105 protein-coding genes and 4 tRNA genes (2 of these 109 running past the window's edge) are annotated in these 114410 nt (G+C 71.1%); 68 read left to right on the top strand and 41 right to left on the bottom strand.

All coding sequences use genetic code 11. The features are described from left to right. Both M4960_RS14785 and M4960_RS14780 read right to left on the bottom strand, forming a co-directional pair. Positions 1-690, bottom strand: the 5' portion of a protein-coding gene (locus M4960_RS14785) for an MFS transporter (RefSeq protein ID WP_131878453.1). It extends 552 nt beyond the left edge of the window; the window shows 690 of its 1242 coding nt (coding positions 1-690); it begins with the start codon at positions 688-690; its stop codon lies beyond the left edge, outside the window. Further along, positions 687-1127 carry a MarR family winged helix-turn-helix transcriptional regulator gene (locus M4960_RS14780; protein ID WP_248704636.1) on the bottom strand — a complete coding sequence of 147 codons (441 nt, stop codon included), beginning with the start codon at positions 1125-1127 and terminating at the stop codon, positions 687-689. Before M4960_RS14780 ends, M4960_RS14785 begins: the two co-directional genes overlap by 4 nt. Positions 1128-1208: 81 nt before the next feature. Between M4960_RS14780 and M4960_RS14775 the strand changes: the two genes are divergently transcribed. Continuing rightward, positions 1209-1499: an oligoribonuclease gene (locus M4960_RS14775; RefSeq protein WP_131845404.1), complete on the top strand. Its 291-nt coding sequence runs from the start codon at positions 1209-1211 to the stop codon at positions 1497-1499. A gap of 29 nt (positions 1500-1528) precedes the next feature. After that, positions 1529-1789, top strand: a complete 261-nt coding sequence (locus tag M4960_RS14770) for a thioredoxin family protein (protein WP_123313641.1) — start codon at positions 1529-1531, stop codon at positions 1787-1789. On the opposite strand, the gene M4960_RS14765 is transcribed toward M4960_RS14770, so the two are convergent. From M4960_RS14765 to M4960_RS14755, 3 genes are all read right to left on the bottom strand, one after another. Further along, positions 1733-3301: a DUF6716 putative glycosyltransferase gene (locus M4960_RS14765; protein ID WP_248704635.1), complete on the bottom strand. Its 1569-nt coding sequence runs from the start codon at positions 3299-3301 to the stop codon at positions 1733-1735. The two genes, M4960_RS14770 and M4960_RS14765, sit on opposite strands and share 57 nt — an antisense overlap. Positions 3302-3413: 112 nt before the next feature. After that, positions 3414-4286, bottom strand: a complete 873-nt coding sequence (locus M4960_RS14760) for an N-acetylneuraminate synthase family protein (protein ID WP_123294011.1) — start codon at positions 4284-4286, stop codon at positions 3414-3416. Next, positions 4283-5086 (bottom strand): cytidylyltransferase domain-containing protein, encoded by an 804-nt coding sequence (locus M4960_RS14755; protein ID WP_248704634.1) that lies wholly within the window; start codon positions 5084-5086, stop codon positions 4283-4285. The genes M4960_RS14760 and M4960_RS14755 overlap by 4 nt, the downstream gene beginning before the upstream one ends. A gap of 112 nt (positions 5087-5198) precedes the next feature. Between M4960_RS14755 and M4960_RS14750 the strand changes: the two genes are divergently transcribed. Further along, a tRNA-Arg gene (locus M4960_RS14750) sits at positions 5199-5271 on the top strand. Positions 5272-5381: 110 nt separating this feature from the next. On the opposite strand, the gene M4960_RS14745 is transcribed toward M4960_RS14750, so the two are convergent. Further along, positions 5382-6689 carry a hypothetical protein gene (locus tag M4960_RS14745; RefSeq protein ID WP_248704633.1) on the bottom strand — a complete coding sequence of 436 codons (1308 nt, stop codon included), beginning with the start codon at positions 6687-6689 and terminating at the stop codon, positions 5382-5384. An 89-nt stretch (positions 6690-6778) separates the two neighbouring features. Then, positions 6779-7045, bottom strand: a complete 267-nt coding sequence (locus M4960_RS14740; protein ID WP_111086795.1) for a hypothetical protein — start codon at positions 7043-7045, stop codon at positions 6779-6781. A 157-nt stretch (positions 7046-7202) separates the two neighbouring features. On the opposite strand from M4960_RS14740, the gene msrA reads away from it, so the two are divergent. From msrA to M4960_RS14725, 3 genes are all read left to right on the top strand, one after another. Then, on the top strand, positions 7203-7730 hold the full coding sequence (msrA, locus tag M4960_RS14735) for a peptide-methionine (S)-S-oxide reductase MsrA (protein WP_248704632.1): 528 nt from the start codon (positions 7203-7205) through the stop codon (positions 7728-7730). 37 nt (positions 7731-7767) lie between these two features. Next, on the top strand, positions 7768-7971 hold the full coding sequence (locus tag M4960_RS14730; protein ID WP_123294006.1) for a methyltransferase: 204 nt from the start codon (positions 7768-7770) through the stop codon (positions 7969-7971). 123 nt (positions 7972-8094) lie between these two features. Beyond that, positions 8095-8784: a single-stranded DNA-binding protein gene (locus M4960_RS14725; RefSeq protein ID WP_248704631.1), complete on the top strand. Its 690-nt coding sequence runs from the start codon at positions 8095-8097 to the stop codon at positions 8782-8784. Between the two features lie 40 nt (positions 8785-8824). Here M4960_RS14725 and M4960_RS14720 read toward each other — a convergent pair whose 3' ends face one another. Beyond that, positions 8825-9550, bottom strand: coding sequence for a hypothetical protein (locus M4960_RS14720; protein WP_248704630.1), 726 nt, complete (start codon positions 9548-9550; stop codon positions 8825-8827). A gap of 190 nt (positions 9551-9740) precedes the next feature. Here M4960_RS14720 and ettA point away from each other — a divergent pair, with 190 nt between their 5' ends. Both ettA and M4960_RS14710 read left to right on the top strand, forming a co-directional pair. After that, positions 9741-11426, top strand: coding sequence for an energy-dependent translational throttle protein EttA (gene ettA / locus M4960_RS14715; RefSeq protein WP_248704629.1), 1686 nt, complete (start codon positions 9741-9743; stop codon positions 11424-11426). A gap of 32 nt (positions 11427-11458) precedes the next feature. Beyond that, on the top strand, positions 11459-11914 hold the full coding sequence (locus tag M4960_RS14710) for a thioesterase family protein (RefSeq protein WP_123294003.1): 456 nt from the start codon (positions 11459-11461) through the stop codon (positions 11912-11914). Here M4960_RS14710 and M4960_RS14705 read toward each other — a convergent pair. Then, positions 11901-12764, bottom strand: coding sequence for an acyl-CoA thioesterase II (locus M4960_RS14705; RefSeq protein ID WP_123294002.1), 864 nt, complete (start codon positions 12762-12764; stop codon positions 11901-11903). The genes M4960_RS14710 and M4960_RS14705 overlap by 14 nt on opposite strands. 47 nt (positions 12765-12811) lie before the next feature. Between M4960_RS14705 and M4960_RS14700 the strand changes: the two genes are divergently transcribed. Next, a complete protein-coding gene (locus tag M4960_RS14700) occupies positions 12812-13513 on the top strand; it encodes a hypothetical protein (protein ID WP_111086787.1) in 702 nt (233 codons plus the stop codon). Between the two features lie 37 nt (positions 13514-13550). Beyond that, complete coding sequence (locus M4960_RS14695) at positions 13551-14393, top strand: NAD-dependent epimerase/dehydratase family protein (RefSeq protein ID WP_248704628.1); 843 nt, start codon at positions 13551-13553, stop codon at positions 14391-14393. A 180-nt stretch (positions 14394-14573) separates the two neighbouring features. Here M4960_RS14695 and M4960_RS14690 read toward each other — a convergent pair whose 3' ends face one another. From M4960_RS14690 to pepN, 3 genes are all read right to left on the bottom strand, one after another. Beyond that, on the bottom strand, positions 14574-15017 hold the full coding sequence (locus tag M4960_RS14690; RefSeq protein ID WP_248704659.1) for a globin: 444 nt from the start codon (positions 15015-15017) through the stop codon (positions 14574-14576). A 47-nt stretch (positions 15018-15064) separates the two neighbouring features. Further along, positions 15065-16132, bottom strand: coding sequence for a mechanosensitive ion channel family protein (locus M4960_RS14685; RefSeq protein WP_133936799.1), 1068 nt, complete (start codon positions 16130-16132; stop codon positions 15065-15067). A gap of 76 nt (positions 16133-16208) precedes the next feature. After that, positions 16209-18788: an aminopeptidase N gene (gene pepN, locus M4960_RS14680; protein ID WP_248704627.1), complete on the bottom strand. Its 2580-nt coding sequence runs from the start codon at positions 18786-18788 to the stop codon at positions 16209-16211. A 227-nt stretch (positions 18789-19015) separates the two neighbouring features. Between pepN and M4960_RS14675 the strand changes: the two genes are divergently transcribed. After that, complete coding sequence (locus tag M4960_RS14675) at positions 19016-19576, top strand: disulfide bond formation protein DsbA (protein ID WP_235036050.1); 561 nt, start codon at positions 19016-19018, stop codon at positions 19574-19576. Between the two features lie 52 nt (positions 19577-19628). Here the strand turns inward: M4960_RS14675 and M4960_RS14670 are convergent, their stop codons facing one another. Next, positions 19629-20156: a GNAT family N-acetyltransferase gene (locus tag M4960_RS14670; RefSeq protein WP_134194110.1), complete on the bottom strand. Its 528-nt coding sequence runs from the start codon at positions 20154-20156 to the stop codon at positions 19629-19631. Between M4960_RS14670 and M4960_RS14665 the strand changes: the two genes are divergently transcribed. From M4960_RS14665 to M4960_RS14655, 3 genes are read left to right on the top strand one after another with little or no spacing between them, the layout of a single operon-like run. Then, entirely contained in the window at positions 20155-20763 is a 609-nt protein-coding gene (locus tag M4960_RS14665; protein WP_123673322.1) for an XRE family transcriptional regulator, read from the top strand. The two genes, M4960_RS14670 and M4960_RS14665, sit on opposite strands and share 2 nt — an antisense overlap. A gap of 22 nt (positions 20764-20785) precedes the next feature. Beyond that, positions 20786-21283 (top strand): ribose-5-phosphate isomerase, encoded by a 498-nt coding sequence (locus M4960_RS14660; RefSeq protein ID WP_123293994.1) that lies wholly within the window; start codon positions 20786-20788, stop codon positions 21281-21283. A gap of 9 nt (positions 21284-21292) precedes the next feature. Continuing rightward, positions 21293-22222, top strand: coding sequence for an Fpg/Nei family DNA glycosylase (locus M4960_RS14655; protein WP_248704626.1), 930 nt, complete (start codon positions 21293-21295; stop codon positions 22220-22222). A gap of 6 nt (positions 22223-22228) precedes the next feature. Here M4960_RS14655 and M4960_RS14650 read toward each other — a convergent pair whose 3' ends face one another. Both M4960_RS14650 and M4960_RS14645 read right to left on the bottom strand, forming a co-directional pair. Continuing rightward, on the bottom strand, positions 22229-23698 hold the full coding sequence (locus M4960_RS14650) for an amidohydrolase (protein WP_248704625.1): 1470 nt from the start codon (positions 23696-23698) through the stop codon (positions 22229-22231). After that, the gene (locus M4960_RS14645) at positions 23695-24354 is read right to left on the bottom strand and encodes an FMN-binding negative transcriptional regulator (RefSeq protein ID WP_248704624.1); all 660 of its coding nucleotides are present in this window, start codon (positions 24352-24354) and stop codon (positions 23695-23697) included. Before M4960_RS14645 ends, M4960_RS14650 begins: the two co-directional genes overlap by 4 nt. A gap of 158 nt (positions 24355-24512) precedes the next feature. Here M4960_RS14645 and M4960_RS14640 point away from each other — a divergent pair, with 158 nt between their 5' ends. The 7 genes from M4960_RS14640 (at position 24513) to M4960_RS14610 (ending at position 33072) form a co-directional block, all read left to right on the top strand. Then, positions 24513-26099 (top strand): ABC transporter substrate-binding protein, encoded by a 1587-nt coding sequence (locus M4960_RS14640; RefSeq protein WP_248704623.1) that lies wholly within the window; start codon positions 24513-24515, stop codon positions 26097-26099. 11 nt (positions 26100-26110) lie between these two features. Then, positions 26111-27538, top strand: a complete 1428-nt coding sequence (locus M4960_RS14635) for a M14 family zinc carboxypeptidase (RefSeq protein WP_248704622.1) — start codon at positions 26111-26113, stop codon at positions 27536-27538. Further along, complete coding sequence (locus tag M4960_RS14630) at positions 27538-28479, top strand: ABC transporter permease (RefSeq protein ID WP_248704621.1); 942 nt, start codon at positions 27538-27540, stop codon at positions 28477-28479. Before M4960_RS14635 ends, M4960_RS14630 begins: the two co-directional genes overlap by 1 nt. Beyond that, positions 28476-29366 carry an ABC transporter permease gene (locus tag M4960_RS14625; protein WP_248704620.1) on the top strand — a complete coding sequence of 297 codons (891 nt, stop codon included), beginning with the start codon at positions 28476-28478 and terminating at the stop codon, positions 29364-29366. The genes M4960_RS14630 and M4960_RS14625 overlap by 4 nt, the downstream gene beginning before the upstream one ends. Before the next feature lie 84 nt (positions 29367-29450). Further along, positions 29451-30860 carry a serine hydrolase gene (locus M4960_RS14620; protein ID WP_248704619.1) on the top strand — a complete coding sequence of 470 codons (1410 nt, stop codon included), beginning with the start codon at positions 29451-29453 and terminating at the stop codon, positions 30858-30860. Next, complete coding sequence (locus M4960_RS14615) at positions 30857-31423, top strand: GbsR/MarR family transcriptional regulator (protein WP_131845425.1); 567 nt, start codon at positions 30857-30859, stop codon at positions 31421-31423. The genes M4960_RS14620 and M4960_RS14615 overlap by 4 nt, the downstream gene beginning before the upstream one ends. Next, positions 31420-33072, top strand: coding sequence for an ABC transporter ATP-binding protein (locus M4960_RS14610; protein WP_248704618.1), 1653 nt, complete (start codon positions 31420-31422; stop codon positions 33070-33072). Before M4960_RS14615 ends, M4960_RS14610 begins: the two co-directional genes overlap by 4 nt. Positions 33073-33121: 49 nt before the next feature. Here M4960_RS14610 and M4960_RS14605 read toward each other — a convergent pair whose 3' ends face one another. Together M4960_RS14605 and M4960_RS14600 are read right to left on the bottom strand one after the other, a co-directional pair. Next, complete coding sequence (locus M4960_RS14605; protein ID WP_248704617.1) at positions 33122-33703, bottom strand: hypothetical protein; 582 nt, start codon at positions 33701-33703, stop codon at positions 33122-33124. 101 nt (positions 33704-33804) lie between these two features. Continuing rightward, entirely contained in the window at positions 33805-34647 is an 843-nt protein-coding gene (locus M4960_RS14600) for a helix-turn-helix domain-containing protein (RefSeq protein ID WP_248704616.1), read from the bottom strand. 133 nt (positions 34648-34780) lie between these two features. Here M4960_RS14600 and M4960_RS14595 point away from each other — a divergent pair, with 133 nt between their 5' ends. From M4960_RS14595 to M4960_RS14585, 3 genes are read left to right on the top strand one after another with little or no spacing between them, the layout of a single operon-like run. Continuing rightward, positions 34781-36337, top strand: coding sequence for a sensor histidine kinase (locus M4960_RS14595; protein ID WP_123293985.1), 1557 nt, complete (start codon positions 34781-34783; stop codon positions 36335-36337). Between the two features lie 39 nt (positions 36338-36376). Next, on the top strand, positions 36377-37039 hold the full coding sequence (locus M4960_RS14590; RefSeq protein ID WP_111084503.1) for a response regulator transcription factor: 663 nt from the start codon (positions 36377-36379) through the stop codon (positions 37037-37039). Between the two features lie 13 nt (positions 37040-37052). Beyond that, positions 37053-37916 carry a DMT family transporter gene (locus M4960_RS14585; RefSeq protein ID WP_248704615.1) on the top strand — a complete coding sequence of 288 codons (864 nt, stop codon included), beginning with the start codon at positions 37053-37055 and terminating at the stop codon, positions 37914-37916. An 8-nt stretch (positions 37917-37924) separates the two neighbouring features. On the opposite strand, the gene M4960_RS14580 is transcribed toward M4960_RS14585, so the two are convergent. The 3 genes from M4960_RS14580 to M4960_RS14570 all read right to left on the bottom strand — a co-directional run bounded on the left by M4960_RS14580 (position 37925) and on the right by M4960_RS14570 (position 39645). Next, a complete protein-coding gene (locus M4960_RS14580) occupies positions 37925-38077 on the bottom strand; it encodes a hypothetical protein (protein ID WP_159572741.1) in 153 nt (50 codons plus the stop codon). Between the two features lie 102 nt (positions 38078-38179). Further along, a complete protein-coding gene (locus tag M4960_RS14575) occupies positions 38180-38512 on the bottom strand; it encodes a hypothetical protein (protein ID WP_123293983.1) in 333 nt (110 codons plus the stop codon). A 101-nt stretch (positions 38513-38613) separates the two neighbouring features. Continuing rightward, a complete protein-coding gene (locus tag M4960_RS14570; protein ID WP_248704614.1) occupies positions 38614-39645 on the bottom strand; it encodes a LacI family DNA-binding transcriptional regulator in 1032 nt (343 codons plus the stop codon). Between the two features lie 115 nt (positions 39646-39760). Here M4960_RS14570 and M4960_RS14565 point away from each other — a divergent pair, with 115 nt between their 5' ends. The 7 genes from M4960_RS14565 (at position 39761) to M4960_RS14535 (ending at position 48817) form a co-directional block, all read left to right on the top strand. Further along, positions 39761-41053, top strand: coding sequence for an ABC transporter substrate-binding protein (locus M4960_RS14565; RefSeq protein ID WP_248704613.1), 1293 nt, complete (start codon positions 39761-39763; stop codon positions 41051-41053). Then, a complete protein-coding gene (locus tag M4960_RS14560; protein ID WP_111084508.1) occupies positions 41053-41931 on the top strand; it encodes a carbohydrate ABC transporter permease in 879 nt (292 codons plus the stop codon). The genes M4960_RS14565 and M4960_RS14560 overlap by 1 nt, the downstream gene beginning before the upstream one ends. Beyond that, positions 41928-42902 (top strand): carbohydrate ABC transporter permease, encoded by a 975-nt coding sequence (locus M4960_RS14555; protein WP_207896044.1) that lies wholly within the window; start codon positions 41928-41930, stop codon positions 42900-42902. Before M4960_RS14560 ends, M4960_RS14555 begins: the two co-directional genes overlap by 4 nt. Further along, positions 42902-44314, top strand: a complete 1413-nt coding sequence (locus M4960_RS14550; RefSeq protein WP_248704612.1) for a cellulase family glycosylhydrolase — start codon at positions 42902-42904, stop codon at positions 44312-44314. The genes M4960_RS14555 and M4960_RS14550 overlap by 1 nt, the downstream gene beginning before the upstream one ends. Before the next feature lie 50 nt (positions 44315-44364). After that, complete coding sequence (locus tag M4960_RS14545; RefSeq protein ID WP_248704611.1) at positions 44365-47373, top strand: glycoside hydrolase family 38 C-terminal domain-containing protein; 3009 nt, start codon at positions 44365-44367, stop codon at positions 47371-47373. A 28-nt stretch (positions 47374-47401) separates the two neighbouring features. Then, the gene (locus tag M4960_RS14540; protein WP_248704610.1) at positions 47402-48301 is read left to right on the top strand and encodes an endo-beta-N-acetylglucosaminidase H; all 900 of its coding nucleotides are present in this window, start codon (positions 47402-47404) and stop codon (positions 48299-48301) included. 225 nt (positions 48302-48526) lie between these two features. Continuing rightward, positions 48527-48817, top strand: coding sequence for a DUF1905 domain-containing protein (locus M4960_RS14535; protein WP_248704609.1), 291 nt, complete (start codon positions 48527-48529; stop codon positions 48815-48817). A 142-nt stretch (positions 48818-48959) separates the two neighbouring features. Here the strand turns inward: M4960_RS14535 and M4960_RS14530 are convergent. Further along, positions 48960-49030 (bottom strand) — tRNA-Gly (locus M4960_RS14530). A gap of 52 nt (positions 49031-49082) precedes the next feature. Here M4960_RS14530 and M4960_RS14525 point away from each other — a divergent pair. From M4960_RS14525 to M4960_RS14505, 5 genes are all read left to right on the top strand, one after another. Beyond that, on the top strand, positions 49083-49373 hold the full coding sequence (locus tag M4960_RS14525; RefSeq protein ID WP_248704608.1) for a hypothetical protein: 291 nt from the start codon (positions 49083-49085) through the stop codon (positions 49371-49373). Between the two features lie 93 nt (positions 49374-49466). Beyond that, positions 49467-49543: transfer RNA gene (locus tag M4960_RS14520), tRNA-Pro, on the top strand. Positions 49544-49595: 52 nt separating this feature from the next. After that, the gene (gene tig / locus M4960_RS14515) at positions 49596-50903 is read left to right on the top strand and encodes a trigger factor (RefSeq protein ID WP_159572754.1); all 1308 of its coding nucleotides are present in this window, start codon (positions 49596-49598) and stop codon (positions 50901-50903) included. 169 nt (positions 50904-51072) lie between these two features. Then, a complete protein-coding gene (locus M4960_RS14510; protein WP_111084515.1) occupies positions 51073-51702 on the top strand; it encodes an ATP-dependent Clp protease proteolytic subunit in 630 nt (209 codons plus the stop codon). A 26-nt stretch (positions 51703-51728) separates the two neighbouring features. Continuing rightward, positions 51729-52388, top strand: coding sequence for an ATP-dependent Clp protease proteolytic subunit (locus M4960_RS14505; protein WP_111075987.1), 660 nt, complete (start codon positions 51729-51731; stop codon positions 52386-52388). Between the two features lie 62 nt (positions 52389-52450). On the opposite strand, the gene M4960_RS14500 is transcribed toward M4960_RS14505, so the two are convergent. Beyond that, positions 52451-53056 (bottom strand): copper resistance CopC family protein, encoded by a 606-nt coding sequence (locus M4960_RS14500; protein WP_248704607.1) that lies wholly within the window; start codon positions 53054-53056, stop codon positions 52451-52453. A gap of 50 nt (positions 53057-53106) precedes the next feature. Then, positions 53107-53835, bottom strand: coding sequence for a YcnI family protein (locus M4960_RS14495; RefSeq protein WP_248704606.1), 729 nt, complete (start codon positions 53833-53835; stop codon positions 53107-53109). Between the two features lie 233 nt (positions 53836-54068). Between M4960_RS14495 and clpX the strand changes: the two genes are divergently transcribed. Beyond that, positions 54069-55349, top strand: a complete 1281-nt coding sequence (clpX, locus tag M4960_RS14490; protein ID WP_111084519.1) for an ATP-dependent Clp protease ATP-binding subunit ClpX — start codon at positions 54069-54071, stop codon at positions 55347-55349. Between the two features lie 204 nt (positions 55350-55553). Here the strand turns inward: clpX and M4960_RS14485 are convergent, their stop codons facing one another. Both M4960_RS14485 and M4960_RS14480 read right to left on the bottom strand, forming a co-directional pair. Next, complete coding sequence (locus M4960_RS14485) at positions 55554-57578, bottom strand: M3 family metallopeptidase (RefSeq protein ID WP_248704605.1); 2025 nt, start codon at positions 57576-57578, stop codon at positions 55554-55556. 256 nt (positions 57579-57834) lie between these two features. Further along, complete coding sequence (locus M4960_RS14480; RefSeq protein WP_132099662.1) at positions 57835-58434, bottom strand: TetR/AcrR family transcriptional regulator; 600 nt, start codon at positions 58432-58434, stop codon at positions 57835-57837. 122 nt (positions 58435-58556) lie between these two features. Here M4960_RS14480 and M4960_RS14475 point away from each other — a divergent pair, with 122 nt between their 5' ends. Then, positions 58557-59393 (top strand): alpha/beta fold hydrolase, encoded by an 837-nt coding sequence (locus M4960_RS14475; protein ID WP_133936725.1) that lies wholly within the window; start codon positions 58557-58559, stop codon positions 59391-59393. Between the two features lie 81 nt (positions 59394-59474). Here the strand turns inward: M4960_RS14475 and M4960_RS14470 are convergent, their stop codons facing one another. Both M4960_RS14470 and valS read right to left on the bottom strand, forming a co-directional pair. Next, a complete protein-coding gene (locus M4960_RS14470) occupies positions 59475-59726 on the bottom strand; it encodes a hypothetical protein (RefSeq protein ID WP_123293970.1) in 252 nt (83 codons plus the stop codon). Between the two features lie 65 nt (positions 59727-59791). Next, positions 59792-62386: a valine--tRNA ligase gene (valS, locus tag M4960_RS14465; protein ID WP_248704604.1), complete on the bottom strand. Its 2595-nt coding sequence runs from the start codon at positions 62384-62386 to the stop codon at positions 59792-59794. Between the two features lie 266 nt (positions 62387-62652). Here valS and proP point away from each other — a divergent pair, with 266 nt between their 5' ends. Beyond that, positions 62653-64239, top strand: coding sequence for a glycine betaine/L-proline transporter ProP (gene proP, locus M4960_RS14460; RefSeq protein ID WP_248704603.1), 1587 nt, complete (start codon positions 62653-62655; stop codon positions 64237-64239). A gap of 137 nt (positions 64240-64376) precedes the next feature. Here the strand turns inward: proP and M4960_RS14455 are convergent, their stop codons facing one another. Genes M4960_RS14455 through M4960_RS14440 form a run of 4 tightly spaced genes read right to left on the bottom strand, consistent with a single transcriptional unit; the run spans position 64377 to position 69593 of the window. Further along, complete coding sequence (locus tag M4960_RS14455; protein ID WP_248704602.1) at positions 64377-66071, bottom strand: ABC transporter ATP-binding protein; 1695 nt, start codon at positions 66069-66071, stop codon at positions 64377-64379. After that, entirely contained in the window at positions 66068-66964 is an 897-nt protein-coding gene (locus tag M4960_RS14450) for an ABC transporter permease (RefSeq protein ID WP_248704601.1), read from the bottom strand. The genes M4960_RS14455 and M4960_RS14450 overlap by 4 nt, the downstream gene beginning before the upstream one ends. Then, positions 66961-67968: an ABC transporter permease gene (locus tag M4960_RS14445; protein WP_248704600.1), complete on the bottom strand. Its 1008-nt coding sequence runs from the start codon at positions 67966-67968 to the stop codon at positions 66961-66963. Before M4960_RS14445 ends, M4960_RS14450 begins: the two co-directional genes overlap by 4 nt. A gap of 5 nt (positions 67969-67973) precedes the next feature. Beyond that, a complete protein-coding gene (locus tag M4960_RS14440) occupies positions 67974-69593 on the bottom strand; it encodes an ABC transporter substrate-binding protein (protein ID WP_248704599.1) in 1620 nt (539 codons plus the stop codon). Between the two features lie 32 nt (positions 69594-69625). Between M4960_RS14440 and M4960_RS14435 the strand changes: the two genes are divergently transcribed. Then, positions 69626-70225 (top strand): TetR/AcrR family transcriptional regulator, encoded by a 600-nt coding sequence (locus M4960_RS14435; RefSeq protein WP_123938849.1) that lies wholly within the window; start codon positions 69626-69628, stop codon positions 70223-70225. Between the two features lie 23 nt (positions 70226-70248). On the opposite strand, the gene M4960_RS14430 is transcribed toward M4960_RS14435, so the two are convergent. Next, a complete protein-coding gene (locus M4960_RS14430; RefSeq protein ID WP_123938848.1) occupies positions 70249-71283 on the bottom strand; it encodes a cation diffusion facilitator family transporter in 1035 nt (344 codons plus the stop codon). A 244-nt stretch (positions 71284-71527) separates the two neighbouring features. Here M4960_RS14430 and ileS point away from each other — a divergent pair, with 244 nt between their 5' ends. From ileS to M4960_RS14405, 5 genes are read left to right on the top strand one after another with little or no spacing between them, the layout of a single operon-like run. After that, positions 71528-74782 (top strand): isoleucine--tRNA ligase, encoded by a 3255-nt coding sequence (gene ileS, locus M4960_RS14425; RefSeq protein WP_248704598.1) that lies wholly within the window; start codon positions 71528-71530, stop codon positions 74780-74782. Further along, positions 74779-76254 carry a folylpolyglutamate synthase/dihydrofolate synthase family protein gene (locus M4960_RS14420; protein WP_248704597.1) on the top strand — a complete coding sequence of 492 codons (1476 nt, stop codon included), beginning with the start codon at positions 74779-74781 and terminating at the stop codon, positions 76252-76254. The genes ileS and M4960_RS14420 overlap by 4 nt, the downstream gene beginning before the upstream one ends. Then, a complete protein-coding gene (locus M4960_RS14415; protein WP_248704596.1) occupies positions 76251-76667 on the top strand; it encodes a DUF4233 domain-containing protein in 417 nt (138 codons plus the stop codon). The genes M4960_RS14420 and M4960_RS14415 overlap by 4 nt, the downstream gene beginning before the upstream one ends. Positions 76668-76705: 38 nt before the next feature. Beyond that, on the top strand, positions 76706-77125 hold the full coding sequence (gene ndk, locus M4960_RS14410) for a nucleoside-diphosphate kinase (RefSeq protein WP_111084529.1): 420 nt from the start codon (positions 76706-76708) through the stop codon (positions 77123-77125). 19 nt (positions 77126-77144) lie between these two features. Then, positions 77145-77993, top strand: a complete 849-nt coding sequence (locus M4960_RS14405) for a thioredoxin domain-containing protein (protein WP_248704595.1) — start codon at positions 77145-77147, stop codon at positions 77991-77993. 72 nt (positions 77994-78065) lie between these two features. Here the strand turns inward: M4960_RS14405 and M4960_RS14400 are convergent, their stop codons facing one another. Then, positions 78066-78917 carry a thioredoxin domain-containing protein gene (locus tag M4960_RS14400; protein WP_248704594.1) on the bottom strand — a complete coding sequence of 284 codons (852 nt, stop codon included), beginning with the start codon at positions 78915-78917 and terminating at the stop codon, positions 78066-78068. 122 nt (positions 78918-79039) lie between these two features. Continuing rightward, the gene (locus tag M4960_RS14395; RefSeq protein WP_243648896.1) at positions 79040-79642 is read right to left on the bottom strand and encodes a vitamin K epoxide reductase family protein; all 603 of its coding nucleotides are present in this window, start codon (positions 79640-79642) and stop codon (positions 79040-79042) included. 349 nt (positions 79643-79991) lie between these two features. Between M4960_RS14395 and M4960_RS14390 the strand changes: the two genes are divergently transcribed. Further along, positions 79992-82889, top strand: coding sequence for an Rne/Rng family ribonuclease (locus tag M4960_RS14390; RefSeq protein ID WP_248704593.1), 2898 nt, complete (start codon positions 79992-79994; stop codon positions 82887-82889). Positions 82890-83164: 275 nt separating this feature from the next. Next, complete coding sequence (locus M4960_RS14385) at positions 83165-83854, top strand: hypothetical protein (RefSeq protein ID WP_248704592.1); 690 nt, start codon at positions 83165-83167, stop codon at positions 83852-83854. A gap of 448 nt (positions 83855-84302) precedes the next feature. Here M4960_RS14385 and M4960_RS14380 read toward each other — a convergent pair whose 3' ends face one another. Beyond that, entirely contained in the window at positions 84303-84575 is a 273-nt protein-coding gene (locus tag M4960_RS14380; protein WP_123313478.1) for a DUF4031 domain-containing protein, read from the bottom strand. Between the two features lie 179 nt (positions 84576-84754). Between M4960_RS14380 and rplU the strand changes: the two genes are divergently transcribed. From rplU to M4960_RS14305, 15 genes are all read left to right on the top strand, one after another. Continuing rightward, complete coding sequence (gene rplU, locus M4960_RS14375; RefSeq protein ID WP_111084536.1) at positions 84755-85063, top strand: 50S ribosomal protein L21; 309 nt, start codon at positions 84755-84757, stop codon at positions 85061-85063. Between the two features lie 12 nt (positions 85064-85075). Then, positions 85076-85327, top strand: a complete 252-nt coding sequence (gene rpmA / locus M4960_RS14370) for a 50S ribosomal protein L27 (protein ID WP_071257351.1) — start codon at positions 85076-85078, stop codon at positions 85325-85327. Positions 85328-85537: 210 nt separating this feature from the next. Further along, on the top strand, positions 85538-87136 hold the full coding sequence (gene obgE, locus M4960_RS14365) for a GTPase ObgE (RefSeq protein ID WP_248704591.1): 1599 nt from the start codon (positions 85538-85540) through the stop codon (positions 87134-87136). A gap of 7 nt (positions 87137-87143) precedes the next feature. Beyond that, complete coding sequence (gene proB, locus M4960_RS14360; protein ID WP_248704590.1) at positions 87144-87962, top strand: glutamate 5-kinase; 819 nt, start codon at positions 87144-87146, stop codon at positions 87960-87962. A 378-nt stretch (positions 87963-88340) separates the two neighbouring features. Next, entirely contained in the window at positions 88341-89606 is a 1266-nt protein-coding gene (locus M4960_RS14355) for a glutamate-5-semialdehyde dehydrogenase (protein ID WP_248704589.1), read from the top strand. A 41-nt stretch (positions 89607-89647) separates the two neighbouring features. After that, positions 89648-89848, top strand: coding sequence for a hypothetical protein (locus tag M4960_RS14350; RefSeq protein WP_123293955.1), 201 nt, complete (start codon positions 89648-89650; stop codon positions 89846-89848). Between the two features lie 10 nt (positions 89849-89858). Further along, the gene (gene nadD, locus M4960_RS14345) at positions 89859-90458 is read left to right on the top strand and encodes a nicotinate-nucleotide adenylyltransferase (RefSeq protein WP_111084540.1); all 600 of its coding nucleotides are present in this window, start codon (positions 89859-89861) and stop codon (positions 90456-90458) included. After that, positions 90455-91972, top strand: coding sequence for a hypothetical protein (locus tag M4960_RS14340; protein WP_248704588.1), 1518 nt, complete (start codon positions 90455-90457; stop codon positions 91970-91972). Before nadD ends, M4960_RS14340 begins: the two co-directional genes overlap by 4 nt. Positions 91973-92103: 131 nt before the next feature. Next, positions 92104-92478, top strand: a complete 375-nt coding sequence (gene rsfS / locus M4960_RS14335; protein ID WP_111084542.1) for a ribosome silencing factor — start codon at positions 92104-92106, stop codon at positions 92476-92478. Between the two features lie 108 nt (positions 92479-92586). After that, a tRNA-Ala gene (locus M4960_RS14330) sits at positions 92587-92662 on the top strand. A gap of 78 nt (positions 92663-92740) precedes the next feature. Further along, the gene (locus M4960_RS14325) at positions 92741-93664 is read left to right on the top strand and encodes an aldose 1-epimerase family protein (RefSeq protein ID WP_248704587.1); all 924 of its coding nucleotides are present in this window, start codon (positions 92741-92743) and stop codon (positions 93662-93664) included. Next, entirely contained in the window at positions 93643-95202 is a 1560-nt protein-coding gene (locus M4960_RS14320) for an anthranilate synthase component I family protein (protein ID WP_248704586.1), read from the top strand. Before M4960_RS14325 ends, M4960_RS14320 begins: the two co-directional genes overlap by 22 nt. A gap of 66 nt (positions 95203-95268) precedes the next feature. After that, positions 95269-96129, top strand: a complete 861-nt coding sequence (locus tag M4960_RS14315; RefSeq protein WP_248704585.1) for a hypothetical protein — start codon at positions 95269-95271, stop codon at positions 96127-96129. A gap of 16 nt (positions 96130-96145) precedes the next feature. Next, positions 96146-97792 carry a DNA polymerase Y family protein gene (locus tag M4960_RS14310; RefSeq protein WP_248704584.1) on the top strand — a complete coding sequence of 549 codons (1647 nt, stop codon included), beginning with the start codon at positions 96146-96148 and terminating at the stop codon, positions 97790-97792. A gap of 22 nt (positions 97793-97814) precedes the next feature. Beyond that, a complete protein-coding gene (locus tag M4960_RS14305) occupies positions 97815-101240 on the top strand; it encodes an error-prone DNA polymerase (RefSeq protein ID WP_248704583.1) in 3426 nt (1141 codons plus the stop codon). Between the two features lie 71 nt (positions 101241-101311). On the opposite strand, the gene M4960_RS14300 is transcribed toward M4960_RS14305, so the two are convergent. Together M4960_RS14300 and M4960_RS14295 are read right to left on the bottom strand one after the other, a co-directional pair. Then, on the bottom strand, positions 101312-102763 hold the full coding sequence (locus M4960_RS14300) for a HAMP domain-containing sensor histidine kinase (protein ID WP_248704582.1): 1452 nt from the start codon (positions 102761-102763) through the stop codon (positions 101312-101314). A 56-nt stretch (positions 102764-102819) separates the two neighbouring features. Then, positions 102820-103497, bottom strand: a complete 678-nt coding sequence (locus M4960_RS14295) for a response regulator transcription factor (protein ID WP_111084549.1) — start codon at positions 103495-103497, stop codon at positions 102820-102822. 225 nt (positions 103498-103722) lie between these two features. Between M4960_RS14295 and M4960_RS14290 the strand changes: the two genes are divergently transcribed. Continuing rightward, a complete protein-coding gene (locus M4960_RS14290; RefSeq protein WP_111084550.1) occupies positions 103723-104061 on the top strand; it encodes a hypothetical protein in 339 nt (112 codons plus the stop codon). Positions 104062-104121: 60 nt separating this feature from the next. On the opposite strand, the gene M4960_RS14285 is transcribed toward M4960_RS14290, so the two are convergent. Continuing rightward, positions 104122-105195 carry an aromatic acid exporter family protein gene (locus M4960_RS14285; RefSeq protein WP_248704581.1) on the bottom strand — a complete coding sequence of 358 codons (1074 nt, stop codon included), beginning with the start codon at positions 105193-105195 and terminating at the stop codon, positions 104122-104124. 80 nt (positions 105196-105275) lie between these two features. Here M4960_RS14285 and M4960_RS14280 point away from each other — a divergent pair, with 80 nt between their 5' ends. Together M4960_RS14280 and M4960_RS14275 are read left to right on the top strand one after the other, a co-directional pair. Next, on the top strand, positions 105276-106520 hold the full coding sequence (locus M4960_RS14280) for an aminoglycoside phosphotransferase family protein (RefSeq protein ID WP_248704580.1): 1245 nt from the start codon (positions 105276-105278) through the stop codon (positions 106518-106520). Positions 106521-107143: 623 nt separating this feature from the next. Continuing rightward, the gene (locus tag M4960_RS14275) at positions 107144-109270 is read left to right on the top strand and encodes a DEAD/DEAH box helicase (protein WP_165901102.1); all 2127 of its coding nucleotides are present in this window, start codon (positions 107144-107146) and stop codon (positions 109268-109270) included. A 115-nt stretch (positions 109271-109385) separates the two neighbouring features. On the opposite strand, the gene M4960_RS14270 is transcribed toward M4960_RS14275, so the two are convergent. Further along, a complete protein-coding gene (locus M4960_RS14270; protein WP_123293947.1) occupies positions 109386-109658 on the bottom strand; it encodes a mycoredoxin in 273 nt (90 codons plus the stop codon). A 68-nt stretch (positions 109659-109726) separates the two neighbouring features. Between M4960_RS14270 and M4960_RS14265 the strand changes: the two genes are divergently transcribed. The 3 genes from M4960_RS14265 to M4960_RS14255 are packed head-to-tail and all read left to right on the top strand — an operon-like array spanning position 109727 to position 112415. Beyond that, positions 109727-110053 (top strand): PadR family transcriptional regulator, encoded by a 327-nt coding sequence (locus tag M4960_RS14265; protein WP_248704579.1) that lies wholly within the window; start codon positions 109727-109729, stop codon positions 110051-110053. Then, positions 110050-110889: a hypothetical protein gene (locus M4960_RS14260; protein WP_248704578.1), complete on the top strand. Its 840-nt coding sequence runs from the start codon at positions 110050-110052 to the stop codon at positions 110887-110889. Before M4960_RS14265 ends, M4960_RS14260 begins: the two co-directional genes overlap by 4 nt. Continuing rightward, positions 110886-112415 carry a CYTH domain-containing protein gene (locus tag M4960_RS14255; RefSeq protein ID WP_248704577.1) on the top strand — a complete coding sequence of 510 codons (1530 nt, stop codon included), beginning with the start codon at positions 110886-110888 and terminating at the stop codon, positions 112413-112415. The genes M4960_RS14260 and M4960_RS14255 overlap by 4 nt, the downstream gene beginning before the upstream one ends. A gap of 109 nt (positions 112416-112524) precedes the next feature. Here M4960_RS14255 and M4960_RS14250 read toward each other — a convergent pair whose 3' ends face one another. Together M4960_RS14250 and M4960_RS14245 are read right to left on the bottom strand one after the other, a co-directional pair. Next, positions 112525-113058 carry an isochorismatase family protein gene (locus M4960_RS14250; protein ID WP_248704576.1) on the bottom strand — a complete coding sequence of 178 codons (534 nt, stop codon included), beginning with the start codon at positions 113056-113058 and terminating at the stop codon, positions 112525-112527. Further along, positions 113055-114410: the 3' portion of a S9 family peptidase gene (locus M4960_RS14245; RefSeq protein WP_248704575.1), read on the bottom strand. It continues 816 nt past the right edge of the window; the window shows 1356 of its 2172 coding nt (coding positions 817-2172); the start codon falls outside the window, past its right edge — the gene reads right to left on this strand; it ends in the stop codon at positions 113055-113057. Before M4960_RS14245 ends, M4960_RS14250 begins: the two co-directional genes overlap by 4 nt.

Here is a 114410-nt window from a genome sequence, read left to right as displayed (position 1 = left end):
GAAGCCGATGTTGTAGAACAGCGCGGTCGCGGCGAGTGCGGCGAGCGCGGGACGGCCGAGGGCGCGGAAGGGCGCCGAGAGCTTCGTGGGCGTGGGCTTCTCGAGGCTGCCGGTCTTGAGGAGCGCCACGATCGCGATGAACGCGACGGCCATCAGGGTGGTGACACCGAAGAACGGGCCGCGCCAGCTCACCGACCCCAGCAGCCCGCCGACGAGGGGGCCGACGGCGATGCCGAGCCCGAGCGCTGCCTCGTACAGGATGATCGCCGAGGCGGTCCCGCCCGACGCTGCACCGACGATGGTCGCCAGGGCGGTGGAGATGAAGAGCGCGTTGCCGAGGCCCCAGCCGGCACGGAAGTCGATGATGCTCCACACGCTGTTCGACGTCGCGGCGAGGACCGAGAACACGACGATGAGCGCCAGACCGATGAGCAGGGTGCGCTTCGCGCCGATGCGGCTCGAGACCCAGCTCGTGAAGAACATCGCCACGCCGGTGACGGCCAGGTAGCTCGTGAAGAGCAGCTCGGTCTGCGCCGGGGTCGCCTTGAGCGATCCAGCGATCGCGGGGAGGATCGGGTCGACGAGGCCGATGCCCATGAAGGCGACGACGCAGGCGAAGGCGATCGCCCAGACCGCTGAGGACTGCTTGAGGATGGAGCCGGACTGGCCGGCAGGTGCGTGGGCGTTCACGCGGTGGTCTCCGTTCTGGTGGTGGTGCGCTGGGCGATCAGGACGGACGCGTGGTGCAGCACGTCCCAGTCGTCGTCGGTGAGGTCGGCGAACAACGGGCCGACCGTGTCGGTGAGCGTGGCGCGCCAGGCGGTGAGCCGGGCGCGGCCCGCGTCGGTGATCTCGATGAGCTGGCCGCGGGAGTCGTCGGGGTCGACGCTCCGCGTGACCAGACCGTCGGCGAGCATGCTCGTGACGAGCCGGGTCATCGTGGGCTGCGCCACGCGCGAGGCCGCCGCGAGTTCACCGAGCCGGAGCGGCTCGTCGGACTCGAGGATGCCGAGCGTGCGCCAGACCGCGGCCGACGTGGTGTTGCCCGTCGACTGCGCGGCGCTGCGGATCAGGCGGTTGACGGAGACGAGGAGCGTCTCGATCGTCTGCGCACGCGTTGTTTCCATAGCTGAACTATATAGCGATGCTATGCATTGCGCAACAGACCGGAACAGGCCGCAACAGGCACCGCCTGGTAGAAGGGAGGCATGAGCGACATCACCATCCACGAAGGCGACGAGTACACCGCGATCTTCCACGGCGGACCCTTCGACGGCACGACCGATACCCGCACCGCGACGAGCGACGCGCTGGACGACGAGGTCACGGTGTTCGCTGACGTCGAGGGCCTGCAGACGGCCTTCACCTACCGCGCCACCAAGTCCCGTCAGGTCCTCGACCAGACCTCGGTCGAGTACACCTACGAGCCGGGGGAGTCCGACCCGGTGGACGACCTCGCCGACCGTGGCGACCGCAGCGGCGAGTTCGACCGGGAGTAGAACCCCGCGCCGCCGCGTTGCACGGTCACATGCAGCTCGACCTCTGGACGTCCGCCTTCTGTGCGCCGTGCGCCGCCGCCCGCCGGGTGTCGGCCGAGGCGTCGGCGCTCGTCCCCGGGCTCGCCGTGACCGAACGCGACGTGGCGTCCTACCCCGACGACGCAGAGGACCTCGGCATCCGTTCCACGCCCACGATCATCGTGCGGCGGGAGGACGGGGCCGAGGTCTTCCGGTCACCCGGGGTCCCCACCCGCGACCAGCTCCTGCTGGCGATCGCCAAGGCCCTCTGACGCGGCGCCCGCAGTGCGGTCGCCGCCCGCCGCGCTGCCGGCGGCCGCCGTGCGCTCGCCGCCCGCCACGCGCTCGCCGCCCGCGGCCCGTTGGGAAGTCGGCGCCGCCACCACGACCGGCTCTGGCGGGTCGACCAGCGCCCTGGCCTTCCGCGCCAGCCGCTTCGTCGTCCGGATCGGCGCCCCGATCACGAGCGCGAGCCAGCCCAGCGCCGAGCGGTCCGATCCGCCCAGGGCGTTCTTCCGCTCCCAGGCCCGGCGCAGCACCCCGCCTCGGCTGCGGCGTGCGGGTTCCCGGTCGACGAGCGTCCCGGCGTCCCGCCGCGCCATGAGCTCGGTGAGCCGGCGCTGCCAGTCGTCGTCCGAGGCCGGGTGGAAGTAATTGTCGTGCATCCAGCTCGGTCGGACCGTGCCGAACCGGCCGTCCACCAGGTCGACCGAGTCGCCCTCGAGGCCGCTCGACACGAACACCTCGTTGATGAGGTGGCGGCCGATGCCGAAGTCCGTCAGCGTCAGCGCCGGCACACCACGTGCGGCCGCTTCGAGCACCGCCGTCGAGCTGATCGTCACGAGGGCCACCGCACGGTCGAGGTGTTCGGCCATCGGCCCGCTCTCGACCACGAGGTTCGCCGGTGCGTCGGCCGGCACGAGGTCTGGGTAGGGGTGTTCCTCGCGGTGTGTCTGGTGTTCGCCGGCGGCCGCGCGGGTCTTGATCACGACGCGCCACTCCGGGTGCTGCCGTGCGGTCGCGACGAGCCACTGCACGACGAGGGCCCGGTCGACGCGCTCCAGCGGGACGCTCGGCTGGGCAGCGAAGACGACGGCGTCGCGGACGGGCGCATCGGGCGCGCCCGTGCTGGCGCTGGCAGTCGCGCCCGTGCTGGCGCTGGCGCTCGCGCTCCGGGCGAAGGGCAGCGTCGCGAGCGCGAAGTGCGGCTCGACACCGCCCTCGATGGCCATCTCCTCGTACGCCCGCACCTCGCGGTGGCTGTGCAGCACGAACAGGTCGGCCCGCGCGCGGAAGAAGATGCCCTTCCACTTCGCCGGGAACGAGATGCCCGGCAGGCCGGACACCAGCACCGGCCGGTCCGGGATCCGGCGGTGCACCTCGTCGATGACGAGTTCGGCGACCGGGCCGATCAGGGACACGAGGACGGCGTCGGGCGGATCGACGCGGAGCTCCTCGACGACGGCATCGACGTCCTTCGGCGTCGGCGGCGTCGTGCGCAGGTGCGCGAGTCGTGCGTCGAGCCCGCGGAACGCCGAGCGCAGCTGCTTCGCGCTGGCCGAACGCGGCGTCGCGACGGTCCGCAGGTCGATGTCCCAGCCGGTCGGCGCCGCCGCGAGCAGGTGGGCGCCCCACTTGGCGAACGAGTCGGTGTCGACCAGGGCGACCACACGTCGGCCGCGGGGTGACGGGCCGGACGGGAGGCGCGCCTCCCGTCCGACGGTCGACGCACCCCCGCCAGCCGGCACGTCCAGGGCGCCGGTCTCGTCGACCGGGCCGCTCACGTGCCCTCTGCTCACGTGGTCTCCGCTCACGCGGTCTCTGCTCACGCGCCGACGCGGCGCAGCTTGGCGAGCGGCGCCCGCTCGCCGGCGGTCGGATGGGGACTGCATCCGCTCACGCGCCGACGCGGCGCAGCTTGGCGAGCGGCGCCCGCTCGCCGGGGAAGATCCGCTTCACCCCGTCACCGAGCGCGGTCTCGATGATCCGGATGTCCCGCGCCAGGGTCTTCAGGCCGTGCGGCTCGAGCGAGGCCGCGTGGTCCGAGCCCCACATCGTGCGGTCGAGCGTGATGTGCCGTTCGACGGCGGTCGCGCCGAGGGCGACGGCGGCGATCGAGATCTGCAGCCCCGGCTCGTGGCCGGAGTACCCGACCGGAACGCCCGAGTACCGGTGCGCGAGGGTGTCGATCATGCGCAGGTTCGCCTCTTCGGCGGGGAGCGGGTACGTCGACGTGGCGTGCATGAGCACGAGGCGGTCGGTGCCGAGGGCGTCGACGGCGGCGTCGATCTGCTCGAGCGTCGACATGCCCGTCGACAGGATGACTGGCTTGCCGGTCGCGGCGACGGCGGCGAGCATCCCGAGGTCGGTCACCGACGCCGAGGCGATCTTGTACGCGACGACGTTGAGGTCCTCGAGGAAGTCCACGGACGGCTCATCCCAGGGGGAGGCGAACCAGTCCAGGCCGCGCAGCGTCGCGTGGTCGCCGATCTCGATGTACTGGTCGCGGTCGAACTCGACGCGGTAGCGGTACTCCAGGTAGGTCATCTCGCCCCACGGGGTGCTACGGGGCGTGTTCTTCATGTGCTCGGGCGTGGAGATGGCCGGGGTGCGCTTCTGGAACTTGACGGCCTGCAGTCCGGCGTCGGCGGCGACGTCGATGAGCTGCTTGGCGATGTCGACGTCCCCGTTGTGGTTGAGGCCGATCTCGCCGATGAGGTACGCGGGGTGGCCCGCGCCGATCGTGGACGTGCCGATGGTGACGGTCATGGTGCTCCGTTCAGTGCGGGGGCTGCCCGCGTCGGGGATGGGTCGTGGTCCGGGATCTGGGGAGCGACGGCGTCGGCTGTGGCGTGGGCCGTGGCTTCGGCCGCGGATTCGGCCGTGACTTCGGCCGTGGCGTCGGCCGCGATCAGGTCGGTCTCGTCGTCGATGTCGATCGCGCCGGCGGGGTCGACGGCGATGAGTTCGACGCGGCCGTGGAAGCGGTGCCGGTGCTGCCGGAAGCCGTCGGTCCGCATGACGTACGAGGCGCCGGTCTCGCGGTACTCGGCCGCGCGGTCCTGGCGACGCGGACGGGTGGCCGCGTCGTGGTTCACGGCGACGGCGGAACCGTCGTCGGCGATGCGCCACAGGAACGCGTGCGACGGCGCTGCGGCGAACACGACGTCGGCGTGCCCCTCCGCGACGCGCCGGATCGCCGTGTCGAGGTCGTCCGGGTCGATGAACGGCGAGGTCGCCTGCAGGAACACCAGGACCTCGGGCAGCGCATCGCCGGCTGCCTCGAGTTCGTCGAGCACGTGGAGCAGCGCGGACTCCGACGACGCCTGGTCGCCCGCGAGGTCGGCCGGGCGTCGGACCACGTCGGCACCGGCGGCGCGGGCCTCGGCAGCGATGGCGTCACCGTCCGTCGTGACGACCACGGCGTCGATCAGTGCTGCGCTGCGTGCCGACTCCACGGCCCGGCGGACGAGCGACCGACCTCCGACCGTCCGGAGGTTCTTGCCCGGGATGCCCTTCGAGCCGGCGCGTGCGGGGACGACGGCGAGGACGGTGGCAGAGGAGTGCATCCCCCGCACGGTACGAAGCGCGGGTGTCCCGGAGGCGAACTGCGGGCAGACGACGGCCGAACCGTTCCGGAACCGCTCGAGCGGCGGGTCCCGGTTAGAATCGACGTCGCTCGCCTCCGTAGCTCAGTGGATAGAGCAGGTGGTTTCTACCCACCGTGCCGCGGGTTCGATTCCTGCCGGGGGCACGACGCGAACGGGCCGCCATCCGATCGGATGGCGGCCCGTTGCTCGTTCGTGGGGGTGCTGGATGCTGCGTGCTGCGTGCTGCGTGCTGCGTGCTGCTTGTCCGCGCCCGCTACTCGTCGTCGTCCGCGGCGCGGCGGCGGAGTTCGGAGGCGCTGATCGGCTGAGTGTGCGTCGCCTCGGACGTCTCGTCCGCGTCCGTGGGCTCTGCCGGCGCCTGGGTGATGCGGGTCGGGATCGACGTCGTGTTCGTCGTGCCCGGGGTCTCGACCCTCGGAGCAGGAGCGGACGCCGGGGTCGTCGGTGCGCCCGGGGTCGTCGGGACGTCGTTGGCGGGCGTCCGGTTGACGTGGGCGTCGGCCGAGGTGGGCGCCGGCGTCGCGACCGTGGACGACGCGGGACGGTCGGTGCCGCGGGCCGGGGTCACCCGATCGGAGGTCACCCGGTCGGTGTCGCCGAAGGCCTTGGTGACGGTGTCGTCGTCCACCACCTCGGTGTCGTCGGTGCCGCGGCTCGGGATCGAGCGTGCGGGTGACGTGGGGGTTCCGAGTGCCGGGCGCACGGGCGGTGCGGCGTCGTCACCGTAGACGCGGGTGGTGTTCTCGCCGTACGAGCGGGTGGCGTTGGCGTCCGACCCACCGCGGTTCACCGAGAACCCGGACCCTGCAGCGGGAGCGGACGCCGACCCGGCTGCGGCAGCGGGGGCGCCACCGGCGGGGGCCGACCCGGCGTTGGCCGGGGCCGTCGGCGCGGAGGCGGGCGTGCCTCCTGGACGCTGTGCCGGACGCAGGGACGTCGTCGTCGGCGTCGGGCGCTCGACGGGAGCGGCCTGAGCGGGCGCTGCCGGGGTCTGCGGGCGGGCGGTGCTGTTCTGGTCGGCGTTCCAGTCCTGCTGGCGCTTGATCAGGTCGGCATCCGGGTCGGGGGACTCGAACTTCCAGCGCTCGAGGTCGGCCTTGAAGAGCTTGCGAGCGCGGCCCGGACGGGCCTGCCACTCGAGCAGGCGGTCGCGGAACTCGGCGAGGGACTGGTCGGCCTGGAAGCTGAAGGTCGACGAGTTCTTCTTGATGTCGGCGATCTCGTGCTGTGCCCAGTTGGCGGCGAGGGGCGCACCCTGCACGGGGAGCAGCCGGAGCCGGATGTCGGCGTCCTCTGCCAGGTGGTCGGCGTAGCCGCGTTCGTCGTGCCCGAGCGAGCCCCAGGCAGCGGCCTTGCGCGCCGCGGAGATGATCGCCGCGACGGCGGCGTTCTTCGACTCGCGCTCCTGCAGGGCCACGACCCGCTTGGTCGCACCCCGTCCGATGAGTGCCGCGATGACGCCGGCGACGACGATGGCGACGAAGGGGATCACGGCACCCGAGATCACCCGCCACCCGTCGTCGGACGAAGTCCAGTCGGTCAGGTCGTTCCACCAGTCCATGCGCGCACCATACTCACGAAACGGTCAGGCCCCGGGGAGGACGAACGGCGTTCCGCGCATCCGACCCGAGATGATTCCAATCTGGAACATCATGACCAACGGAGGCAGTCCACGGCGTCGTCGGCGGACCACACGTTCGGCAGCTCGACGAACCGACGCTCGGTGGCGACGTAGCGACGGGCGCGGTAGGCGGTGTCGCCGGCGACGTCGATGCGGTCGACGTAGCCGACGATCTCGCCGTTGGCGCGGGTCACGCGGCTCAGGTCGTCGCGGACATCGAGGATGCGGTAGTCGCCGCGCGACCGGGAGAGCGGAACGGTGCGGATCCGCAGTGCGGGTTCGGTCGTGGTCTGCATCGTGGCCTCCTGGTCGGTGTGGTCTCGACGCTACGGGCCACCACCGACACGCCGGGGCTCTGCCGACGCATCGTGGACGGCGGGACGGGCGGTGCGTGCTGTGGAGGGGATGTCCCCTTCCGGCCCAGCCCGGATGTCGGCGGGGTAGGTTGTGACCATGACCACGTTCGTGCTCGCAGGTGGGTGTTTCTGGTGTCTCGATGCCGTGTACCGCACGCTCCAGGGCGTGCAGGACGTGGAGTCCGGCTACATCGGCGGTCGGGTGGAGAACCCGTCGTACGAGTTGGTGTGCACGGGCTCGACCGGTCACGCCGAGGCCGTCGCGGTCACTTTCGACGAGACGGTGATCCCGGCCGAGGTCATCCTCGACGTCTACTTCACGCTGCACGACCCGCGGCAGCTGAACCGGCAGGGCGCTGACGTCGGCACGCAGTACCGCTCGGCGATGTTCCCGGTGGACGACGCGCAGCGCGCGCTCTTCGAGCAGGCGATCCAGCGTGCATCCGACATCTGGGACGGCGGGATCGTCACCACGATCGAGCCGCTCACGACGTTCTACGCGGCGGAGGAGTACCACCAGGACTTCTTCGCGAAGAACCCCGGTCAGGGCTACTGCCTCGCAGTGGCACTGCCGAAGGTGAACAAGGTCCGCAAGGCCTACAGTCAGTACATCCTGGCGTCCTGATCCTCGGGCGTCGGGGCCACAAGGAGGTGGTCGAACGATGACGAACAACACCGGGACCTGGGTCGCGATCGGTCCGGCGGGTGCGGTGGGCAGCATCCACCGTGCCGCGGACGGTTTCCAGGTCGAGCTCTACGGACGAGGGCGCGCCGGCGGGCTCTACCCGTCGCTCGAGTCGGCGAAGGGCGCGGTCCACGCTGCGCTCGGCCCGCTCGCGGCGCGGCCCGAGTTCCGAGCGCACTAGCGGTCCAAGGCCGGACAGGAGGCCCGGGGGACTCGTCCTCCACAGGTCGCCTGATCGGGTCCACTCGCCACAGATCGAGCCCGGGGCTGCTTCCGCAGCCCCGGGCTCGATGACGATCGACGCATGAACGACATCATCACCGTCTGCGGAATCGTCGCCACGGAACCCCGTCACCTCGTCACCGAGACCGGCATCGCCATCACGAGCCTCCGGCTCGCCTCACCGTCACGTCGATGGGACCGGGCCAGCGCGGCCTGGGTCAACGGTGCGACCAACTGGTACACCGTCACCGCGTTCCGCTCCCTCGCGTCGAACGTGTTCAAGTCCCTGAAGAAGGGCGACCGTATCGTCGTCTCCGGCCGCGTCCGGATCCGCACCTGGGAGCGCGACGGCCGGGGCGGTACGTCGGTCGAGATCGACGCCGACGGCATCGGGCACGACCTGGCGTGGGGCATCAGCAACTGGGTCCGGGTGCCGCGGCAGGTGAACGACACGACGTCGGGGCACGGCGGGGTGCGGGGCGTCGATCCCCGGACCGGCGAGGTGCACGGCGGCGGGCTGGGCGCCGCTCCTGCGCTCGACGGTCCGCGGCACGAGCACGACACCGAGCACGATGCCGAGGCTGGTGCCGGGGCCCACCGCGAGGACGAGGACGCACCCGGGACCGACCACGGGACCGGGGCCGGGATCGACGACGGACTCGACGAAGCCGACCCGGTCGGGCCGTCGGAGCGCATGCTCGAACAGGACGGTGCCGCGTTCGACCCCGAGTCGCCGGACGACGACGGACCCCTCGCCCGGGTCGCCGCGTGAACCGGGCCGCCGCGTGAACCGGGTCAGACGCGCCGGACGGTCACCACTTCTGCGCGATCATCGCGATGCCGGACACCTGCTCGGTGTCCCAGTTCCCACCGCGCGGCAGCCCGGCGACCCGGCCGTCGATCTTGAAGGTCGCGCCCTGGATCCGCGGCTTGTTCGTCTGCGTCGCCTTCAGCCCGCGGAACGAGAAGCTCGTGTTCCACGTGCCGTTCAGGCCGGTCTGGCCCTTCCGGTCGCCGACGGTGATGCGCGTGTTCTGCACGGTGGAGTGCACGACGTCGCCGTTGAGTCGGGCGTTCGCCTCGGCGTTGAAGAACAGCCGGCCGTCCAGGTTGAGCTTGAGGGTTCCGATCGTCTTGTGGTTCACGATCATCGTCGCGACGTCGTTCTTGTACCAGCGCATCCCGATCGGCGTGAGCTTGTTCGTCGCCGGACCGAGGTAGCCGTAGGTGAACTTGCCGTTCTGCACGCGCTCCCAGATGTAGCGCGGCGTGCCCTTGCTCTCGGGGGACCCCTTGTCCGACTGGATGCCGAAGGAGTAGGCGTTGTTGTGGGCGTCGTGGACGTTGATGTACGACGAGTAGCCCGTGCCGGATCCGTTGGCGCTGATGCTCGCCGTGTAGAGCAGGTACGGGTCGCCCTTCGGGACGGCACCGGCGGCCGATGCCGGCGCGGCCGGTGCGACGAGGGCGACGGTGAGCGCGATCGCTCCGACGAAGGGGAGCGCGAGTCGGCGCAGTCGTGTGGCGTGCCTGGTCATGGTTGTCATCCCGTCCGTGATCCTGGATCGGTCCGCGTCGTGGTGAGCGACGGTCCCCGAGGTGGTTGGCGAGGACAACCTACGTCGTCGCCAGGGATCCCGACAGACCCCCGTCCCGCCGGGTGCGCGAAGCGGCGATCCCGTTCCGGGCGCGCGACGCACCGACGGGGTCACTACACTTGGGGCCGATATGGCTGAGTACATCTACCAGATGGTCCGCGCCCGCAAGGCGGTCGGCGACAAGCTGATCCTCGACGACGTCACGATGTCGTTCCTCCCCGGCGCCAAGATCGGCGTCGTGGGACCGAACGGTGCGGGCAAGTCGACGATCCTGAAGATCATGGCCGGTCTCGACCAGCCGTCGAACGGTGAGGCGAAGCTCACGCCGGGCTTCTCCGTCGGCATCCTCATGCAGGAGCCGGAGCTCGACGAGACGAAGACCGTCCTCGAGAACGTCCAGGAAGGCGTCGGCGAGATCCATGCGAAGCTCGCCCGCTTCAACGAGATCTCCGCGCTGATGGCCGAGCCCGACGCCGACTTCGACGCGCTCCTCGCCGAGATGGGCACGCTGCAGGAAGAGATCGACGCCGCCGACGCGTGGGACCTCGACTCGCAGCTCGAGCAGGCCATGGCCGCGCTCCAGTGCCCCCCGGGGGACGAGCTCGTCACGCACCTGTCCGGCGGTGAGAAGCGTCGCGTCGCGCTCTGCAAGCTCCTGCTCCAGAAGCCCGACCTGCTCCTGCTCGACGAGCCCACCAACCACCTGGACGCCGAGAGCGTGCAGTGGCTCGAGCAGCACCTGCAGCAGTACCACGGTGCCGTCCTGGCCGTGACCCACGACCGGTACTTCCTGGACCACGTCGCCCAGTGGATCGCCGAGGTCGACCGTGGTCGCCTCTACCCGTACGAGGGCAACTACTCGACGTACCTCGAGAAGAAGCGTGCGCGCCTCGAGGTGCAGGGCAAGAAGGACGCGAAGCTCGCGAAGCGCCTGTCCTCCGAGCTCGACTGGGTCCGCAGCAACACCAAGGGTCGTCAGGCGAAGTCGAAGGCCCGTCTCGCCCGGTACGAAGAGATGGTCACCGAGGCCGAGCGCACCCGCAAGCTCGACTTCGAGGAGATCGTGATCCCCGTGGGTCCTCGTCTGGGCTCGCAGGTCATCGACGCCGAGAAGCTGCACAAGCAGTTCGGTGAGCGCGTCATCATCGGTGACCTGTCGTTCACGCTGCCCCGCAACGGCATCGTCGGCGTCATCGGCCCGAACGGTGTCGGCAAGACGACGCTGTTCAAGACGATCGTCGGGCTCGAGCCTCTCGACGGCGGCACGCTGAAGATCGGCGACACCGTCGACATCTCGTACGTCGACCAGAGCCGTGGCGGCATCGACCCGAACAAGAACCTGTGGGAGGTCGTGTCCGACGGGCTCGACTACATCCAGGTCGGCAAGACCGAGATCCCGTCCCGCGCCTACGTCTCGCAGTTCGGGTTCAAGGGCCCGGACCAGCAGAAGCGTGCCGGCATCCTGTCCGGTGGTGAGCGCAACCGTCTGAACCTCGCGCTGACGCTCAAGCAGGGCGGCAACCTGCTGCTCCTCGACGAGCCGACGAACGACCTGGACGTCGAGACCCTCGGCAGCCTCGAGAACGCCCTGCTCGAGTACCCCGGTTGCGCCGTGGTCATCACCCACGACCGGTGGTTCCTCGATCGCATCGCGACCCACATCCTGGCGTGGGAAGGCCTCAACGAGGACGGCACGCCGAACTGGTACTGGTTCGAGGGCAACTTCGAGGCGTACGAGGAGAACAAGATCGAGCGCCTCGGTGCCGATGCCGCGAAGCCCGGGCGCGCGACGTACCGCAAGCTCACCCGCGACTGACCCGCGTGGCGAGACTGCACGCTCCCATCCGCATGCGGTGGAGCGACATCGACGCCTACGGCCACGTCAACAACTCCGCGATGCTGCGCCTGCTCGAAGAGGCGCGCATCGTGGGGTTCTGGGGTCCGGACGAGGGCGAGCTGTCGGCGGACGGCAGCCTGCCCGAGCCGATCATCGACGGTCGGCCGGGCTCCGGCACGATGACGGTGATCGCCGGACAGCGCCTCGAGTACCTCGCGTCGATCCCGTACCTGCGCCAGCCGCTCGACATCCAGATGTGGATCGGGCGGCTCGGTGGGGCGAGCGTCGACGTGTCGTACGAGGTCTGGTCGCCGGTCGGGCAGCAGCCGGCCGAGCTCTACACCCGGGCGACGACCGCGCTCGTCATGGTGGACGCCGCCACGAACCGTCCTCGGCGGCTGACCGCGGCCGAGCGTGCGGCGTGCGAGCAGTACCTCGAGGCCCCGGTGGAGTTCAGCCGCCCGTAGGGACCCGCATCATGCCCTCCTGCGCCACGGTCGCCAGCAGGCGTCCGTCGCGGGAGAACATCCGGCCGAACGCGAGCCCCCGGCCGCCCTGCGCGCTGGGGGACTCCTGCGTGTACAGGATCCACTCGTCGGCCCGACCGTCGCGGTGCCACCACATCGCGTGGTCGAGGCTGGCGCTCTTCACGCCGGGCGTGCCCCAGGCGACGCCGTGCCGCCGCATGATCGGTTCGAGGATCGACAGGTCGCTGGCGTACCCGAGGACCGCACGGTGCAGCGCCGGGTCGTCCGGCAGGTCGCCCTGCACACGGAACCAGACCGCCTGGTGCGGCACGTGCTCGCCCTGCACGTCGACGAACACCGGTCCCTCGACGTGCCGCAGGTCGATCGAGCGCTCGGCCCAGGCCTTGGCGACGGGGTGGTCGATGGTGGACAGGATCGACGCGGCGGACGGCAGCGACTCCGGTGACGGCGTGTCCACCGGGTACGGGTCCTGGTGTTCGACCCCGGTGTCCGGCACCTGGAACGACGCGATCATCGAGAAGATCGGCACGCCCCGCTGGTAGGCCTGCACGCGCCGCGTCGCGAAGGACCGACCGTCGTGGATGCGTTCGACGCCGAAGGTGATCGGCACGTCGATGTCGCCGGGGCGCAGGAAGTACCCGTGCATCGAGTGGATGTCACGCCCCTCGATGGTGGCCTGCGCAGCGACGATGCACTGGGCGAGCACCTGGCCGCCGAACACCCGCCCGCCGGGGGACCAGTGGTTCGCGCCGGTGAGGATCGTCTCACCCGTGCTCGCACCGGTGTCCTCGAGTCGGAGGGTCCGCAGGAAGTCGGGTTCGCCGTTCACGTGGTGCAGTCTACGAACACAGGGTGCGCCGGTAGGATCGGTTCGACATGGGCACCTCGTTCACGCTTCCCGACGCCGCCTCCCTCGGGGACCTCCGCACGTACCTCGGACGTGCCGCTCGGATCGAGGACGGTTCGGTCCGGTTCATCGCCGACTCCGGTGTCCTCGCGGTCTACACGGCGATCCTGTACCCCCTCGGACTCCTCGACGAGCTGCCGACGGTGCTCGGCCTCCGCACGTTCTCGCTCACTGAGCCCGCGACGATCGACGCCGTGGTGCCGCTGCAGTCCCTGCTCGAGCGGCTCCGGCTCCTCGCCGAGGCACAGGACGCCGAGCACGCCGACGGCGCCGACCCGACGCGGGCCACCCCGATCGAGGTCGAGCTCCCGCACGAGGTCCACACCGTGACGTGGGCGGCGATCTCCCCGCCCCGTGGCGGATGGGTGCCGCTGCCCGACGTCTCGCCGGAGCTGCTGCGCCGCGCCACCCGTGACGGCATCGCCGAGGTCGCCGACGCCGTCCCGACCAACGCGGGTGAGGCGATCATCCGCAAGGTGCGATCAGAGGTCTGGGGCCGTCCGGTGCCGGGCATCGAGCACCTGCCCGCTGGTGCAGGCTTCGCGGGGGAGAGCCTCGGCTTCCTCGGGCACGACCCGGTCCGCCTGTTCGAGACGGGTCCGTGGAGCCGTCTGACGACGTCGCGCGGGCACGTGCTCGTCAAACGCCGCGCCTGGACACTGAACCTGTAGCGAACGTCACGTCCTGGCCAGGTGGTTGGCTGGCCGCATGCACGTCTTGCTCACCGGTGCGTCCGGGTACATCGGTTCCTCTGTCCTCCGCGCCCTCGTCGCCCACGGGCACGAGGTGACCGCCATCGTCCGCTCCGACGAGAAGGCGCAGCACGTGCGTGACGCCGGTGGGCACGCTCTCGTCGGGGACGTCACCGACACCGAGGTCGTCGAACGACTGGTGCACGAGACCGACGGCGTCGTCCACACGGCGTCCGCGCCCGACGTCGACCCGGACTTCACCGCGACGGTCCTGCGCGCGTCCGCCGGCACACCGAAGCCGTTCGTGCACACCGGCGGCATCTTCACCTTCGGCGACTCGACGGACATCTCCGAGCAGTCGCCGATCGATCCGCCCGAGGCGACGTCGTGGCGCACGGCGAACGAGGCTGCCGTGCGGGCGAGTGACGTGCGGACCACGATCGTCGCCCCGGGCATCGTGTACGGGCGAGGTGCCGGCATCCCCGCGATGTTCGTCAGCGACGGCACCCAGCCGGTCACGCTGGTCGGTGACGGCTCGCAGCGCTGGACCACGGTGCACGTCGACGACCTCGGCGAGTTCTACGTCCTCGCGCTGGAGCGTGCCGAGCAGGACGGGTACATCGTCGCCGCGACCGGGGACAACCCGACGGTGCGCGAACTCGCCGAAGCGGGAGCGCACGGCGCACCGGTCGTCGCCGAGAGCGTCGATGCTTCGCGCGAGCGACTCGGCGGGGCCTTCGCCGACGCGCTGCTCCTGCACCAGGAGGCGTCCGGAGCCCACGCCCGCTCCGCCTTCGGCTGGAACCCGACGCACCCGTCCTTGGTCCAGGACCTCGCCACCGGCTCGTACGCGCGCTGAGGACGACGAACGGCCCTCGACGACGGCGTCAGCGCCGCCGAGGTTCCACAACATGCCGCGCGCCGTTCGCCGAGGTTCCGCGAATGGGACGAGGCGCCGGCGAGATGTGCAGATTTCGGAACCTGGGCGGCAGGAGGAACCTGGGCGGCAGTCGGAACCTGGGCGGGTGAAGGGCAGGCGTCAGTCGAAGGTGTTCGTCATGGCGTGCGCGGCGCGGTCGAGGTACGCCCAGAGCTCGGCCTCGTCGAGGGGTGCGAGCTGCAGGGACTCGACGGCCTCGCGCATGTGGTGCAGCCAACGCTCGCGGGCTTCGGACGTGATGCGGAACGGGTTGTGCCGCATCCGGAGCCGGGGGTGTCCGCGTTCCTCGCTGTAGGTGCCCGGCCCGCCCCAGTACTGCTGCAGGAAGGCCGACAGGCGCCAGATCGCGCCCTCGAGGTCGTCGGCCGGGTACATCGGCCAGATGACGTCGTCCTGCTGCACGCCCTCGTAGAAGCGGCGCACGAGCCGGTCGAAGGTCGGGGTGCCACCGACGCGGTCGAAGAGCGAGCCGGTGGCCGAGGCGCCGTGCTCGCCGACCCGAAGCGTGATGGGCTGCGCCGGAACACCCGGCACGCCGGGCATGCCGAGACCAGCCCCGCCGGGGCCACTGCTCGGAGGTGTGGGATCGGTCACTGGGAGTCCTTCCCACCGTCGTGGTGGTCGTCGGTGCGGATGGGCTGCCCGAGCACGTTGCGCTTGGTGCGTCGCGGCTTGGTCGGTGCCGGGGTGGGCCGCGTCTGCACGGACCGCAGGCCGTTGATCGAGGTCGCGTTCTCCCAGCCCTCGGGCATGATCATCGCCATCGCCGGCAGGGTGATGCCGAGCTCGTCGACGGCGTGCTTCAGGCGGGCGCGGAGTTCGCGGCCGACGACGTCGAGTTCGGAGGCGCGGGTCTTCACGACGAGGCGGAACACCATGCCGTCGGGGGAGACCGACTGCAGCCCCCAGATCTCGGGCTTCTCGACGATGCGCTGGCGCCAGCGGGGCTCCTGCGACATGGTGACGGCGGCCGCGAGCAGGGCGTCCTGCACGGCGTCGATGTCGGTGTCGTAGGGGACGGTGATGTCGACGAGGACGCGCGACCAGCCCTGGGACAGGTTGCCGACGCGCAGGATCTGCCCGTTCGGCACGAACCACAGGATCCCGTTGACGTCGCGCACCTGCATGACACGGAGTCCGACGTTCTCGACGACGCCCGTGGCCTGCCCGGTGTCGACGACGTCGCCGACGCCGGCCTGGTCCTCGAGGATCATGAAGATGCCGGACAGCAGGTCCTTCACGATCGACTGTGCGCCGACGGCGAGGCCCGCGGCGACGAGCGACGCGCCACCGACGATGCCGACGGCGGCGTCCGGGATCGCCACGGGGATGATGATCGCAAGGGCCACCACCACGACGATGACCGTCGCGAGGTTCTCGAGCACGCTGCCCAGGGTGCGGGTCCGCTGCACCACGCGCGCGGTCTGGACCGGCGACGCGATGAGTGCCTGCGTGTCCTCGGCGCCCTGACGCTTCTTCACGCCGTTCACGACACGGTCGACGATCTGCTTGATCATCCGGCGGAGGATCACGCGCAGGATGATCGCCGCGATGATCGTGATCACGATCGTGATCGGGATGTGCCAGGCGTCGACGAACTGGGTGAACGCGTTGGATGCCCACTTCGGGACGTCGGAGGTCTCTGCAGCCAAGGTCATATCCGGTCGATGCTAAAGGGCGGGGCCTCGGCGTTCCATGAGGAACGCCAAGACCCCGCCGATCAGTCACTCGAGCTCAGGCGTCGGCAGCCTGCACCCGGAGCGCACGCTCCGTGCCCGCGACGCTCTCGGACACGATGCGACGCAGCGCCGGGGTCTCCGGGTGCGCCTCGAGCCACGCGTGGGCGGCGTCGCGGAGCTCGGCCGACGCGAGCGGCGCCGGGTAGAGGCCCGAGACGATGGTGTCGGCCATGTGGTAGCTGCGCTCGGCCCAGATGCGGGTGAGCACCTCGAAGTACTTCGGCACGAGGCCTTCGAGCACGACGGGGCTGTTCACGTGCTGGAACCCGACCGTGGTCTGGCGCACGATCGCGTTCGGCAGCTCGGACGAGTCGACGAGCGACGCGAAGGCGGCCAGCTTGCCCTCGGCGGTCGGGATCGTCGCACGGGCGCGGGCCGCGGCCTGCTCACCCGACGCGGTCTTGTCGGCCGCGAGTTCGGCGTCGACCTCGGCATCGGAGGCGGCACCGGCGAGCACGAGGCCCTCGAGCAGCTCCCAGCGCAGGTCGGTGTCGATCTCGAGCCCGTTCAGCGTGACCGAACCGTCGCGCAGCCCCTGCAGGGTGGCGACGTGCTCGGGCGTCGACGCGATCTGTGCGAAGAACTTCACGAACTGGAACTGGGCGTCCGACCCGGCCTCGGCCGAGGCCGCGAGCTGCCAGAGCGTCTCGCCCACCGTGCGGACCGTGGCGTCGACCTTCGACGGCGCGACGTAGTTGCGCGTCGTCAGGAGCAGCTGCGACAGGGTCGTGCGGATGGTCGTCGACTCGGACTCGGTCGCGATGTTGCCGAGCGCGAGCCGGACGTAGTCGCTGGCGGGCGACTCGGCGTCGCGCGTGGCGTCCCACATCGCGCCCCACACGATGGAGCGGGCGAGCGGGTTCGCGATGGCCGCGAGGTGCTCGATCGCCGTCGTGCGGGACTGCTCGTCGAGACGGATCTTGGCGTAGGCCAGGTCGTCGTCGTTGAGGAGCACGAGGTCGCCGCGCTGCACGCCGACGAGCTCGGGGACCTCGGTGCGTGCGCCGTCGACGTCGATCTCGACGCGGTGCACGCGCTCGAGCTTGCCGCCGGACGACGCGGTGTCGGCACCGAACGGCGCGGAGTCGTCCGTCCCGAAGGAGTAGACGCCGATGGCCAGACGGTGCGGGCGGAGCGTCGGGTAGTCGGCCGGCGCTTCCTGCAGGACGGAGAACGAGGTGATCGCGCCGGACGCGTCGACCTCGATCTCCGGGCGGAGCGTGTTGACGCCCGCGGTCTCGAGCCAGAGCTTCGACCACTCGGACAGGTCACGGCCGCTGGTGGCCTCGAGCTCGACGAGCAGGTCACGCAGCTCGGTGTTCGAGTGGTGGTGCTTCTTGAAGTAGGCCGACACACCGGCGAAGAACGCGTCGATGCCGACCCACGCCACGAGCTGCTTCAGGACGGAACCGCCCTTGGCGTACGTGATGCCGTCGAAGTTGACCTGGACGTCCTCGAGGTCGTTGATCGTCGCGACGATCGGGTGGGTCGAGGGGAGCTGGTCCTGGCGGTAGGCCCAGGACTTCTCCATCGCCTGGAACGTGGTCCAGGCCTCGGTCCACTCGGTGGCCTCGGCGGTGGCGATCGTGGAGGCCCACTCGGCGAACGACTCGTTCAGCCACAGGTCGTTCCACCACTTCATGGTGACGAGGTCGCCGAACCACATGTGGGCGAGCTCGTGCAGGATCGTGACGACCCGGCGCTCCTTGATGGCGTCGGTCACCTTCGAGCGGAAGACGTAGGTCTCGGTGAACGTGACCGCGCCCGCGTTCTCCATCGCGCCGGCGTTGAACTCCGGCACGAAGAGCTGGTCGTACTTCTCGAACGGGTACGGGACGTCGAACTTCTCCTCGTAGTAGGCGAAGCCCTTCTTCGTGGTCTCGAACACGTACTCGGGGTCGAGGTACTCGGCCAGCGACTTGCGCGCGAAGACGCCGAGCGGGATGGTGCGGCCGTCGCTGCTCGTGAGTTCGTCGCGGACGACCTCGTACGGGCCGGCGATGAGCGCGGTGATGTAGCTCGAGATGGTCGCGGTGGGCGGGAAGGCCCAGGTCGCGTTCTCACCGTCGACGTGGGGCTCGGGCGTCGGGGAGTTCGACACGACCTGCCACCGTGACGGCGCCGTCACGGTGAAGGAGAACTGTGCCTTGAGGTCGGGCTGCTCGAACACCGCGAACATGCGGCGCGAGTCGGGGACCTCGAACTGGGAGTACAGGTACACCTCGTCGTCCACGGGGTCGACGAAGCGGTGCAGGCCCTCGCCGGTGTTCGTGTACAGCGCGTCGCTGACGACCACGAGCTCGTTCTGCTCCTGCAGGTCGTCGAGCTGGATGCGGACGCCGTCGTTCACCGCGGCGACGTCGAGCGCCGTGCCGTTCAGGGTGACGGAGTGCACGGTCTTCGTGATCGCGTCGATGAACGTGGACGCACCGGCGGTCGCGGTGAAGCGCACGCGGGTGGTGCTGCCGAACGTCTCGGCGCCGCGGGTCAGGTCGAGCTCGACGTCGTACGTCTGCACGCTGACGATGCCGGCACGTTCCTGGGCTTCGGTTCTGGTGAGGTTCTCTCCGGGCACGCAACGCTCCATCTTCGCTGAGGACGCGGACGATCGTGGTCCGCGAGGGGGAGTCCCGGCACGGCGTCGTGCACCGGCGGGACGGTCATCCCCAGCCTAGCGACGCCGCGTACGCTCGGAGCGTGAGCGAGACGACTGTGGACAAGACGACGGAACACACGAAGGAACACACGACCGAACGCACCACCGTGGAGTTCTGGTTCGACCCGAACTGCCCCTGGGCCTGGATGACGAGCCGCTGGGTGGGCGAGGTCGCCGAGCACCGCGACCTCGACGTCACGTGGAAGGTGATGAGCCTGTTCGTCTTGAACGAGGACCAGGACATCCCCGACGAGTACCGCGAGCGGATCCACAAGGGGCAGCTCTACCCGCGCATCGTCACGGCGGCGCGGCTCCGGCTCGGCCAGGACATCGTGAAGCCGCTCTACGACGCCCTCGGTGAGCACATCCACCACCGCCAGGAGCAGGACCCCGACCAGGTGGTCCCCGCCGTGCTCGCGGAGCTCGGCCTCGACGCCGACCTGCTCGAGTACGCCTGGACGGACGAGGTCGACGCCGCCGTGCGTGTCAGCCACCAGGACGGCATCGACCGCGTCGGACAGGACGTCGGCACGCCCGTCATCGCCGTCGCCGGCACCGCGTTCTTCGGCCCGGTCATCTCCCCGGCACCCAAGGGCCAGGAAGCGCTCGACCTGTGGGACGGCGTCGTCGCCGTGGCCAAGTACCCCGGCTTCTTCGAGCTCAAGCGCTCGCGCACCGTCGGCCCGGTCTTCGACACCACCGCCTGACGCTCCGGCAAGCGGACGGGAGGCGCGGCTCGCTCCCGCCCCTCGGCTCGCGTCAGGCGAGCGGCAGGCGCATGAGCGTCAGGTCCAGCCAGCGGTCGAACTTGCGTCCGACCTCGGGCACGACCGCGACCGTGCTGAACCCGAGCTTCTCGTGCAGCGCGATCGACCCGGTGTTCGTGCTGCAGATCCCGGCCATCATGACGTGCCGGCCCTCGGCGGTCGCCCGCTCGACGAGCGACCGCATCAGGGTCGAGGCGATGCCCCGACCGCGGAACGACTCGACCACGTAGACGCTGTGCTCGACGGTCAGCCGGTACCCGTGGTGCGGCCGCCACTGCGAGTACGTGGCGTACCCGGCCACGGTGCCGCCGACCTCGGCGACGAGCACCGGGTACCCGTCGCCCTGCCGCTCGGCCAGCCAGCCGTCGAAGTAGGCGCGGGGGTGCGGGGTCTCCTGCCAGATGGCGGTGGAGTGCAGCACGGCGTCGACGTGCAGGGCGTGCACGACGTCGAGGTCGCCGGGTCCGCAATCGCGCACCACGACCGGATCCGTCCCGCTCGTCGCATATGCTGTCGTCATGTCTCACATCGTAGACGACGAGCCGGGTCTCGCGGAACGTGCCCTCGGCGAGCGCCTCCAACGCCTGCGCACCGAACGCAAGTGGAGCCTCACCGAGCTCGCCGAGGAGTCCGGTGTCTCCCGCGCGATGATCAACCGCGTCGAGCGCGGGGTGTCGAGCCCCACCGCGACGATCCTCGGCCGGCTCTCCGGCGCCTTCGGCCTGACGATCTCGCAGCTCCTCGACGAGGCCCTCGAGCACGAGGTGCCCAGGGCGACCGACCCCGACGACGCACGTGGCATCCAACGCGGCGCGACCGCGGAGTCCTGGACCGATCCCGACACCGGGTACCGCCGACGTCCGGTCTCGAGTGCGGCGTTCCCCGCGGACGTCACCGAGGTGCGCCTCCCGGCCGGCCGCGAAGTGGCCTACCCGGCGTCCGCCTACGCGTTCCTGCGGCACTGCATCTGGGTGGTCGACGGCGTGCTCGAGCTCGTCGTCGGCGGCGAGCCGACGCGGCTCGCCGCGGGCGACCGGATCGAGCTCGGTGACCCCGCCGACGTGGTCTACCGGAACCCGGGCGAGGGGCCCACGCGGTACGTCGTCGTGGTGGTCCGGGGGCAGTAGTCGCAGGAATAGGATCGGTTCCATGCGCATCCACCTCGGAACGGACCACGCCGGCCTCGAGTTCAACCAGACCCTCGCAACGCACCTGACCGAAGCCGGGCACGAGGTCGTGGACCACGGACCGACCGAGTACGACGCGCTCGACGACTACCCCTCGTTCTGCATCAACGCCGCGCACGCCGTGGTGCAGGACCAGCGGGCCGGCGTCCAGGCGCTCGGCGTCGTGTTCGGCGGCTCCGGCAACGGCGAGCAGATCGCTGCGAACAAGGTCGAGGGCGTCCGCGCAGCACTCGTCTGGAACGAGTCGACCGCACTCCTCGCGCGCCAGCACAACGACGCGAACGTCATCTCGATCGGTGCCCGCCAGCACACCGAGGACGAAGCGATCCGCTTCGTCGACCTGTTCATCGCCGAGCCGTTCTCGGGCGAGGAGCGTCACGCGCGCCGCATCGCGCAGCTGGCCGAGTACGAGCAGACGGGGCACATCGCCGGCAAGCAGATCGACGGCTCGGCCGAGTAGACAGGTCCCATGCCCGAGGGTCACTCCGTCCACCGAATCGCCAACCAGTTCACCCGGCACTTCGTCGGCAAGCGCTGCGAGGTGTCCAGTCCGCAGGGGCGGTTCGCCGCCGGGGCCGCCCAGATCGACGGCAAGCGGATGATCGCCGCCCGTGCGGTGGCGAAGCAGATGTTCCTCGAGTTCGAGGGCGACCTGTTCCTGCGGGTCCACCTCGGGCTCTACGGTGCGTGGGACTTCGCCGGCGACCTGTCGACCGCCACGGCGCTGTCCGCCGACGACGACGGCGAGGAATCGCTCACCTCCATCGGTGCTCCCCGCCTGGCGCGGTACCGGATGGCCGAGCAGGAGAAGGTCGAGGACCCGATCGAGTCCTTCCCGCCGGACCCCGTCGGCCAGGTGCGCGTCCGGATCCTGACCGAGGACACCGTCGCCGACCTGCGCGGTCCGACGGCCTGCGTGGTGGAGACCCCGGCCGAGGTGCAGCGTGCCCTCGACAAGCTCGGCCCCGACCCGATGAACGACGACGGTCCCGAGGCCGAGAAGACGTTCGTGGACAACGTCCGGAAGCGGAACGTCGCCATCGGCCAGCTGCTCATGGACCAGTCCGTGGTGAGCGGCATCGGCAACATCTACCGGGCCGAGCTGCTGTTCCGGCAGCGCATCGACCCGTACAAGGTCGGCAAGAAGATCACCGTCAAGCAGGCGAAGGCGCTGTGGGCGGACTGGTCGAAGCTGCTGCACGACGGCGTCCGCGACGGCCTGATGATGACGATGGACGGCCTGTCCGACGCCGAGTACGAGAAGGCGCAGCGCTCGCGCAAGGACCGGCACTGGGTCTACCACCGCCAGGGTGAGCCCTGCCGGGTGTGCGGCACCGAGATCCGGATGGCCGACATGGCCGGCCGGAAGCTCTACTGGTGCCCGAAGGACCAGAAGTAGCGCGCTTCAGAGCTCTGAGTACGTGAGCCGTCCGGCGATCGCGGTCGCGAGCACGCGCATCGACCGCAACGAGGACGACGACGCCGCCAGCGGGTCCGACTCGACGAGCACCAGGTCGGCGACGTCGCCGACCGCGATGCTGACCCGTCCGTCCGTCGAGCCCTGCCACGCGGCGAGCGCGGAGAGCCGTTCGGCGGGGTGCCACGGGTCGCGGCCGTCCCGGTCGCGTCCGACGGCCGCGGCCATCGAGATCCACGGGTCGAGCGGCGCGACGGGGGCGTCCGACCCGAGCAGCAGCCGGGCACCGGCTCGGGCGAGCGACGCGAACGCGAAGGCACGGTCGGTGCGGCCGGCCCAGTGCCGGTCGGCGATGTCGCGGTCGTCCATGGCGTGCTCGGGCTGCACCGAGGCGGCCACTCCGAGCCTGGCGAACCGGTCGACGTCGGTGTCGACGAGCAGTTGCGCGTGCTCGATGGTGCCGCGGGCGCCGACGGCTTCGAAGACGTCGAGCGCGAGGGTGTTCGCCCGGTCGCCGATGGCGTGGATCGCGGGGACGAGTCCGGCGTCGACGGCTCGGCGGGTGATCGCGACGAGCTCGTCGAACTCCCACGCCAGCACGCCGGATCCGTCGGTCATGGCTGCGGTCCGGGTGCCGAGCGAGCCGTCGGTGACGACCTTGAACGGCCCCATCGTGAGGAGGCCGCGGGTCCGGTCCACGACGTCGCCGGTGCGGAGTCCGCGGTCGATCGCCGCGTCGAGTTCGGCCGGGTAGACGCCGGACGCCACCCGGAGGGCGTCGGTGCCGGCGTGGATCCGGCGCGCCCAGCGGTCGAGGCCGAAGCGCATCTCGAGGTCGACGATGCCCGTCACACCGCGCGCGGCAGCGGCCTCCACGGCGTCGGCGACGTACCCGTCGAGCAGGTCGTCCGGCACCTGCGAGAGTGCACCGGTCACGTCGAAGGCGTCCTGCTCGCGCAGGATCCCGTCGTCGCCCGCCTCGAGCGAGCGGCCGACGAGTGCGGAGAAGTGCGCGAGCGCGAGAGCGTTGCACCAGACCGCGTGCAGGTCACCGCTGATGACGACGGTCGGGAGGCCCGGTGCGGCTTGGTCGAGCAGCTCGCGTCGTGCGGGGGTCGGCCACAACCCGTCGCGGTAGCCGTGGCCGATCAGCACGCGGTCCGGCACCCCGGTCCGCGCGACCGCGGCGAGGAGGCCGGCGGTCGACTCCGCGGAGTCGCAGCCGGATACGTCGACGCGGCGGCGCACCAGGGCCCACTGGTCGAAGTGCGTGTGGTGGTCGCGGAGGCCGGGGCCGAGCCAGGCTCCGGCGGCCTCGACGACCTCGGTGTCGGGGCCGGCGGGGTCGAGCGTGCCGGCCGGCGCGATCTCGGTGACCAGGCCGTCGGCGATGCGGACGTCGGCAGGGGCCCCGGAGGTGCCCACCCTGCGGACGGTGCGGAGCAGGATCTCGCTCATCGCGCCTCCCGGCTGTCCGTCGTGGAGCCGACGGACCGGACCCGCTCCATCTCGTCGGCGAGCGCCGGCGACGCGTAGGGGCCGTCGCCGCGCAGGCCGGCGATGATGCGGTCGACGACCTCGGGCGCCTTGTTCTGGGAGAGCTTCGCACGGGCGTCGAACCGGGTGACCCGGATACGGATGCCCACGGTGCCCTTCGCCATCCGGCGCGCGGTCTCCTCGTCGATCTCGAGGGACACCGGCTCCGGCATGACCTGTTCGAAGTGGTCGACGAGCTCGCCGAGCACCCGGAAGTTCTCGTCGTCGGACAGCAGCTCCGGCGTGCCCCACAGGTGGGCGGTGACGTGGTTCCAGGTCGGCACGAACTGCTCCGGCGGGTACCAGGCGGGGGAGACGTAGCCGTGCGGACCCTGCACCACGACCAGGACCTCATGGCGGCCGAGTTCGTGCGCGAGTTCGTCGGGGCGGCCGACGTGCGAGACGAGGACGACCTGGTCGGGGTCGTCGTCCGGCCCGGGTGTCTCGAGCAGGAACGGGTAGTGCGACGCGACGATCCCGGCGTCGGTGTGCGACACGATCGTGGCCCACGGGTTGCCGGCGACGAGGCGCTTGACCTCGTCGACGTCCGTCATCAGGAAGTGGGGTGTGTGCCGCATGGTCCGAGCGTGGCACACGGCCCCGGTCGAGCGCGACACCTGTCGTTTCGCAAGTGTTTCAGAACGGTAAAAGTTTCAGAGTTCATTGAAAGAAGCATTGTGCCGGATGCTCGAACGGGCCTAGCTTCACTCATCAACGACGACCCGAGGAGACCCCCATGCGACGCAGGACCATCGCCGCCCTGGCCACGGCAGCCACACTGGCGCTCGTGGTGACCGGCTGTTCGGCGAGCGGCACGGCCGACTCCGCCGGCGGATCGAGCCTGGTGTACGCCACCGGCGAGCCCGACCACCTGACGCCCGGACGACAGACCGTCGCGTTCGACCAGGTGCAGAGCCTGTTCGCGCCGCTGACGCAGACCGACGCGAAGGGCGAGCTCCACGACGTCGCCGCGAAGAGCGTCGAGAGCGACGACGCCACCACGTGGACCATCACCCTCCGGGACGGCTGGACGTTCCAGAACGGCGAGGCCGTCACCCCGGAGAGCTACGTGAAGGCCTGGAACCACGTCGCCTACGGCCCCAACGCGTGGGAGAACAGCGGGCAGCTCGCCGCGATCGTCGGGTACACGGACCTCAACCCGGCGAAGGGCACCCCGAAGACGAAGGAGATGTCGGGGCTGAAGGTCACCGGCAAGGACACCTTCACGGTCACGCTCACCCACGCCGACAGCCAGTTCCCGCTCCAGCTCAGCCAGGCCCAGACGGCGTTCTACCCGATGCCGTCGGCCGCCTACGAGGACCTGAAGGCGTACGACGAGAAGCCGATCGGCAACGGCCCCTACGAGATGCAGTCGGCGTGGAAGGCGGACAAGGAGTTCACCGTCACCGCGTGGAAGGACTACGAGGGCACGAAGCCGGTCACGAAGGACGTCACGTTCCGGAGCTACTCCGACATGAACACCGCCTACACCGACGTCCTCGCGGGCAACGCCGACGTGCTGTTCCTGCCGACCGACAAGATGACGAGCGCGAAGGCCGACTTCGGCGACCGACTGCACTCCTTCGACGCCCCCGGCATCGACTACCTCGGCTTCCCGCTCTGGGACGACCGGTACTCCGACCCCGACGTCCGTCGCGCGATCTCGATGTCGATCGACCGCGACGAGGTGAACACGGCAATCTACGGCGGCCTGTACGAACCGGCCACCGCACTCACGCCCCCGTCGATGTCCGGCACCGAAGAGGGCATCTGCGGCGACGCGTGCGAGTTCGACCCCGCGGCGGCGAAGCAGCTCCTGGCGAAGTCCGGCGGCTTCGACGGCACGATCACGCTCGTCTACCCCGGCGGCAGCGGCCTCGACTCGCTCTACGAGGCGTACGCCAACCAGATCCGGCAGAACCTGGGCGTCGACACCGTCGCGAAGGCCACCACCGACTGGGCCTCGTACTACTCCGAGCTGACGGACAAGAAGGTCGCCGGCCCGCACTTCGGTCACTGGGGTGCGCTGTACATCAGTCAGCAGAACACCCTCCGCGCCCTGTTCACCCTGGCCGGAGGCTGCTCGCCCTGCACCGGGTACTACCAGTCCGACACCGTCGACGCGCTGCTGGCGAAGGCCGACTCGGCCGGCTCGCAGGACGAGGCGAACGAGTACTACACGAAGACGCAGGAGGCCGTGCTCGAGGACTTCCCCGTCGTCCCGACCTTCTTCGACAAGTACTCGTACGTCACGAGTGACAAGGTCACGAAGCTCCCCGCGGTCGCCGGCAGCCCGGTCGTCGCGCAGATCGCCGTGAAGTAGGGCACCACCACATGGACCAGCGCACCATCCTCCGCCTGGCGGCCGAGGTCCCCGACCACGACGGCTTCCCGCTCGTCGACGACCTGCACGCCCGGTTCGACGCGCTCGCAGCGTCCCACCCGGACCAGGTCACGGTCACCCGGATCGGCACCAGCCGGCTCGGCGAACCACTGCACTCCTACCGGATCGGCACCGGGTCGCACGCCGCCGTCGTGGTCGGCGGCGTGCACCCGAACGAACCGATCGGTTCGTGGACGGCCCTGCACCTCGCCGAGACGGTGCTCACCGACGACGACGCCCGTGCGCTCGACGTCACCTGGCACATCGTCCCGACGATCGACCCGGACGGCATGCGGCTCAACGAGGCGTGGTTCCACGACCCGCACGACCGGGTGTTCTACTCGCGGCACTTCTACCGCCCGGCACCGGACAGCCAGGTGGAGTGGACGTTCCCGAACAGCCACAAGTCGGTGTACTTCGACCAGGTGCTGCCGGAGACGCTCGCGTTCATGCGGCTCATCGACGACACCGAGCCGGACCTGCTGGTGTCGCTGCACAACGGCGAGATGGGCGGGGTCTACTACTACCTGTCCGAGGACCTGCCCGACGTCGTCGACACCCTGCACGCGGTCCCCGCCGCGCTCGGGCTGCCGCTCGACACCGGGGAGCCCGAGTCGCCGTTCCTGCGCGAACTCGCCCCCGCGGTGTTCGCGATGGACGGGATCGAGACCGCGTACGACTACCTCGAAGGACTCGGGGTCGACCCGGGCGAGCACATCCACGGTGCGTCGAGTGCGGCGTGGGCGATGCGGCACGGAGCACTGTGCATGGTGGCCGAACTGCCGTACTGGAGCCACCCGGACGCCGACGACCAGACCCCGACCGACGAGTCGTACGCCGACCTGCTGCGGCGCTGCTCCGCCGAACTCGGTGCCTCGGGCGAGGAACTCCAGCAGCTGCTCGACGAGGCGTCGCCGATGCTGTCGATCGAGTCGCCGTTCCTCGAGGCGTCGCGCGCCTTCGTGCCGATGCTCGTCGGCACGGCGGACACCGACCGCCGCCGGGCCGACCGCGAGCCGGCCGACCGGCGGGCCACCGTCGCGGAGCGCTTCGGCTGCGAGGACCTGGTCCGCTGCTTCCGGCTGCGCTACGGCGGCATGCTGCTGCGGGCGTTCGAGGCGGAGACCACCGCCGGCACGGCGTCCGCCCCGCTCCGGCGCCTGCGCGACCGCCTGGCGGAGCGCTACGCGCACTGGCAGGCGGACGCCGTCACCGAGGCGGACCCGATCCCGGTGCGGAAACTGGTGGGGGTGCAGTACGGGGCGATCCTCGCCTGCGCGAGCCACGTCGCCGAAGGCGACGACGGAAGGCACAGTGCGGACCCGACCCGCGCCTCCCATCCGCCCCTGGTCACCACGAGCAGGTCGGGAGGCGCGTGATGCGTCCGACGCTCGCCGTCGGTCGCCGGCTCGGCGGCCTGGCCATCGTGTTCCTCGGGGTGACGTTGCTCATCTACGCGATGACGTTCGCGCTGCCCGGTGACCCGATCCGGGCGCTCGGCGGCGACCGGCCGCTCAGCGACGCGGTCGTCCGCACGCTCCGGGCCGAGTACCACCTGGACCAGCCGCTCTGGCTGCAGTACGTGCAGTACGTCGGCGGGCTGTTCCGCGGCGACTTCGGCACCGACTTCAACGGGCAGTCCGTCGGGGAGCAGATGGCCTCGCGGTGGCCCGTCACGATCACCCTGGCGCTCACCGCGTGGGCCCTCGAGATCGTCCTGGGCATCGGGCTCGGGGTGCTCTCCGCCCTGAAGCGCGGGACCGCCCTCGACAAGACGGTGCTGGTCGGCACCATCGTCGTCGGTGCGATCCCCGTGTTCGTCCTCGGCGTCGCCCTGCAGCTGGTGTTCTCGGTGCGGCTGCACTGGTTCCCGGTCGCCGGCGTCACCGCAGGCTGGCCGACGGCGTACATCCTGCCGGCGTTCGTCATCGCGCTGTTCGGGCTCGCCGCGGTGTCCCGGCTCACCCGCACCTCGATGATCGAGACCCTCGACGCCGACTACGTCCGGACCGCACGGGCCAAGGGGCTCGCGCCCGGTCGGATCGTCGGCGTGCACGTGATGCGGAACTCGCTCATCCCCACCGCCACCTACCTGGCGACCGACCTCGGGTACCTGATGGGCGGCACCGTGATCATCGAGGGCATCTTCAACCTGCCCGGCGTCGGCAACCTGCTGTTCCAGGGCATCCGGTCGCACGAGGGCGCCGTCGTCGTCGGCATCTCGACCGCGCTCATCCTGGTGTTCCTCGTCACGAGCGTGCTCGTCGACCTGCTGCACGCCGCCCTCGACCCCCGCGTCCGGACCGGAGCAGCCGCATGACCACCTCAGCGCTCAGCGCCACCGTCGAACCCGTCGTCGGCGGCCGACGACGACCCCTGCTGGCCGCGGCCCGCACCCCGGGCTTCTGGGTGCCCGCCTCGGTCCTGGTCGTCGTGCTGCTCATCGCGTCGTTCCCGCAGCTGTTCGCCGGACTGTTCGGCCACGGTGACCCCCGGGTGTGCGACCTCGGGCAGAGCGGCGCCTCGCCGACCAGCGGGCACCCGTTCGGCTTCGACCTGCAGGGCTGCGACGTGTACGCCAACGTCGTGTACGGCACCCGGTCGTCGATCGCCGTCGCGGTGCTCACCACCGTGCTCGCCGGCATGGTCGCCGTCGTCGTCGGGACGATCGCCGGCATGGTCGGCGGCTGGGTCGACGCCGTGCTCGCCCGCCTGACCGACGTGTTCCTCGGCTTCCCGTTCCTCCTCGGCGCCGTCGTGGTGCTCAACAGCGTGGGGGAGCGGTCCGTGCTGACGGTGTCGCTCGTGCTCGCGCTGTTCGGGTGGCCGACGATGGCCCGGCTCGTGCGGTCGAGCGTCCGCAGCGTGCGGAACGCCGAGTTCGTGCTCGCCGCCCGCACGATGGGGCTGTCCACCTGGCGGATCACCACCCGGTACGTGCTGCCGTCGTCGATCTCGCCGCTGCTCGTGCTCGCGACCATCACCGTCGGCGGCGTCATCGTGTCCGAGTCGTCGCTGACCTACCTCGGCATCGGGCTCGAGAGCCCGGCGATCTCGTGGGGGCTGCAGCTCTCCGCCGCGACGTCGCAGTTCCTCCGCGCCCCGCACATGCTCATCGCACCCGCGACGTTCCTCGCCGTCACGGTGCTCTCCGTCATCGCGCTCGGCGACACGCTGCGCGCCGCGCTCGACCCGCGTCGGCGCTGACCTCCACGGTGCACGCCGCGTCGCGGTGGGCACCGTCGCGGCCGACGCGCCAGACTCGAACCACCGCCCTTCGAAAGGACCACCGTGACCGACACCCTCTCCGCGTACCGGAAGACCCTGCCCTACATCCACGAGTGGGTGTCGTACAAGGTCTGGCAGCTGCGGGTGCCGGGCGTGCAGGTCGCCATCGGGTTCGGCGGCGAGGTGCTGTTCGACGAGGCCTGGGGCTACGCCGACGTCGAGGCCGGGCGCCGTCTGACCACCACCGACCTGTTCCGCATCGCCTCGCACTCGAAGACGTTCACCGCGACGGCACTGCTCCAGCTCGCCGAGCGCGGGTCGCTCCGGCTCGACGACACCGTCGGCACGTACATCCCGGCGCTGGTCGACGGCGGCTCCCCGCTCGCCGACGCCACGATCCGTGAGCTCATGGAGATGGGCGCCGGGGTCATCCGCGACGGCCACGACGGCGACTACTGGTCGCTCATGCGCCCGTTCCCCGACGAGCAGGAGCTGCTGGCGCTCGTGCTCGACCGCGGACAGAAGGTCCCCGCCGGGTCGTCGTTCAACTACTCGAACCTCGGCTACTCGCTGCTCGGGCTCGTCATCGCCGCGGTCTCCGGGCAGTCCTACAACGACTTCGTCCGCGAGTCGATCACCGAACCCCTGGGCCTGCGGAACACCGGCCCGGACTGGGACCCCACGCGCGCCGACGACTTCGTGGTCGGCTACACCGGGTTCCACACCGCGCGGCAGCGGCAGCGCATCGACCACGTGGACACCCACGCCATGGCCGCCGCCACCGGGTTCCACGGCACCGCCTCCGACCTGGTCAGGTACTTCTCGCAGCACGTCATCGGGGCCGGCAGCCTGCTCGACGACCACTCGAAGCGACTCGCGCAGCGCAAGGCCTGGAGCGCCACCGACGACCCGGCCGCCCGCGGCTACGGCGCCGGGTTCATCGTGGACCGCATCGGAGGGCGCGACGTCCGCGGCCACTCGGGCGGGTTCCCCGGGCACATCACGCAGTCGCTGTTCGACCCGGCATCCGGACTCGTCGTGTCCGTCATGACGAGCGCCGCCGCCGGGCCCGCCACCCTCATCGCCACCGCCGTCGTGCAGATGCTCGACGCCGCGGCGGACACGTCCGCGCCGGGCACCCCCGTGCCCGACGACGTCGACACCGCCGCGTACACCGGACGCTTCGCCAACCCGTGGGGCGTCAGCGACATCGCCCGCATCGGCGACCGGCTCGTCGAGGTCGACCCGTCCGGACCCGAACCGCTCGACACCCCGACCCGGCTCGAGGTCGTCGACGCGGACACGCTCCGGATGACGCACGGCAACCGCTTCGGCTCGGTCGACGAGGACATCACCTTCACGCGCGACGCCGACGGCGCCGTCCGGTCGATCCGCGCCGGCGGTGGCATGACCGAGGAACCGTGGACGATCCCGACCGAGTCGCCCGAGGTCGCGGCAGGGCTGGCACCGTGAGCGACGTCGACGGTCGGGGCGTCGGTGTCGGGCACGACGACGTCGTGCTCGAACCCGAGCGTCAGGCGTTCGTCGAGGAGTTCGCCCTCATGCTCAACGACGGTGCGGGCATGGCGCTCACCGACGCCCGCGTGCTCGGCTACCTCATGATGACCCGCGCGCCGCACTCGTCGTCCGCCGATCTCCAACGCGCCCTCGGCGCCAGCTCGGGTTCGGTCTCGATGGCGACGCGCCGGCTCGTCGACTCCGGGTTCGTGAAGCGGCAGATCGTCGCCGGCGAGCGCAGCCACTACTTCCGCGCCGAGGCCGACGTCTGGGGTTCCTGGCTCGCCGGCGAACGGAAGTACCTCGACCGGCAGCGCGACATCATCGGACACGGCCTGGCGGTGGTCGAGCACGCCGGCCGCACCGGGGCGGGCGACGTCGACGCCGAGGTCCGCGAGCGCCTGCTCAACGGCCGCGACTACATGCAGTGGTTGCAGGGCCACCACCACAAGATGCTCGAGGACTGGGAGGCGTTCAAGGCCGCCCGCGACCGCACCGACCGCTCGGAGACCCCATGACCGACGTCCTGACCGTCGACCACCTGTCCGTGACCTTCGACGTCGACGGCGCCGAGGTCCGCGCGGTCGACGACGCCTCGTTCACCGTCGGCCGCGGCGAGGTCGTCGCCGTCGTCGGGGAGTCCGGATCCGGCAAGAGCATGACCGCGATGACGGCGATGGGGATCGCGCCGGACGGCGCGCGCTCCTCCGGCAGCATCCGGCTCGGCGACCTCGAGGTGCTCGGCACCGACGAGCGCACCCTGCGCGGGGTCCGCGGCCGCAGCGTGTCGATGATCTTCCAGGACCCGTCGGCCGCGCTCAACCCGGTGTTCACGGTCGGGTTCCAGCTGGCCGAGGCCGTCCGCCGCGCCGACGCCTCGCACGACCGCGCCGCCGTCCGGCACCGTTCGCTCGAACTCCTGCGTGCCGTCGAGGTGCCGGAACCCGAACGCCGGCTCGGCCAGTACCCGCACGAGCTCTCCGGCGGACAGGCACAGCGGGTGATGATCGCGATGGCGCTCGCCGCCGACCCCGACCTGCTCATCGCCGACGAGCCGACGACCGCACTCGACGTCACGGTGCAGGCCGAGGTGCTCGACGTCCTGCGTGCGCTGCGCGAACGCACCGGCACCGCGATCCTCCTCATCACCCACGACATGGGCGTCGTCGCCGACATCGCCGACCGCGTGGTCGTCATGCGCCGCGGTCGCGTCGTCGAGACGGGCACCGTCGCCGCGGTCTTCGCCGCACCGTCCGCCGACTACACCCGTGACCTGCTCGCTGCGGTCCCACGCATGGGCACCGAGGTCGGCCGGGAGGCGCGGGTCGACCCCGTCACGGAGGCTCCATCGATCGTCCTCGACGTCCGGCACCTCGTGGTCGAGTACGGCGGTGCACTGCGCGGGCGGTTCCGCGCGGTCGACGACGTGTCGTTCACGGTCGGTCGCGGTGAGATCGTCGGACTCGTGGGCGAGTCCGGCAGCGGCAAGACCACCATCGGCCGCGCCGCCGTGGGGCTCGCACCGATCACGTCCGGTTCGGTCGTCGTCGAGGGCACCGACGTGGCAGTCGCCCGGCGAGCAGCGCGCCGGGAGATGCGGCGACACGTCGGCGTGGTCTTCCAGAACCCGCTCCGGTCGCTCAACCCGCGCTACACGGTCGGACAGACCGTCGCCGAGCCGCTCCGGCAGATCCTGCGCCTGCCGTCGGCCCAGATCGACGAACGGGTGGACCGGCTGCTCGCCGACGTCGGCCTGGACGGCGGGTACCGCGAGCGCTTCCCGCACGAGCTCTCCGGCGGACAACGGCAGCGCGTCGCGATCGCACGCGCCGTCGCACTCGACCCCGCACTGCTCATCGCCGACGAGCCGACGAGCGCCCTCGACGTCTCGGTGCAGGCCCGGGTGCTCGACGTCTTCCGTGAGCTGCAGGAACGCCTCGGCTTCGCGTGCCTGTTCGTCACCCACGACCTCGCCGTGGTCGACACGCTGTGCGACCGGGTCGTCGTGCTGCACGGCGGGAAGGTCGCCGAGCAGGGGAGTCGCGACGCCATCCTCCGGTCGCCGCAGGACCCCTACACGCGTCGACTCATCCAGGCCGCGCCGGTGCCGGACCCAGACGAGCAGGCAGTGCGCCGATCCGAGCGCCTGGCGGCACGGGCCGGCTGAGGGGCGCTCGCCGGCTCAGCGGCCCTGCGGTCTCGGCGTCGTTGCGGAGTCAGCGCACCTCGGCCGAGGCCCAGAGCGCGTTCACGCCCCGGCCCACCGGACGCAGGAGCGGGACCGCGACGAGCACCGTCGCCGCCAGGTAGGCCACGGTCTGCAGCAGCCCCGGGACGGAGAAAGCGATGCCGAGTGCCTCCTGCGGCAGCGCCGTGAGGAGGACCGTGTTCGACAGCAGCGCCGCGACGAACCACAGTGACGCCGCCACGGTGACGGTCCACCCGAACGCCCGCTGCGCGCCGTCCTCGTTCCGGACGGTCAGCACGCCGAACGCCACGAGTGCACCCTGCGCGACGACGACGAGCACCGCGGTGGCCCAGCCCGGCGCGGGCCACAGGAGCGCGAACGCCAGGACCGACACCGCGAACGCGAGCGCCCGACGGTCCCGAGCGCGCACCGCAGCGACGAGCACGACCGCACCCGCCAGCCCGGCGAGCACCGTGGCGACGAGGAGCAGTCCGTTCGGCAGGTCCCACGGCGCGAGCCAGATCGTCCCCACCAGTCCACGCGCCCCGAACACGATCGCTGCGACGACCGCCGCGGCCGAGACCACCCGAACCCCCGTGATGTTCTGCATGCCCGCACACTACGCGCAGCCCGCGCGGCGGGGAAAGCATGTTCTGTCCGGGCGGCTGACGGTCCTGGTTCGCGAACCGCGGGATTCGTGAACCAGAACCGTCAGAACCTCCGAGGGAGGTCGATCTCCGGTGCGCGGACCCGCTGCAGCGCGCGTCGCATGGAGGCGGTGGTGCTGAAGCCGAAGCGTGCAGCGACCTCGGCGGGACGGTCACCCCGGGTGAGTGCACTCCGGACGCCGAGGCTCCGGAACCACCGCCCGAGCTGGGCCGGCGTGCAGCCCGTGGTCTCGGTGCACCGACGCTCGAGGGTGCGCGGAGACATGCCGACGCCGTCGAGCAGGTCCGCAGTCGAGTGCCCGCCCGCCGGGTCGAAGAGCCGGTCGAGGACCCTCGCCAGGCTGTTGTCGCGCAGCAAGGGCGGTGGGTTGTCGTGGAGCACGGTCGTGACCACGAGTCGCGCGAGCGCATCCTGCTGCACGCCGTGCCACCGGCCGCCGTCGAGGTGACCGACGTGACGCAGCGCCAGCACGACGTCCGCCGACGGGAAGCCCGCGGGCTGGGTGGTGGCGATCGACGGGAGCGCGAGGACCTCGGCAGCGAGTGGCCCCAGCGTCGCCGATCCGACGACGACGCCGGTGTCGGCGAACAAGGCCTCGTGCGGGAAGTCGTACGAAGGAGCAGTTCGAGGCGGACCGTGCCGCTCGGGGTCGGAGCCGATCGACGTCGTCGGGTGCTGCTCGACCAGTGCGGCTCCACCAGCCTCGATGAACACGAGTGTGTCGTCGCGGTGGAGCCAGACCGGCCGGTGCCGGGTCGCGACCCAGGCGTGCGTACCGTCCGGATCGAGATCGAGCGTCCAGCGGTCGTCGTCGGATCGGATCTCCTCGCCGGGGCCGACCTCGAGGCCGACGGCGTCGATCAGTGCTCGGAGTGCGTCGCCCATCACCACGAGCATGTCCTGCGGGCCGTCCCGCGACGATCGGCCTCGGGAGATCTGTGGAGAGGGGGGATAACCCCACCCGGGGTGGGGAGGGGGCAGGATGGGGGAACGGCCCCGTGATCGCGAGGCTGGAGTCATGACCGACACCGACCGCCTCGACCAGGCGCGAACCGTCCCGCTGGACGACGTCACGCCCTCGCCCGACCAGGCCCAGACCGTCCCGCTGGGCGACTCCGTCCCACCTGGAGCCACCAAGCCGATGCCGCAGTACCCGCGACAGCACGACCAGCAGACGCCGCCGGCGTCGTGGGGAGCGACCCCGCCGAACGGATCGGCACCGGGTGGCGGCCGGGGCGGCAGTGCGGGCTCCGGCATGACCGCCGGCGCGTTCTACCGCGAGTCGTGGAAGCGCCTGCCGCGCGACTTCGGCTACATGGCCCTGACCGGGGTGCTGCTCTGCACGCTCTACTTCGCGTTCCCCGCGGCGATCTTCGGCGGCGGCTTCCGCGACCTGTTCAACCCGTTCGTGCTGCTGATGTTCTTCATCGCACTGTTCGTGGCGCGGTGGCTCGGACAGTTCGAGAAGCTCCGCATCGGATGGGCCGACCGGCGTCCGATCCGCCCGGTGGACTGGACGCCCCGCTGGCAGCAGAACTGGTGGACGCGGACCGGTTCCGCGGTCGCCAACCCGCACTACTGGCTCTACCTGCTGCACGCAGCGGTCGTGTACCCGCTCGTCGCGCTCTTCACCGTGGGCGCCGGCGTCCTGTTGCTCGCCGGGTTCCTCTGGCCCGTCGGACTCGCGGTGGTCGCGTTCGCGAACGGCTTGAGCGCGCAGTACTTCGGGTGGGACATGACCTCCGTCGTCGGGTTCGGGTTCCTCGGGTTGCTGTCGATGGCCGCCTCGGTCGTGCTGTTCCCGCTCTGGGCCCGTGGCTCGGTCATCGCGCACTACTGGGTGGACTTCGGTCTGCTCGGCGGGTTCCGTGCCGAGCAGCTCGAGCAGCGCGTCGCCGGACTCCAGGCCTCCCGGGCCGGTGCCGTGACCGCCGAGGGGCAGGCCCTGCGCCAGATCGAGCGCGACCTGCACGACGGCCCCCAGCAGCGCCTGGTGCGGCTCCGGATGGACCTGTCGGCAGCGGAACGCGCGTTCGAGAAGGACCCGCAGAAGGCGAAGCAACTGATCGGCGAGGCCTCCGAGCACGCGCAGGACGCCCTCGACGAACTGCGTGCGCTGTCCCGCGGGTTCGCCCCGCCGATCCTGCTCGACCGCGGGCTGGTGGCGGCCCTCGAGGCCCTCGTCGCCCGCACCCCGATCCCGGTCGGCCTCGACGTCCGCCTGCCCGAGGGTCTCGAGCTCGCGACGGAGATCCAGCGCAACGTGTACTTCACGGTGAGCGAGCTCCTGACGAACACCATGAAGCACGCCGGTGCCACGACCGCCGGGGTGTACCTCGGCCTCGTGGTCGACGCCTCCGGGCTCTGGTACCTGACCGTCAGCGTGACCGACGACGGCCGCGGCGGAGCACGACCGCAGCAGGGCCACGGCATCGAGGGCCTGATCGGCCGGATGCGCGCACTCGACGGCGACCTGGTCGTCGCGAGCCCCGAGGGCGGCCCGACCGAGGCCACGGCGCGGATCCCGCTCGGTGCCCTGAACGGCGTCCCCACGACGGCGAACCCGCGGTCGTGACCCCACGGGAGCGCCCGCGCTCCCACTAGGCTGGTCGGCATGACAGACGGCCCGGATGCAGCACGCATCCGGGCCGTCGTCGTCGACGACGCCGTCCTGCTGCGCGAGGGCCTGGCCCGCGTGCTCGACGAAGCCGGCATCGACGTCATCGGCCAGTACGCCGACGCCCGCGCGTTCCTCGCGACGCTGCCGGACGGCGCTCCCGACGTCGTCGTCATGGACGTCCGGATGCCGCCGACCTTCACCGACGAAGGCGTCCGCGCCGCCGTCGAGACCCGCCGGATCGCCCCGCGCACCGGGGTCCTGCTCCTCTCGCAGTACGTCGAGGCCACCTACGCCGAAGACGTCCTCGCCGCCGGTGCGACGGGTATCGGCTACCTGCTCAAGGACCGCGTCACCCGGCTCGAGGAGATCGACGACGCCGTTCGTCGGATCGCCGCCGGTGGAACCGTGCTCGACCCCGAGGTCGTCACGCAGTTGATGAGCCGACGGCGCGACCCCCTCGCCGCGCTCACCCCGCGCGAACGCGACGTGCTCGGCCTGATGGCCGAGGGGCGCACGAACGCAGCCATCGCCCGCGCCCTCGTCATCGGCACCGGCGCCGTCGAGAAGCACGTGTCGAGCATCTTCGGCAAGCTCGCGCTCGAGGACACCGGCGAGGACCACCGCCGCGTCCTCGCCGTGCTCGCCTACCTCGGATGAGCCGGTCCCGCGGATGAACCAGGCCCGCGGCACCGACCGGATCCCGGCTCCGCTGCTCGCCCTCACCGCGATGGTGTCCGTCCAGCTCGGTGCCGCGATCGCGAAGACCCACTTCGACGACGTCGGCGCGGTCGGGGCCGCGACGCTCCGGCTCGTCATCGGCGCGGTGGTGCTCGCGCTGGTCGTCCGTCCTCGCATCGGGCACTGGACCCGCGCGCAGTGGCTCGGCGCAGTCGGCCTCGGGCTGGCGCTCGGCGGGATGAACGTCTTCATCTACCTCGCCTTCGCGACCATCCCGATCGGGGTCGCGGTGACGATCGAGTTCCTCGGTCCGCTCGCCCTGTCCCTCGTGCACACCCGGCGGTGGCGGGACGCGCTCTGGGCCGCCCTGGCGCTCGCCGGCGTCGTGCTGCTCGGGGTCGGCCCGAGCGCCGTGACCGAGGTCGGCGGCGTGGTCTGGGCCGTGCTCGCGGCGGCGTGCTGGGCGGGCTACATCGTGATGAACCGGCACGTCGGCGCCGCGATCCCGGGTGTCGACGGCCTGGTGGTGTCGATGGTGGTCGCGATGCTCGTGTCGCTGCCGTTCGGGCTCCCGTCCGCGATCGACGGCGTGGCCCGCGAACCCGTGCTCCTGCTCGTCTTCGGCGCGGTCGCGGTGCTGTCGAGCGTGCTGCCCTACGCCCTCGAGATGCTGGCGCTGCGGCGGATGCCGACGCGGGTGTTCGGCGTGCTGCAGAGTCTCGGCCCGGCGATCGCCGCGCTGGCCGGCCTCGTGGTGCTCAGCGAGGGGCTGTCCGTGCTGGAGACGGTGGCGCTGGTGTGCGTGACCGCTGCCAGCGTCGGCGTCACGCTGTCCGCGCGCCGCCGACGCCGCTGAACGACCGTCTACTCGTCGCCGAGGAAGTCGGCGTACGTGGGTTCCGTGTGCTCGCCCGACAGCAGGGCCGGATCGTTGACCCGGGCCTCGACGTAGGCGCTGATGACCTCGGGCGGGGTGAGCACGTGGGCGACCCAGGACGGCACCGCTGTGTTCTTCATGGTGCCTCCTCGTCCCGGAGCGGCACTCGAACGAATGCCTCGATCAGTGAGTTACTTGCCGAACCGGTGTTCGCTAAACCATCCTCGGGGTGCGAGCAGAAGTCAACGCGCTGCGTTCTGCGGACTCCGCATCGCGCGTTCCGCCTGGTCGGCGCGCAGGGTGCGGTGCTTCACGGCGGACCGCCACACCCACGCGTCCGCCTGCTGTCCGAACTGGGCCCACTCGACCATGACGGCATCGCGGGTCCAGCTCTTCGCGAAGGCCTTCACCCGGACGTGGAATGTCGGGAACTGGATCCACGCCCAGACCGGCACGGGGGTGACGGCGTGGCAGACGTCGGGCCCGCGGGCGTCCTCTGAGAGCGAGTAGGCGCGCGGACGTTCGACCTCCGGGTGTTCCGGGGGCTGCCACCGGTTCTCGCGACGCCGTCCCACGACGGTATTCGAACGTGTGTTCGAACGAGAGTCAAGTCCGCCGCGTGCCGTGGACCTCGGCGGGACACCTGCTGGGCGTGTCGGATGGTGTCGACGGCGGGTCAGGGCTGCGCGCGCGCCGTCGATTCCCGCACGCTCAAGGTCAGTGGTGGTCCGGGCCGTGACGCCAGCGGTGCAGTGGCGTCGATCTGCGCGCGCAAGAGTGTCGCCGCGCGCTGCCCGAGCTCCACGGTGTCGCGGGTCAGCGAGGTGATGGACGGCCGGACGAGCTGGATCATCGCCGAGTCGTCGAAGGACACGATCGAGACGTCGTTCGGCACGGCGACGCCCATCTCGCTCGCGACCCCGAGCCCGGCGACCGCCAGGACGTCGTTGTCGTACACGATCGCCGTCGGCCGACTGCTGCGGGACAGCAGGGTCCGGGTCGCACTCGCGCCGGCCTCGGCCGAGTAGTCGGTCGGGATCGACACGGCGTCCGTGAGCCCCTCGGTCGCCGCGAAGGCCCGGACGCGGCCGATCCGCATGGCGGTGTGCTCGAACTCGGGGCGCCCGGCGACGTGCGCGATCCGCCGGTGCCCGAGCGCGTGCAGGTACCGCAGGACCGTGTCGGTCGCGTCGCCGTCGTCGATCCACACGCTCGGTGCGGAGCCCTCGGGTGAGGGGTGGGAGCCGACGACGACCGTGGGCATGCCGAGTTCGGCGAGCAGGGTGAGCCGGTCGTCGTCGCGCCGCGGGTCGATGACGACGACGCCGTCGACCCGGTGCCCGCGCCACCAGGCCCGGTAGGTCTCGAGTTCCTCGGCCGCGTCGCGTGCCACGAGCAGGTTCATCCCGACGTGGGTGCCGGCGAGCCCGAGCTGGATGCCGGAGATCAGGTCGCCGAAGAACGACTCGGTGCCGAGCGTGCGGGCCGGCCGGTTCAGCACGAAGCCGATCGAGCCGGCCTTCGCGCCGCCCAGGGCGCGTGCTGCGGTGTGCGGTTGCCAGTCGAGTTCGCGAGCGATCGCGCGGACGCGTTCGCGGGTCTCGTCGGACACGCCGGGGCGGTCGTTGAGGGCGAACGACACAGCGCTGACGGACACGCCGGCGCGTGCGGCGATGTCGGAGATCGTCGTTCGACGGTTCGTGGCCACGGGCTTGACTATAGCGTTTTAGTCCTTCATAGTCACTGCCACAAGCGGGTTCAGGGACAGGAACTGAACCGGTTCAGCACGATGACCACGCAGGATGACGAGGGAGTCAGACGCCATGAGGACCACCACACGTGCGACGAGGAGCCGCGCCGCAGCGCTGCTCGCAGGAGCTGCCGCCACGGCACTCGTCCTGACCGGCTGCTCGAGCGGCGGCAACGCGGCCGACACCGGCAGCGGGGAGATCAGCGGGTCGATCACGCTGCAGACGTGGGCGCTCACGCCGACGTACACGGGCTACCTGAACGGGGTGATCGCCGACTTCGAGAAGGCCCACCCCGACGCGAAGGTCAAGCTGCAGGACCAGCCAGGCGACGGCTACGCCGACAAGGTGCTCAGCCAGGCGTCGTCGAACTCGCTGCCCGACGTCATCAACCTGCCGCCGGACATCGCCCTGCCGCTCGCGAAGCGCGGGTTCCTGCAGGACGTCGCGAAGGACGACACCAAGCTTGCGAGCACGTACGTCGCCGGCGCGCTCGATTCCTACAAGTACAAGGGCGTCGACGGCACGTTCGGCTACCCCTGGTACCTCAACACCGATGTCGACTACTGGAACGCGACGATGTTCGCGAAGTGCGGCCTCGACGCGAAGAACCCGCCGAAGACCACCGACGAGCTGTTCACGCAGGCGAAGACCATGCACGAGAACTGCCCGACCGACTACCTGATGAGCCGGAAGCCCGGCCTCGGCGACTTCACCCTGGCCGGCGTGAAGGTCCTCAACGCGGACGGCACGAAGTTCACCTTCGCCGACTCGTCGAAGGCCGCCGACCTGATCGAGCGCTATAAGGACGCGTACCAGGACGGCTACATGCCCTCGAACGTGCTGAACAGCGACTACCTCGGCAACTCGACGCTGTTCACGCAGCAGAAGGTCGCCTGGACCACGGGCGGCGCGACCTCGCTCGCCGACTTCGAGAAGAACAACCCGTCGCTCAAGGGCAAGGTCACCGTCAGCCCGGCCCTCGACACCCCGCCGCTCTACGTGCAGGGCCTGTCGGTGTCGGCCAAGTCGAAGCACCTCGCCACCGCCGAGGCGTTCGCGGAGTTCATGACGAACGCGGAGAACCAAGAGGCGTTCGCGCACAAGGTCAACATCTTCCCGTCGACCACGTCGTCGCAGTCCGACCCGTACTTCTCGAAGGACGACGGCACCGTCAACGGTGAGGCCCGTGTCCTGGCGAACGAGGCCCTGAAGACCGCGAAGGTCCTCAACCCGGTCGAGGCGAACTCCGCGATGACGGACTTCCTCGACCAGCAGATCGCCCTCGCCATGAAGGGCCAGGTGGCGCCGGAGAAGGCGCTGCAGACCGCCCAGACCAAGATGAACAGCCTGCTGGCCAACGGCTGATGCGCGCCAACCGCTGGTTCACGCCCTGGCTGCTCGTCCTGCCGGCCCTCGTCTGGCTCGTCGCGTTCAGCCTCTGGCCGTCGATCAACACCGTCCGGCTGTCGTTCACGAACGCCAGCCCGCTGGGGGGCGTGAGCCAGTGGGTCGGGCTCAAGAACTTCGAGACCCTGCTCGCCGATCCGCAGGTGTGGGAGGCGCTGCTCAACAGCGTCATCTACATGGCGATCTGCCTGCCCCTGCTGACCGTGCTGCCGCTGCTCATCGCGGTGCTCGTCCAGCAGAAACTCCCGGGGATCGCGTTCTTCCGCACGGCGTTCTACACGCCGGTCATCGCGTCGGCCGTGGTCGTCGGGCTCATCTGGACCTGGATCCTCGACGACCGCGGCGTCATCAACGAGATGGCGCAGGCGCTCGGCGTCGTGCAGGGCAGCGTCCCGTTCCTGACCGACCGGTGGCTGCTGCTCCTCAGCGCGATCAGCCTGACGGTCTGGAAGGGCCTCGGCTACTACATGATCATCTTCCTCGCGGCCCTCGGGAACGTCGGCAAGGACCTGCACGAAGCGGCCGCCCTCGACGGCGCCGGATCGGTGCGCCGGTTCTGGTCGGTCACCATGCCGGGGGTCCGCGGCACCATGACGCTCGTCGGGATCCTGGTGTGCGTCTCCGCGCTCCGGGTGTTCAGCGAGCTCTACATCCTCACCAACGGCACCGGTGGACCCGGCGGGCAGGACAACTCGCTCGTCATGCTCATCCAGCAGTACGCCCGCGGCTTCACCGGCAACCTCGGCTACGCGTCCGCCCTGAGCCTCCTGCTCTTCGTCGTGACGCTGATCCCGATGCTCGCCCTCGCGCGGATGAACAGCAAGGCGGACAAGTGACGAACACGACGACCACCGAACCCGCCCTGGGCGGGGCGCGCGGCGCAGCCAGCCCGACGCCGGACGTGACGGGCGCGACGGACGCGGGACGGGCCTCCCGGCCGAACGGACGAGACGGACGCAAGCGCCGTCGCGCGGTCTGGGGTGTCATGTCCACCCGCGAGAAGGTCGTGCGCTACGTCCTGCTCATCGTGGTGCTCTTCATCACGATCGGCCCGTTCCTGTGGCAGCTGTCCACCTCGCTCAAGGGCGCCGGCGAGGACATCTACACCGCGAACCCGTCGTTCATCCCGACCGAGCCGACCATCGAGAACTACCTCAAGGTGGCCGCCGCGATCCCGGTCTGGCGCTACATCGGGAACTCGCTGCTCGTCGCCGCGATCGACGTGTTCGGCAACATCGTCTTCGCGACCCTCGCCGGCTTCGCCCTCGCGCGGCTGCAGTGGCGCCACCGCAAGCTCGTGCTCGGACTGTTCCTCGCCACCCTCGTCCTGCCCGGCGAGGCGACGATCATCTCGCAGTTCGTCACCGTCAAGGACCTCGGCCTGGCCGACAACCTGGTCGGCGTCGCCCTGCCCGGCATGATCGCCGCACTCAACGTGCTGCTCATGTTCAACGCGTTCCGGCAGATCCCCGAGGAGATCGACCAGGCCGCGGTGATGGACGGTGCGAACGCGATGCAGCGGCTGCGGTACATCTCGCTGCCCGCCGTGCAGGGGACGATCGCCGTCATCGCGATCTTCTCGTTCATCGGGGCGTGGGACGACTTCCTGTGGCCGCTCATCGTGCTGCAGTCGCCGGAGAACCTCACCCTGACCGTCGGGTTGCAGTACCTGCAGGGCACGTTCGCGACCGACCAGCGCATGATCGCCGCCGGCACCATGATCGCGTTCATCCCGATCGCCGTGATCTTCGCCGTCCTGCAACGCTTCTTCTTCAAGGGCGTCGAAGAGGGCGGTGTGAAGGGCTGATGCGCTTCGGGGTCAACTACACGCCCTCGGTCGGCTGGTTCCACTCGTGGCTCGACTTCTCACCGTCGGACACCGCCAGGGACCTCGAGGCGATCGCCTCGCTCGGCGCCGACCACGTGCGGATCTTCCCGCTCTGGCCGGTGGTCCAGCCCAACCGCACCCTCATCCGGGCGTCGGCACTGCAGGACGTCGCGACGGTCGTGGACATCGCCGGCTCGTTCGGACTCGACGTCAACGTCGACGCCCTGCAGGGGCACCTGTCGAGCTTCGACTTCGTGCCCTCGTGGCTGGACAGCTGGCACCGTCGGAACATGTTCACCGACCCGGACGTCGTCGCGTCGACCGCGGCGTACGTCCGGGCGCTCGCCGCAGCGGTCGCGGACAAGCCGAACCTGCTCGGCATCACCATCGGCAACGAGGTGAACCAGTTCGCGCACGCGCCGCACCCCGCCCCGCACGACATCACGGCGGAGCAGGGGCACGCGTGGGCCGCAGCGATGGTCGCGGCGGCACGGTCCGGGCTCGCGTCCGGTCCGTCCGGTCCGTCCGGTTCGGCAGGTTCGTCCGGTTCGTCCGGTTCGTCCGGCCTGGAGGCCCGGGTCGACCCGTCCGCGTCGGCCCCGTCCGGCAGCGGGTCGCGTCCACGGCCGCTGGTCACCGTCGCGCAGTACGACGCGGCCTGGTACGACGACGCGCAGCCGTTCGGACCGGAGCACGCGGCGGACCACGGTGACGCCACCGTCACGCACTCGTGGGTGTTCAACGGCTCGGCGGCCCTGCACGGCGCACTCGGACCGGGATCGGTGCGGCACGGGGAGTACCTGCTCCAGCTCGCCGCCGCGTGGAACCGCGACCCCGCACGGCCGAACTGGCTGCAGGAAGTCGGGGCGCCCACCAACGTCGTCGCCCCGGAGGACGCCGCCTCGTTCACCGAGCAGACCATCCGGCACGTGCTCGGGGCGCAGCAGGTGCTCGGTGTCACGTGGTGGTGCTCGCACGACGTCGCCAGGTCGCTCGCCGACTTCCCGGAGCTCGAGTACGACCTCGGGCTCTTCACCAACGACGGCCGGATCAAGCCCGCGGGCGAGGCCTTCGCCGCTGTCGCACGGTCCGGTGCTACCGGCACCGCTGCTGCGCCTCCGGCCACGGCGCTCGTGCTCGACGACGTGCTGCCCGACGGCTCGGACCGACACGGGATGCGTGCCGACTGTGCCCCCGGCGGACGGTTCGCCGCCGCCTGGCTCGCGGTCGCGTCGGCGGAACCGGACGGTCGCGGCCCGCAGGTCGTCCTGCGGTCCCGGCTCGGCGACACCGGGATGCTCGCCGCCCGTGGCATCGACCGGTGCGTCGACGTGCCCGCCGAGCTCGACTCCACCTCCATCCGCGTCGCGCACCCCGCGACCACGCGCTGACCCTCGACCACGCACTGACCCGCGCCCACGCCCCGACCCTGGAAGGCTCCATGCACGACGACATCCCCCTCACCACCGGACGGGCCCGCCGGGTCCTCGACGAGCGCATCACGCCGGCGGTGCACGCCACCGCCGTGCCGTTGGAGACCGCGTGGCACGAGCTGCCCGGTGAGCCCGTCCCGCCGACCGAGGGCCTGCAGCTCACCTTCGAACCGTACGAGGTCGGCACGCCCTGGGGTGCGGCCTGGGGGACGACCTGGTTCCGGCTGACCGGGACGGTACCGAGCGAGTGGGCCGGACGCCGGGTGGAAGCCGTCGTCGACCTCGGCTTCGACAAGAACATGCCGGGGTTCCAGTGCGAGGGGCTCGTCTACCTGGCCGACGGCACGCCGGTAAAGTCGATCAACCCGCGCAACCAGTGGGTGCTGCTGACGGAACGGGCCGAGGGTGGGGAGACGATCGAGCTCTACGTCGAGGCGGCGTCGAACCCCGTCCTGCTCGACTACCACCCCTTCCTCGTCACGCACGAGGGCGACATCCAGACCTCATCGTCGAAGCGGCTGTACACCTCGCGCCGGATGGACCTCGCCGTGTTCGAGTCCGAGGTGCACGAGCTCGCGCTCGACATCGACGTCCTGCTCGAGCTGCAGGCCGAGCTGCCCGAGGGACCGCGACGGATGCGGATCCTGCAGGCCCTCGACGACGCGCTGGACCGACTCGACCTGCAGCACATCGCTGCGACCGCGGGTGACGCGCGTGCGGCGCTCGCCGACGTACTCGCCGCCCCCGCAGAATCCTCGGCGCACACAATCTCGGCGATCGGCCACGCCCACATCGACTCCGCCTGGCTCTGGCCGGTCCGCGAGACGATCCGCAAGGTCGCCCGCACCACCTCGACGATGACCGAGCTCATCGACCAGACCGACGACTTCCTGTACGGCATGTCGAGCGCGCAGCAGTACGCCTGGATCAAGGAGCACCGGCCCGAGGTCTACGCCCGGGTGCGGGCCGCCGTCGAGGCCGGTCGGTTCCTGCCGATCGGCGGCATGTGGGTCGAGTCCGACACCGTGATGCCGACCGGCGAGAGCATCGTCCGCCAGTTCTCGCAGGGGCAGCGGTTCTTCGAGCGCGAGTTCGGCATCCGGCCCAAGGGCGTCTGGCTGCCGGACAGCTTCGGGTACTCGCCGGCGCTGCCGCAGCTCATGCGCCGTGCTGGCTTCGAGTGGTTCTTCACGCAGAAGATCTCGTGGAACCAGGTCAACAAGTTCCCGCACCACACGTTCCTGTGGGAGGGCATCGACGGCTCACGGGTGTTCTCGCACTTCCCGTCGATGGACACCTACAACTCGCGCCTGTCCGGCAGCGAGGTCGCGAAGGCCTCCCGCCAGTTCCGTGAGAACCGGCTCGCCACCGGGTCGATCGCCCCGGTGGGCTGGGGCGACGGCGGCGGCGGCACCACCCGCGAGATGACCGGCACGGCTGCGCGGCTCGCCGACCTCGAGGGCAGCGCGAAGGTCCGCTGGGAGCACCCCGACACGTTCTTCGACCGTGCGAAGTCCGAGCTGACCGACCCGCCCGTGTGGGTGGGGGAGCTCTACCTCGAACTGCACCGCGCCACCCTGACCAGCCAGCACGGCACCAAGCAGGGCAACCGCCGGTGCGAACAGCTCCTCATCGAGGCCGAGCTCTGGGCCACGACCGCCGCCGCACGCAGCGACTTCGCCTACCCGTACGACGAGCTCGACGCCCTGTGGCAGCAGGTGCTGCTCCAGCAGTTCCACGACATCCTGCCGGGCACCTCGATCGCCTGGGTGCACCGCGAAGCGGTCGCGAAGTACGCCGAGACGGCCGCAGCCCTGACCGCGATCATCGGCCAGGCGCTCTCGGCGCTCGCCGGTGCCGGAGACGCGGCCGTCGTCGTGAACCCGGCCCCGTTCCTCCAGGCCGGCGCACCCGCGCAGGGCGCCGTCCTGGCGACCGACGTGGCGGAACCGACCGCTGTCACGCTGACGGAGCAGGACGGCGGGTACGTGCTGGCGAACGAGCTGGTGCGTGTCACGGTCACCGACCAGGGACTCGTCACGAGCGCCGTCGACCTGGCCAGCGGGCGCGAGGCGATCGCCGCCGGGCAGACCGCGAACCTGCTGCAGCTGCACCAGGACTTCCCGAACATGTGGGACGCGTGGGACGTCGACCGGTACTACCGGAATCGGGTCGAGGACCTGGTGGACGTCTCGTCGCTCGAGGCCTCGGTCGACGACGCCGGGGTCGCACGGGTCGTCGTGTCCCGGTCCTTCGGCGACTCGACCGTGCGGCAGGAGATCGTCCTCGCACCGGACTCCCGCACGCTCGAGTTCGACCAGACGACCGACTGGCACGAGACCGAGAAGTTCCTCAAGGTCGCGTTCCCGCTCGACGTCCGCGCTGAGCACACCGTCGCCGAGACGCAGTTCGGGGCGCAGAAGCGGGTGACGCACACGAACACCTCGTGGGAGGCCGCGAAGTTCGAGACGTCGATGCACCGCTACGTGCTGGTGTCCGAGCCGGGCTTCGGCGTCGCGCTCGTGAACGACTCGATCCACGGGTTCGACACCACCCGCGACGCCGTTGACGGGCACGTCACCACCACCGTGCGGCTGTCGCTGCTGCGCGCACCGCGGTTCCCCGACCCCGAGACCGACCAGGGCGTGCAGACGCACCGGTACGGCATCGTCATCGGGACGGACCAGCTCGGAGCCACCGCGGCCGGCGTCCGGATGAACGCCGGCGCGCGGACCGTCACCGGGACGCACGGGTTCGCGCCGCTCGTGCGGGTGTCCGGCGGGGTCGTGCTGTCGAGCGTCAAGCTCGCCGACGACCGCTCCGGCGACCTGGTCGTGCGGGTGTACGAGCCGGTGGGGCGGCGGGGGACCGGGGGGATCGCGGTCGACGGGCCCTTCGGACCGGCTGCCGAGGTCACCCTGCTCGAAGAGCCGCTGGCCTCGGCCGGGACCGTCGACGCGTCCTCGTTCGCCGTCGACGCCTACGAGGTCCGCACCTTCCGCTTCCCACACAACTGAACGACCGACCCATTCAAGGAGGAATGACATGAAGAAGTCCATGAAGTTCGGGATCGTGGCGGCCATCGCCGCGATGGTGGCGGCGCCGCTGGTGCCGTCCGCAGCCACCGCAGCACCGGCATCGGCCGCTGCCACCAAGTCCGGGCCGACGAGCATCGCCTACGTCGAGGTCAACAACGACCAGCTCGCGAACGTCGGCCGCTACACGCTGTCCGGCGGTGCGAACGCCTTCGACGTCGCGATCATCTTCGCGGCGAACATCAACTGGAACGGCTCCAAGGCAGTTCTGGTCAACAACGACAAGGTGCAGGCGACCCTCGACAACGCTGCCACGCAGATCAAGCCGCTGCAGGCGAAGGGTATCAAGGTGTCGCTGTCGGTCCTCGGCAACCACCAGGGTGCGGGCATCGCCAACTTCCCGACCCAGGCCGCGGCGTCGGACTTCGCGTCCCAGATCGCCGCCACCGTGTCGAAGTACGGACTCGACGGCGTCGACCTCGACGACGAGTACTCCGACTACGGCGCGAACGGCACCCCGCAGCCGAACCAGCAGTCGATCGGCTGGCTCATCACCGCGCTGCGTGCCCAGATGCCCGGCAAGCTCATCTCGTTCTACGACATCGGCCCGGCCTCGTCCTCGCTGTCGTCGTCGAGCAGCACCGTCGGCTCGAAGCTCGACTACGCCTGGAACCCCTACTACGGCACGTACTCGGCGCCGTCGATCCCGGGACTCGACAAGTCCAGGTTGTCCGCTGCCGCGGTGGACATCCAGAACACCTCGCAGTCGACGGCGGTGTCGCTCGCGCAGCGCACGAAGGCGGACGGGTACGGCGTCTTCATGACGTACAACCTGCCGGGAGGTGACAAGTCCGCCTACGTCTCCGCCCTGACGCAGAAGCTCTACGGGCAGGCCGCGTCGTACCGCTGACCCTTCCGTCCTGACGGCTGCTCGCGCCCCGTGCTCCCCGGTTCCGGCCTGGAGGCACGGGGCGCGTCCGTCGTCCACGTCCCGCTGGCTCCGGGGAGGCACCAGTTCCTCCTTGCGCTCGACGGTTCCGGTTCGCAGATCCCGGTGATCGTGAACCGGAACCGTCATGGACCGAGATCGAAGCCCGGTCCGGCGCGCTCGACGGCGCGGCCGTACGATCGCGACATGGAGCTCGAGTTCCGCGGTGAGGTGATCGAGTGGCGCGGCCCGGCGCCCTTCTTCTTCGCCGTCGTGCCGCCGGACGCCGCCGAGGTCATCGCCGACCTCGCGCCGATGCTCACCTACGGGTGGGGTGTGATCCCCGCCCGGGTGACGATCGGCGCCGTGACCTGGACCACCTCGTTGTTCCCGAAGGACGGCGGGTACCTCGTGCCGTTGCGTGCGGCGGAGCGCAAGCGTGCCCGGGTGGAACTCGGCGACGCCCCGCAGATCACGCTCGAACTCGGCAGTCCCTGACGACGCACGGTGCGCGCGTGTTCGCCTCGTGCGACGTTGATCGCTCGGTGCGCCGGAACAACCTCGCACTGAGCAAGCAACCGTGCACGGGCCGGAGAACACTGCACCGTGCGGCGACCGTAGACAGAGGGAGGAACGAGAGAGGGGATGACGGGAATCGAACCCGCGTGGCCAGTTTGGAAGACTGGGGCTCTACCATTGAGCTACATCCCCGCGCTGCGCACGTGTCGCAGCCCGACCATCGTAGCGGACGAACGAGTACCGGATGAACGAGCACGACATGCCAGGGCGCGTCATCCCCAAGCCGGACGCCGGCGCCGAGCGCACGATCCGCTGGTCGCGGGTGGTCTCGTACGCGCTGGTGGTCCTCGCCGCGATCGTGTTCTCGATGCGCCCGGAGCTGTTCGGCGATCCGCAGACGCAGCCCGCGCACGCCCTGCTGCACGTGTGGCGGATCGTCGTCGGCATCGTGCTCGCTGTCGCGGCGCTCGGGGTTCAGGTGGTGGTCGGCGTGCGGTGGCGCAACGGCCTGCGACGCGCCGCAGCGGACGAGTGACGTCCCTCCCGGGAACCGCGCACCGGGGGACCGCTAGACTCATCGGCGTCGCATGCGCCCTTCGGCGCGCGCGGACACCCTGGCCCAGTCAAACGGGGCGTAGCTCAGCTTGGTAGAGCGCCCGCTTTGGGAGCGGGAGGTCGCAGGTTCAACTCCTGTCGCCCCGACCAGGTCCTCGAGAACCATCGACCACACGAACGTCAACCAACAGGAGAACATCCCGTGGCCACCAGCACCGTCGACAAGGTGAGCGACACCCGCGTCAAGCTCACCGTGAACGTGACGCCGGAAGATCTCAAGCCGAGCATCGACCACGCGTACAAGCACATCGCCGAGCAGATCAACATCCCCGGCTTCCGCAAGGGCAAGGTCCCGCCGGCGATCGTCGACCAGCGCGTCGGCCGTGGCGAGGTCCTGAACCACGCCGTCGGTGACGCCATCGACAACTTCTACCGCCAGGCGGTCGAAGAGCAGGAGCTGCGCATCCTCGGCCGTGCCGAGGCCGACGTCGCCGAGTTGCCGAACCTCGCCGACTTCGCGGGCGACCTCGTCCTCACCTTCGAGGTCGACGTCCGTCCCGAGTTCGACCTGCCGGACTACTCCGCGTACGAGCTCACCGTCGACGCCGTCGAGGTGTCGGACGACGAGATCGAAGAGGAGCTGCAGAACCTGCGCACCCGCTTCGGCACGCTCGTGACCGTCGACCGTCCGGCGAAGACCGGCGACTTCGCGCAGATCGACCTGACCGCCAGCATCGGCGACGACGAGGTCGACTCGGCCACCGGCGTCTCCTACGAGATCGGCTCCGGCGACCTGCTCGAGGGCATCGACGAGGCGCTCGAGTCCCTGACCGCCGGCGAGTCGACGAACTTCGAGTCGAAGCTCGTCGGTGGCGACCGCGAGGGCGAGACCGCCCAGATCGCCGTCACCGTCACCGCCGTCAAGGAGCGCGAGCTCCCCGAGGCCGACGACGAGTTCGCCCAGATCGCCAGCCAGTTCGACACGATCGACGAGCTCAAGGCAGACCTCAAGGAGCAGATCGCGAAGTCCAAGACCTTCGGTCAGGGCGCCGCGGCTCGCGACAAGCTCGTCGAGAAGCTCATCGAGGACGTCAACATCCCGATCTCGGAGCAGCTCATCGAGGACGAGGTGCACCGTCACCTCGAGCAGGAGAACCGCCTCGAGGACGACGAGCACCGCAAGGAGGTCTCCGAGTCCAGCGAGAAGGCCTTCCGCTCGCAGATCCTCCTCGACTCCATCGCCGAGAAGGAGGAGATCCAGGTCTCCCAGGAGGAACTGACCCAGTACCTCATCCAGGCTGCTGCGCAGTACGGCATGGAGCCGGCCGAGTTCATCAAGGTCATCGACCAGAACGGCCAGATCCCGGGCATGGTCGGCGAGGTCGCCCGCTCGAAGGCTGTCGCGACCGTCCTGTCGAAGGTGACCGTCAAGGACACCAACGGCGACGCAGTCGACCTGTCCGCCTTCACGGCGGGCGTCGCGCAGGCCCCTGCTGAGGACGCCGAGTAACGAACTCGACGCCACCAGCGATACAGACGGGAGGCACGGTGCCAGCTGGCACCGTGCCTCCCGTCTCGTGTTTTCCGCACCACCGCATTGCTGTCGGCGAACACACGCGAAGTGGTGCGTTGCAACCGATAAGTTCGACAACAAGCGACAACTGAACGGGAGCTTTTCCATGGCCGAAGCAACACTGAACCCCAGTGTTTTTGACCGCCTTCTGAGAGACCGGATCGTGTGGCTCGGCTCCGAGGTCCGCGACGACAACTCGAACGAGATCGCGGCCAAGCTGCTGCTGCTCGCCGCCGAAGACCCTGAGAAGGACATCTACCTCTACATCAACTCGCCCGGTGGCTCGATCACCGCCGGCATGGCGATCTACGACACGATGCAGTTCGTCCCGAACGACATCGTGACCGTGGGCATCGGCCTGGCCGCGTCGATGGGACAGTTCCTGCTGTCCTCCGGCACGCCGGGCAAGCGCTACATCACGCCGAACGCCCGCGTCCTGCTGCACCAGCCGTCCGGCGGGTTCGGCGGCACCGCTGCCGACATCCAGACGCAGGCCAAGGTCATCCTCGACATGAAGCAGCGCATGGCGGAGCTCACGGCCGAGCAGACCGGCAAGTCGATCGAGCAGGTCCTCAAGGACAACGACCGCGACAACTGGTTCAGCGCGCAGGAAGCCCTCGAGTACGGCTTCGTCGACCACCTGCGTGCCTCGTCGGCCGAGGTCGTCGGCGGTGGTGGCACCGTCGGTGACGGCGCGACGCCGACCGCGGCTGCCGACCCCGACGCCCAGTCCTGACCCCCACCGAAGAAAAGGAAACGAGAATGCATCTCCCAATGCTCGGTGGCGCGCAGAACGTCCCGGCTCCCTCCGATCGGTACATCCTGCCGAGCTTCGAGGAGCGCACGGCCTACGGCTACAAGCGCCAGGACCCGTACGCGAAGCTCTTCGAGGACCGCATCGTGTTCCTCGGTGTCCAGGTCGACGACGCGTCGGCTGACGACGTCATGGCCCAGCTGCTCGTGCTCGAGTCGATGGACCCCGACCGCGACATCGTCATGTACATCAACTCGCCCGGTGGCTCGTTCACCGCGATGACGGCGATCTACGACACGATGCAGTACATCCGTCCGCAGATCCAGACGGTCTGCCTCGGTCAGGCTGCCTCGGCCGCATCGGTGCTCCTCGCCGGTGGCACGCCGGGCAAGCGTCTGGCCCTGCCGAACGCCCGCGTGCTCATCCACCAGCCCGCTGTCCAGCAGGGTGGCGGACAGGCGTCGGACATCGAGATCCAGGCGGCGGAGATCCTCCGCATGCGCACCTGGCTCGAGGAGACGCTGTCGAAGCACTCCAACAAGACGCCGGCGGAGATCAACCACGACATCGAGCGCGACAAGATCATGTCCGCGCAGGAAGCCGTGGAGTACGGCCTGATCGACCAGGTCCTCACCAGCCGCAAGAACCTGCCGGCGCTCGTCAAGTAGCACCAGCAGGAACGACGAAGGCCCCGCACCGATCGGTGTGGGGCCTTCGTCGTGCAGCGGTGTCAGTCCTCGGGGTCGTCCGTCTCGAGCGCGGGGCGGCGCCGCAGGAGCAGCAGGACCGCGACGACCGCGGCGACGAGGACGACGCCTCCGGCGCCGATCCAGAGCGCGTCGGTCGCGGCAGAGTCGGTGTTACCCGATGCGGTGCCGGTGGTGGCGGCCTCGGTGGAGTCGTCTCCCGCGGTGGCGCAGGTCGGCGGCGTGGTCGATCCCGAGGCCGCGGAGGAGCCGGACGGGGCCTTCCACGTGAAGGCGTACTCGTCGGAGACGGTGTGGCCGTCGGCGGAGACGATCTGCCACTCGACGGTGTACTTCCCCGAGTCGCCGAGCGCGGCGGGCGTGGTCATCGAGGGGCCGTCGATGTCGACGCAGCCGTCCTCGTAGTACTTCCCGTCCGGGCCCACGACCCGGAAGGCGAAGCCCGAACCGGAGTCGCCGATGTCGAGCAGCTTGTCGTTCGTGGTGATCTCGAACGCCTTCGGCAGGCTCGTGAGTGTGCCGCCGACCTCCGGGGTGGACGCGATCAGGTAGTTGTGCGCGCTGGCGGGACCCGCGAGCCCGAGGACCGCACCGCACGCGATCGCGACGGCCGCGGCGGACCCGGCCACGAGCCTCCAGGCAGAGGACCGCAGCCGAGTCCGACGCGAGCCGCGCTGCGTCACTTGGCGGAGCTCCGACGACGCGTGCCGGCGACGGCGACGACCAGGGCGACGGCGCCGAGCACCAGACCGCCCAGGCCGAGGAAGCGGCCGACCAGGTCGGGGTCCGCGGGGGTCGTCGAGCCGGCTGCGGCCTCGGCGGTCGGGGTGGTGGCGACCGGGTCACCGTCGTCGTCCGTGGCCTCGGCCGCGGTCAGCGTGATCGAGGGGGCCGGGTGCTCGGGCTCGGCCTCGCCGGCCTGCTGCTCCTGGTTCCACTCGACCGAGCCCTTCTCGCAGGTCTGCAGCACGGGGAACTCGACGAGGTCGCCGGCCTTGCCGTCCGGCAGGGAGAAGGAGAACGCGAAGGTGTCGCGCTCGTCGGCGGGGAGGGGGGTCTTCGCCGTGTAGGTGATGCTCGTGACGCGCTCGGCGGCGTCCTCGGCGTGCTCACCGTCGGCCGCGGCGGAGGGGCTCGTGTACGGCTCGGTCGCCTTCGTGATCTTCCAGTTCGGGTTCACGGTGGGGGTGACCTCGATGACGGACTCCGGCACCTGGAACTCGATCTTCGTGGTGGGGGAGCCGTCGCAGCCGTGCGGGACCGAGAAGGTCGCCGTGGTGTACGAGTTCGCGGCGGTCGAGGTGGCCGTCGCGGACACGTGCGCGCTGGCTGCGCCGGCGGTGCCGAGGACGATGACGGCCACGGCGCCGAGGGTGACGGCGCCGCCGGCGGCGAGACGCTTCTGCATGGGGATCCTTCGATGGTCGGGACGGTGTTTCTACAACTTGTAGAGAAGACTGGATCACGGTAGCAGGCCCGAACGCCCTGGGCGAACGCGCGCGCGAAATCCCGCGGCGCCGCACGGTCGGTGTCACCGGTTGCGGTTAGGCTCGTGTCCACGACGAGGTGCCCACCAGCAGCGGTGCACCAGCGGCCGGTGCGAGTGCGCGGGCCGGCACGTCCAACCAGGGAGGCACGGCAATGGCACGCATCGGAGAGAGCGGGGACCTCCTCAAGTGCTCCTTCTGCGGCAAGAGCCAGAAGCAGGTCCAGCAGTTGATCGCCGGTCCGGGTGTCTACATCTGCGACGAGTGCGTCGAGCTGTGCAACGAGATCATCGAGGAGCGTCTGGCGGAAGCCGGCGAGGACACCTCGAGCGGTGACTTCGAACTGCCGAAGCCGCGCGAGATCTTCGACTTCCTGCAGGAGTACGTCATCGGGCAGGACCCGGCGAAGCGCGCCCTCGCCGTGGCCGTCTACAACCACTACAAGCGCATCCGGGCGCAGGGGCAGATCACCGCTGCCGAAGACCGCGACGACATCGAGATCGCGAAGTCGAACATCCTGCTCATCGGCCCGACCGGCTGCGGCAAGACCTACCTGGCGCAGACCCTGGCGAAGCGCCTCAACGTGCCGTTCGCCGTCGCCGACGCCACCGCCCTGACCGAGGCCGGCTACGTCGGTGAAGACGTCGAGAACATCCTGCTCAAGCTGATCCAGGCCGCCGACTACGACGTCAAGCGGGCCGAGACCGGCATCATCTACATCGACGAGGTCGACAAGATCGCCCGCAAGGCCGAGAACCCGTCGATCACGCGCGACGTCTCCGGCGAAGGCGTGCAGCAGGCACTGCTCAAGATCCTCGAGGGCACCGTCGCGTCGGTCCCGCCGCAGGGTGGTCGCAAGCACCCGCACCAGGAGTTCATCCAGATCGACACGACGAACGTCCTGTTCATCGTGGCCGGTGCGTTCGCCGGGCTCGAGGACATCGTGTCCTCGCGCGTCGGCAAGCGGGGGATCGGCTTCGGGGCGCCGCTGCACAGTGCGACCGACCACCAGGACCTGTACTCCGAGGTCCTGCCGGAAGACCTGCACAAGTTCGGCCTGATCCCCGAGTTCATCGGTCGTCTGCCCGTCGTCACCACGGTGTCGCAGCTCGACCAGGCAGCGCTCATGCAGATCCTGACCGAGCCGAAGAACGCGCTGATCAAGCAGTACCAGCGGATGTTCCAGATCGACGGCGTCGAGCTCGAGTTCGACCAGGGTGCGCTCGAGGCGATCGCCGACCTGGCCGTGCTGCGCCAGACCGGTGCCCGTGGTCTGCGCGCCATCCTCGAAGAGGTCCTCGGCCCGGTGATGTTCGACGTCCCGTCCGACGACGACGTCGCCCGCGTGGTGATCACCCGCGAGTCCGTGCTCGAGAACGCGGCGCCGACCATCGTGCCCCGGCCGCGGGCGAAGCGCGTCGAGAAGTCGGCGTAGCGCCCCGCTCGCGACGAAGCCCCGCACCGGATCGGTGCGGGGCTTCGTCGTGGTGGGGCGGTCGGCGCGGTCCGCGGATCGACGTCTGGTTCTTCCCATGACGGCTGCGATGGAAAGTGGGATCGGGCGTAGCTGGTCGGAAGTTCCGAACAGGTACGCCCGATTCGCCGCGGTACGCCCGGAAGCGCCCGGTCCCCGCGCGCCCTACTCGAGGCCGCGGCGACGCAGCAGCGGCCCGACCTCGGCGTCGCGGCCGCGGAAGTCGCGGTACGCCTCGAGCGGGTCCTTCGAGCCACCGACGCCCAACAGCCGTTCCGCGAAGCGCCGACCGGCCGCGCGGTCCAGCCCGCCGTTGTCGCGGAACCACTCGACCGTGTCGGCGTCGAGCACCTCGGACCAGATGTAGCCGTAGTACCCGGCGTCGTACCCGCCCGAGAACGTGTGCGCGAAGTACGTCGACGAGTAGCGCGGCGGCACGGCCTCGACGGCGATCCCGGCGGCGGCGAGGGCGTTCCGCTCGAAGTCCTCGACGGACGTGACCGCAGCGGCGTCGGCGGAGGACAGCCGGTGCCACGCCTGGTCGAGCAACGCCGCGGCCAGGTACTCCGTCGTGCCGAAGCCCTCGTTGAAGCCCTCGGACTCGCTCAGGCCCAGGACGAGCTCGGGCGGCAGCGGGGCACCGGTCTCGTGGTGCTTCGCGTAGTTCGCCAGGACCGACGGCCACGACACCCACATCTCGTTCACCTGGCTCGGGAACTCGACGAAGTCGCGCTCGACGTTCGTGCCCGAGAACCGGGGGTAGGTGGTGCGGGCGATGAGGCCGTGCAGCGCGTGGCCGAACTCGTGGAAGAGCGTCTCGACCTCGTCCTGGATGAGCAGCGTCGGCGACCCGGGGGCCGGCTTCGCGACGTTGAGGTTGTTCACCACGACGGGCAGCGTGCCGAGCAGCTCGGACTGCTCGACCACGGGGTTCATCCACGCGCCGCCGCGCTTGCCGTCGCGCGTGTACAGGTCGAGCAGGTAGAGCCCGACGGGTTCGTCGTCGTCGCCGGTGACCTCGAAGACACGGACCTCGTCGTTGTAGCCGTGCAGGTCCGGGCGCTCGGTGAAGGTCAGGCCGTAGAGGGCGCCCGCGGCGTGGAAGACGCCGTCGTGCAGGACCCGGTCAGCCTCGAAGTACGGTCGGAGCGCCGAGCTGTCCGCAGCGAACTGCTCGCCGCGCAGGATCTCGGTGGCGTACGCCCAGTCCCACGACTCGATGTCGAACCCGACCGTTCGGGACCGGACGGCCCGCTCGTCGTCGGCGTTCCGCGCCGCAGCGCCGACGAGCGACGACAGCAGGCCGTCGACGGCTTCGGGGGTCTTCGCCGTCTCGTCGGCAGTGACGACCGCGGCGTGGTTGGGGAACCCGAGCAGTTCGGCGCGCTCGGCACGGAGCCGGACGATGCGCAGCAGGACCTCGCGGTTGTCGTACTGGTTGCCGCGGCGGCCGCGGGCGAGCGAGGCGCGCATGATCCGCTCGCGCAGGTCGCGGTTTGCGAGCGACGGCAGCCACGGGTGGCCGGTGTAGAGCGGCAGGGTGATGAGCCAGCCCTCGAGGCCGCGGTCCGCAGCGGACCCGGCAGCGGCGGACTTCGCACCGTCGTCGAGCCCCTCGAGCTCGGCTTCGTCGGTCACGTGCACGGCGGAGTCGTTGGTGTCCTCGAGCAGGTTGCGCTCGAAAGTGGTCGTGAGCGTCGACAGCTCCTGGTTGATCGCGGTCAGGCGCTCCTTGCCCGCGTCGTCGAGCCCGGCGCCCGCCAGGGTCATCTCGGCGTGGGTGCGCTCGACCAGGCGGAGCGCTTCGCCCTCGAGCCCGGCGGCTGCGGCGCCGTCGAGCACGGACTGCACGCGGGTGTAGAGCCGGGAGTCCAGCGTGATCGCGTCGCGGTGGGCGGCGAGCAACGGCGAGACCTCGGCCTCGAGGTCGTGCAGCTCCGGCGTCGAGTCCGCCGACGACAGCGTGAAGAACACGTGGCTGACACGGGTCAGCAGCTGCCCGGAGCGCTCGAGGGCGATGAGGGTGTTCTCGACCGTCGGTGCGTGCGGATCGGTGGCGATGGCCTCGACCTCGGCGCGCTGCTCGGCCATGCCGGCCTCGAAGGCCGGTCGGTAGTGCTCGAGTCGCACGTCGCCGAAGGGCGGCAGGGCGTAGGGGAGGGTGCTCGGGACGTCGAACGGGGTTGCCATGGCAACCACACTACGGACGTCGCGCCGCGACGGGGCGGACGGGAGGCCCGTGGCGGCCTGGCCCCGCGCCTCTCCCCACCGGCACGGCCGTCGCGCCGCTGGCGCGTCGCACCGGAACCGGCGGCGTGGGCCCAGTCCGCCCTGTGGGCGCGTTCCTTCCCATCGCGACCGGCTTGGAAAGCGGAATCGGGCGTACCTGGTCGGAAGAACCGACCAGGTACGCCCGGAACGACCAGGTACGCCCGGAACGACCAGGTCAGCGGGACGGCCCCGTCGCGGCGTCGATCAGCGTCGACGCGGCACGACGGGCATGCGCCGCGGGCTCCGTGGTGCCGGCGATGGCAGCAGTGGTCTGCGCGCCCTCGGCGAGCAGGGCGAGCTGTGCGGCGAGTTCCTCGGCACGGTCCGGATCGGCGACGACCTCGGCGGTGAGCTCCTGCACGAACCGCTGGAACGAGTCCTTGTGGTCGCGGGCGATCTCGGCGACCGCGGGCGAGGTCGCGCCGAGCTCGCCGAAGGCGTTGATGAACCCGCAGCCGCGGAACGTGTCGTCGCCGAACCACGACTCGAGGAAGTCGTACACGGCGAGCAGCTTGTCGCGCGGGGTCGTGGCCGCCTCGACCGCGCCGTGCACGCCGCGCTCCCACAGGTCGTGCCGCCCGGACAGGACGGCCGCGATGAGCTGCTCCTTGCCGGGGAACGCCGCGTAGAGCTTCTTCAGCGAGACGCCTGCGCCCGTGCGGATCTCGTCCATGCCGACGGACTGGATGCCGCGCGCGTAGAACAGCTGGTCGGCGACGTCCACGATGTGTGCGCGGACGTCGGCGTCGACCGTGCTGATGGTGCTGGTTGCCATGACGTACCCCGTTCGCTGCGTGTTCACCATTCCCGAGTTGCGCCGGGAACGATCGTTCTCTAGTGTAAGGCACATCGACGGAGAACGGACGTTCTCCGCGAGGCTCAGGGAAGGAAACGATCATGGGTGCCATCACCGTCGGAACCGAGAACAGCGTCGACATCGAACTCCACTACGAGGACAAGGGAACCGGTCAGCCGATCGTGCTGATCCACGGCTTCCCCCTCGACGGCAACTCGTGGGAGGGCCAGACCCCGGCCCTGCTCGAGGCCGGCTACCGCGTGATCACGTACGACCGCCGCGGCTTCGGGCAGTCCTCGCAGCCGAGCACCGGCTACGACTACGACACCTTCGCCGACGACCTGCACACCGTCCTCGAGACCCTCGACCTGCGCGACGTGATCCTGGTCGGCTTCTCGATGGGCACCGGCGAGATCGCCCGCTACATCGGCCGCCACGGACAGGACCGCATCGCGAAGGTCGCGTTCCTCGCCTCGCTCGAGCCCTTCCTGGCCATCACCGACGACAACCCGGACGGCGCCGGCCCGATGTCGTTCTTCGAGGGCATCGCGGCTGATGTGAAGAAGGACCGGTACGCGTACTTCACGAACTTCTACCAGGACTTCTTCAACCTGTCGGAGAACCTCGGCTCGCGCATCTCGGAAGAGGCCGTCCGCAACGCCTGGAACGTCGCCGCCGGCTCGGGTGCGATCGCGTCCGCCGCAGCACCGCTGACCTGGCCGACCGACTTCCGTCAGGACATCCCGAAGGTGACCGTCCCGGCGCTCATCGTGCACGGCACGGCGGACAACATCTTGCCGATCGACGCCACCGGTCGACGCTTCACCAAGGCGCTGCCGGCCGCGAAGTACGTCGAGATCGAGGGCGCCCCGCACGGCCTGCTCACCACGCACACCGCCGAGGTGAACGAGGTCCTGCTCACCTGGCTCGCCGAGTAGCCGCTCGCATCGTGAGCAGAAATGGTCGGGTTCCCACCGGGGACCCGACCATTTCTGCTCACCGAGCGACCTCGCCCCGCGTCAGTCCTCTTCCGCGGCGTCGTCGGGGTTCGTGACCTGGGCGTGCCCGGCATCGTCGAGGTGGATCGAGGTGCCGTCGTCGAGCTCGACGATCGGCTTGCCCTCGAGGAACGTCAGGGTCCAGCCCCACGTCCCCGTGTCGACCGACTCGGCCGCCAGCTCGTCCTCGACCCCGCGCACGGCGACGACCATCGCTTCGGGCAGTCGCGCAGGCGGCTCCCCACCCACGCTCCATCGTGTGCCCAACTGCATCCGTGCCTCCTGTCCGGTGGTGGACGGGCCGGGTCGCCGACGCGACCCGGCCCGGACGACCGACGTTACGCCTGCTGTTCCGCCAGCTCGATCTCGGTGACGGCGAGCTCGTCGCCGTCGACGAACGACAGGTTCTCGATGCGGCCGACGGCCGCCAGGTCGACCGCCGCGCGCTCGATGAGCGCCCGCGTCTCGGCCGGCGCCGCGACGACGGCACGCGTGACGGGCGTCTTCTGGGACGCCTTCGCCGACGTCTTCGCGCCGCGGATCCCGATGAGCGCCTGTCCGACGGCCGCGAGCAGCCCGGTGGGGGCCGCGTCGGTGGGCAGGTCGGCAGCGGTCGGCCAGGAGGCCCGGTGCACGCTGGTCTCGTGGGTCCAGGCCCACACCTCTTCCGTCGCGTACGGGAGGAACGGTGCCAGCAGTCGGAGCAGCACGTCGATCGCGCCGCGCAGCGCCAGGACCGCGCTCGCCTGGGTCTCGTGCGTCGCGTCGGCCGCCGTGCCGTAGGCACGTTCCTTCACGAGCTCGAGGTAGTCGTCGCAGAAGGTCCAGAAGAACCGCTCCGTGATCTCGAGCGCGCGGGCGTGGTCGAAGCCGTCGAACGCGGCGGTGGCCTGCTCGACGACCGCACCGAGCTCGGCGAGCATGTCGACGTCGAGTGCCTCGGTCACGCTCGTGGCGCCCTCGGGCAGGGGGAAGCCGTAGACGAACTTGGCGGCGTTCAGGACCTTGATCGCCAGACGACGTCCGACCTTGATCTGCTTCGGGTTCTGCGGGTCGAACGCGGCGTCGGTGCCGAGCTTCGACGAGGCCGCCCAGTAGCGGACCGCGTCGGCACCGTGCTGCTCGAGGATCGACAGCGGCGTGACGACGTTGCCCTTCGACTTCGACATCTTCTTGCGGTCGGGGTCGACGATGAAGCCGGAGATGCTCGCGTGCTTCCACGGCACGGTGTCCGCTTCGAGCTGGCTGCGGAGCACCGTCGTGAAGAGCCACGTGCGGATGATGTCCTGCGCCTGCGGGCGGACGTCGTACGGGTACACCAGGTCGTACAGCGCCGGGTCGGTCTCCCACTTGCCCGCGAGCTGCGGGGTGAGCGACGAGGTGGCCCAGGTGTCCATGACGTCGAGCTCGCCCTGGAACCCGCCGGCGACGCCGCGCTGGTCCTCGGAGTAGCCGGGTGCCGGGTCGGACGACGGGTCGACGGGCAGCTGCGCCTCGGTCGGGACGATCGGCTGGTCGAACACCGGGTTGCCATCGGCGTCGAGCGGGTACCAGACCGGGATCGGCACGCCGAAGAACCGCTGGCGCGAGATGAGCCAGTCGCCGGACAGGCCACCGACCCAGTTGTCGTAGCGGACGCGCATGAAGTCGGGGTGGAACGCGATCTCCTCGCCGCGGGCGCGGAGCGTCGCCTTCAGGGCTTCGTCGCGGGCGCCGTTGACGATGTACCACTGGCGGGTCGAGACGATCTCGAGGGGCTTGTCGCCCTTCTCGAAGAACTTCACCGGGTGGTTGATCGTCTTGACGTCGCCGACGAGCTCGCCGGACTCGGTCAGGGCGTCCACGACGACCTTCTTCGCCGAGAACACGGTCTTGCCGGCCATCTCGGCGTAGATCGCCTTGCCGGTCGCCGACTCGATCCACGCGGGCTCGTCGGAGCGCACGCGGCCGTCGAAGCCGAGGATCGCGCGGTTCGGCAGCTGCAGCTCGCGCCACCAGACCACGTCGGTGGTGTCGCCGAAGGTGCAGACCATCGCGATGCCGGCGCCCTTGTCCTTCTGCGCCAGGTGGTGTGCGAGCACCGGGACCTCGACGTCGAAGAGGGGGGAGCGGACCGTGGTGCCGAACAGGTCCTGGAACCGCTCGTCGTCGGGGTGCGCGACGAGGGCGACGCACGCCGGCAGCAGCTCGGGACGGGTCGTCTGGATCACGACGTCGTCGCCGCCGTCGGTACGGTGGAACGCGATGCCGTGGTACGCGCCGGGCATCTCCTTGTCCTCGAGCTCGGCCTGCGCGACCGCGGTGCGGAACGTGACGTCCCACAGGGTCGGGGCGTCGGCCTGGTAGGCCTCGCCGCGCTCGAGGTTGCGGAGGAAGGCGCGCTGCGCGCTCGCCCGCGAGGTGTCGTCGATGGTGCGGTACGACTGCGTCCAGTCCACCGACAGGCCGAGGGTGCGGAAGAGCTCCTCGAACTGCTGCTCGTCCTGCACCGTGAGCTGGTCGCACAGCGCGATGAAGTTGCGGCGCGAGATCGGCAGCTGGTCGGCGGCCTTCGACGACTTGCCGTCGCCGCCCTCGAACGGCGGCGTGAAGTCGGGGTCGTAGGGGAGCGTCGGGTCGCAGCGGACGCCGTAGTAGTTCTGCACGCGGCGCTCGGTCGGCAGGCCGTTGTCGTCCCAGCCCATCGGGTAGAAGACGTGCTTGCCCCGCATGCGCTCGAACCGCGCCTTGAGGTCGGTGTGCGTGTACGAGAAGACGTGCCCGATGTGCAGCGACCCGGAGGCGGTCGGCGGCGGGGTGTCGATCGAGTAGACGGCGTCGCGGTGGCCGGCGGCGTCACGGTCGAAGCGGTAGGTGCCGTCCTGCTCCCAGACCCGCCCCCAGACCTGCTCGAGTCCGTCGACGCTGGGCTTCTCGGGCATGGGCTTGGTCATGGCTGCGCCTTCCGTGCGTGTGTGCGGCACCGAGTCCGTGATGAGGTGCCTGAGTGTCCCCGCTCGATGCGAGGTGCCCCAATCGTAGCGGGCGGGACCGACGCCGCTCACGAGTGCTGGGAGCGGCGATTACCACACCGACCTGTCGGACACGCCGGAGACCTGGTAGTCTGTCGGAGTTTGTCCGGCGAGCGCGGGTTCGCAGGAACTGCACCGTTGCCGTCCGCCGGACGCCCGAAGGACGCACCGCACACCGGAGGAACGACTTGGCACCGAACGACGCACCCCACCCGCACGGCGATCGGCCGCAGCCGCACGGCGACCGACCGCTGCGCTCGAAGGGCGCTGCGAAGCGCGCTCGGCGCAAGCTGACGAAGGACGACGTCACCGTCGTCGAGGAGTCGCTGCTCAAGCGCGCCGTGGCGGCCGCCGCCCTCGGCAACGCGATGGAGTGGTTCGACTTCGGCATCTTCGCGTACCTGACCGTCACGATCTCGCAGGTCTTCCTGCCGCAGGGCGACCCGGCCGCGAACATCGTCGCGACCTTCGGGTTCTTCGCCGCGGCGTTCATCGTCCGACCGATCGGTGGCGCCGTCTTCGGTCCGATCGGCGACCGGATCGGCCGGCAGAAGGTCCTCGCGCTGACGATGATCCTGATGGCCGCCGGCACGCTGATGATCGGCCTGATCCCGTCGTACGACTCGATCGGCTTCTGGGCACCGGTCCTGCTGCTCGTGGCCCGCTTCGTGCAGGGCTTCTCGACCGGCGGTGAGTACGGCGGCGCCGCGACCTTCATCGCCGAGTACTCGCCCGACAAGCGCCGTGGGTTCATGGGCTCGTGGCTCGAGTTCGGCACCCTGGCCGGCTACGTGCTCGGCGCGTCGATCGTCACCGGCCTGCAGTTCGGCCTGTCCGAGGACGCCCTGCTCAGCTGGGGCTGGCGTATCCCGTTCATCATCGCGGGCCCGCTCGGCCTGATCGGGCTGTACCTGCGCCTCAAGCTCGAGGAGACCCCGGCCTTCCAGAAGCAGCAGGAGCAGGCCGCCGAGCGCGAGGGGCAGAAGACCCCGTTCCTCAAGCTCTTCGCCGAGAACTGGCGCGCGCTCATCATCTGCATCGGCCTGGTCCTGGTCTTCAACGTGACCGACTACATGCTGCTGTCGTACATGCCGACCTACCTCGAGCAGAACCTCGGCCAGAACGCCACGTTCGGCCTCATCCTGATCGTCGTCGTGATGCTGCTCATGATGGTCGTCATCACGTTCGGTGGCCGGCTGTCCGACAAGTTCGGTCGTCGCCCGGTGCTCGCCGCCGGCTGCATCGGCTTCATCCTGCTGTCCTGGCCTGCCCTCAAGCTCGTCCAGACCGGCACGGGCGTCGGGGTGTTCTCCGGCCTGCTCATCCTCGGTGTCGTGCTCGTCACGTTCACCTCGACGATGCCGTCGACGCTGCCCGCGCTGTTCCCGACGATCATCCGCTACGGCGCGCTCGCGATCGCCTTCAACGTCTCGGTGTCGCTGTTCGGTGGCACGACCCCGCTCGCGACCTCGGCGCTCATCAACGCCGCGAAGGACGCCGGCTACGGCTGGGCCGAGGACATCCCGGCCTTCTACCTGATGCTGGCCGCCGTCATCGGGCTCGTCGCGGTGTACTTCACCAAGGAGACCGCCGCCACCCCGCTCATGGGCTCCGGCCCGACGGTCGGTTCCGAGGACGAGGTCGCCGGCGTGATCGACGACTACAACGACCCGACGTCGGAGTTCGCGCAGTCGGACTGGGCGAAGGAGTTCGCGACCAGTGAGATCCCGATCATCTCGGGCGACGCGGCGAAGAAGGAGTCCGCGGACTCCTGACCCCGGTCACACCCGCCCTGGAGGCTCGGTGCACGTCCGCCACGGACGCGCGCCGGGCCTCCGGTCACGTTCAGGGCCGTGGGGGACGTCACGCGCGCAGCGACAGTTCGCGGACGCGGCACCGCGCGAACTGTCGCTCAGCCCGTGAAGTCGGCTGCGGGGCCCGCCGCCAGCCGCTCCGCGGCCTGCAGCAGGTGCGCGGTCACGGGGTGCGCCGGGCGCGCGAACACCGTCGCGGCGGGGCCGTGCTCGACGACCGCGCCCCGGTGCACGACGAGCACGTCGTCGGCCATCCGGCGAACGGCCCGCAGGTCGTGCGACACGAACACCATCGCCACACCGGTGTCGTCGCGGAGCCGCTCGAGCAGGGTCAGAACGGCGTCCTGCACGGTGGCGTCGAGGGCGGTGACCGGCTCGTCGAGGATGATCACCTCGGGGTCGGTGGCCAGCGCCCGGGCGATCGCGAGTCGCTGCCGTTGCCCACCGGACAGGGTCAGCGGCGACCGCGGCCGGAGCGCCGGGTCGAGGTCCACCTGGCGCAGGGCTGCGTCCACCCGGGCGGCGAGGGAACCACGGGCGCGGCGGTCGTCGCCCCGCGAGAACGCGTCGGCGACGACCCGCTCGACCGACCACCGCTCGTCGAACGTGGCGCCGGGGTCCTGCACGACGGCCGCGACCCGGTGGCGTCGGGGTCGTCGGTCGTGTTCGGGGAGTGGTGCCCAGGGCGCTCCGTCGAGCGAGACCGTGCCGGCGTCGGGCGTCTCGAGCCCGAGGAGCATCCGCGCCAGGGTGGTCTTGCCCGACCCCGAGGCGCCGATCACCCCGAGCACTCGCCCGCGGTCGAGCCCGAACGACACGTCGTCGACGGCGCGGACGCCCTCGTGGTCGCGCGCGAGCCCCGTGGCGACGAGGACCCCCGTCGCACCATGCGAGGTTGCGCGCTGGGTGCCGCGGTCGCCGATCGGCGCACGGTGCGTGGACGTGAGCTCGGTGCGAGGTTGCCCGCTCGGTGCGTCGTCAGAGGACTGCACGGAGCCATCAACCTCGCACCGGTCGACCAGATCGGCACCGTGCGCCGCGCGCACCAGGGCTTGCGTCGCGGCGTGCTGCGGATCCTGCAACACCGAGGCGACCGGACCCTGCTCGACGATCCGGCCCTCGTGCATGACGGCCACCCGGTCGGCCCACCCGGCGACGAGCCCGAGGTCGTGCGTGATGACGAGCAGCCCCGCCCCGCGCTGCTGTGCCGCCCGCAGCTGCTCCATCACGGTGACCGCGACCCCGGCGTCCAGTGCGGTCGTGGGCTCGTCGGCGACCACGAGCGCCGGCGACCCGATGGTGGCCGCGGCGATGAGGGCCCGTTGCCGCATCCCGCCCGACAGCGTGCCGGCGAGTCGGCCGTCGGTCGCGATGTCCGGGTCGAGGCCCACCGCGCGCAGGGCATCGCGCACGGCGTCCACGCGCTCGGCCGCACCCATCTCGGTGTGCAGGCGGAGGCTGTCGGCGACCTCGCGTCCGACGGGACGCAGCGGGTCCAACGCGCCCAGGGCCTCCTGGCCGACGTAGCCGACCCGAGACCCGCGCACCTGGCGCCACCGACGATCGGAGAACGCGCGGACGTCGAGGCCGGCGACGGTGAAGGCGTCGGCGCGGACGGCGGAGCCGGGCGCGGACAGGCCGAGTGCGGCGCGGGCGGTGACGGTCTTGCCGGAGCCGGACGCGCCGACCAAGGCGACGCTCTCGCCAGCGTCGACCCGCAGCGCGACGTCGTGCACGATCGGCGTGCCCGCGATGGCGACGTGCAGCGCCTGGACCTCGAGGACAGTGGTCATCGGACGACTCCTGTTCGGCGGATCGCGCGACCGAGCACGGTGACGGCGGTCGCGAGCACCACGATGGCGAGCCCGGGGAAGGTGCTCATCCACGGTGCGGTCTGCAGGTAGGTCCGGCCGTCGGCGAGCATCGCGCCCCACTCCGGAGCCGGGGGCGGTGTGCCGACGCCGAGGTAGCTCAGCGCCGAGGCCCAGACGATCGCCTGACCGACGCCGAGTGTCGCGACCGCGACGACGGGCCAGAGTGCGGTCGGCAGGACGTGCCGGACCACGATGCGGACGGGGGAGCGGCCGAGCAGCACGGCGGTCTCGACGAGCTGCGACGACCGGGCCGCGCGGACCAGACCACGGACGATGCGGGCGTAGCCGGGGGCGGTGGCGAAGCCCACGGCGAGCACGGCGGGCACCGGGCCGGGGCCGGTGACGGCGATGACCACCAGGGCGACGAGCAGCAGCGGCAGGGCGAACGCGACCTCGGTGACGCGGCCGATCACTGCGTCGAGCAGTCGGCCGACACGTCCGGCGCCGGCGCCCAGTCCGGCGACGACGCCGAGAACGACGCCGGTCCCGCCGCCGATCAGGGTCGCGGCGACACCGACCACGAGCGAGGCCCGCGTGCCGGCGACGACCCGGGACAGGACGTCGCGTCCGGATTCATCGGTGCCGAAGGGGTGCGCCCCGCTCGGCGCGAGGAGCGCCTCGGACGGGTGCACCGCGAGCGGGTCCGCGCCGCCGAGCAGCGCCGGCCACGCGGCCGCCACGACGGCGAGCACGACCACGGCGCCCGCGACGGCGCCGGGGACGCCAAGGCCCCGCCGCCGGCGACGTGCTGCTGCCGGTCGTCCGTCGACCGGTTCACCGGCCAGGAGGCTCGGCTCGGCGATGCCGCTCACCGCGCCGCCGCCTCGGGGCCGGGTCCACGGCGTCGCGCGGCTCGCGGGGCACCGGTGCGCGGGGTGCGCGGGCGCCGGCCTCCGGTGCGCGGGTCGACGACGCGTTCGACGAGGTCGGCGATCGCGAGCACCACGACGTAGGCCGCGGCGGACACCAGCGCGATGCCGGCGACGAGTGGCATGTCCCGCTGCGTCACCGCGGTCACCAGGGCGCGACCGATGCCGGGCAGCGCGAACACGGATTCGACGACGACGGCGCCGGACACGAGGGACCCGAACGCCCAGGCGGACAGGGCGATCCCGGGCAGCGCCGCGTGGCGGAGCAGGTGCCGGGCGAACAGCCCGAGGCGGGTCTCGCCACGGCCCCGCGCGGCGAGGGCGAAGGCGGATCGTTGCGCGTCGACGACCCCGTCGCGGACGGTCTCGGCCAGGTACCCGGCGACCGGGACGGCCACCGTCAGCACCGGGAGCACCCAGCCGCGCACGGTTCCGTCGCTGACCGCGGGCACCCAACCGAGGGCGCTCGCGAACACCACGATGAGCACGCTGCCGAGCCAGAAGTGCGGCATCACGCTCGCGGTGACGCTCAGCGCGCTCGTCAGCCCGGCTGCGAACCGACCGCGCTGCGTCGACCACCAGGCCGCGACGATCGCCAGGACCCAGGCGACGACGAGCCCGGCCACCGCCAGGGTGAGCGTGACGGGCAGCTGCTGGCCGAGCAGCGTCGCGACCGGGGTGCGGAAGGCGTACGAGTCACCGAGCTGCAGGGTGGCGAGGCGTCCGAGGAACACCGCGTACTGCACGAGCACCGGCTGGTCGAGGCCGTACTCGTGCCGGACCTGGGCGACGGCCTCGGCGGAGGCCTGCGAGCCCGGACCACCGAGGATCGCGAGTGCGGGGTCGCCGGGGATGAGCCGGATCGCGACGAACACGATCGTCGCGACGGCCCAGAGCACGCCGATCCCGCCCGCGAGCCGTCGGACGGCCCACCACACCCAGGGCATCCGCGTCAGCGGTCGATCCAGGCCGTGCCGAACCAGGGCGTGGACACCGAGGTCGTCTGGATGCCGTGCACGGCCGAGCGCACCAGGAAGTGGTTCTGCTGGTCGTAGAGGGGCAGCACGGTGTCGCTCGCCAGGATCGTCTTCTGCGCCTGCTCGTACAGGTCGGCGCGCTCGTCGGCGTCCGAGGTGCGGGCCGCCTGCTCGAGCAGGGTGTCGAGTGCGGGGTCGTCGAGCTGCGCGAGGTTCGCGAAGTACCCGGACGGTGCCGGCTCGATGCTCGCGCTGTCGTACAGGATGCGCAGGACGTCGGGGCCGACCTTCGTGTACGGGGCGCTGACCACGTCGTACTCGTTCGCCGCGAGGGCCGCGTACCAGCTGGACAGGTCGAGTTCGTCGAGCACGACCTTGAACCCGACGGCCTTCTCGGACGCCTGGATCTGCTGGAACAGGCTGCGCTCGGCCGGCACCGACTGGTTCGTCGACACCGGGAACGTCACGGTGAGCTGCTGGCCGTCCTTGACACGGATGCCGTCCGACCCGACCTTCCAGCCGGCGTCGTCGAGCAGCTGCTTCGCCTTCGACGGCGAGTAGTCGAACCGGCTCTTCTCCGAGTACGCCAGCGGTTCGGCACTCGAGAGCACGGAGTACGAGCGCTTCGCGGTGCCGAGGAACAGCGACTGCAGGCCGGGGTCGATCTCGGCACCCGCGATGAACGCCTGCCGCACGGCCTCGTCACGGAACACGCCGTGGCCGGAGTTCAGCTCGAGGCGGTTCGAGGCACCGGGGCGCGGGGCGTCGAGGTCGCGGATGGCGCCCTTCGCCGACGCTGCCTTGAGCTGGTCGGGCTGCGCGTTGTCGATGACGTCGACCTGGCCGGACTGCAGCGCCGCGTAGCGCGACGTCGAGTCGGGCAGGAACCGCCACGTGATGCCGGACAGGCGCGGCTTCGTCTTCCCCCAGTGGTCGCTGTTCTTCGTCAGGGTGACGCGGTCGCCGTGCTTCCACCCGGTGACCTCGAACGGGCCGGTGCCGACGGGCGACTCGCAGTTCGTCGCCTGCTTGCGCTCGAGTGCCTTCGGGGACTCCATGCCGACCCACGGCTGCGAGAAGGACTCGAGCAGCGCGCTGTCCGGACGGCTCAGCGAGAGCGTCACGGTGTGGTCGTCGGTGGCCGTCGCCTTCGTGATGGACTGCAGCGCGAGGTACCCGGTGCTCGAGGCGGTGGCCGGGTCCTGCACGTGCTCGATGTTCGCCACGACGGCGGCGGCGTCGAACGGGGTGCCGTCGGTGAAGGTGACGTCGTCGCGCAGCGTGAAGGTGAGGGTCTTGCCGTCGTCGCTCGTGGTCCACTTCGTCGCGAGCTCGGGCGTCGGCTCGCCGTCCTCGAGCCCGACGAGCTCCTCGATGTACTGCGTCGCCAGGAGCGCCTGCGGGTAGTTGCCGCCGACGTGCGGGTCGAGGCAGGTGGGCTCGGCATCGCCGGAGGCGTACGTCAGGGTCCCGCCGCTCACCGGCTTGCTGCTCGTGGTGCTCGTCCCGGCGCCGCTGCACCCCGCGAGGACGAGGACGACGGCGGTGGCGCTCGCGACGGCGGCGACGGTTTTCTGTACTGAGTCCAAGATCATGGCTGGACGAGTCTAGCGGTTTACTGGGGCCCATGGACGAACCGATCCGCCGCGGTGGCCGGCCCCGACGCTCGAGCGCCGAGGTCCTCGCGGACGCCGCTGCCGAGCTGTTCCTCGAGCAGGGGTACGCACGCACCACGGTCGACCAGATCGCCGTGCGTGCGGGGGTCAGCCGCGCGACGTTCTTCAACTACTTCACGGCGAAGTCGGACGTGATGTGGCTCGAGCTCGACGCCGCGGTCGCGGGGCTGCCCGGGTACCTGGCGGCCTCGACCGAACCCAGTGCGGTGCGTGCGGTGGAGCAGGCCCTGCTCGCCGCGGCCCGGGCCCACGACCCCGAGCGGGTGCCGTGGGCGGTCGCGCAGGCCGAGGTGATGGGCATCGGCTCCGAGCTCGTCGCCGGGGTCGCCGTCCGGGTGATGGCGCAGCACGGGGCCGTCGCCGCCTTCGTGGCCGGGCGCACGGGGGAGCAGCCGGGGTCGCTCTGGCCGCAGACGGTCTCGGGCGCGGTGCTCGGGGCGGCTGCTGCGGCGTTCGGGGTGTGGGTCGCCGACGGGGTGGCCCGCCGGCCGCTCGTCGAGTACGTCGCGGCGGCGCTGACCCCGGTGGTCGCCGGCCTCGACGCCCGCTGACGCCGGCGACGCTCGCCCGCGCGTCAGTCGGTGCGCAGCGTCCCGGCGCCGCCGGCGGCCACGTCCGAGGCCGTCCCGTCGCGCACCACCTCGGGCACCTCGTCGCTCGTCGGCCGCAGCGAGGCGTCGCCCGGGTAGCTCAGCGTCAGCACGGCTTCCTCGATGTACGGGCTGTCCTCGAGCGACTTCTCGACGTCGCGCAACCGCACCGCGACGTGCTCCTCGTTCTCGTTGCCCGTCAGGTCGACGGCGGCGACGAGGTACACCCGCGACGGTCCGACGAACTCCAGGTGCAGGTAGGTGACACGTTCGATCTGCGAGCGGCCGAGCAGCTCGACGAGCACGGCGTTCTCGAGCTCGGGCGACGTGCTCTCGCCGAGCAGGAAGCGGCGGTTGCGGTCGATGAGGATGATCGCCACGACCCCGAGCAGCAGGCCGATCGCGATGGACCCGATCGCGTCGAAGATCGCCAGGCCGGTGATCTGGTGCAGGAACACCCCGAGGAACGCGACGACGAGGCCGATGAGCGCAGCGGCGTCCTCGGCGAACACGGCCCGCAGCGTCGGGTTCGAGGACTGCAGCACGTGGCGCAGCACCGGCACCTTGCGCTTCGTCGCCGCTCCGTGCGCCTGGCGGTAGGCCTGCAGGAAGCTCGTGCCCTCGAGGCAGAACGACAGCGCGAGCACGATGTAGTTGAGCAGGACGTCCTCGGCCGGACCCGTCTCGCCGAGCTCGGAGATGCCGTGGTAGATCGACACGATGGCACCGGCGGTGAACAGCCCGAACGCGGCGAACATCGACCAGATGTAGGTCTCGCGTCCGTACCCGAGCGGGTGTGCGGTGTCGCGCTTCCGCGCGCCCCGTCGTTCGGCGACCAGCAGGAAGATCTCGTTGCCGGTGTCCGCCCACGAGTGCGCTGCCTCGGCCACCATCGAGGCCGAACCCGAGATGAGCGACGCGATGGTCTTCGCGATCGCGACGAGCAGGTTCGCGCCGAAGGCGATGATGACGGTGAGGGAGGACTCCGGGCGTTCGCCGGAGGCAGAGTCGTCGGGCATCCCTCCAGCATGCTCCCGTCCGCTAAACTCGTGTCACACGAGCGTCGATCCGGCCATCACCGGGGAGCTCCCGGAAGAACGCGGTCCGCGCGAGCGGCTCGTCAGTAGAACCGGGCGGACCGGGCCGCACCGAACCCGAACACGAGCGGTCGTGACGTGCGGACAGCACGGCATGGCAAGCGAGGTGGTACCGCGGAGCGTGCTCCGTCCTCGTGGAGATCGAGCGAACCCACAAGGAGTCCCGGTGCCGTACCCGTTGAACGCCGATGCCGATGGCGTCGTCCCCTCGCCGTCCTTCCCCGCCGTCGAGCGGGGGATCCTCGCCTTCTGGAAGGGCGACGACACGTTCCAGGCGTCCATCGACCAGCGCCAGGGCTGCGACGAGTGGACCTTCTACGACGGCCCGCCGTTCGCGAACGGCCTGCCGCACTACGGTCACCTGCTGACCGGGTACGCGAAGGACGTCTTCCCGCGCTACCAGACCATGCGCGGCAAGCAGGTGCACCGCCGCTTCGGCTGGGACACCCACGGGCTGCCCGCCGAGCTCGAGGCGATGCGCCAGCTCGGCATCACCGAGAAGCACGAGATCGACGAGATGGGCGTCGACGTGTTCAACGCCGCCGCCAAGAAGTCCGTGCTGCAGTACACCGACGAGTGGCAGCAGTACGTCACCCGCCAGGCGCGCTGGGTCGACTTCGAGGACGACTACAAGACGCTCGACACGACGTTCATGGAGAGCGTGCTGTGGGCGTGGAAGCAGCTCTGGGACAAGGGCCTGGCGTACGAGGGCTTCCGGGTCCTGCCGTACTGCTGGAACGACCAGACGCCGCTGTCGAACCACGAGCTGCGCATGGACGACGACGTCTACAAGATGCGCCAGGACCAGTCCGTCACGGTGTCGTTCCCGCTGCAGGGTGCGCGCGCCGAGTCGCTCGGGCTGGCCGGCGTGCGTGCGCTCGCCTGGACGACGACCCCCTGGACCCTGCCCACGAACGCCGCGTTGGCCGTCGGGCCTGCGGTCTCGTACGTGGTGCTCCCTGCGGGGCCGGGAGGCGCGGCTGACGGCGCCGACGCCGGTTCCGTCTCGTACCTGTTGGCTTCGGACACCGTGGCCGCCTACGCGAAGGACCTCGGCTACGAGACGGCCGAGGACGCCGCTGCCGCGGTCGTCCGCACCCTGACGGGTGCGGAGCTCGACGGCGTCGAGTACGAGCGCCTGTTCGACTTCCTCGCCGAAGCCGAGGGCATGGAGCACGCCTGGCGCATCCTGGTCGCCGACTACGTCGAGACCGGCGAGGGCACCGGCATCGTGCACCAGGCCCCGGCCTACGGTGCCGACGACCAGGTGGTCTGTGCTGCCGCCGGCATCCCCGTGGTGCTCTCCCTCGACGAGGGCGGGGTCTTCACCTCGCAGTTCGGCGAGGTCGCCGGCATGCTCTGGTCCGACGCGAACAAGCCCCTCACCAAGGCCGTCCGGGACGCCGGTCGTCTGCTCCGCCAGGCGTCCTACGAGCACAGCTACCCGCACTGCTGGCGGTGCCGGAAGCCCCTCATCTACAAGGCCGTGTCGTCGTGGTTCGTGCGGGTCACCGACTTCCGCGACCGCATGGGCGAGCTCAACCAGGACATCAACTGGGTGCCGGAGAACGTCAAGGACGGCCAGTTCGGCAAGTGGGTCGGCAACGCCATCGACTGGTCGGTGTCGCGCAACCGCTACTTCGGCACGCCGATCCCGGTGTGGCAGTCCGACGACCCCGAGTACCCGCGCACCGACGTGTACGGCTCGCTCGAGGACATCGAGCGCGACTTCGGCCGCCTGCCGCTGAACGCCGACGGCGAGGTCGACCTGCACCGCCCGTTCATCGACGACCTGACCCGCCCGAACCCCGACGACCCCACGGGGAACTCGACGATGCGCCGGATCACCGACGTGTTCGACGTCTGGTTCGACTCCGGGTCGATGCCGTACGCCCAGGTGCACTACCCGTTCGAGAACCGGGAGTGGTTCGAGTCGCACAACCCGGCCGACTTCATCGTCGAGTACATCGGGCAGACCCGCGGCTGGTTCTACGTCATGCACGTGCTGTCCACCGCGCTGTTCGACCGACCGGCCTTCAAGAACGTCATCAGCCACGGCATCGTCCTCGGCTCGGACGGTCAGAAGATGTCGAAGTCGCTCCGGAACTACCCGGACGTCTCCGAGGTGTTCGACCGCGACGGTGCCGACGCCATGCGCTGGTTCCTGATGTCCTCGTCGGTGATCCGCGGTGGCAACCTCGTCGTCACCGAAGAGGGCATCCGCCAGGGTGTCCGCGAGTTCATGCTCCCGCTGTGGTCGACGTACTACTTCTTCACCCTGTACGCGAACGCCTCGGGGCCGGGCGGGTACCAGGCGCAGCGCCGGACGGATTCGACCGACGTCCTCGACCGGTACCTGCTCGCGAAGACCCGGGTGCTCGTGTCCGACGTGCAGCAGCACCTCGACGCGCTCGACACCCCGCTCGCGGCCCAGGCCGTCCGTGACTTCGCCGACGTGCTGACGAACTGGTACGTCCGCCGGTCGCGCGACAAGTTCTGGACCGGGGCCGACGGCGCGGCAGGGGACGACGCCCGTGCGGCGTTCGACACCCTGTACACGGTGCTCGAGACCCTGACCCGTGTGGCGGCCCCGCTCGCCCCGCTCGTCACCGAGGAGATCTGGAAGGGCCTGACCGGTGGTCGGAGCGTGCACCTGACGGACTTCCCCGACGCTGCCGAGTTCCCCGCCGACGACGCCCTCGTCGCGGCGATGGACCGCGTGCGCGACGTCGCCTCGAAGGGCCTCGCGCTCCGCAAGGCGACCGGCAAGCGCGTCCGGCTGCCGCTCGCCACGCTCACCCTCGTGGTGCCGGACCCGGCGGCGGTCGAACCGTTCGCCGACATCCTGCGCGACGAGCTGAACGTCAAGCGGGTCGTGCTCGAGGCCCAGGCCGAGGAGTCCCTGGCGCAGTACGGCATCGAGCGGAAGCTCACCGTCAACGCCCGCGTCGCCGGCCCGCGCATCGGCAAGGCCGTGCAGCAGGTGATCCCGGCCGCGAAGAAGGGCGACTGGACCACGACCGAGTCCGGCGTGACCGTCGGCGGGGTCGACCTGGTCGAGGGCGAGTACACGCTCGACCTCACCGTCGCCGACCCGTCGGTCGCCGTGGCGTTCCTCGACGAGGGCGGCTTCGTGGTGCTCGACACCGTGACCACGCCCGAGCTCGAGGCCGAGGGGCTCGCCCGCGACGTCGTCCGCGCCGTCCAGCAGGCCCGACGCGACGCCGACCTGGACGTCAGCGACCGCATCGTCCTGACCCTCGGGGTCGACGATGCCGCCGACGCGTCGGTGCGCACCCACCAGCAGCTCATCGCGGGGGAGACCCTGGCGACGAGCGTCGAGATCGTGCCCCTCGGGGCAGGCGCCACCACCGATGTCGGTGACGGCGCGAAGGTGACCGTGGAGGTGTCACGCGCATGAGCGACGACGACCAGTACGACGAGCACGACCCGCACGACCAGCACGACCAGCACGACGAGGACGGCATCCGGATCCCGGTGGGGCCGTCCGGTGACGCTCCGGTCGAAGCCGTGCCGTACGGCGGTGACGACGACGAGGTCAAGCGCGTCGAGGCCGCCCTGTACGCCCGGATCGGTGAGCAGTCGCCCGAGCACCGCCTGACCGCGACCCGTCGCGCCGTCGAGCTGCTCGGCGACCCGCACCTGGCGTACCCGGTGATCCACGTCACCGGCACGAACGGCAAGACGTCCACCGCGCGCACGACCGAGAGCATCGTCCGTGCCCACGGTCTGCGCACCGGTCTGATGACGAGCCCGCACCTGGTGTCGATCCGGGAGCGCATCGTCATCGACGGGCAGCCGATCGAGCCGAGCCGGCTCGTCGAGAACTGGGACGACATCGCCCCGGTCCTCGAACTGACCGACCAGGAGCTCACCGCCAAGGGCGAGCTCCCGCTCACCTTCTTCGAGGCACTGACCGTCCTGGCCCTGGCGTGCTTCGCCGAGGCGCCCGTCGACGTCGCCGTGATCGAGGTCGGCATGGGCGGCGAGTGGGACTCCACCAACGTCGTGCAGAGCCAGGTCGCGGTGTTCACGCCGATCGCCATCGACCACGCGAAGCAGCTCGGCAGCACGGTGGCGGAGATCGCGCGGACCAAGTCCGGGATCATCAAGCCGTCGTCCGCCGTGGTGTCGAGCGAGCAGGTCCCCGAGGCACTCGTCGAACTCGAGCGTGCCGCCGAGCTCACCGAGTCGACCCTGGCCGTCGAGGGCACCGGTTTCAGCGTCGTGGACGTCACGCCGGCGGTGGGCGGTCAGCTCATCACCGTGCAGGGGATCGCCGGCCGCTACGACGACCTGTTCCTGCCGCTGTTCGGGCGGCACCAGGCGCACAACGCGGCCGTGGCGATCGCCGCGGTCGAGTCGTTCCTCGGTCGGGGCACCCAGGCGCTCGACGAGGACGTCCTGTCCGAGGGCCTCGCCGGTGCCACCAGCCCGGGTCGCCTCCAGCCGATCGCCACCGACCCGACCGTCGTGGTCGACGCGGCGCACAACCCGCACGGCGCCAAGGCCCTGGCCGAGGCCCTGCCGGTGGCGTTCCCGTCCGAGCACGTCGTCGGCGTCGTCGGGATCCTCGGCGACAAGGACGCCCGCGGGTTCGTCCGCGCGCTGAAGGGCACCGTCGAGACCTTCGTCGTCACGCAGCCCCCGGGGGAGCGTGCCCTCGACGCGGACGCCTTCGCGAAGGTCGTCGTGGACGAGGTCGGCGCGGACCGGGTCGTCGTCGAACCGTCGCTCGCCGCCGCGCTGCAGCAGGCACGCGACCTGGCGGACGAGGCGGACGCCGAGGACGCCCTCGTGCTCGTCGCGGGCTCCATCGTGATGGTGGGTGCGGTCATGGACCTGGTCCACCGGGAAGGCGAGACGAAGTGACGAACGCACCCAGGGCCTCCCGGCCGGCGCGCGCACCGCGCACCCGGAAGCCGCGACGCGACCGCGGGGCGCAGGAGAGCCTGCTGTCGATCGCGCTCGTGCTCGAGGCGATCATGTTCTTCTTCCCGATGCTCGTCGTGTTCGGCAAGGGGACCCTGCCGCCGGCCCTGGCGTTCGGCGGCGGCATCGGTGCGATGGTCGTGCTGGCGCTGGCCTCACGTCTGACCGGCAACCCCGCCGGTGTAGGGTTCGGGTGGCTGCTGCAGGCGGCCATCCTCGCCACCGGGTTCATCGAACCGTTCATGTTCGCGGTCGCCGTGGTGTTCCTGGCGCTGTGGGTCTTCTGCTTCGTCAAGGGCGGTCAGCTCGACCGCCAGAACGCCGCGCGCCGGGCCGCCATGGGCGAGGACTGACCACCCCTCCGATCCCGCGAACACACTAGGAGTACTGCGTGTCCGACCTCGAAGAGACCCTCGTCCTCGTCAAGCCCGACGGCGTCGCCCGCCAGCTCACCGGTGAGATCCTCCGCCGCATCGAGTCGAAGGGCTACGAGATCGTCGACCTGAAGATGCTCACCGCGCCGCGCGACCTGTTGGACGCACACTACGAGGAGCACCAGGGCAAGCCGTTCTTCGAGCCGCTCGTCGAGTTCATGCAGTCCGGTCCGGTCGTCGCCGTGCGCGTCGCCGGCAACGGCGTGATCGCCGGCTTCCGGTCGCTCGCCGGCACCACCGACCCCACCAGCGCCGCGCCCGGCACCATCCGTGGCGACCTCGGTCGCGACTGGGGCCTCAAGGTGCAGCAGAACCTGGTGCACGGGTCGGACAGCACCGAGTCGTCGGCGCGCGAGCTCGCGCTCTGGTTCGCCTGAGACGCCGGGGGAACGACTCGTGACGAACAACGACCGACCCACCAAGAACGAGCGTCGCCAGCACGCGCGTGAGGTCTCGCGCCAGCGCGCCGATGCCGAGAAGCGTCGCAAGCGCCGCAACAAGTGGTTCCTGCAGGGCGGCATCGGCCTGGGCATCATCGCGATCGCCGCGATCATCACGCTCGTCGTGGTGAACGTGAACAACGCACCCGCCGTGTCCGCTGCCGGGCCGAAGAACATGGCCACCGGCGCGATCCAGTTCACCGGCGAGGGCGGCGAGGTCACCCCGGTGACCACGAAGGCCGTCACCGCGAAGGGCACCCCGTCGGCAGTCCCGACGTCGAACACCGACGGTGCGGTCGCGGTCACCGAGTACGTCGACTGGGCCTGCCCGGTCTGCAAGCAGTTCGAGGCCGCCTACGCCGACCAGATCCTGGACAAGGTGAAGTCGGGCGACGCGACGCTGGCCATCCAGCCGGTGTCGATCCTCGACAACAGCTACGCCGGCTCGCGGTACGCGAGCCGCGCGGCGAACGCGGCGATGTGCGTCGCGAACTACGCGCCGGACAAGTTCCTGGACGTCCAGACGCAGTTCTTCGACAACCAACCGGCCGAGGGGACGAGAGGCTTGACGAACGCCGAGATCGCGAAGTTCGTGAAGGCGGGCGGCGCGACCGGGTCGAACGTCTCCGAGTGCCTGTCGACCGAGCAGTTCAAGGGCTGGGTGACGAAGTCCACGAAGCTCGTCACCGCGGACGAGGCACTGCAGGGCACGCGGGGCTTCGGCACGCCGACCGTGGTCGTCGACGGCAAGCGCCTCGACGACCTCAGCACGGTCATCACCGCGATCGACGCCGCGGCGAAGTAGCACCACCTGCACGAGCGAAGGCCCCCGCTTCCATCCGGAAGCGGGGGCCTTCGTCGTCGCGCTGCCTCGTGCCTACGCGGCGCCGCCGTTCTGCTCGACGAAGGACGCGAAGGCGTCGGTGTCGGTCAGGGAGCCGGTGAACTGCTTGCCGTTCACGATGATCGTCGGGGTGCTCGTCACCTTGTCGAGTGACGAGTTCGGGATCGGGTCGTTCATCACCCGGTTCGTGGCGTCGGCGACCCACCCGGCGAAGTGCTGCCCGGTGATGCACGAGGTGACCTTGCTGTTCGTCGCGCCGGCGTCCTTCGCCAGCGACGCCAGCTCGTCGTTCGTCAGGCCCTTGGTGCTCTCGGACGGCTGGTTCTCGTAGAGCGACGTGTTGTACGCCAGGAACGCGTCGGGGTCGTAGTTCGCCACACAGGCGGCCGCGGCGGCGGAGCGGGTGGAGTACTTCGACCCGAGCGACACCCGGTCGAGCAGGTTGAACGGGTGCAGTTCGAGCGTCGCGGACCCGGCCTTCACCCACTGCTCGATCTGGTCCATCTGCGCCGTCTCGAACTGGTTGCAGTACGGGCACATGTAGTCCGAGTACACGGTGATGTTCGCCACCGAGTCGTCCTGCTCCGTCGCCGTCGGGGTCCCGCCGTCGGGTGTCGCCTTCGTCTCGACGGGCACGATCTCGCCGCTCTGGCCGGTGAACAGGATGCCGTCGCTCGCCATGTTCCGCGGCCCGGGCCCCGCGGGTTGCACCGAGTTCGCGATCACCAGGACGACCACGGCGACGACCGCCAGGCTGCCGACGATGATGCCGCTGATCCCGAGCGTCTTGTTGCGGCGACGTCGGGCCTGCTCCTGCACCCGGGCTTCGCGAGCGCGCTCTCGGGCGGCGTCGCGACGGACCTTCTTGCTCTCGTTCTCGCTCATCGAGATCGAGCGTAGGTGCTGCCCGGAGGTCGATCGGGCGTCCTGCCTGGGAAGCCCCCAGGAATTCGGTGACGCGTCATCGAAGCGTCATGGGCGCCGCATCGGGGACGCCCAGCAGCGGATCAGAAGACCGTCAGGATGGTCGGGAACTTGATGATGATCGTCACGACGATGAACAGGTAGTTCGCCAGCGGGAACGCCCAGCAGAACGGGAGCAGTGCCCGGCCGACCCGCTGGGTGCGGGCACCGAAGCGGCCCTGCGCGGCGTTCCAGATCGTGAACACCCAGAACATCGGGATCGTCATCGACCACACGAGCATGCACCACGGGCACAGCGCGCCGATGAACCAGACGGTCTGGGTGAAGAGCCACGTCACGAAGACCCACGCCAGGAACACGCCGGCGTTGAACGCGATCCAGAACCACCGCGAACCGTTGCGGAAGCCCGCGAGCATCATCACCGCGACGGCGATCGGCGCCACGAAGCCCATCACGCCGAGCAGTGGGTTCGGGAACCCGAACAGGTGGCCCTGCCAGCTCGCCATCACGTCCGAGCAGCTGATGAACGGGTTCACGTCGCACGAGAGCACCGTGTCGGGGTCGGCGTACTTCTTGAACTCGTCGAGCACCAGGGAGAAGGACCCGTACAGGCCGACGAACCCGGTGATCAAGAGGAAGACGGCCATCGCGATCGGACGACGGGGGGCAGGCGCTGACGTGCTCACGCCGTCATCATCGCATGTGGCTTCCGGTCCTTTCCGGGAGCGGCGTGCGATACTGGCCGGAGGTCGTGCGGGCAACCGCAGACCGAAGAGAGCTTTCCGGGCAGTGCCCCACGGGGCAGTGTCCGGACGATCAGGTGCGGTGAGAGCGCACCGTGGTCGGGACAGCGTCACTCCGACGCCGAGCCGACCCGGGCCGGGTGCCCGGACCGGAACGGCAGCGGACGCAACGAGAAGTTGACGCAGACCGATCACGAAGACAGCGAGCGCGGGGCGTCGACGCCACCGCCACAACCAAAGAATTCCCGCCGCCTGACAAGGGTGCGAGTGGGGCCGAGGAGTGCGCCAGTCCATGGTGGAGCAGAACAACGACAACACGACCAACGACGAGAACGCCCCGAAGCGTCGGACCCGCCTGTTCGGCGGACGCCGCGCCCGGTCGTCCGGCCAGCAGGTCGCGGCCGACGCCGTGCAGGTGCCGGCCGTCGACGAGTCCCTCGCACTGACGGACGGGGCACCGGCGGACGGGGCACCGGCAGAAGCCGTGTCCGTCGCGGTCGAGGCCGTCTCCGCGCAGAGCGCCGAGCCGGACGACGTGAGCACTCTGACCGGCGACCTGCCGGTGGTCACGGCCGAGCCGACCGAGCCCGCAGCCGACGTGGCGGAGCCGAGTGGTGCCTCCCGTCCGACCGAGACCGAGCCGACGGCCGAGGCGAGCGAACCCGCCGCCCCAGCCGAGCCGTTCGTCCCGAAGGCGACGAGCACGCTCAGCCTGATCTTCCACGCCCCCGTCCTGCCGGAGCTGCCGCGCCGTGCCGCGCGGTACGAGCGCGACGAGGACGACCGAGACGACCGCTACGAGCGCTCCGACCGCTCCGAGCGATCCGAGCGCGAGGACCGGTTCGACCGCGATGACCGGTACGACACCGACGAGCGTGAGGAGCAGGGCGGATCCCGCCGGCGCTCGCGTCGTCGGGGGAGCAGCGCCGACCGCGAGGCCCGTGCGCCCCGCGAGCCGCGCGACCACCAGGAGCCCCGCCGCCGCGAGCCCGAGCTCATCACCGAGCCGCAGCGCATCAAGGGCTCGACCCGGCTCGAGGCGAAGAAGCAGCGTCGCCGCGACGGCCGTGACGCCGGACGCCGCCGCCAGGTCGTGAGCGAGGACGAGTTCCTCGCCCGCCGCGAGAGCGTCGACCGCCAGATGATCGTGCGCTCCAGCTCGTCGACCATCGAGATCGGCGTGCTCGAGGACGGCATCCTCGCCGAGCACTACATCACCAAGTCCGAGAACGTGTCGCTGATCGGCAACGTGTACCTCGGCAAGGTGCAGAACGTCCTGCCCTCGATGGAGGCCGCCTTCGTCGACATCGGCCGCGGCCGCAACGCCGTGCTGTACGCCGGCGAGGTCGACTGGAACTCGGTCGACACCAGCCACGGCCGTCGCATCGAGGCCGCGCTCAAGCCGGGCGACAAGGTCCTGGTCCAGGTCACGAAGGACCCCGTCGGCCACAAGGGCGCCCGCCTGACCAGCCAGGTCTCGCTGCCCGGTCGCTACCTGGTCTACGTGCCGAACGGCTCGATGAACGGGATCTCGCGCAAGCTGCCCGACACCGAGCGTGCGCGCCTGAAGAAGATCCTGAAAGAGGTCCTGCCGGAGCACGCGGGCGTCATCGTGCGCACCGCTGCCGAAGGTGCGACCGAGGAGCAGCTCACCCGCGACGTGCAGCGCCTGACCAGCCAGTGGGAGGCCATCCAGAAGAAGGTCGCCGGTGGCCAGGCCCCGGTGATGCTGCACTCGGAGCCGGACCTGCTCGTCAAGATCGTGCGTGACGTCTTCAACGAGGACTTCACGAAGCTCATCATCGATGGCGAGGCCGCCGGCGGCACCATCGACGAGTACCTGTCGGCCGTAGCGCCCGACCTGAAGGACCGCGTCGTCCGCTACGAGGGCCCGGACTCCTTCGAGGAGTACCGCCTTAACGAGCAGATCGACAAGGCGCTCGACCGCAAGGTCTGGCTGCCCTCCGGTGGTTCGCTCGTCATCGACCGTACCGAGGCCATGACGGTCGTCGACGTCAACACGGGCAAGTTCGTCGGCTCCGGGGGCAACCTCGAGGAGACGGTCACGAAGAACAACCTCGAGGCCGCCGAGGAACTCGTCCGCCAGCTCCGCCTGCGCGACATCGGCGGCATCATCGTCGTCGACTTCATCGACATGGTGCTCGAGGAGAACCGCGACCTCGTGCTCCGTCGCCTGATCGAGTGCCTGAGCCGCGACCGCACGAAGCACCAGGTCGCCGAGGTCACCTCGCTCGGCCTCGTGCAGATGACCCGCAAGAAGATCGGCGTCGGCCTGCGCGAGTCGCTCGACGAGGTCAACGCGAAGGTCAACGACAACAACGCCGACCCGGGCCCGAGCAAGGGGCGTCGCAAGGGACGCAGCGGTGCCGGTGGCAACGGCAGCGGCAGCAACGGCAACGGTGGCAACGGGCACGGCAACGGCGGGGGCAACTCCGGCGGTGGCTCGGGTTCCGGTTCGTCGAACGGGCAGTCGAGCCAGACGCACCAGATCACCGACGACGTGAAGAGCGCGCTGTCGCGGATCGCCGCCTCGACGATCCCGCACGAGGACTCGCCGGCTTCGCCGACCTCGGCGGAGGCACCGGCTTCGGCCGACGTCCCCGCAGCGACGTCCGCGTCCGACGACTCCGGAGCGGGCGAACAGCCCACCGGGTCGAAGCGTCGGCGCCGTGGCGGCCGTGGTGGACGGAGCGGTGAGCAGTCGAACGCTGCCGCGACCGAAGCCACCGAGGTCACCGAGTCGGCGCCCGTCGCAGTCGAGGCGGAGGCCGCTGTCGAGCCGAAGCAGGCCGAGCCGAAGCGCGACCAGCCGAAGCAGGCTGCGCCGAAGCAGGCGGTCGCCGAGGCTGCTGCTCCTGCAGCCGAACCGAAGGCCAAGGCCCCGGCCCGCCGTCGGGTCAGCTCCAGCGCGACGGTGACCCCGACCGACAACACGGTCGCGATCCTGGACATCCCGCTCAACGCCGCCCCGAAGCGCGAGCCGCGTCAGGTCGCCCCGGACGCCGAGTCGCTGTTGGACTCCGTGCTCCAGGCGCTGCCGGAGCCGAAGCAGCCGGGTCAGGGTCGTTCGCGGTCCCGCCGGGTGTCGTCGCCGAGCATCAGTGCCCCGGCCACGACCGAGGGTGCGTCCGGCGAGGACGCCGACGGCTCCGTCATCCTGGGGAACTGAGCGTGACGAACCCCGGTGACCCGCAGCAGGATCGTGGGTACTACGGTGCGGGCTGGCAGCAGCCCGCACCGCCCGGACCCGGGGGAGCCGGCGGTTCCGCGCCGCCGTACGGTGGGCAGCCTGGTGGGCAGCCGCCGTACGGTGGGCAACCTGGCGGGCAGCCTGGTGGGCAGCCGCCGCACGGCGTCCAGCCCGCTGCCGGGGTGCCCTACGCCCCGCCGCGACCGCCGCGTGCACCGGCTGATCCACGTCGGGCCTTCGCGCCCGGCGCCTCGGTGAACAACACCGCAGGGGCGCTCATCGCCGTGGTGTCCCTCGTGCTGGTCGAGTTCGTGTCCGGCATCGTCGGGCTCATCGGGACGTCGCTCGTCGTCAGCCCGTTCGCGCACTACGGCGCGGGTGCCAGCCTGGTCGGCAGCTTCATCGCCTCGGTGTTCCTGGCGCCGTTCCCGTTCTACGCGGGGGCGTTCCTGGCGCTGGCGTTCCTGACGCCGATCGCCCGCCGCAGTCCGCTGCCGACCGTGCTGCTCCGTGCGGTGCTCGCCGGGGCTGCTGGGACGATCGCCCTCGCGCTCGTCGGTGTCTTCACGGGGGCGTTCGGCGCGATCACCTCGGGCAGTTCCCGACTCGTGATCGACGTCGTCACGAACCCGCTCCGCAACGGCGTGCCGTTCACGGTGATGCTCCTGGCGAGCGCGACCGCGGCGTGGCTGTGGCTCGGGCGCCCGCGACGGAACCGTGGCACCGCGCCGACGTCCGGTCTGCCGGGGACGGTTCGGCCCGCCGACGCCGTCCCGCCCGCGACCGTGCAGCCGGGGCCGCAGCAGCCGCAGCAGGGCCCGTACGGACAGGGTCTGGTCCAGCCGGACCCCCACGGGCAGTACGGCGGCCAGTACGGCGCACAGCCCCGTCCGGACCAGCAGCAGCCGCCGGCAGCCCCCTGGGGCGGTCCAGCGCCCCGCTGACCTCGGGTTGTGCGGTCGTGCGTGCCCTCGGTCGTGCGGGCGGTCGCTGCACGGTGCGAGGTTGACCACATGGTGCGGCCTTCGTACCTCGCACCATGTGGTCAACCTCGCACGGTGCGCACGTGCCCGAGCCGCGACCGCGGTCCTGCGCGGTGCGGCGTCCGCCTGTCGTCGCACCGTGCGAGGTTCTCCGGGCGGTGCAGCGGCCGCGGCACGGTGCGAGCCTTTGGCGACGCACCGTGCTGCCGACCTCGCACGCTGTGGGCAACCTCGCACGGTGCGCGGACGCCTGCGAGCCGGCCGCGCACCGTGCGACAGGACGGGCGTGGCGGGCGTTGGCCGGGCCTCCCGTCCGCACCGTGCGCGGTTGCAGACACCGTGCGAGCCGGCGTGCCCCGCACCGAGTCGGGAACCTCGCACCGTGCGTGCCGGACGCACGCGCGGCGCGTCAGTGGGCGCGCTTGTCGCGCTGCGCCACACGCAGGCCGCTGCGGATGAGCCGCAGCACGAGCTCCCGGCCGGACACCGCAGAGGCCCCCGCGGCGACCAGCTCGTCGTACTTCGCGAGCGGCACGTCGTAGTGGTCGTGGTCGAACGCACGACGCGGCACACCGGCGCGTGCAGCGAACGCGTGGAGTTCCGCGTAGGATTCATCACTGACGAGGTGCGACCACAGAGTGTCGTGAGCGGGCCACGTCGGTGGGTCGATCAACACGGTCACCGTGCAATCGTACGTGTGTCGCCGTTTGACCGGACCCATGGGGATCGAGTATTCTCGATCCCTGGTGTCAGCGGGCCGTTCTGCCTGCGTCGCCGATCGGGCCCGGCCTTCCGGGAGCCGCTCGTGCAGAAGTGGGCACCCGAGACTTCCCTCAAGCAGAGTTACGTAAGGATTTCCACGTGGTTTACGCAGTAGTGCGCGCCGGCGGCCGTCAGGAAAAGGTCGAGGTCGGCACCATCCTGACCGTCGACCGTGTCAAGGCGGACGACAAGGGCAACATCGACCTCGCCCCCGTGCTCCTCGTGGACGGTGACAAGATCACGTCGGCGGCTTCCGAGCTCGTCAACGTGACCGTCACCGCCGAGGTGCTCGACGACCTGCGCGGTCCGAAGGTCATCATCCAGAAGTTCAAGAACAAGACCGGGTACAAGAAGCGCCAGGGTTTCCGCGCTGAACTGACCCGCGTCAAGATCACGAAGATCGCGTAAGGGAGTCAGCTCATGGCACACAAGAAGGGTGCGAGTTCCACTCGCAACGGTCGTGACTCGAACGCACAGCGCCTCGGCGTGAAGCGCTTCGGTGGCGAGGTCGTCAACGCCGGTGAGATCATCATCCGCCAGCGTGGCACCCACTTCCACCCGGGCGCCAACGTCGGCCGCGGTGGCGACGACACGCTGTTCGCCCTCTCGGCCGGTTCGGTCGAGTTCGGCACCAAGGGTGGCCGCAAGGTCATCAACATCGTCAACGCGTAGTCGCGACGATCAGCTTCAGCGGGAGGGGCGGGCCGAGTGCCCGCCCCTCCTTCGCTTTTCCCGCCGACGGATGCCGCCGGCACAACGCGCTGACGAATCTCGTCGGCACAACGCGCCGACGGATCACGTCGGCACAACGCGCCGACGGATCTCGTCGGCACAACGCGCTGACGGACCCCGTCGGCGCAACGATCTTCCAGGAGTGGAACCATGGCGACCTTCGTCGACCGCGTGACCCTGCACCTCAGCGCGGGGAAGGGCGGCAACGGTTGCGTCTCGGTCCGCCGTGAGAAGTTCAAGCCCCTCGCCGGGCCCGACGGCGGCAACGGAGGTGACGGCGGCGACATCGTGCTCGTGGCCGACCCGCAGGTCACCACGTTGCTCGGCTACCACCGCTCCCCGCACCGTTCGTCCAAGAACGGGCAGCCGGGCATGGGCGACCACCGCAGCGGCGTCAGCGGCGAGGTCCAGGAGCTCCCGCTCCCGATCGGCACCGTCGTGTACGACGAGGCCGGCGAGGTCATCGCCGACCTGACCGAGCCCGGCATGCGCGTCGTCGTGGCCCCCGGTGGCCAGGGCGGCCTCGGCAACGCGGCGCTCTCCACCACCAAGCGCAAGGCCCCCGGCTTCGCGCTCCTCGGCACCGAGGGCTGGGCGGGCGACATCAGCCTCGAGCTGAAGACCATCGCCGACGTCGCCCTCGTCGGGTTCCCGAGCGCCGGCAAGTCCTCGCTCATCGCCGCGATCTCGGCCGCGAAGCCGAAGATCGCCGACTACCCCTTCACCACGCTCACCCCGAACCTCGGCGTCGTCGAGTCGGGCGAGAGCCGCTTCACGGTCGCGGACGTCCCCGGGCTGATCGAGGGCGCGTCGGAGGGCAAGGGCCTCGGCCTCGAGTTCCTGCGGCACGTCGAGCGCTGCGAAGCCCTGCTGCACGTCATCGACTGCGCGACGATGGACCCGGGCCGCGACCCGATCAGCGACCTCGACGTCATCCTCGGCGAGCTCGAGCGTTACCCGGTCCCGGAGGGCCAGGTGCCGCTGCTCGAGCGTCCGCAGCTCATCGCGCTCAACAAGATCGACGTGCCGGACGCCGCCGAGCTCGCCGAGTTCGTCACCGCCGAGCTCGAGGGCCGTGGCTACCGCGTGTTCCCGATCTCCACGGCGTCGCACAAGGGTCTGCGTGAGCTGACCTTCGCGCTGGCCGAGGTCGTCGAGCAGGGTCGTGCCAAGCGCGCGGCCGAGCCCGTCGTCGAGCGCATCGTCATCCGCCCCCGTGCGGTCAACGACCAGGGCTTCACGGTCCGCGCCGAGGGCGGCGAGGAGCACCGCTTCTTCCGCGTCCGCGGCGCGAAGCCGGAGCGCTGGATCCAGCAGACCGACTTCACCAACGAAGAGGCGATCGGCTTCCTGGCCGATCGGCTCGCGAAGCTCGGCGTCGAGGACGGCCTGTTCAAGGCCGGCGCGGTCGCCGGTTCGACCGTCGTGATCGGTGGCGACGGCGGCATGGTCTTCGACTGGGAGCCGACGCTCACGTCCACCGCGGAGCTCATCACGAGCGCGCGCGGGACCGACGCCCGCATCGGTGCGACCTCGCGTCCGACCCGCAACGAGCGTCGCGAGGAGTACTTCGAGCGGATGGACGCCAAGGCCGCCGCACGTGCGGAGCTCGAGCAGGAGCGTGTGTCCGGCCTCTGGGTGAACGACGACGTCGTGACGAGCGACGACCTCGAGACCGGCGACCCCGAGGCCGGAGTCGAGACCGGCGTCGAGACCGGCGACTTCGAGACCAGCGACCAGAAGGACTGACCGCGGCATGACCGACACGACCGCCCGCACCGACCTCGGACCCGTCACCCGGCGAGAGGACATCCCGCGTGCGCGGCGGATCGTGGTCAAGGTTGGCTCGTCCTCGGTCAGCGGTGACGCCGCCGGCCAGATCGGTCCGCTGGTGGACGCCCTGGCCAGCGCCTACGGCCGTGGCACCGAGGTCGTGCTCGTGTCGTCCGGTGCGATCGCGACCGGGTTCCCGTTCCTCGGGCTCGAGGGCCGTCCCGACGACCTCGCCACGCAGCAGGCCGCCGCGGCCACCGGCCAGAACGTCCTGATGTTCCGGTACCAGAAGGAACTCGACCGGCACCGGGTCGTCGCGGCGCAGATCCTGCTGACCGCCGGCGACCTGCAGAACCCCACGCACCGGGTCAACGCGCAACGCGCCATCGACCGGCTGCTCGCCCTGCGGGTGCTGCCGATCGTGAACGAGAACGACACGGTCGCCACGCACGAGATCCGCTTCGGTGACAACGACCGGCTCGCCGCCCTGGTGGCTCGGCTGCTCGGTGCCGACGCCCTGGTGCTGCTGTCGGACGTCGAGGCCCTGTACACGAAGCCGCCGGAGCAGCCCGGCGCCGAGCGCATCGAAGAGGTACCGTTCGGCGACGAGCTCGCCGGCGTCACCTTCGGCTCCGTCGGCAAGTCCGGCGTGGGGACCGGGGGAGCAGGCACCAAGGTCGCGGCCGCACGGCTCGCGGCCGAGGCGGGTACCTCGGTGCTGGTGACCGCCACGGCCCTCGTCGACCGCGCCCTGTCGGGCGAGCACGTCGGCACCTGGTTCCACGCCGCGCCGCGTCCCTGACACGGGTCGGACCGCGCCCGGAGCGGTCACGACTCGCGGTCGGGACGGCGCCGACTGGTCAGGGACCGTCGGCGCGGGCGTCGCGGAGCGACGGTCTGCGACCGCTCGCGTGGCGCAGGACGACGTGTCGTGACCGGTCGGCGTGGTGAACGCGACCGCCTGGAGGCCCGGCACGGGTCCCGGGGACCGGTGCCGGGCCTCCAGGCGGTCACGACGCACCGACGGACTGCGTCGAACGGTCGGGACCGGTCGACGGGGTCGGCGCGGAGCGACGCGGCGCGACCGCTCGGCGGTCGTGGTGCAACGTGCCGTGACCGGTCGGCCGGCAAGACGCCGTCACGCCCGTCACGGGCCGACGAGCGGACCTAGAATCGGTCCATGTCGTCGATCGCGCCCGCCCCGACCCTGACCGACACGCTCGTGGCGGCCCGCACCGCCTCGTCGGCGCTGGCGACCGCGACGACGGCGGTCAAGGACGCCGCCCTGGTGGCGATCGCCGCCGGGGTCCGCGCCGCCACCGACGAGATCGTCGCCGCGAACCACGGTGACCTGGTCGCGGGCGAGGAGAGCGGTCTGTCCTCCGGTCTCGTCGACCGCCTCCGACTCGACCCCGCACGCATCGAGGCGCTGGCCACGGCCGTCGAGGACGTCGTCGGCCTGCAGGACCCGGTGGGGGAGCACCTGCGGGGCTCGCTGCTGCCGAACGGCCTGCAGCTCACCCAGGTGCGGGTGCCGTTCGGGGTCGTCGGCGCCATCTACGAGGCACGACCGAACGTCACGGTCGACATCGCCTCGCTCGCGCTGAAGTCCGGCAACGCGGTCGTGCTCCGCGGGGGTTCGGCGGCCCAGCGGACGAACGCCGTGCTCGTGGCCCGCATCCAGGACGCCGTCGAGTCGGTCGGCCTGCCGCGCGAGCTCGTGCAGACCATCGACGAGTTCGGCCGTGCCGGAGCCACCGAGCTCATGCGCGCCCGCGGCCTGGTCGACGTGCTCATCCCGCGCGGCAGCGCCTCGCTCATCCAGACCGTCGTCACCGAGTCGCAGGTCCCCGTGATCGAGACCGGTGCCGGCGTGGTGCACGTGTTCCTCGACGCGACGGCCCCCGAGCAGCGCGCCGTCGACATCGTCCTGAACAGCAAGGTGCAGCGGCCGAGCGTCTGCAACGCCCTCGAGACCCTCCTGGTGCACGAGCAGGCGGCCGAGCGGCTGCTGCCCGTGCTCGCGGACCGGCTCCGCGCATCCGGCGTCACGCTGCGCGGCGACGACGCCACGCGGGCGATCGTGCCGGGCGTGCTGCGCGCCACCGACGAGGACTGGGCGACCGAGTCGATGGACCTCGACCTGTCGATCCGCGTCGTGCCGGACGTCGACGCCGCGATGGCGCACATCGCGCGCTGGTCCACCCACCACACCGAGTCGATCGTCACGAACGACGTCGACACGGCCGAACGGTTCCTGGCGACGGTCGACTCGGCGGTCGTGATGGTGAACGCGTCGACGCGCTTCACCGACGGCGGGGAGTTCGGCTTCGGCGCCGAGGTGGGCATCTCGACGCAGAAGCTGCACGCGCGTGGCCCGATGGGGCTGCCGGAGCTCACGAGCACCAAGTGGATCGTGCGCGGGAACGGCCAGATCCGCGGCTAGACTGAACGGCGTCTTTCCCCGACCGAACGGAGCACCGAACGATGACCTTCCTCGCAGAAGCTGCGGAGCACGCCTCCGGGGCCCCGGCGTTCGTGTTCCCGCTCGTCGGCGCGCTGTTCTTCATCTTCCTGGGCTTCGTCACCTGGAGCTTCCGCGACGTGGCCTACCGCCACTCGCAGAAGTTCGAGGCCACCCGCCACCACGAGACGGGTGTCGACGAGTTCGGTCACACCAAGAGCTGATCTGCACCCGATGCTCGAGAGCACCGGACGACCGCGCATCGGGGTGATGGGCGGCACGTTCGACCCCATCCACCACGGTCACCTCGTCGCGGCGTCCGAGGTCGCTCGGGCGTTCGACCTGGACGAGGTCGTGTTCGTCCCCACCGGTCAGCCGTACATGAAGTCCGGCGTCACCGATGCCGAGCACCGCTACCTGATGACGGTCATCGCGACCGCGTCGAACCCGATGTTCACGGTGAGCCGCGTCGACATCGACCGCCCCGGCCCGACGTACACGGTCGACACGCTCCGCGACCTGCACGAACAGCGGCCCGACGCGCAGCTCGTCTTCATCTCGGGCGCAGACGCCGTTCAGCAGATTGTCGACTGGAAAGACCATGATGGTCTCTGGGACCTCGCGCACTTCGTCGCTGTGACGCGTCCGGGACACGACCTGAGCATCAGCGGACTCCCCGAGCGAGACGTAAGCTTGCTCGAAGTCCCCGCACTGGCCATCTCGTCGACCGACTGCCGCGACCGGGTGAGACGTGGTTCCCCCGTCTGGTACCTGGTCCCCGACGGGGTCGTCCAGTACATCTCCAAGCACCACCTGTATCGGAGCGTTGCATGAGTTCGTCCGACGCGCAGCCGCCCCTGTCGCGGCGCCAGGCGCGCGAGCGGGAGCGTGCCGCAGCAGCCGGTTCGCAGCCCGCGACGCCGCCGCCGACCGTCGCCGCACCCGCCGAGTCGACGGAACCCCGTCCTCGGCCCGGTTCGCACGTGGCACCCGCTCCCGGCGGTCCGGCCCAGTCCTCCGCCCCGGCGTCCGCCGCGACGGCGACGTCGGCACCGACGGGCACGCCGGCCTCGGCGCCCTCCGTGTCGGTGACCTCCGTCCCCGCGGCCGGGGTGTCGCCGTTCCCGCCCGCCTCGGCGACCGAGATCGTGCCCGGCAGCGGTGGTCTGACCCGCCGCCAGATCCGCCAGCAGCGCGCCGCCGAGAACCAGGCGGTCTTGCCGGTCCCGCTGCAGAACCCCACGCCGCAGTCCTCCGACCGCACCGTCGAGGACGTCCTCGGCTCGGTCGACACCATCGAGCCGACGTCGGCCCCGCGTGCCGCGGACGAGCCGTCCGGTTCCGAGACCCCCACGGTGCTCGACGAGGCAGCGGTCGCCCAGGCCACCGAGGCCGACGGGTCGCCCGACGCCCTCGAGCCGCTCGACGAAGCCGCTGCGCACGCCGAGGAGCCCCGGCGCCACCGGTCGACCTGGTCGCCTCCCGCCGACGCCGTCGACGACGGAACCGACGCACAGCCCGAAGCCGGGGCCGCGGACGACAGTCCCGTAGAGGCTTCCAGCGACCAGCCGCGCACCGACGAGACGAACACCGACGAGACGGGCACTCACGAGACGGGCACCGACGAGACGCCGGCCGACGCGGACGCATCGGTCGACGCCGCCGCACCCGAGCACCCCTCGGCCACGCCGCTCCCGGGGATCCCGGAAGGTGCTCCGTCGACCCCGGCGGTGTTCCCGCTGTCCCTCGACCCCGAGGATGACGACACCAACGAGGTCCCGATCCCGGAGCCCGCACGGACCGACCCCCCGAAGGTCCCCGCGTCCTTCCAGCGGCCGGCCGAGCCGAAGCCGATGACGACGGCCTTCGAGCCACCGGTCGGGCACTGGTCGCAGCAGGCGCACGGCTCGAACGACGCCGAGGTGCACGACGACTCGACCGGCACCCGCCGGATCGCGGTCACCGACACCAACGCGATCATCCTGCCGAACTCGGCCCTGGCCGACCCGACCGGAGCACTGAACGCGACGGGCGAGGTGATCCTCACCGGGTCCATCGACCTGCCCGCGTCGTTGTCCTCGACGGGGTCGCACCGGCCGATCGACGGCGCCGAGGTCGACCGCCTGCTCGAGCAGCACGACGAGCAGCCGGAGACCGACGCCAGCCCGGTGCGCGCCAGCCGCGCGGTGTCCAGCCACACCTCGACCCGCCAGGTCGTCCTCGCCGCCGCGAAGCCGAAGGAGTCGCGCACGCCGCTCATCCTCGGCGTCACGGTCGGCGCCGTCGGTGTCGCCGCTGCCGCGGTCATCATCGTCGCGCTCGTCACGACCCACACCTTCGGCGGCTGACGCCCCGACCCGAACCACCGATCCCGACACCCGCGTCGGCCGCGGCCTGGCCGTGCGTCGGCGGGGTGGCTTATGATCGTGACCCATCAAGCGATCCGGCTCCCTGCCGGGTCGACGACCGGAAGGAATCCGTGACCGCCTCCACTCGCGCACTGGAACTCGTGCAGGCCGCCGCTCTCGCGGCGGACGCCAAGCAGGCCGAGGACCTCGTCGCGCTCGATGTGACCGGGCCGTTGCAGCTCACGGACGTGTTCCTGCTCGCAACCGGTCGGAACGAGCGCAACGTGCAGTCCATCGCCGATGCGGTCGAGGAGCGCCTCCTCGAGCTCGGCGCCAAGACCCTCCGCCGCGAAGGCCGGAGCGAGGGCCGCTGGGTCCTCATCGACGTCGGCGACATCGTGGTGCACGTCTTCCACGACGAGGACCGTCAGTACTACTCGCTCGAGCGGCTCTGGGCAGACTGCCCGACCATCCCGCTCGAGCTCCCGGTGGACCACACCGCCTGATCAGCGACGCGCCCGGGTGACGGCTTCGATTTCGTTGCCCGGCGTTCGCATGGTGTACGCTTCTATGGTGCCTCCGGGGAACCGGTCGGCACGGAAGCAACACAATCTGGGTCTGTGGCGCAGCTGGTAGCGCACCTGCATGGCATGCAGGGGGTCAGGGGTTCGAGTCCCCTCAGATCCACCAACAACCCCCGTCGTTCCCCGGAACGGCGGGGGTTTCTTCGTGGTGCGGGTGGCCGCACGTGCCCGATACGCTGAGCGCATGAGCAACGATCCGCCGCTGTCCGGAACCCCGCTGACGATCTCCGCCGCCGGGTACACGGCCGACATCGCCACGGTCGGTGCGACGCTGCGGACCCTGCGGCACGAAGGTCGCGACCTGATCGTGCCGTTCGCCGCCGACGAGGTCCGGCCGGCGTTCCGCGGTGCCGTCCTCGCTCCGTGGCCGAACCGCGTCGTCGACGGCGAGTACTCGTTCGGCGGTGTCGACCACGAGCTCGCGCTCACCGAACCGGCACGGCACCACGCCCTGCACGGGCTGGTCGCCTGGACCGACTTCCGGGTCGAGGCGCAGGAGTCCGACCGCGTGGTGCTCGCCACCACCGTGCAGGCCCAGGCTGGCTACCCGTACCGCGTCGAGGTCCTGGTCGAGTACCGGCTGGACGACGCCGGGCTGCACACGACGATCACCGGCACGAACTCCGGCGCGGACGACGCCCCGTGGGGGACCGGCCCGCACCCGTACCTGGTCGCCGGCGCCGGCACGGTCGACGACTGGACCCTCACCCTGCCCGCGGCCGAGGTGCTCGAGGTCACGCCGGACCGGCTGATCCCGACCGACCTGGTCCCCGTGCACGACGAGTTCGACCTGCGCACCGCCACACGCATCGGCGACCGGTTCATCGACCACGCCTTCACCGGCTTCGACCGCGACGCCGACGGGGTCGCGACCATCGCCCTGACCGCAGCGGACGGCCGGGGTGTCCGCGCGACCTTCGGTCCGGAGTGCCCGTGGGTGCAGGTGCACACGGCCGACCACGTGCTCCCCGAGTACCACCGCGCCGGCCTGGCGGTCGAGCCGATGACGTGCGCCCCCGACGCCTTCAACGACGGTGTCGACCGCGGTCTCGTGGTGCTCGCCCCCGGTGCGTCCCACGCCGCCGCATGGACGATCTCCGCGATCTGACCGGTCCGTCGGCCGGCGCCCGCATCGAGGTCCGCCGGCTCGATCCGGTCCCCGACCTCGGCGCGCTGGCCGCCGCGGTCGAGGGCGACCTGGTGTGGCTCGACTCCGCACTGCCGGCCGGCGCACCCGACGCCGCTCGACCACGGGCGCGATGGTCGGTACTGACGTGGGCGGACGGGCCGTTCGGTGTCCGGTTCCGCCACCAGGACCGGCAGGCGTCCGTCGAGGTCGCCGCGCCCGCTGCCGGCTGGTTCGGCTCGTCGTCCTCCGACGACCGTCCGGCCTTCACCGTGCTGGCCGACCTCCTCGCTCGGACGCCGCAGCTGCCCGAGCCGATCGCCGGCTGCGGCTTCGCACTCGGCTGGGTCGGGTTCCTCGGGTACGAGCTCGGTCGCGAGTCCGGCGGCCCGGACCGCACCGCCGACGGCCACGCCGACGCCGACCTGCGGTTCGTGGACCGCGCCGTGGTCGTCGACCACACCGGTGGCGCCTGGGCGCTGACGCTCGTCGCCGACGCGGAACCGGCGGCCAGCGCGCAGAACCGGGCGTGGCTCGAGACGGTGACCAGGTCGCCGTCGACGGCCGACGTGGCGGACGCGGCCACGGGCCTCCCGGCCGGGGTGTCGTCAGCGGTCGGACGCACGTCGCGAGCCGACCACGAACGCGCCGTCGACGCGTGCCGCGCCGAGATCCGCGAGGGCAACGCGTTCCAGGTCTGTCTCACCACCTCCTTCTCCGTGCCGGGCAGGGGCCGGGAGGCCCGGGTCGGCCCCGGCACGGACCCGCACCTGTCCGACCCGCACCTGTCCGACTACATGCGGATGCGGGCGGCGGACCCCGTCCCGTTCGGTGCGTACCTGCGGCTCGGCCCGCTGCGCGTGGCGAGCCGGTCGCCGGAGCGGTTCCTGCGGATCGCCGCGGACCGCACCGTGCTGGCGGAACCGATCAAGGGCACGCGGCGACGACTCGCCGACGCTGCCGCCGACGCGGCCGTCCGGGACGAACTCGCGGTGAGCGCCAAGGACCGTGCCGAGAACGTGATGATCGTGGACCTGCTGCGGAACGACCTGCTGCGGACGGCGATCCCCGGGTCGGTGCACGTCGAACGGCTGTGCGCGGTCGAGACCTACGCGAGCGTGCACCAGATGGTGTCGACGATCGGTGCCGTGCTGCCGTCGGGGACGTCGCCGGCGGACGTGGTGCGGGCGGCGTTCCCACCGGGGTCGATGACCGGCGCGCCGAAGATCAGCGCGATGGCGATCGCCGACCGGCTCGAGGGCGCGCCGCGCGGGGTGTACTCGGGGACGATCGGGTACTTCTCGGCGAGCGGGGCGGTCGACCTGTCGGTGGTCATCCGGACACTGGTGACGGTGGTGGACGCCTCGGGCGGCGGGGTGGATCCGGTCGAGGTCCGGTCGCGGACGCTCGGGGCCGGGGGAGCGGTGACGTGGTCGTCGGTGGCGTCGGACGAGGCGGACGAGGTCGTGACGAAGACGCGGTCCGTGCTCGGCGCGGTCGGAGCGGTGGCGACGTGGTGAGCTGACCGAACACGCGTTCGACCCGATTGTCCACGGATGTCGGACGCGATTGACATCATCGAACACATGTTCGAATATGAGGGCATGCAGACGGCGGCGGCACTCCGGTCGCCCGGCCCGGACCGGGTCGGGCGGAGCGGTGCTGCGCGTGGGGGTTCGGGTGCTGCGCGCGCGGGCGCGGGTGCTGCCCGTGGGGGCGGCGCGGGCGCTGCGGACCACCTCGGTGACGCCCGGGCGGCGCTCGACCGCATCACGTCCCTGCGGTCCCGGGTCACCGACATGGAGTCCACCCGTGTCGACACCGCTGGGCTCCCGACCGCCTCCGCTCTCGAACCCCTGCTGCCCGGCGGTGCGATCCGGGTCGGCGGCACCTACGCCGTCCCCGAGTCGGTGCTGCTCGCGATCACCATGCTGCAGGCGGCCTCGGCGGCCGGTGCGTGGTGCGCGGTCGTCGGGGTGCCGTCCTTCGGGATCGAGGCCGCGGCCGCCGCGGGGATCGACCTCGAGCGGCTCGTGCTCGTCCCCGATCCGGGCGACCAGTGGCTCGCGGTGACCGCGGCGATGGCCGACGTCGCCCAGATCGTCCTCACCCGGCCGCTCGGCCGGGTGGTGCCGGGCGACGTCGCCCGCCTGTCGGCCCGGCTCCGGCAACGCGGCGGGGCCCTCGTCGCGCTCGGGTCCTGGCCGGGAGCGGACGTCACGCTGCGGATCACGTCGTCGGTGTGGAGCGGCATCGGGCAGGGCCACGGGCACCTGACCGAGCGTCGCGCCACCGTGACGGCGACCGGTCGTGCGGGTGCCGTGCGCCCCACGAGCGCCGAACTGCTCCTGCCCGCGGCCGACGGCACGGTCCGGACGGCGACCCCCGTGCCGTCGGTGGGGTCCGGCGACACCCGGGTGCTGCGGCCCGTGGCGGTGGCGTCGTGATCGCCGGGGTGCTGCTGTGCGTGGCGGTGGCGTCGTGATCGCGCCGGGGCGTGTCCGTGCCGACGCGATCGCCCGCGGCGGGGCGCTGCCCGAGCCACCGCCGACCCGCACCATCGTGCTCTGGTGTCCGGACTGGCCGGTGATCGCGGCGGCCCGCGCGGCCGGGGCACCGCCGGAGCAGCCCTTCGCCGTGGTCGCGAAGGGCCTGGTGTTCGCGAGCTCCGCGTCCGCACGGCAGCACGGCGTCGTCCGGGGGCTCCGGGTGCGCGAGGCACAGGCGCGCTGTCCGGAGCTCGTCGTCCACCCCTACGACGACGCCCTCGACCACCGCGCGTTCGAACCCGTCATCCGCGCGGTCGAGGCGGCCGTCCCCGGGGTCGAGGTACTGCGGCCCGGCACCCTCGCCCTGCGTGCCCGGGGGCCGGCGCGGTACTACGGCGGCGAGCGGGCGGCCGCGGCGACCCTGGCGGGGATCGCGGCCGACCACGGTGCCCCGGCGGTGCGGGCCGGTGTGGCGGACACCCCGTTCGCGGCGGAGCAGGCGGCACGGGCCCGGCCGGTGCGTCCCGGCGAACGGGTACGGATCGTGCCGGTCTCCGGCTCGTCGGACTTCCTGGCGGCCCTGCCCCTCGGTGTGCTCGGCGACCCCGAGCTCGCGACGGTGCTCGACCGGCTCGGCATCACCACGCTGGGCGATTTCGCGTCGCTCAGTGACGAGCAGGTCCGCGACCGGTTCGGGGTCGCCGGGGCGTTCCTGCACCGGCTGGCGGGCGGACGCGACCCGCGGGAGATCTCGGCACGCGCGATCCCGCCCGAGCTCCGGATCGAGGCCGCCTTCGAGCCCCCGCTCGACCGTGCCGACCAGATCGCGTTCGCGTTCCGGCGCTCCGCCGACGACTTCGCCGCACGCCTCCGCGCCGCGGGGCTGGTCGCGACGACCATCCGGGTGGGGATCGTCGACGAGCGGGACATCCTGCTCGAACGCACGTGGGCGCACCCCCGGTGGTTCGACGCCGCCGACGTCGTCGACCGGGTGCGGTGGCAGCTCGCCGGCGGGGTCGACCCGACCGGGCTCGAGGCCCCCGTCACCTCGGTCGTGCTCGAGCCGGTCGCCGTCGACGACATGGCGAACCACGAACGCGGACTCTGGGGCTCCGGACCGGACGAGCGCGTGCACCACGGGCTGGCCCGGATCCAGGGCATGGTCGGGCACGACGGGGTGGTGAGCCCGAGGGTCGGTGGTGGCCGGACCCTGTCCGAGCGGGTGGTGCTCGTGCCGTGGGGTGACACCCCGCCCGGCGGCGAGCGTGCCCTGGCCACCGTGCGCGACCGCCCCTGGCCCGGCAAGCTGCCCGGCCCGCCGCCCGCCACCGTCCTCGAGCGTCCCCGCCCGGTCGACGTGGTCTCCGGCGACGGCGAGAGCGTCGACGTCGACGACCGCGGCGTGCTGTCCGGCGCACCCGAACGCTTCCGCGCCGAGGGGGACCGGGGCGGCGGGTTCGCACCCGTCACGGCCTGGGCGGGCCCCTGGCCGCTCGTCGTGCGGTGGTGGGAGTCCGGCGGTCGACGACTGCACCGACTGCAGCTCGTCGACGCCGAGGGCCGTGCCTGGTACCTGGTGCTGGCGGACCACCGGTGGTGGGCGGAGGCGATCGCCACGTGAACCGATCCAGGAGCAGGACCTGATGGGCTACAGCAACCCACCCGTGCCGTGGTCGCAGTTCGAACGCGCCCTGTCGGACAAGCGCAGTCCGGGGACGGCGAAGGCCGGCGACGGCGGGGACAGCCCGGCGTGGTCGCGGAAGCGCGAGCCGTACGTGCCCACGGACCAGCCGGCGGCTGCGGACGACAGCCCTCCGGTCGTGCCGTACGCCGAGCTGCACGCGCACTCGGCCTTCAGCTTCCTCGACGGCGCCAGCCAGCCCGAGCAGCTGTTCGAGGAAGCCGCACGGCTGCGCCTGCACGCCCTCGCCCTCACCGACCACGACGGCTTCTACGGTGCCGCCCGGATGGCCGAGGTCGCCGAGGCGTACCCGCAGGTCGGCACCGTCTACGGCACCGAGCTCTCGCTGGGCCTGACCGAACCGCAGAACGGCGTCCCCGATCCCGAGGGCTCCCACCTGCTCCTGCTCGCCGACGGGCAGGACGGCTACCACCGGCTCGCGGGCGCGGTGACGAGTGCGCACCTCGCGGCCGGGTCCGAGAAGGGCAGCCCGCGCTACGACCTCGACGAGCTCGCGGGGCGGGCCGACGGACACTGGCGGGTGCTCACCGGGTGCCGGAAGGGCACCGTCCGGCAGGCGCTCGAGCAGGGCGGGGAGTCCGCGGCGGAGACCGCGCTGCGCGTGCTGCTCGACCGTTTCGGGCGCAGCAACGTCGTGGTGGAGCTCCTCGACCACGGCGACCCGCTCGACAGTGCGCGGAACGACGTGCTCGCGACCCTCGCCGAGCGGTACACGCTGCCCCTGGTCGCGACCGGCAACGTCCACTACGCCACCCCGGACCGGTTCCCGGTGGCGACGGCGCTGGCCGCGGTCCGGGCCCGGCGCAGCCTCGACGAGATCGACGGGTGGCTGCCGGCCGCCGACACCGCGCACCTGCGCTCCGGTGCCGAGATGACCCGGCGGTTCGGGCGGTACCCGGGGGCGATCGAGAACACCGTCACGCTGGCCGACGAACTCGGGTTCCGGCTGCGCACGGTCAAGCCCGGGCTGCCCGACCTCGACGTGCCGGACGGCCACACCGCGATGTCCTGGTTGCGGGAGCTCACCTGGACGGGTGCCCGTCGGCTCTACCCCGGCAGCGCCGACGGCGTGGACCCGCAGAAGCGCGAGCGCATCGAACGCGAGCTCGCGGTGATCGAGGACAAGAACTTCCCCGGCTACTTCCTGATCGTGCGCGACATGGTGCAGTACGCCCGCGGCCGGGGGATCCTCTGCCAGGGGCGGGGTTCCGCCGCGAACTCCGCGGTCTGCTACCTGCTCGAGATCACCGCGGTGGACTCGATCCGCTACGGCCTGCCGTTCGAGCGGTTCCTGTCGGCGATGCGCGACGAAGAGCCCGACATCGACGTCGACTTCGACTCGGACCGCCGCGAAGAGGTGATCCAGTACGTCTACGAGAAGTACGGCCGGTACAACGCCGCCCAGGTCGCGAACGTCATCACGTACCGCCCGAAGGGTGCCGTCCGCGACATGGCGAAGGCCCTCGGCCACAGCCCGGGGCAGCAGGACGCCTGGTCGAAGCAGGTCGAACGGTGGGGCTCGGTGACCGAGAGCCAGGACCACGACATCCCGCAGGCGGTCGTCGGGCTGGCGAGCGACGTCCTGGGCTTCCCGCGCCACCTCGGCATCCACTCGGGCGGCATGGTGCTCACCGACCGGCCGGTGGGCGAGGTCGTGCCGATCGAGCATGCGCGGATGGACGGCCGCACGGTGCTGCAGTGGGACAAGGACGACTGCGCCTTCATGGGGCTCGTGAAGTTCGACATGCTCGGCCTCGGCATGCTCGCGGCGCTGCAGTACTCGTTCGACCTGGCGGCGGAGCACTGCGGGGAACGCTGGGAGATGCACTCCATGCCGAAGGAGGAACAGGGCGTCTACGACCAGCTCTGCCGAGCCGACACCATCGGGGTGTTCCAGGTGGAGTCCCGCGCGCAGATGGGCACCCTGCCCCGGCTGCTCCCACGGCGGTTCTACGACCTGGTGATCGAGGTCGCCCTCGTCCGCCCCGGTCCGATCCAGGGCGGTGCCGTGCACCCCTACATCCGGCGTCGGACCGGCGAGGAACCGATCACGTACATCCACCCGTCGCTCGAACCGGTGCTCGAACGCACCCTCGGCGTGCCGCTGTTCCAGGAGCAGCTCATGCAGATGGCGATCGCGGTCGGCAACTGCTCGGGCGACGACGCCGACCTGCTGCGGCGGGCGATGGGGTCGAAGCGCGGCCACGAGAAGATCGACCGGCTGCGCGACAAGCTCTACGCGGGCATGTCGGACAACGGCATCCACGGCGAGGACGCCGACGCGATCTACGCGAAGATCCAGGCGTTCGCGAACTTCGGCTTCGCGGAGAGCCACTCGATCAGCTTCGCCCTGATCGTCTACGCGAGCGCCTGGATGCGCCTGCACTACCCGGGGGCGTTCCTGGCCGCGCTGCTCCGGGCGCAGCCGATGGGGTTCTACTCACCGCAGACCCTGGTCGCCGACGCCCGTCGGCACGGCGTCCAGGTGCTCCGACCGGACATCCTCCGCTCGGGTGTCGACGCCACGCTCGAACCGCTCGGCGACGACCAGGTGGTGCCCCCGTGCGGTGACGACGCCTGCCTGCACACCGAGCAGCCGCCGGTGCTGCCCTTCGACACGGCACTGCCCGACGACACCGCACGGCACCGCCGCGACGGCGCGTTCGCGGTCCGGCTCGGACTCGCCGAGGTCGCCTCGCTCAGCCGGAAGAGCGCCGAGAAGATCGTCGCCGAGCGTGACGCGAACGGTCCCTTCGTCGACATGTCCGACCTGGCCCGCCGGGTGGGGCTGACGACGGCGCAGCTCGAGGCGCTCGCCGCCGCCGACGCCTTCGCCCCCTTCGACATCGACCGCCGCGGGGCGATGTGGTCGGCGGCGCAGGCCGCTGCGGAGCGCGCCGACCAGCTGCCGGACACGCAGGTCGTCGTCCAACCGCCGCTGTTCGGGCAGATGACGAGCGGCGACGTCCTGATCGCCGACATGTGGTCGACGGGCATGACGACCGACGACCACCCCGTCCGGCACGTGCGCGACCGGCTCGCCGCTCGCCGGGTGCTCAGCGTGCAGGACACCGCGACGGCCGAGACCGGGCGGCGGGTCGAGATCGGCGGGATCGTCACGCACCGGCAGCGTCCGGCGACGGCGTCGGGGATCACGTTCATGAACGTCGAGGACGAGACCGGGCTGGTCAACGTCATCTGCAGCGTCGGGGTGTGGGGCCGCTACCGCCGGGTCGCCCGGGAATCCCCGGCGGTGATCGTCCGCGGCATCCTCGAGCGGTCACCCGACGGCGTGGTCAACCTGGTGGCGGACCGGATCGAGCACCTGTCGCTGTCCGTGCGCACGCGGTCGCGGGACTTCCAGTGAGTGGTCGCGGGCAGCGGTCCGCGCGCGGCGGGCGGCGGGCGGCGGGCGGCGGGCGCGGACGAGGCGCGCGGCTACTCGACCTCGGGCAGTCGCACCGTGACCTCGAGTCCGCCGGAGCGCACGTTCCGCAGCGACGCCGTCCCGCCGGCGCGTTCGGCCACCGCACGGACGATCGCGAGGCCCAGCCCGGATCCACCCGGCAGGGCGATCGCACCGGTGGCCGGGTCGGGGTTCGGGCGCGACTTCCGGGCCTCGTCCGGTCGGGTGAACCGGTCGAACGCCACCGGGATGAACGACTCGGGGACACCGGGGCCGTCGTCGGTGACCTGCAGGACGCCCTCGCCGCCGGTGCTGCGCCAGGACACGAAGATGCCGCCACCGCGGGGGAGCGCCGACACCGCGTTGCCCGCGATGTTCGTGACGAGCTGCGCCATGCCACCGGTGTCGAGCCGGTAGCGGGGTTCGTGGGTCCCACCGCCGATGCCGGGCCCGGAGCCACCGACGGCCACCGGGGCCTCGAGGTCGAAGTCGACGGTGACGTCCTTGGCCGATGCGATGAGCCGGACCCGGTCGACGGCCGCCATGACCTCGTCACCGAGGTCGGACCAGGCGGTCTCCGGGCGCTGGTCGCCGTCCTGTTCCCGCCGTTCGGACTCCTCGATCCGCGACAGCGCGAGCAGGTCGTTCGCCAACCGGGAGAGCCGGGCGACGCTGTGCTTTGCGCGCTCGATGTGGGCAGCCAGGGCGGCGGCGTCGTCACCGTCGAGCGACGCCAGGTCGAGCTGGGTGGTGAGGATCGCGAGCGGTGTGCGGAGCTCGTGGCTGGCGTCGGACACCATCTGCCGTTCCCGCTCGGTGGCCTGGCGCGTGCGGGCGAGGAAGGCGTTGAGGGTCGTGGCGAGGGACGCGAGTTCGTCCTGCGCGGGGCCGACGGGCAGCTCGGCCCGTTCGGGCGCGACGGACAGCCGCTCGGCCTCTCGGCGCATGCGGTTGACGGGACGGAGTGCCGCGGTCGCCAGGATCCACGAAGCGACGCCGAAGGCGAGCAGGATCGCGACGCCGGTGAGCGACAGGGTCGAGGTGAGGTCGTCGACCACGATCGCCTCGGCCTGCGAGTTCCGGGCGGCGACGACCGTCCACCGGCCGGCCTGGTTCACGGGGTGTTCGACGACCACGCGGTACTCGGACCCGGACACCCGGATGATCGAGGTGCCGGCCGGAGTGGAGGTGAGGCTGCCGAGGGCGCTCTCCACCCGGGTGGGCATCGTCGAGAGCACGATGTCTCCGGACGGTGAGACCACGGCGACGAGCTGCGCGTTGCCCGGCGGGGACAGGTCGGGATCGCTGTCCACCTCGAGCGTGGCGACGTACGGGTCGGCGTCGGCGTCGAGCAGGGTCCGGGTCGCACTCGCGACCACGCTGACCACCTGGAACCGCATCACCAGCACGAGCAGCACGATCACGACCGCGGCGATCGCCGTCGAGCCGATCGTGATCCGTGCCCGCAGGGACAGCAGGCGCAAGGGGCGGACCAGACCGCGTCGTGGGCGGTCCGGCCCCGGGTGAGCGGAGGCCCCGCTCACGCCCCGAGCAGATCCAGGCGGTACCCGCGGCCGCGCACGGTGGCGATCGCGACGGTGGCCTCGTGGGCGACGAGCTTCTTGCGGAGGTACGAGATGTACTGCTCGACGACGTTCGGGTCGACGTGCTGCGAGCCGTCCCAGACCTCTTCGAGGATCTTCGGCCGGTCGACCACGCTGCCGGCGGAGCGCGCCAGCAGGCGGAGCAGCGCGAACTCGGTCGGGCTGACGGCGACGCGCTGGCCCTTGATCGAGATGCGACGGGCCTCGGAGTCGATCGAGACGTCGCCGACCTCGATCGTGCGGGGTGCCCCGGCGGACTCGCGGCGACCGAGGGCGCGGAGCCGGGCGGTGAGCTCGGCGAACGCGAACGGCTTGGTGAGGTAGTCGTCCGCGCCGGCGTCGAGGCCGAACACGCGGTCGTCCACGGCATCGCGCGCGGTGACGAGCAGGATCCGCACGGGGTCCTCGCGCTCGCGGATGCGTCGTGCGAGCTCGAACCCGGACATGCCGGGCATCATCACGTCCACGACGGCCAGGTCGAACGCCTGCTCGCCGAGGGCGATGAGCGCCTCGACCCCGTTCTCCACCGCCGTCACGCGGTACCCCTCGGCAGCGAGACCGCGCTCCATCAGGGCACGCATCTCGTCGTCGTCCTCGACCACCAACAGCCGCATAGTGGACCTCCTCGGACCCATCGTGGCATCGAACGGGCGCGGAGGGCCGATGCCCGGGCCGAACTCACTGAATCTCGTCACAGGAGCGGGTACCGTGGCTGCCAGGCCACCGGGCAGAACGGTCTGTCCCGCGTTCTAGGGACATGAGGACTTCTTGCTTCATTGGTAGGATCACCTGGCGGACAGCGCTTACCCGAAGGGCGGTCCGTTGCACCAGGGGGCACCATGAACGACCCGATCGACCACGCGTCCGTCGACCACCCGTCCGTCGACCACCCGGCCATCGTCCGTCTCCGCGCGGAGCTCGATGCCGCGTGGAAGGGCATCGGCGCACTCGGCCAGATGGAGGGCGTCCGCCGCGACCGCGTGGTCGCCGAACTGCGGACGGCCGTCCCCGACGTGGCGAGCCGCGCGGCGCGCGAAGTCGGCACCGAGGCCGTCGTCGCGGAGATCAGCCGGTTCGCCGACGTCGGCGTGCCCGGCACCGATCCCGCCGTGCCGGCCGCGGTGATCTGGGACGACGTCGTGCAGACGGCGGCCGAAGCCGCACGCGCCACGCGCTGACCGGCACCGGCACGCCGCGCCCGAGCGGCGCCGGCACTGGCACGCCGCGACCGACCGGCGTCAGTCGTCCTCGCCGAGCAGCTCCTCGCGCACGCGTCGGACGTCCTCGAGCAGGGCACCGATGAGCACCCAGTGCCGTGAGTTCGGTCGCACGATCTCCATCGGCGCGGTCAGCGCGGGTTCGGCGGTCGCCACCCCGGCATCGTCCCCACCGGCACCCGCGGCGAACGACGGGTCCAGCCGCGTCGACTCGACCCGGGCGCTCAGCGCGCGGACGTCCGATCCGATCCGGGCCACCTCGGTCGCGATGCCGCCGACCACCGGGTCGGGGCGCAGGTCTGGTGCGGTGTTGTCGTGGATCGCCCGGGTCATGCCGGTGACGCGCGTGACCAGGACGCGCAGGTGCTCGGTGATGGCGACGTCGCGGTCGAGGATCGTGCGGTGCCGGCCGCCTCGCGGGTTCATCGTCAGGGACTCGCGGGCCGCGTTCAGTGATGCCTCGGTCTTCGCGTGCTGCTGCCGGAGCGCGCGGGCCCGCACCAGGGCGTCCTGCCACCGGTCGCGGTCCCACCCCTCGGTCAGGCCGATCGCGACGCGTTCGAAGGCCACGGCGGTGTCGCGGGCGAGTCGGGCGACGGCGAGGTGCGCCGGCTCGAGCAGGACCGGCGGGATGATCAGGGCGTTCACGACGAGGGCGACGACCGCACCGATCACGGTCTCGAGGATCCGGTCGGCCGAGTAGTTCGGCGTGACGACCCCCGCGGTGAGCACGAGCATCCCGCTGATGCTGACCTGGGTGGCCGAGGTCGGGGTCAGCCGGAGCACCCAGGCGATGAGGATGGCGAGCACGACCACGAGCAGGACGACCCACACCGAGTCGCCGAGCAGCAGGTGGAACCCGGTGGCGAGCAGCACGCCGAGCACGACACCGGCGCTCCGCTCGAGGCCCTTGACGAACGACTGGTTGATGCTCGGCTGCACGACGAGCAGCGCGGCGATCGCGGCGAAGGTCGGGAACGGTCCCTGGATCAGCAGCCGGCACAGCAGCACCGCCGCGACGACCGCCACCGCGGTCTTCACGACCTGCAGGAACGGCGTGCGACTGGAGCTGCGGAGACGCGCGACCGGGTTCACCTCGACCACGCTAGCCACCGCCCGCACGCCGAGCCGTGCACGAACGCGACGAAAACGTCCGGACACGGTTGACTGATGTCGTGTGGCCCAACCATGAGCGCGTCATCCCGCAGGCCTTCGCCGGCTCCGGGACCTCCGTCGTGGCCGCACGGGCGCACTCCGTCGAGCCCTCGGGCAACGGCTACCTGTACGGCTACGAGGTCGACACCGTCGACCGGAACGGCCAGCGCGCCACCGTCCTGACGTACGTCGACACCGGCGGCGCGCACGACCAGAACAGTGCGATCGTCACCGACCCGGCGACCGGCGAACCCGTCTCGGTGTGGGCGTACCCGAACGACCCGGGTCTGCCGGTGCTGCCGCAGGTGACCTACCGCGACGCGGTCGCCGAGCTCCTGACGACGCTCGGCATGCCGGTCACCGACCCGGTGCTCACGGTGGCCGCGTACCGACCGGGCAAGCGTGCGGTGGTGCGGGTGGACGCCCCCGAGCGCACCCTGTTCCTGAAGATCGTCCGTCCGCACCGGGTCGCGCCGATCGTGAAGTCGCACGAGCAGTTCGTCGCGGCGGGCCTGCCGGTGCCCCGTGTGCTGTCCAGCCGCGGCGACGGGCTCCTCGTGCTCGAGCGGATCCGCGGCGTGCCGGCCGGCAGTCGCATCCTCGACATCGCCGACGACCCGCGGTTCGTCGCGTCGCTGGCCGCCCTGAGCGGTCGGGTCGCGACCGTCCCGATGACCCAGCAGGCCCGTGCCGACGCGATGGACCACGCCGACTGGCACCGCCGCACGCTCATCGCCGCGTTGCCGCAGGACGCCGAGGAGATCGACCGCCTGTACGACGCCATCGGCCGCCGGTCGATCGGCTGGACGAGCGCGACGAAGCAGGTCGTGCACGGCGACCTGCACCTCGAGCAGGTCTTCGTCGACGAGGACGAGCCCTGGCGCATCTCCGGCCTGCTGGACATCGACACCGCGGGGTGGGGCTTCCCGGTCCGCGACATCGGCGCGGTCGTCGCCCACCTGGTCGTCACCGGCCTCTGGCACCGGTCGCGCGGAGACGCCGACCGCGGAGCCGCGGCCGAGCGCCTCGCCGACGCGATCGCTCGCGACTGGGTCGCCCGCAACCCACGCGAGGCCGACCGCATCGGGCCCGCCATCGGCGCCCAGCTGCTGGCCCACGCCGGCGGTCAGGCGACCACCGGCTCGGCGAACGGCATCCAGACCGCTGAGCAGCTCCTCGCGGCGACGCGGGCCGCGTTGGCCGAGGCGGCTCCGGTCCTGCCGGCGACCGGCCTGGTCCGCCCGCGGTCCGCGCCCCGCGTCTGACGGCTCCCAGTTCCCGTCGCGAAAGCGACAGATCTGCGCGGAACGTTGGCGGCAATCTGTCGCTTTGGCGAGGTGGTCGGCGTGGGGATCCGGGATCTGTCGCTTTCGCGGGGTGGTCGGCGTGGGGATCCGGGATCTGTCGCGTCGGCGGGGTGGACGCGCCCGGCGTCGGACGGGAGGCGCGTGGCGGGCCCGCACCGTGCCTCCCGGCCGGCACACGGGGCATTCCAGGAGGCGCGACGCGCGCGGGCGACGAGGAGTCGCCTCTGTCGGGGGTCGGGGAGTAAACTGAGCGCGCACGCACCGCGTTCCCGCGTGCCGCGTCGATTCCGGACGCAGCCGTCGATCACTTGATCGACGCGGGAACCGGGCCGTGACCGCCCCGCGGGGGCGTCACGTGCGTGTGACGACGCCGGATCCCGGCGCGGACCGTCGCACCCGGCGCCGAGCAGGCGCTCGCGGTGGAACGGTCCGCGGGACTCCACCGGACGTCCCGAAGCGGGGACCGGCGATGCGGTGGGCCACGGTGGCCCGCAGCCGAACCGGAGCCGTGTCAGGCCCCGGTGCAGGACTTCCGCCCCACGGGCGGCTCGCCCCGATGCGTGGGCGGAACAGGAGGAGCGTTGGCTCGATCAGGCACCCGGCGAGCTGCCGGCGGGACGCGGACCGCGTCACGTCGGACGAGGCCGCTGGACAACGACGGCGTGATCCCCGTCCTCGCCCGCGCGGTGCGCGAGGTCGAGGCGGCGGCGCAGCGCGGACCGCTCAAGGCGACGAACCGGACGAAGTTCCAGGCCGTCGCACTGCTCATGCGCGAAGAGCGCGCACGGGTGAAGGGCGACACCGACCTCACCGACTCGCAGCGCGCCGAGCAGCTCAAGCGGCTCGACGGCGTGGCGACGATCCTCGCGAAGACCGCGGCCCGAGACACCAGCGTCATCCAGCTGCTCGCGGAAGAGGTGCAGGTCTCCGAGGCGACCCGCGCCGTCAAGCGCGACATGATGATCGCCGGCGGCATGGAGCTGCAGCCGGAGGACCTCGTCATCGCGGCCGAGCCCACCCCGGTCGCCGAGACCCCGGTGCGCGCCGTCACCCCGCAGGCGGTCGTGCAGCGTCAGCTCGCCAACCCGTTCCTGCCGCCGGACTTCGCACTCGCCGACCAGCCCGTCGCGCACCCGCGTCGCCTGGCGAACTGGGAGCTCTTCGGTCCGCTGTTCAAGTCGTTCGAGTACGGCGCGGGCGGGGGAGCGGCGACGATGCCGCTGCCCGAGCCGACCTCGCTGCACTCCCGCTCGGGCACCACGCTGATGAAGCACCAGGCCGAACTGGTCGCCGCCGCGTCGCAGGGGCACCGCACGTTCCTGCTCGCCGACGAGCCGGGCCTCGGCAAGACGGCGCAGTCGTTGCTCGCCGCCGACGCCGCCAACGCGTTCCCGCTGCTCGTCGTGGTGCCGAACGTCGTCAAGACGAACTGGGCGCGCGAAGCCGAGCGCTGGGTGCCGAACCACCGCGCCACCGTCATCCACGGGGACGGCAACGACCTCGACGGGTTCGCCGACATCATCATCGTGAACTACGAGATCCTCGACCGGCACGCCGGCTGGCTCGGGGGCTTCGGCTTCAAGGGCATGGTCGTCGACGAGGCGCACTTCATCAAGAACAAGGACTCGCAGCGCGCTCGCTTCGTGCTCCAGATCGCCGACCGCATCCGGCAGCGCACCGCGGCACCGCTGCTCATGGCGCTGACGGGTACCCCGCTGATCAACTCGGTCGAGGACTTCCGGACCATCTGGGAGTACCTCGGCTGGATCGACGACAAGAAGCCCCGCGCGAAGCTCATGAACGAGCTCGAGGAGATCGGGTTGACCCCGGCCGACCAGGGCTTCTTCGTCGAGGCCCGCCGTGCCGTCATCGACCAGGGCATCGTCCGACGCCGCAAGGTCGACGTCGCCGCGGACATCCCGGCCCGCCGGATCGCCGACATCCCCGTCGAGCTCGACGGCGACGAGGGCCGCTCCATCCGCGACGCCGAGCGCGAGCTCACCGCGAAGCTCGTCCGCCGGTACCACCAGGCGCTCGACGCCCGTACCGGGCAGGACCCGGTCGTCGGCATCGACCACAAGCTCGTCCGGCAGGTCGCCCGCTGGGAGCTCGAGGACCAGGACGCCTCGTCGACCGGCGAGAACGTGTTCTCGATGGTCCGACGCATCGGTCGTGCCAAGGCCCAGCTCGCAGCGGACTACGCCGCGCAGCTCGCGTCGAACGTCGGCAAGGTCGTGTTCTTCGCGAAGCACCTCGACGTGATGGACCAGGCCGAAGAGGTCTTCGCTCGACGTGGCCTGCGCACCGCCACGATCCGCGGCGACCAGACGGCCACGCAGCGCACGGCGCAGATCGACTCGTTCGTGAACGACCCCGACGTCGCCGTGATCGTCTGCTCGCTCACCGCGGCCGGCGTGGGCCTGAACCTGCAGGTGGCGTCCAACGTCGTGCTCGCCGAGCTGTCGTGGACGAGCGCCGAGCAGACCCAGGCGATCGACCGCGTGCACCGCATCGGGCAGGAAGAGCCCGTCACCGCGTGGCGGATCATCGCCGCGCAGACGATCGACACCAAGATCGCCGAGCTCATCGACTCGAAGGCGTCCCTGGCCGCTCGCGCGCTCGACGGTTCGGACGAGGAACTCGTCGACTCCGGAGACATCCAGCTCGACGCCATGGCAGCGCTGCTGACCGAGGCGCTCGGGGGCTAGGGACCGCGTCGCGCGGCGCGCACCCGTTCAGCACAACCGAAGTCCGTCCGAACCACGTGATCACGCGGTTCGGACGGACTTCGGTTGTGCGGGGCTTCGCGCCAGAGGGCGTCGCTCAGATGCGGGACTGCACCTCGGCCAGCGAGGGGTTCGTCGCCGTGCTGCCGTCGGGGAACACGAGCGTCGGAACAGTCTGGTTGCCGCCGTTGACCTCGGCGACGAGTTCCGCCGTGCCCGGGGTCTGCTCGATGTCGACCTCGGTGAAGGGCACGCCGGCCTTCGTCATCTGGTTCTTCAACCGGGCGCAGTAGCCGCACCACGTGGTCGTGAACATCGTGACGCCGCCGGCTTCGGGGGTGAACTGCTCGCGGGTGATCGTGTCGCTCATGGCGCCAGGCTAACCCCGCTTTCTGGACGCCCTTGACGTGCTTATCCGATATAGCTAGGTTAAGCCGCATGGATCCGATCCAACGCATCACCGCCCCGACGCTCGACGTGCTCGACGCACTGCTGACCGTCGACGGCCCGGCATGGGGACTGCTCGTCATCAAGGCCACCGGGCGTCAGGCCGGCACCGTCTACCCGATCCTCGAGCGACTCGAGCGGCAGGGGTGGATCACGTCGTCGTGGGACGACGAGACCAGCCGGCCGGGGCCGCGTCGTCGGCTCTACGAGTTCACGCCCGACGGGGTCGACGCCGCACGCAATCTCGTCGCGGCGCGTCCGTCCGCCGCGACGCCTGCTCGTCCGGCTCGCTCGGCCCACCGGCCGGTGACCTCGTGAGCGCGCTCGACCGGGCGCTCGTGGGGGTCGCCGTCGCCGTCTCGCCCGCAGCACACCGCGCCACCCGCCGCGAGCAGTGGCTCGCCGACGTGCGCGATGCCCACGAACTCGACCTCTCGCCGACCGCACTCGCGTTCGGCGCCTTCACCACGGCGCTGTTCCACCGACGCGCCGGCCACCGTTCCACCTGGGGGGACACCATGACCGCACTGCCGACACCCGTCCGTTCTGCACCGCACACCATCCGCACGATCCCGGTCCTCATCGCGCTCGCGGTGCTGTCCTACGTCGTCTCGGTGGGCGTCCTCGCGCTCCTGCAGCGGTACAACGGCCTGCCGGAGGCGCGCCTCGTCTTCGACATGGTCGGGATCGGGCTCGCAGTGGTGCCGGGCGCCGCTGTCGCAACGAGCGTCCTGCTGGTGTCGGACGTCGCGCGCCGCCGCCGGGTCCTCGGCGCCGTTGCCGTGTTCGCCATCGCCGCAGTGTGGTGGGCGATCACGAACGGTTCTCTCAACGTCCCCGTGTACGTCCCGGTCCAGGTCGGCGTCATCGCGGCTGGGCTGCTCGCGGTCTGGCTCGTGGTGCTCCGCCGACCGGGATGGACGTACTCGCTCCTCGTCCTGCCCGTCGTCGCTGCCGTGCTGGTGTTCCCGCTCGCAGAAGCAGCGAACGGCTCGGGGATCCCGTACTCCGCGATGGCGCTGGTGTCGTGGATCGGGCAGCTCGTCCCGTTCCTGGTCACCGTCGTCGGAGCCGTGGTGGCGTCACGGTTCTCCACCGATGCGCCCGCGGTGATCGAGGCGCACGGTGAAGCCCTGGTAGACAAGACCGTGTGAGCGACACCCACCTCGAGATCGAGCGCACCTACGACCTGCCAGAGGGCGGTGCCCTGCCCGACCTCGTCGGCGCCGGTGGCATCCTCCGCACCGAGCACCAGGAGCCGTTCGAGCTCGATGCGACGTACTGGGACACCGAGCGGTACGACCTGGTGGCGGCGCGGGTCACGGTCCGACGCCGAACCGGCGGCCCCGACGCCGGGTGGCACATCAAGCGCTCCGAGTCGGACACGGTCCGCCACGAGCAGCACTTCCCGCTGACCGACGACGCCGACACGGTGCCGACCGAGGTGCTCGCGGCGCTCTTCACCGAGCGCCGCGGCCGTGGCCTGCGCCCCGTGGTCCGCATCACGACCACCCGCACCGTCACCCGCCTGCTCGACGAGGACGGCGACCAGGTCGCCGAGCTCGCCGACGACCAGGTGACCTCGCAGCGCCTCGACGACGACGCTCCCGAAACGCCGCGCACCTGGCGCGAGGTCGAGGTCGAGGCCGTCGCGGGCGTCGACCCGCAGGTCGCGCACGAGCTCTTCGCGGCCTTGGACGGGCGCTTCGCGGCCGTGGGTGCCGGCCCCGCCGCCGTCGCGTCCAAGCTGGCACGCGGGCTCGCAGGAGCACCGGCACCGCGCCTCCAGACCGAGGAGAAGCCGGACAAGGGCACGACCGCACGCGTCCTCGCGAAGCGGCTGCGGAAGCTGCGCGCTGCGCTGCTCGGCCAGGAATCGCGGCTCCGCTCCGGCGACGCGGCCGACCTCCGGCAGACGGCTGAGACCGCCCTCGAGATCGCGTCGATCCTCGGCGCCTACCGTCCGGCGTTCGCCGCCGGCGACACCGTCGACCGCGCCGCCGAGGCGGCCGACGGCCTGGCTGCCGTGACCGCGCGCGCAGCACTCAACGAGTACCTGATCGACCGGTTGCCGCGGGCGTCGACCCCGGCGCAGGACGACCTGGTCGACTCGATGACGCGCGAACGCATCCTGGCCTCGACCCGTGAGCGTCGCGACCAGTCGGTGCGGGACGTCGTCGCGTTCGTGCACGGCGAGCCGTTCCTCGAACTGCTCGACGCGCTCGACGACGCCGTCGAACGTCCGACCCCGACCGAGTGGTCGCTCCGTTCCCCGAAGAAGGTCGCGCAGGACGTCGGTGCCGTCGTGAAGCCGCACATCCGCGAGCTCGTCCGGGCCGCGGTCGCCGACGACACCTCGGACACCGCCGCCGAGCGCGAGGCCGCCGACCGTGCGACCACCGAAGCCGCCTGGCAGGGCACGATGCGGGCGCGGATGGCGATGGACGTCCTCGGCGACGACGCGTTCCCGCACGCGCTGTGGAAGCGGATCGGCAGCGCGGCCGACGTGCTGACCGAGCGGGTCCGATCGCTGCACGCCCTCGACGCGCTGCGGACCAACGCGGCGATCGCCGAACGCGGTGGCGAGGGCACGTTCGGGTACGGCGTGCTCGCGGGGGACCGGGTGCGCCTGGCCGAGGAGTCCTACGACGAGGCGGTGCACGCGCTCAACCGCGTGTGAGCCGCACGCCGCGGGCGCGGGCGCGGGCCGCGGGCGTTCGCTTCGTGAGCAGAAATGGTCGGGTGCCCGCGGGCAACCCGACCATTTCTGCTCACCAAGAGCGTGGCACTCAGCCGCCGAAGTCGACCGACGCCGACTCCGGCACCCGGAACCGCCGACCCGGGTAGCGCAGCCCCGACCAGTACATGTTGGTGTGAGCGACGACGTGCGCCGCCGGCACCCTGACGCCGTCGTGTTCGGCATCGGTCGTCGTGTGGGCGTCGGCGACGAGTGAGACGTCGTACCCGTCGGCCGCCGCTCGCCCCGCGGTGGTGCGGACGCAGTAGTCCGTCTGCGCCCCCACGATCACGAGGTGCGTGACGTCGAGCCCGTCCAGGACAGCGCGCAGGTTCGTGTCGACGAACGAGTCCCGGTAGGTCTTGCGCACCAGCGGCTCGACGGCATCGCGGACGAGCGGGCCCGCGAGCTGCCAGTCGTCGGTGCCGTACGGGAAGTCCTGTTCGTCCTGCACCCAGACGACGGGGACTCCCTCGGACCGAGCTCGCGTCACGAGCGCATGGATACGCGCGACCACGGCGTCGGCGTCCAGGCAGGAGCGGACCACCCCGGCCTGGACGTCGATCACCAGCAGGGCGGTGCTCATCCGGCGGCGACGGGTGCGGCGCTCGCGGCGGCGGGCGCCTCGTCGGCCAGCCCGAGCACGTCGAGCAGCCAGGCCAGCTCGAACGCCCGCTCCTTCCACGAGGCGTACCGACCGCTCACGCCACCGTGGCCCGCGGACATCTCGGTCTTCAGCAGCACCGGCGCCCCGACCTCGCGCAGCTTCGCGGTCCACTTCGCCGGCTCGACGTAGAGCACACGGGTGTCGTTGATCGACGTCACGGCGAGGATCCGCGGGTACTGCACGTCGTCGCGGACGTTCTCGTACGGGGTGTACTCGCTCATGTAGCGGTAGACCTCGGCGTCGTGCAGCGGGTCGCCCCACTCGTCCCACTCGATGACGGTCAGGGGCAGGTCGGGGTCGAGGATGCTCGTGAGCGCGTCGACGAACGGCACCGCGGCGACGATCCCGGCGAACCGGTCCGGTGCGATGTTCGCCACCGCACCCATCAGGAGCCCGCCGGCGCTGCCGCCCTCGGCCACGAGCCGGTCCGCGGTGGTGCGGCCGGACTCGATCAGGTGGTCGGCGACCGCGACGAAGTCGGTGAACGTGTTCTTCTTCGTCAGGGTCTTGCCGTTCTCGTACCAGTGGCGACCCATCTCGCCGCCACCGCGCACGTGGGCGACCGCGAAGACGACGCCGCGGTCGAGCATCGACAGCCGCATGACGCTGAAGCCCGGGTCGATCGAGTGCTCGTACGAGCCGTAGCCGTACAGGTGGAGCGGCGAGGGGGTGTCCGCGTCGACGGCGTCGCGCCGCCAGACGAGCGAGATCGGCACGCGGGTGCCGTCCGCCGCCGTGGCCCAGTCGCGCTCCTGCGCGTAGTCGGCGGGGTCGTAGCCGCCGAGCACCGGCTGGCGCTTCAGGACCGTCACCTCGCCGGTCCCCAGGTCCAGGTCGCTGACCTCGGACGGCGTGACGAACGAGGTGAACCCGATGCGGAGCGTCGGCTGGTCCCACTCGGGGTTGCCGCCGAGGCCGGCCGAGAACAGTGCTTCGTCGAACGGGACCTCGTGCGCGTCGCCATACTCGTCACCCTCGATGGGGATGATCGCGATGCGGGGGAGTGCCTCGGAGCGGTACTCGAGCGCGAGGTGCCCGGCGAAGGCGTCGACGGACTCGATGCGGCGCTCGGTGTGGTGCGCCACGACGACCCGGCGGTCGCGCTCGGACGTGGGGTCGTCGGCGGGGACGTCGACGAGCTCGAAGTTCTCGGCACCGTCGTTGTGCAGCACCAGGAAGCGGTCGCTGCCGCCGACGATGGCGTGCTCGATCTCGTACTCGACGCCGTCGCGTCGTGGCCACACGACCTGGAACTCGCCGGTCGGGTCGGC

The organism is Curtobacterium sp. MWU13-2055 (genome assembly GCF_023242305.1).
Classification (GTDB): domain Bacteria; phylum Actinomycetota; class Actinomycetes; order Actinomycetales; family Microbacteriaceae; genus Curtobacterium.
The sequence above is the reverse complement of the archived record's forward strand: the minus strand, read 5'-3'. Positions and strand labels throughout refer to the sequence as shown.

Excerpts from the sequence above, each read along its gene's own strand:
- M4960_RS14780 (WP_248704636.1), bottom strand. The coding sequence starts at position 1,127 with ATGGAAACAACGCGTGCGCAGACGATCGAGACGCTCCTCGTCTCCGTC.
- M4960_RS14775 (WP_131845404.1), top strand. The coding sequence starts at position 1,209 with ATGAGCGACATCACCATCCACGAAGGCGACGAGTACACCGCGATCTTC.
- M4960_RS14770 (WP_123313641.1), top strand. The coding sequence starts at position 1,529 with ATGCAGCTCGACCTCTGGACGTCCGCCTTCTGTGCGCCGTGCGCCGCC.
- M4960_RS14760 (WP_123294011.1), bottom strand. The coding sequence starts at position 4,286 with ATGACCGTCACCATCGGCACGTCCACGATCGGCGCGGGCCACCCCGCG.
- M4960_RS14755 (WP_248704634.1), bottom strand. The coding sequence starts at position 5,086 with ATGCACTCCTCTGCCACCGTCCTCGCCGTCGTCCCCGCACGCGCCGGC.
- M4960_RS14745 (WP_248704633.1), bottom strand. The coding sequence starts at position 6,689 with ATGGACTGGTGGAACGACCTGACCGACTGGACTTCGTCCGACGACGGG.
- M4960_RS14740 (WP_111086795.1), bottom strand. The coding sequence starts at position 7,045 with ATGCAGACCACGACCGAACCCGCACTGCGGATCCGCACCGTTCCGCTC.
- msrA (WP_248704632.1), top strand. The coding sequence starts at position 7,203 with ATGACCACGTTCGTGCTCGCAGGTGGGTGTTTCTGGTGTCTCGATGCC.
- M4960_RS14730 (WP_123294006.1), top strand. The coding sequence starts at position 7,768 with ATGACGAACAACACCGGGACCTGGGTCGCGATCGGTCCGGCGGGTGCG.
- M4960_RS14725 (WP_248704631.1), top strand. The coding sequence starts at position 8,095 with ATGAACGACATCATCACCGTCTGCGGAATCGTCGCCACGGAACCCCGT.
- M4960_RS14720 (WP_248704630.1), bottom strand. The coding sequence starts at position 9,550 with ATGACCAGGCACGCCACACGACTGCGCCGACTCGCGCTCCCCTTCGTC.
- ettA (WP_248704629.1), top strand. The coding sequence starts at position 9,741 with ATGGCTGAGTACATCTACCAGATGGTCCGCGCCCGCAAGGCGGTCGGC.
- M4960_RS14710 (WP_123294003.1), top strand. The coding sequence starts at position 11,459 with ATGCGGTGGAGCGACATCGACGCCTACGGCCACGTCAACAACTCCGCG.
- M4960_RS14700 (WP_111086787.1), top strand. The coding sequence starts at position 12,812 with ATGGGCACCTCGTTCACGCTTCCCGACGCCGCCTCCCTCGGGGACCTC.
- M4960_RS14695 (WP_248704628.1), top strand. The coding sequence starts at position 13,551 with ATGCACGTCTTGCTCACCGGTGCGTCCGGGTACATCGGTTCCTCTGTC.
- M4960_RS14690 (WP_248704659.1), bottom strand. The coding sequence starts at position 15,017 with ATGCCCGGCGTGCCGGGTGTTCCGGCGCAGCCCATCACGCTTCGGGTC.
- M4960_RS14685 (WP_133936799.1), bottom strand. The coding sequence starts at position 16,132 with ATGACCTTGGCTGCAGAGACCTCCGACGTCCCGAAGTGGGCATCCAAC.
- M4960_RS14675 (WP_235036050.1), top strand. The coding sequence starts at position 19,016 with ATGACGAGCCGCTGGGTGGGCGAGGTCGCCGAGCACCGCGACCTCGAC.
- M4960_RS14665 (WP_123673322.1), top strand. The coding sequence starts at position 20,155 with ATGTCTCACATCGTAGACGACGAGCCGGGTCTCGCGGAACGTGCCCTC.
- M4960_RS14670 (WP_134194110.1), bottom strand. The coding sequence starts at position 20,156 with ATGACGACAGCATATGCGACGAGCGGGACGGATCCGGTCGTGGTGCGC.
- M4960_RS14660 (WP_123293994.1), top strand. The coding sequence starts at position 20,786 with ATGCGCATCCACCTCGGAACGGACCACGCCGGCCTCGAGTTCAACCAG.
- M4960_RS14655 (WP_248704626.1), top strand. The coding sequence starts at position 21,293 with ATGCCCGAGGGTCACTCCGTCCACCGAATCGCCAACCAGTTCACCCGG.
- M4960_RS14650 (WP_248704625.1), bottom strand. The coding sequence starts at position 23,698 with ATGAGCGAGATCCTGCTCCGCACCGTCCGCAGGGTGGGCACCTCCGGG.
- M4960_RS14645 (WP_248704624.1), bottom strand. The coding sequence starts at position 24,354 with ATGCGGCACACACCCCACTTCCTGATGACGGACGTCGACGAGGTCAAG.
- M4960_RS14640 (WP_248704623.1), top strand. The coding sequence starts at position 24,513 with ATGCGACGCAGGACCATCGCCGCCCTGGCCACGGCAGCCACACTGGCG.
- M4960_RS14635 (WP_248704622.1), top strand. The coding sequence starts at position 26,111 with ATGGACCAGCGCACCATCCTCCGCCTGGCGGCCGAGGTCCCCGACCAC.
- M4960_RS14630 (WP_248704621.1), top strand. The coding sequence starts at position 27,538 with ATGCGTCCGACGCTCGCCGTCGGTCGCCGGCTCGGCGGCCTGGCCATC.
- M4960_RS14625 (WP_248704620.1), top strand. The coding sequence starts at position 28,476 with ATGACCACCTCAGCGCTCAGCGCCACCGTCGAACCCGTCGTCGGCGGC.
- M4960_RS14610 (WP_248704618.1), top strand. The coding sequence starts at position 31,420 with ATGACCGACGTCCTGACCGTCGACCACCTGTCCGTGACCTTCGACGTC.
- M4960_RS14605 (WP_248704617.1), bottom strand. The coding sequence starts at position 33,703 with ATGCAGAACATCACGGGGGTTCGGGTGGTCTCGGCCGCGGCGGTCGTC.
- M4960_RS14600 (WP_248704616.1), bottom strand. The coding sequence starts at position 34,647 with ATGGGCGACGCACTCCGAGCACTGATCGACGCCGTCGGCCTCGAGGTC.
- M4960_RS14595 (WP_123293985.1), top strand. The coding sequence starts at position 34,781 with ATGACCGACACCGACCGCCTCGACCAGGCGCGAACCGTCCCGCTGGAC.
- M4960_RS14590 (WP_111084503.1), top strand. The coding sequence starts at position 36,377 with ATGACAGACGGCCCGGATGCAGCACGCATCCGGGCCGTCGTCGTCGAC.
- M4960_RS14585 (WP_248704615.1), top strand. The coding sequence starts at position 37,053 with ATGAACCAGGCCCGCGGCACCGACCGGATCCCGGCTCCGCTGCTCGCC.
- M4960_RS14580 (WP_159572741.1), bottom strand. The coding sequence starts at position 38,077 with ATGAAGAACACAGCGGTGCCGTCCTGGGTCGCCCACGTGCTCACCCCG.
- M4960_RS14565 (WP_248704613.1), top strand. The coding sequence starts at position 39,761 with ATGAGGACCACCACACGTGCGACGAGGAGCCGCGCCGCAGCGCTGCTC.
- M4960_RS14560 (WP_111084508.1), top strand. The coding sequence starts at position 41,053 with ATGCGCGCCAACCGCTGGTTCACGCCCTGGCTGCTCGTCCTGCCGGCC.
- M4960_RS14550 (WP_248704612.1), top strand. The coding sequence starts at position 42,902 with ATGCGCTTCGGGGTCAACTACACGCCCTCGGTCGGCTGGTTCCACTCG.
- M4960_RS14545 (WP_248704611.1), top strand. The coding sequence starts at position 44,365 with ATGCACGACGACATCCCCCTCACCACCGGACGGGCCCGCCGGGTCCTC.
- M4960_RS14540 (WP_248704610.1), top strand. The coding sequence starts at position 47,402 with ATGAAGAAGTCCATGAAGTTCGGGATCGTGGCGGCCATCGCCGCGATG.
- M4960_RS14535 (WP_248704609.1), top strand. The coding sequence starts at position 48,527 with ATGGAGCTCGAGTTCCGCGGTGAGGTGATCGAGTGGCGCGGCCCGGCG.
- M4960_RS14525 (WP_248704608.1), top strand. The coding sequence starts at position 49,083 with ATGAACGAGCACGACATGCCAGGGCGCGTCATCCCCAAGCCGGACGCC.
- M4960_RS14510 (WP_111084515.1), top strand. The coding sequence starts at position 51,073 with ATGGCCGAAGCAACACTGAACCCCAGTGTTTTTGACCGCCTTCTGAGA.
- M4960_RS14505 (WP_111075987.1), top strand. The coding sequence starts at position 51,729 with ATGCATCTCCCAATGCTCGGTGGCGCGCAGAACGTCCCGGCTCCCTCC.
- M4960_RS14495 (WP_248704606.1), bottom strand. The coding sequence starts at position 53,835 with ATGCAGAAGCGTCTCGCCGCCGGCGGCGCCGTCACCCTCGGCGCCGTG.
- clpX (WP_111084519.1), top strand. The coding sequence starts at position 54,069 with ATGGCACGCATCGGAGAGAGCGGGGACCTCCTCAAGTGCTCCTTCTGC.
- M4960_RS14485 (WP_248704605.1), bottom strand. The coding sequence starts at position 57,578 with ATGGCAACCCCGTTCGACGTCCCGAGCACCCTCCCCTACGCCCTGCCG.
- M4960_RS14480 (WP_132099662.1), bottom strand. The coding sequence starts at position 58,434 with ATGGCAACCAGCACCATCAGCACGGTCGACGCCGACGTCCGCGCACAC.
- M4960_RS14475 (WP_133936725.1), top strand. The coding sequence starts at position 58,557 with ATGGGTGCCATCACCGTCGGAACCGAGAACAGCGTCGACATCGAACTC.
- M4960_RS14470 (WP_123293970.1), bottom strand. The coding sequence starts at position 59,726 with ATGCAGTTGGGCACACGATGGAGCGTGGGTGGGGAGCCGCCTGCGCGA.
- valS (WP_248704604.1), bottom strand. The coding sequence starts at position 62,386 with ATGACCAAGCCCATGCCCGAGAAGCCCAGCGTCGACGGACTCGAGCAG.
- M4960_RS14455 (WP_248704602.1), bottom strand. The coding sequence starts at position 66,071 with ATGACCACTGTCCTCGAGGTCCAGGCGCTGCACGTCGCCATCGCGGGC.
- M4960_RS14445 (WP_248704600.1), bottom strand. The coding sequence starts at position 67,968 with ATGCCCTGGGTGTGGTGGGCCGTCCGACGGCTCGCGGGCGGGATCGGC.
- M4960_RS14440 (WP_248704599.1), bottom strand. The coding sequence starts at position 69,593 with ATGATCTTGGACTCAGTACAGAAAACCGTCGCCGCCGTCGCGAGCGCC.
- M4960_RS14435 (WP_123938849.1), top strand. The coding sequence starts at position 69,626 with ATGGACGAACCGATCCGCCGCGGTGGCCGGCCCCGACGCTCGAGCGCC.
- M4960_RS14430 (WP_123938848.1), bottom strand. The coding sequence starts at position 71,283 with ATGCCCGACGACTCTGCCTCCGGCGAACGCCCGGAGTCCTCCCTCACC.
- M4960_RS14420 (WP_248704597.1), top strand. The coding sequence starts at position 74,779 with ATGAGCGACGACGACCAGTACGACGAGCACGACCCGCACGACCAGCAC.
- M4960_RS14400 (WP_248704594.1), bottom strand. The coding sequence starts at position 78,917 with ATGAGCGAGAACGAGAGCAAGAAGGTCCGTCGCGACGCCGCCCGAGAG.
- M4960_RS14390 (WP_248704593.1), top strand. The coding sequence starts at position 79,992 with ATGGTGGAGCAGAACAACGACAACACGACCAACGACGAGAACGCCCCG.
- rpmA (WP_071257351.1), top strand. The coding sequence starts at position 85,076 with ATGGCACACAAGAAGGGTGCGAGTTCCACTCGCAACGGTCGTGACTCG.
- obgE (WP_248704591.1), top strand. The coding sequence starts at position 85,538 with ATGGCGACCTTCGTCGACCGCGTGACCCTGCACCTCAGCGCGGGGAAG.
- proB (WP_248704590.1), top strand. The coding sequence starts at position 87,144 with ATGACCGACACGACCGCCCGCACCGACCTCGGACCCGTCACCCGGCGA.
- M4960_RS14355 (WP_248704589.1), top strand. The coding sequence starts at position 88,341 with ATGTCGTCGATCGCGCCCGCCCCGACCCTGACCGACACGCTCGTGGCG.
- M4960_RS14350 (WP_123293955.1), top strand. The coding sequence starts at position 89,648 with ATGACCTTCCTCGCAGAAGCTGCGGAGCACGCCTCCGGGGCCCCGGCG.
- nadD (WP_111084540.1), top strand. The coding sequence starts at position 89,859 with ATGCTCGAGAGCACCGGACGACCGCGCATCGGGGTGATGGGCGGCACG.
- M4960_RS14340 (WP_248704588.1), top strand. The coding sequence starts at position 90,455 with ATGAGTTCGTCCGACGCGCAGCCGCCCCTGTCGCGGCGCCAGGCGCGC.
- M4960_RS14325 (WP_248704587.1), top strand. The coding sequence starts at position 92,741 with ATGAGCAACGATCCGCCGCTGTCCGGAACCCCGCTGACGATCTCCGCC.
- M4960_RS14320 (WP_248704586.1), top strand. The coding sequence starts at position 93,643 with ATGGACGATCTCCGCGATCTGACCGGTCCGTCGGCCGGCGCCCGCATC.
- M4960_RS14315 (WP_248704585.1), top strand. The coding sequence starts at position 95,269 with ATGTTCGAATATGAGGGCATGCAGACGGCGGCGGCACTCCGGTCGCCC.
- M4960_RS14305 (WP_248704583.1), top strand. The coding sequence starts at position 97,815 with ATGGGCTACAGCAACCCACCCGTGCCGTGGTCGCAGTTCGAACGCGCC.
- M4960_RS14295 (WP_111084549.1), bottom strand. The coding sequence starts at position 103,497 with ATGCGGCTGTTGGTGGTCGAGGACGACGACGAGATGCGTGCCCTGATG.
- M4960_RS14290 (WP_111084550.1), top strand. The coding sequence starts at position 103,723 with ATGAACGACCCGATCGACCACGCGTCCGTCGACCACCCGTCCGTCGAC.
- M4960_RS14270 (WP_123293947.1), bottom strand. The coding sequence starts at position 109,658 with ATGAGCGACACGATCACCCGCGAGCAGTTCACCCCCGAAGCCGGCGGC.
- M4960_RS14265 (WP_248704579.1), top strand. The coding sequence starts at position 109,727 with ATGGATCCGATCCAACGCATCACCGCCCCGACGCTCGACGTGCTCGAC.
- M4960_RS14250 (WP_248704576.1), bottom strand. The coding sequence starts at position 113,058 with ATGAGCACCGCCCTGCTGGTGATCGACGTCCAGGCCGGGGTGGTCCGC.